The organism is Collinsella sp. An271 (assembly GCF_002159695.1).
GTDB classification, from domain to species: domain Bacteria; phylum Actinomycetota; class Coriobacteriia; order Coriobacteriales; family Coriobacteriaceae; genus Collinsella; species Collinsella ihumii.
In genome coordinates, this window is the sequence record NZ_NFJE01000001.1 from 288,357 (window position 1) to 392,158 (window position 103,802).

Sequence of the window (103,802 nt, forward strand, 5' to 3'; positions counted from 1 at the left end):
GTGAGCGTGACCGTGAGCCCCGCCGTGCTCGGCATCTCCGCCGGCGTGGCGCTCGCGACCGTGCTCGTGAGCGCATGGATCCCTGCCCTGCGCGCCTCCCGCGTCTCGGCGGTGGACGCCATCCGCCAGACCCGTGACATCCACCTCACCCGCCGCGCGCGGCGCGCGCTCGCCCGTGCAGGAAAGAGCACGGCGGACGGCGGCACCGTCCGCCTCCGCGGCCTTTCCGCGCGCCTCTTCGGCATCCCCGGGTTCATCGCCCACCGCAACCTGACGCGCGCCACGAGCAAGGGCAGGGTCACGGTCGCCGCACTCGCCGTCTCGGTCGCCCTGCTCATCATCTCGGGTGTCATCGGCAGCGTCATGGACTACGCGAGCGGCACCGCGATCGACGCGGCGGACGGCACGGACCTGCAGGTGCGCATCGACGCCACGACGGCCGAGGGCAGCACGGGCACCATCGTGCGCGAGGACGGGAAGGTCGACAACGTCGCGCTGGCAGACGCGCTCGCACGCCTCTACGACGCCGCCGACGGCCTCGAGGGCACCACGCGCGCGGGCTACCATGCGAGCTACGTCGCCGACACCATCGTCCCCGCCTCCATGGTGTCCGACGGCTCCGATCACTTCTTCGGCACCCTGCTTGCCGACGGCTCGTGGTCTGGACCCATCTACGTCGACTTCATCGACACCGCGAGCTGGGAGACCTACGTCGACGGTCTCGGGCTGTCCCGCGAGGAGTTCTGCGACCCCGCGCGCCCGCAGGCGATCGCCCTGAACGAGTACACCTTGAACGAGGGCGGCACGTACGGGTACTACAGCCCGCTGTCGGGCACCGGCACCGTGGAGACCGTGTCGTTCGCGCCCCTTGAGGGCATGTACGTCGGGGGCGTGGTATCCGATACGAACGGCCAGCCGAGCGTCTGGTACAACGCGCCCGACGGGTCCGAGCGCTTCGTCCCGCTCGACGAGGGCATCACCGCGCGCAAGGAGATCATCGTTGGAGCGCTCGCCGACACCGCGCCCACGGGCATCTCCACGCGTTCGGGCACCCTGCACATCCTGTTGCCCGTCAGCGCCATGGCCGCGAACGAGACGCTGGGCTTCGCCGACGCCCAGATGAACTTCGATGCGGGCGGGTCGGCCGAGACCGCGGCGAACGCGCAGGACGCCCTCGAGCTCGTCGCCACCGACTTCCCCGAGCTCGATTGCACCTACACGAACTACGCCGACACCAAGATGCAGAACCGCATGATGTCCGATACGGTCCAGACGTTCATCTACTGCTTCACCGTCATCTGCGGCCTGATCGCCGTGGCGAACGTCTTCAACACGCTCACGAACTCGCTCATCCTGCGCCGTCGCGAGTTCGCGGTGCTCAAGAGCATCGGGATGGGCGAGTCGGCCTTCCGGCGCATGATCGCCTACGAGTGCGCGAGCTACGCGCTGCGCGGCTTTGCGATCGGCCTTGCGCTCGCAGCCATCGCGGCTGCCTTTTTGACCCAGGCGATGACGTACTCGTTCACCACCTTCACCCTGGAGCCCCCGATCGCCGAGGCCGCTGCCGCCGCCGGCATCGTGCTCGCAGTCATCGTGGTGAGCGCGACCTACGCGCTGCGGCGAACCCATGCCGCCAACGTGGTGGAAGCCCTGCGCGACGACGCGATCTAGAAGAAATGGCCGATGAGCCACCGATCGTTCGAGTCGGCCGCGCGCCCCTCCTCCCACAATGGGGAGGGGCGCGCCCGCCAGTCACGTCCATTCCTCATCGCTGGCCCGCTCTACCGCTTGCCAAAGTTTACAAAACCGCTGCCGGGCACACGACGCGCATAGAGTATCGTGTAGCCAGCGTTGAAGACACTGTTGGGATGACGAAACGAGGAAACCATGACCGACGATATCCGGAACGTCGCGGACCCGACGCCCCCTATCGAGCAGCCGGACACCGATCGGATGCCGGCTGAGGACACGGGCGAGCAGACGACCCAGTCCCCGATCCCCGTCCTTCCCGGCACCGAGGCACAGGATGCCTACGAGGGCCTCGACGCCTCGGATGCCGAGGCGTACGCCAAGCTCAAGGCGCGTCGCGCCGAGCGTCGCCGCAAGAAGCTCATCAGGCGCGGCATCATCGCGGGAGCGATAGCCGCGGTCGCCCTCGTGGGGGTCGTGGCGGTCAACCTGCTCACCCAGGAGCCCGAGGCCGTCTTCGAGCCCATAACCGATATCGCCATCGCAGGCACCTACACCGATTCGGTGGATGCGCGCGGCTCGCTCGAACCGCTGTCCTCCACCGTCGTGACGCCCGCCGTCTCGGGCACCATCGCAGAGGTGCGCGTCGCCGCAGGCCAGCAGGTTCAGGCGGGCGACGTCCTCATGATCATCGACAACCCCGAGCTCGACCTCGCGGTCAACGAGGCGCTGCGGTCGCTGCAGGCCGCCGAAGCCGACCTTGCCGCAGCCAAGCGCGCCCGCACCGACGCCTACAACGAGTGGTACGCCTACGACGAGGTCACCGACGAGGAGGGCAACGTCATTCCCTACGCCGGCGCCGACCCCGCCGCAGCCGAGGATTCCGTCGCGGCAGCCGAGCGGGCCGTGGCGAGCGCCCAGGCGAGCTACGACCAGGCCGTCGCCACCGCGGGCCAGCGCACCGTCACCGCGCCGAGCTCCGGCAGCATAGTCGCCATGAACGCCCAGGTGGGAGCCGACCCCAGCGAACCGGCCGCGAACTCGACGGGCGCCTCCGGGCCCCTCGTGCAGATCGCCGACCTGTCCCAGATGAAGGTCACCATCCAGGTGAGCGAGGAGGACATCGCGCGCGTGGCCGTGGGCCAGACCGCACAGGTGAGCTTCCCCGCCTTCGACGACATCATGCTCCAGGGCACCGTGCAGAACATCGCGTCGATCGCCTCGGGTTCGGGGGACATGATATACATGGGTGACTCCTCGGTCTCCTTCGCCGTCGACATCCTGATCGACCAGCCCGACCCGCGCCTCAAGCCCGGCATGACCGCGCAGGTCACCCTCATCACCGAGCAGCTCGACAACGTCGTCATGGTGCCATCCATGGCGCTGTCCACCGATGACGGCATGAACTACTACGTCATGGTCGAGACCGACCCCGAGACGCATGAGACGGAACGCCGCGACGTGACCGTCGTCGCGCAGAACGACAGCTACGCGGTCGTCGGGCGCGTGGAGGGCGCGGGGCTGCAGGCACCCGAAGACGAGCCGGAGATACCCCCGTCGCCTGTCGCCGACGGCGAGATCATCGTCATCTCGGGCGGCTCCATGAGCATGGGTGACGGAGCTGTCGGCTCAGGCGCCGCCTCTGCGGACGCGCTGTAGGGCGTGGCCATGAGACCCGTCATCGACATGCGCGGCATCCACCGCATCTTCGAGACCGAAGCCGGATTCGCGCATGTGCTCCACGATATCGACTTCACCGTCGACCCCGGCGAGTTCGTCGCCATCACCGGCCCGTCCGGATCGGGCAAGTCGACCCTCATGAACATACTCGGCTGCCTGGACACCCCCACCTCGGGCACCTATCTGCTCACGGGCCTCGATGTGGCCGAGCTCACCGACGACGAGCTCGCCGAGGTCCGCGCGACCCAGATCGGTTTCGTGTTCCAAAGCTTCAACCTGCTGCCGCGCATGACCGTGCTGGAGAACGTCATGCTGCCGCTCGCCTACACCGATTGCCCGCGTGCCGAACGCGAGCGCCGTGCCGTGCGCGCCCTGTACTCCGTCGCGCTCGCCGTGGACCATTACGACCACCGCGTGAACGAGCTGTCCGGAGGCCAGATGCAGCGCGTGGCCATCGCTCGCGCGCTCGTGAACGACCCGGCCATCATCTTGGCCGACGAGCCAACCGGAAACCTCGACTCCCACACCGGCGCCATGGTCCTCGAGACGCTGCACGCCCTGCGGCGCGCCGGAAAGACCATCGTGCTGATCACCCACGATCCCGGCGTGGCCGCCCAGGCGGACCGCACCGTCACCATCCGCGACGGGCGGCTCTACCATGAAGATGAGCGGCATGGGACGAAAACGAGGCGCCGCGGCGTGACCTCGCCCGCCGAGATCACGCAGGTGCTGGGCCGCCGCCCGATCGTCGATACGCCAGACCCCGGAGCGGGCAGGCCGGAAGCAGACCCTTCCGCGAGACGCCCGCTTTTCGCCGTCCCGTCCCCTATGGGACACCCGCACCGGAAGACGGCCGCCGTCTTGGGAGGAGGTGCTCTCTCATGAGCCTGCGCGACCTGATCCGCGAGGCGCTCCGCTCGCTCGAGGCGAACCGAGGGCGCAGCCTGCTCACCATCCTCGGCATCGTCATCGGCATCGCGGCGGTCATCGCCATGACCTCGCTCATCGGCGGGGTCCGCAACATGCTCGTCGAGGGGCTGGGGCTCAACGCCGCGCGCGCCGTCTACATCTCCCCCATGTACCAGATGACCCAAGACGACGTGGACGACCTCAGGCGCCTCATGCCCGAGTACGAGCTGATCGAGGGGTCCGCGTACGGCTACGCCCAGGTCTCATCCGACAGCGGGACCGTCGACGTGGGCATCACTGGCGCCAACGCGTCGTACCTCTCCATGACCGGTCAGGTCCGCCTGGCCGAGGGACGCCTGTTCACCACGCAGGAGGAGACGGGCGGCGCGCGCGTCGTGATCCTTGACCGCGCCGGCGTGCAGGCGCTGTTCGGCAGCGCCGACGCCAGCGTCGTGGGCAAGACGGTGCGACTCGACAACAAGGACTACACCGTCGTCGGCATCGACGAGAGCATGCCCATGTCGGGCAGCGGGAGCGGCAGCACCTACATCACCGTGTACATGCCGCTCGCCACCGTGCTCGCCGACTTCAGCGGCGGATACGAGTACCTTTCGCAGGTGGTGGGCATCGCCTACGAGGGCGTGGACATCGATGCGCTCATGGAGACCACCAAGACGCAGGTCGCCGCCGTCATGGGCATCCCGGACGATCAGATCGACGAGGGCGTCTACGTCTACTCGATGAAGTCTCAGATCGACTCCATGAACGGCTTCATGAACTCCTTCTCGCTCATCATGGGCGCCGTCGCGGGCATCTCGCTGCTCGTGGGCGGTATCGGCATCATGAACATGATGCTCACGAACGTGACCGAGCGCATCCGCGAGATCGGCGTTCGCCGAGCCCTGGGTGCGACCCGACGCGACATCACGTCGCAGTTTCTCGTGGAATCGTCGGTGGTGTGCGTGACCGGGGGCATCATCGGTACGGTGCTGGGATACCTCATCTCCTGGGGCCTTTCCATCGGCGCGTCATCGCTGGGGCTGGTCAGCGCCATGGGCGGCATGGAGGGGGCCTCCATCTCCCCCATGATCTCCCCCGAGGCGATCGCCGCGGCGGTGGGGCTGAGCATAGCCATCGGACTCGTCTTCGGGTTCTATCCGGCTCGCCGGGCGGCACGGCTCGACCCGGTTGAATGCCTGCGATATCAGTAGGTTGCGTTGCCGCGTAGCGGTCGGCTTGCCGTGATTGCGGGGCGAACTTCTGGGGACAGTCCCTTTTTGTTCACGACGGCGCATGTGCGCCGTCGTGAACAAAAAGGGACTGTCCCCAGAAGTTCGCCCGGGATGCCGTTCGGCCCCGCTTTGCGTTCTGCCCCCGCAGGGCCATCGAGCCCCGCCCGGTTTGACTTCCTGCTCCGGTCGTGCTATTAGTTTGCATGCACACTGTTTGTATACAAACTGTTTGGAGCCATGCGTGGAACACCGTCGATCCGAAAGCCTTCCGGGGGATATCCGACCCATACACCATGAGCTGCTGCGCGCCTTTTCCCATTCGAATCGCGCCATGCTCTCCAGGACGCGCGCCCTCGGCCTCAAGCCGGGCCAGCCGAAGGTCCTTGAATACGTCGTCGATCACGAGGGGTGCACGCAGCGCGCCATCGCGGACGCCTGCGTGATGGACCGTTCGACCACGACCAGCATCCTCGCGCGCATGGAAGCGGAAGGCCTCATCGCACGCAGATCGGACGAAGTCGATCGGCGCAGCTCGAGCGTCTATCTCACCGACTCCGGACGCGAGGCCGCACGACGTGTTCTCGCCATCTGCAACGAGGTGGATTCGCTCGCCTGGAACGGTTTCACCGACGAGGAGCGCTCATCGCTCTCCGATCTGCTCGCACGCGTCATCGACAACCTGTCACATGATGAGGAGTCCCTCTAAAATGATCAATTCAGCTGCATCGACCGCAGGCGCGGCTTCCGGGCTGCGCGCCTCCCTTGGCGGCGACCGCCTGGCCCGCCGCTACCTCTGGTTCATCCTCGGCGTCGCCATCAACTCGTTCGGCGTCGCCTTCATCACCAAGGCCGCCCTCGGCACATCGCCGATCTCGAGCATCCCCTATGTCCTCGACCTTGCCTTCGCGCCCACCTTCGGTGAATTCACCTTCATCCTCAACACGGTCTACGTCGTGCTTCAGATCGTCCTGCTCCGTCGCGACTTCAAGCCCGTACAGCTCCTTCAGCTCGTCGTGAACCTCGTCTTCAGCGCACTGATCGACGTCAGCATGTCGCTGCTGTTCTGGCTTGACCCGACCACCCTTCCCCTGCAGATCGCATCCCTGCTCGGAGGATGCGCGATCCTCGGCTTCGGCATCGCGATGGAGGTCGCGCCGAACGTCATCGTCGTGCCGGGCGAGGGCATCGTCCGCACGATCTCGGCGGTCACGCGCAAGCCCTTCGGAACGTGCAAGGTTGCCTTTGACGTCACGCTCGTCACGATCGCCGTCATCTTATCCTTTGCGCTGTTCGGGCGGCTGAACGGACTCGGCGTGGGAACAATCGTGTCCGCCCTGCTCGTCGGGCGCCTGTGCAACCTCATCAACCTGCACGTGCCCCTCATCGCGCGCATCGCCCGCCTCACGCGCTCGGCACACGGCGCCCCGGAAGACGCGCTGTAGGAGTCCCGGCGCATCGCTTTTGAGACGGACCTCCGCACGGCAGATGCGCACGAGCGGATACGGCGACGCTCGCACGGCACAGGCCCTTGTTCATTCATGAATGAGCGAGGGCCTGTTCTGCGTTTCCGCAGAATTCTTTTGTTTGACACCCCTGTTCATTCACGAATGAGATGCAGGCGATACCCACAGCGAGCGCGGAACCTATGGGACTGAGTTCACCTCTGTGCCGAAGGCGCCCGCTTGCCCCACCTCACAGGTAGCGTGTGAGGAAATCGAACACGCGATTCCTGTAGCGAACGGGGTCTGCATAGCTGCACGCCCCATGGCCCGCGCCCTCGAACACCGCCTTCTCCTTGATTGGGCTCGCGCAGGCGCTGTAGACCTCGTCGAGCATGCGGAAGGGCACGAACACATCGTCGGTGCCGTGGATGAACAGCATGGGAACGCGGGCACGCGCCAGGCGCTTGACGGCGCTCGCCTCCTTGAACCCGTAACCGGCGCGCACGCGGCACACCGCTTCGGCGGCATCGAGGAGCGGATGGATCGGCAGGTGCATCAAGTCGTTCATCTGGACGACGAACTCGTCCCAAACGCTCGTGTATCCGCAGTCGGCAACGATGCAGCGCACATTGTCGGGGAGCTCGGCGCCCGAGGCCATCATGACCTCGGCGGCGCCCATCGAGACGCCGAAGAGACCGATGCGCGCTTGGGGGTCGAAGGCGACGAGCGCATCGATCCATCCCAAAAGGTCGCGCGCGTCGAGCCATCCCATGCCGACATACCGGTCGCGGTTGCGCTCGAAGCCGCGCGCCGCGGGAAGAAGGACCGAACACCCCATGCCGTGTGCCGCACGGGCCTCGCGCGCAAGATCGCTCGGCTGCCCGCTGTATCCATGGCAAAGGACCAGGTAGCGGTGCGCGGTATCGGGGCTCGCGCTATCGCGCCGACCGTCATCGCCGGGTATGACGCCGGATCCCCAGATACGCCACCCGTGCAGCTCGCCCCCGTCGTGAGGGCGAATGGAAATATCGCGCTTGGACTGCTCGAACCACCGGCGCGCATCGGCCAGCGCGGGGTCGGAGCCCATGGCGGCGGCATCGACCCCGGTCACCTCGCCATCGTTGATGCGCGCCATGATGGAATGCTTGGCACGGGGGTTGAGCGCAAAGTCGAACAGCGCGTTGCCGGCGACGGCGAGCCCGGCGCCGCCTGCTGCGGCCGCACACGCTGTGATCACCCCAAGAGCTTGAATCATAACCATCCCTTCAATAAGGAAGCGCGCCCCGGGCGGAGCGCGCAGATCGTTCGTCTACGGTTGCGGATCGTGAGGACGCTGCTTCGCAAGCCTGGAAGGCGACACCGTGATGCCGTCGACCGCGCGGCGCACCTGCGTCCCTCGCTTGCGAGGCGCGCGTTTCGGCTGCCGTGCAGCGGGTGCAGCACCACCGGGACGCCCGATCGCATCGGCACCCTTCACGGCAGCGGCCTCGACCTGCTCGATAGCCGCAGTCTCCGCGGCGGATGCTGCGGCGGCGACTGCGGAGGGAGCGGACTTGACGTGCTTGTCGCGACCGAACCGGGCGATCGCGCGATCCCAGCGGTCATGGATGCTCGCGTTGTGCGAGCTCTTGAGACCGAGCAGCGGGGCGGCCAGGATCGTCGGCGCGATGAACGTGATCAGGCGCCACAGCAGATAGCCCGCCGTGGCCGCGCTGCCGTAGAAATGACCCAGAAACAGCGCGAAACCGCCCTCGGCGCCGCCCGTTCCGCCGGGCAGAGGGACGGCGGAAGAGAGCAGCTGCACGAAGGCGCTCGCCGCCATGACCGAGAAGAAGTCGACGTCGTGGTGCCCGAACGAAAGCATCAGGAAGTACGGCACCAGATAGAAGAACGCGAGCTGCAGCATGGTGATCACGACGGTGAGCGCCATGGAGCTCAGGTGGCCTGCGGCAAGCTTGAACTTGTCGGAGAACGACATGACCTCGCTGTCGACGAACTCGTGCCAGCCTGCGGTCTTGTCCTTGGCCACGCCCACGCGCGCGAGCAGCGAGATGAGCCAATGCGCAACCCGCATCACCGTGCGGGGCAACAAGGCGATGGCGAAGATCGCGAGCAGGATGCAGATATGCCCGCCGAAGCTGAAGACGCTGATGAGCGTGATGTTGCCGTATTGCTCCGTGAAGAACGGCATACGGGCGATCAGCAGGATGGCGCCCCAGGCAACGAGGCCGAACTGATAGACGATGAAGCGCGTGAACTGGATGGCGCCCGCCTCGCCCACGTTCTGGCCCGCCTTGGTCAGGCGATAGATCTGGGCCGGCGTGGAACCCATCATCATGGGCGTCAGGTTACCAAAGAAGATGCCGCTCGCCTCGACGGAGATGAGGTCTCGGATACCGACCGGAGAGGCCGGGTCGAGCCACACGGCGATCGCGTAGGCGGCGATTCCGAAGATGAGATAGAGCAGCATGCTGATGCATGCGACCACAAGCCACCCGGTCTGAACGCTGCCCATAGCGTCCAGGAACTGAGCGACCTGACCGGTCACAACAAGGTAGACAACGTAGGCGATCAAGACGATGCCGATGAAGATGGCACCGCGACGCGCACCCTTGTGGTCGTCTCCCCCGGAAGCCTCGGCGGCTACCCTGGGCTTGGAAGCCAGCTTGTTAGAAGAATCCGACATGCGTCTCCTCAGATAAGCATCCGCGCGCATCGCGGACGAGAACTCTAACCCTTCTATTGTACGGTTCTTTTTCCTGCCCCTGAAGAAATCCAAAAGGCCCCCGACAGTCGCCATAGCTGTCGACAAGATAGTTGGGGGGGGACAAGGTATGAAAAAAGGCTCCGAAGAGCCTTTTAAGTTCTTGGTAGCCCGTACCAGATTCGAACTGGTGATCTCCGCCTTGAGAGGGCGGCGTCCTAAACCGCTAGACGAACGGGCCATATGTAACGGACGAATGGCTGGGATGGAGGGAGTCGAACCCCCATTGACGGAACCAGAATCCGCTGTCCTGCCATTAGACGACATCCCATTGATGCATCCGTTGCGCTCGTGCGTTGCCGCCTTCGCGCAAGAAAGTATATTAGGGGACGATGACCGGAGGCGCAAGTACTTTTTTGAAAAAGTTTGCGGTCGTGGGGAAATCATGCAGACGGCAGGTCAGATGGGTTGGTTGGGGACGGGTTCATTTCAACCCACAGAGCAGCCTGTCACGTCAAGGGGTGTCCCCAGTATGCAAAGTGCATACAAAAGGTACGTCCCCGATTTGCACTTAGGGCGAGGTGGGATTGGATTGGTATCGAGATATGAAAAAAGGCTCCGAAGAGCCTTTGAAGTTCTTGGTAGCCCGTACCAGATTCGAACTGGTGATCTCCGCCTTGAGAGGGCGGCGTCCTAAACCGCTAGACGAACGGGCCATGTGGTGTAGCGCCTTTGCGCAAAGAGAATATTACGGGATGACCGGCGCCGAGGCAAGAACAAATTTCAAGAATCTCGAAGTTGTGAAGCTCTTGCGAAGTGTGCAGGTCAGACGGCATGACTCGAGCGCGCATCGGGGGCGTCGACGTCCAGCCCCACCGATACGCGCCGCGTTGCGATGCGATCGAGAAGGGCCGGGGCGTGCGAGACCATGACGATCCCCATCCCCCGCTCCCCCGCAAGAGCAAGCAGGGCGCGCCACACCTCCGCCTGCGTCACCGCATCCAGCATAGCGCTCATCTCGTCGCAAATCAGGTAACGCGGATGAGCGAGAAGGGCACGCGCGATGCAGTAGCGCATGAGCTCGCCGCCCGACAGCTCATGGGGCAGACGGCTCAACCACTCATCCCGAATCCCGAACGCATCCATGAGCCCCTCGTCGCGCGCAGCCTGCACGGCACCGTCGACACTGCGCGCGCACGCGCCCTCGGCGAGAGAACGGCCCATGCGCATACGCGGATCGAACGCCTGCTCGGGATGCTGCCAGATCAGCTGAACCGGACGCGGCCCCCGTATGCGCCCTGATGCGACGGGCTCGCCATCGACCAGGACCTCCCCTGTTTGCGGCGCCAGATACCCCGCGAGGATGCGGCAAAGCGTCGTTTTGCCCGCACCCGAGGGAGCGCACAGCGCCACGCGCTCGGCGGGTTCGACGGAAAGCGACCAATCGCAATACAGGCTCCTGCCGCACGGATAGCTGAACGAGATGTTCCTCGCCTCAAGGCTCATCTTGTCCCCTCCCGTCCTGAATCGAAGTCTTTCGCGCTCCCCCGGTCGCGCGGCACCGCAAAACCGTGCTGCGGCATCGCGCGCCACAGCGCACGAGAGAAAGGATGCCCGAGAAGATCCGGGTCATCAAAGCTCGACGACGCCGTCTCTTCCACGATCGTTCCGTCGCGGAAGACCGCCACGCGGTCGGCGACCGACAGCGCCAGATCGATATCGTGCGTGATGAGCACGACGCCTCCCCCGCGGTCGGCAAACGAGCGCAGATCACCGAGCGCATGGACGGCAAGCTCGAGATCGAGGCCCGGCGTGGGCTCATCGGCCACGATCAGACGGGGCTCGTCCATGAGCGCGCACATCAGCAGCACGCGGCGCGCCATGCCGCCGGAGAGCTCATGCGGATACATCCGCTCGACTTCGGGGGCGAGACCGTAGGCGGAGAACAGCTCGCGCATGCGCTGCTCGCGGCGCGCCCGCTCCGATTTGGCGCACGCTCCGACCACCTGGCGCCCGATGCGCATGAGGGGATCGAGATGCTTGACGCTCTGCGGAACCAGCGAGATCCCGTGGCCGCGCAGGCACGCGAGCGAGGAGGCGTCCATGGCCTCGCCATCGAACCAGATGCGCCCCGAAACCCTCGCGTTCGGCTCGTAGAGCCCCAAGATCGCATCGGCGAGCAGAGTCTTGCCCGATCCGCTCGCCCCCACGACGGCCACCACCTCGCCCTCGTGAACCGACAGCGATAGATGATGCAGCTGCTCGCGCATCACCCGCTCGGCGCGAAAGTACGGCTGGGTCTCGTCGTACATCGAAAACGAGACGGTCAGGTCCTCGACCGTCAGCAGATGATGGTTGCCGGGATGCCGCGAGCGGGCGGCATGCGTATGGTGATGATGCCGCTCTGCGTCCGCATGGGGACCGTGCGGCATCGCGGGGAGTTCCGCTCGCTCGATCATGACTGCACCCCCTGAGGCGAAACCAGGCACCGAAGGCCCGAACCCATACGGTCGAACATGAGCACGACGAGCAGGAGCACAAGGCCGGGAAACACCGCCAGCCACCAGGAACCGGCCGTAAGGTAGCCCATGGCCTCGGATAGGATCACGCCGATCGCCGGCTGCTCGGGCGACAGGCCGAACCCCAAAAACGTGATGGACGCCTCATGGAGGATCGCATGGGGGAACAGCAGCACAAGCCCCACGAGGTACTGCGGAAGCACGTAGGGAACGGCATGGGTGAGAGCCATGCGCATCCCCGATATGCCGAGCGCGCGGGAGCACGCCATGAACGGCTGGGCGCGCAGCTGCATGATCTCGGCGCGCAGCACGCGCGTGAGGCTCGGCCAATGGGTCAACGCCACGCCCACCGTGACGCCCACCGCCCCGCGGCCGAGCGCATAGCTCACCAGGATGATCAGAATCAGATGCGGAATGCCCATGACCAGGTCGATGAGCCAGCTCACGACGGCGTCCGCGCGAGGTCCGCCCAAGGCGGCGACCGTGGCGAGCGCGAGCGCGATGACCGAGGACACCGCGGCGGACAGCGTGCCGACGGCAAGCGAGGTGGCGATGCCCGCGAGCGTGCGGGCGAGCATGTCCCGACCCATCCAATCGGTTCCGAACAGATGGCCGGCGCAAGGAGCCAGGTTCTTCTGGGCGAAGTCGGTCGCACCGGCAGCAGGCGAAAGCAGCGCCCCCGCGACCGCCACGCACACCAGCGCGACGGCGGCGAGCACGCACCCGGCAAGCCACGCGCGGCGACCGCCGCGCGCATACGGCCGCTCGATATCGTGGAAGAGCGTCAGGCCGTCCGCTTGGGCCTCACGAGGCCCCGGTTTGCTACCGAACATGGCGCACCTCCCGACGCATCCTGGGATCGATGACCCCGTAGAGCAGATTCGCCGCGAGGTTGCCCGCGAACACGACGGCCGCCGTGGCGAGCGCCAGCCCCACGAGCAGCGGGGCGTCTCCGCCCAAGCCCGCCGTCACCGTCGCCTGGCCGAGTCCGGGGTACGAAAACACCTGTTCCACGAGGACCGACCCTCCCACGATCTCGCTGATCGACGTGAACTGCAGCGTCACGGCAGGCAGCAGCAGGTTTCGCAGCACATGGCGCACAACCAGCGACATCCCTCCCTCGCCGCGCGTCCGCGCGAGGCGCACGTACTCGCTCGCCATAACGTCGATGGCCTTTTCACGCGTGTGCAGCGCGATGTTGGCCACCCCGGTCACCGACAGCGTGAGCGCCGGCAGTATCAGGTGATGAAGGCGCTCGGCCAGCGAGACGGTCGCCGCCGACGCCCCGATGGGTACGGAGAAGCCGACGGGAAACCACCCGAGCTGGACGGCGAACACCATCAGCAGCACGATCGCCAACCAAAACGTCGGCGTCGCCGACAGAACGTAGCAATACAGGCACACGGCCCGGTCGAGCAGGCTCCCCTGCCGAACCCCCGCCGCGATGCCGAGTACGAGCCCGAGCACGCCCGAAATGAGCCATGCGGAGACAAGCAACAGCGCCGACCCGGCGAGGCGATCGGCGACCACCTCGGTCACGGGCGCGTTGAAGCGCAGGCTGTCACCGAAGTCCCCCCGAATCGCATCCGAGGCCCACTGCCCGTAGCGCTCCCACAGCGGCTCGCCCACGCCCCAGCGCTCATCGAGCTGCTCGCGCTTCTCGGCGCTCATCGACAGCAGCGCGGCCTGTCCGGTATTCGCCTGGACGGGATCGATGGGCGACGCGCTGACCAGTGCGAACGTGACGATGCTGACCGCGACCATCAGCAGGGCGAAACGCGCTACCTGGACCGCGGCGTACCTCAGCGCGCCGATCATGCCTCGCTCCAGCTCCAGCGGTCGACGTTGTTGACGAGCGACCAGCCGTGTCCGTGCGGATGCGGCTTCTGGTCGGCCACGTCGAGACCCGTGCGCTTGAAATAGAGGTGGTCGACGTTCGCGATCCAGCACCACGTCGCCGCCCCCTGCGGCGCGATTCCCTCGGCACCGTCCCACTGGGCGCGCTTCCAGTATTCGTACGAGGCCTCGATATCGGTCTGGGCAAGCGCCTGGTCGAGATAGGCGTCGACCGCCTCGCTCTCATAGCACGCGTAGTTGCCCCAGCCGGAGGAGTAGTTGAGCTCGTAGACCTCGACGGGCGAATTGGAGCCCCATCCCCACAGAACGGGCTGCTCGAACTCATGCGGGTAAATCTCATCCCAGCTCCCGCCGCGCGGGGTGACCTCGAATCCAAGGTCGGCGAGCTGGTTGGCCATCTCGTTCGCGATGGCCTGGCGGACCGAGTCGTCGGACGAGTACCACAGGTCGAAGGCGGCCCGGACCCCGTCCTTGCTGCGCACGCCGTCGTCCCCGAGCGTCCAGCCCGCCTCGTCGAGCATGGCCCTCGCGGCATCCGCATCGAAATCGACGCGCATGTCATCGCTCGACCACGGCATGCCGTCGCCCACGCTGTACGCGAGCCCGCCGTAGCCGTTGATCACGTGATCGATGACCGCTTGGCGGTCGATGCCCATGTTGATGGCGCGGCGCACGCTGACATCGCAGGTCACGTCATTGCCCATGGGATACTCCGCGTCGCCGTCCATCTTGGTGCCGCCCGCGGGCACCGTCGGCAGCGACATGCCGCGCGAGTCGACCGTGTCGTAGGCCACGAGCTCGTAGCCGTCGAATGCCTGCTCGGAATGGGTTGCGTAGGTGTAGGCGATATCGACCTGACCGGCGCGGACGGCGGCAAGGGCCGCATCCTCGTCCATGAAGACCACGACGACGCGCTCGATCAGGGGGGCCTCGCCGTAATAGTCGGGATTCGCCCGGAATATCGCCTGCTGGCCCCGGTCCCATTGCTCGAGCATATACCGGCCCGACCCGATGGGGTTCGCACCGTAGCCGTCGCCGTAGGCGTGCTCCGGGACGATGCCCAGCACGGCAAGCGTGTAGAGCAGCGCGTTGTAGGGCTTGTTCAGGTGGATCTCGACGACCGTATCGGAGACCGCCGTCGCCTGGTCGACCATGGAGAGATCCGCCTCGGACGTGGTTCCCTTCGCGACGGCGTTCACGGTGAAGGCGACGTCGTGCGCCGTCAGCGGCTCCCCATCGGTGAACACCACGTCGTCTCGAATGGTGAACGTCCATACCAGGCCGTCATCCGAGCACAGGTACTCGGTGGCCAGGTCGTTGACGAAGTTCAGATCCCGGTCGGTGGTGATGAGCGTCGACTGGATGAGCGGCTCGTGCACATGCTCGCCGCACCCCCAGGCAACAAGCGGGTCGAATCCCGCAGCCGGCTCGCTACCTGCATTCATGGCAACGATGACCTGCGATGTCGCCTGGACGGCAGAGGACCCTGCCGCCGAACCGGAATCGCCCTCATCCGAGCAGCCGGACACAGCGCCCGTCACCGCGACCGTCGCGGCGATCGAGGCGCCCAGAAAGCCGCGGCGCGTCAAGATCGTGTCGGTTGAGCGCATGGCCGTATCTCCTTGATAAGTGTTACGAGTAGGTCCATTCGTGTTACGGGCATATCCTACTACTGACACTTTGTCAGAACAAGGGTACACGAACCACGCCGATGCGACGTTCGTTCCCTATTGCACGCATTCGCTCCCGAATCGTCGTGCAGGGCACCCGACACGCGGTAAGATGGGCGCGACCCGAGTAAGGAGCAGACCGTCATGAAAAACATCATCCCGTTTATGATCGCCCTCGTCATCTCCGCCTGCCTTTGCGCCGGCTGCACGATGACCGAAAACGAAGTGACGAGTACGGGCAGCGGCGTCAGCGCCCATATTGAATTCGAGTTCTAGACGGGCCCGTCATACGGCGATGCCGCGCCCGTCACATGCGACGGGCGCGGCATCGTATGCAGACGGGATGGCCGGAGCCATCCTACAGATCGAGGAATGCCAGCAGGTCGTCGGTGCGGTTGGGCACCCTCCCCTGCATCGTCGCCTTCAGGGCCCGGCGCAGCAGCTCTCCGATACGCGGTCCGGGCTTGACGCCCGCGGCGATCAGGTCGCGCCCCGCAAGATGCAGCGTCGCCATGCTGTACGCCTCGTCGTTCGCGATGAGCTCGCGCACCATCTCGCGCATGCGCTCGATCTCCTCGACGTAATAGAAGCACGACGGGGCCTTGCCCAGCGCATCGGCGCGCTTGATGTCGAACAGCTCGCCCATGAGCCGCGGGGTGTCCATCCCCTCGCCCGAAAAGATGTGCATGACGCGCAGCAGGTCCTCCTGCTCGGCCATCATGGGAAGATCGTGATAGCGGATGAGCATGCAGGCGTCGCGGATCACGTCACCGGGCAGGGCGAGACGGCGCATCAGGTCCCGTGCCATATCGGCGCCGACCTCGGGATGACCGTAAAAGTGGCCGCGGCCCCTCTCATCGACCGTAAAGGTTTGGGGTTTGCCGATATCGTGCAGCAGCGCCGCCCACATGAGCGACGGCGAGGGAGGTTGGTCGGGATCTCCGCCGTCGATGCGGAAGCGGGAAAGCTCGCCGGCGACCGTCAGCACGCGCGCGATATGCTCGTACACGTCAAAGGCGTGGTAGGGGCTGCGCTGGTCGAACCCGCGGCACGCGGCGAGCTCAGGCACGGCGGCGCACATGAGCTCGGGGTAGCGAAGCATCGCATCGCCGCCATGGGCGGTGCGCAGGATGCCGTCGAGCTCGATACCCACGCGCTCCCGCGCCACCGCATCGAGCAGGGGCGCGCACGCGGCGAGCGCCTCGGCCGTACGCTCCTCGATCCAGAAATCCAATCGGCATGCGAACCGGACGGCACGCAGCATGCGCAAGGCGTCCTCCTCGAATCGCCGGCGCGGATCTCCTACCGCACGGATGACCTTGCGCGCAAGATCGCCCTGGCCGTCATATAGGTCGAGCAGGCCGCGCTCGGGATGCCACGCCATAGCGTTGACGGTGAAGTCGCGCCGCGCGAGATCGTCCTCGACGCAGGTGGCGCGCGTCACCTCTTCCGGATGCCGTCCGTCGGTATAGAACCCGTCGAGCCGGTAGGTCGTCACCTCGATGCGCTCGCCGTCGATAACCGCCGTGATGCCGCCGAACTTGATGCCCGACTCCACGACCATGATGCCCGCGGCACGGAGGGCCGCCTCGTTTTGCTGCCATGCTCCCGCGCAGCACAGGTCGACATCGTGGCCGGCGCCGCCCATGAGCGCGTCGCGCACCCAGCCGCCCACAACCCAAGCCTCAAGCCCCGCCGCCTCAAGAACGCGCAGGGCACGCTCGCCCGCATACGAAAGCACGGTGCCGTTCAGCTGCGGTCGCTCGCCGTTTTCCATGATGTCTGCCTCTCCCCATGGTCCCTCTCGACCAAAGTATACCGTTGACGCGCTCCCGTAAGGCAACGGACAGTCCCTTCGGGACAAACTCGCCTGAGTTTTTCGGCCCGCAGGGGAACATCGGGCCCCTCTCGCGCATGTACCATGTGAGGAGGTGGTCGACATGACAGCTCAACAACATGACGAAGCGTTTGTGAACGAGGCCCTGCGCGCGTTCGGCGGACAGGTATACCGAACCGCGCTCGCGTCCACGCGCTCGCCGGCTGATGCCCAAGATGTCGTCCAGGACACGTTCATCGCGCTGCTCGAACATAGCAGGCCGTTTCACGATCGGGAGCACCTGCGCGCGTGGCTTTTGCGCGTCGCCATCAACCGATGCCGCGAACTTCACCGCAGCGCATGGCGCAGCCGCGTGGACCGCTTCGATGATGCGTGCGCGCAGGGAATCCCGGCTACAGCCCCGACGGATCCATCGGAAGACCTCGCGGCACTCGAGCGGCATCCCGTCTGGGCGGCGCTCGAGCAGCTTCCGGAACCGTTTCGCATCGTCATCCATCTGCGCTACGTCGAGGAGCTTTCCTGCGATGACATCGCCGGAGCCCTCGGCATTCCCGCAATCACCGTGCGCACGCGACTGTACCGGGCGCGCAAGAGGCTCCGCACGCTTCTGGAAACCGGGGAGCTCCCGGCAAAAACCCGTCTTCGCGCACGAAAGGAGAGCACTCATGGATAAGGATCCCATCAGCACCTATGTCGCGGCCATGCGAACCATAGACCTTGCAGACGACGCCTACCGGTCCATCGGAGACGCCGTGCATCGGGCGGCGCGCGGACGCACGCAGGCACCGGCCACACGCACGCGCGCCCTCACGCGCCGTGCGGCCCTAGGAGGGTGCGCGGCGGCAGCGACCCTCGCCCTCGCGTATGCGGGCATGCACACCCTTTTACCGGAAGAGGGAGCGCCATCGGAGGGCTTTGCCCTCGCCGCCTATGCTGACGGCTCGGGCGAGGGAGATCGCGTCGGCATCAGCATCGACAACGAGTTTCTGCAGGGAGGCTTCTGGGGCTTTGCCGACGACGGGCCGTTCACCGATGACGGCACGGGCGTATACGACACCGGCATCGACGAAGGGTTTGCCGTCTCGCTCCTCTTCGATCTGGACGTGAGGGGCGTATCCATGCGATCGATCTCCTATGAGCTTGACGGGGATGCCTATTTCCGCTACGACCCGCATGCCGACCCCGCCACCAAGCCCGAAGCGTTCGATGCGCACGCCTTCACCATCGCGCCCGGCGAGCTCGACTTACCCTACCCGCCCTTCCGCAAGGGCAGAGTCTATCTCATGGCGAACATCCCCGCGGACACCCCCGGCATGGAGCATCCACAGGAAATCGAGGCGCTCGTCGCCGCCTATACCGCCGCAGCGCGCGTCATCGCGCAATCGACGCTCACCCTGCGCGTCACGTTCGAGGACGAATCCGTCGAAACGCACAAGTACCGCATTGAACCGACCGACGCGCTGCCCGAGGCCATCGAGGCGCTCACCGATGGCGAGACCTTCGGCGATCCGGCATTCACCATCGAGCAACTCTACTAGGGTAACGCTGCTTAGGGTTTTGCGACGGCGCCCCTGCGGGGACCGGCCCCGCAGGGGCGCCTGGGGCACAGCGAGCCAACCCGCGACCCTAGTGGAGGTTCCGACGGGAACTTTTGCTGAAAAATCGGCGTTGTAGACGGCTTGATTTCGATCCTGCCCGAAACGGCACCTTCGGCGTCAGCGTTTCCGCAGGTCGCAGCCTCGGGTCGGGTGCGGTTTTCCGGTCGCTCTGAAACGAGTCGTCTACAAGGCCGATTTTTCAGCAACTTTTGACCCCGGAGCCTCCACTGGGCATCTTCTTAGGTGCGGCGCATCGCCCCCGCCGCCGGGAACGCATTCGCCTCCTCAATCGTATAGGATGTGAGGAGGTGATTCATATGACGAACCCGACAATGCGCTCCGACGCGTTCATGAACCACGCCATCGATGCGCACGGAGACGCCGTCTTGCGGCTCGCGCTGAATCAGCTGCGAAACGTATCCGATGCGCAGGATGCGGTGCAGGAGACGTTCGTCCGCCTGCTGACATGCGGATCATCTTTCGAGAGCGACGACCATCTGCGCGCATGGCTGCTGCGCGTTGCCATCAATATCTGCCATGACCACCAGAAAAGCGCGTGGAGCCGTCGCGTCGACGCGCTTGACGACAGCAAGGCCGGCGGCGATACCCGCGAGTTGTCCACGGTATCCGCCGAGGACATCGTGCTGCGCAACCTGAGCGACCACCCGGTGTGGCATGCGCTCGCAGACCTTCCCGAGGATCTGCGCCTTGTCATCCATCTTGCCTACGTCGAGCAGCGAGACACCGCCCAGATCGCACAGCTGCTCGGCATCAAGGCCGCGACGGTGCGCACGAGGCTGTTCCGAGCCCGCAAGCGGCTCCGTGACGCCCTGAGCGCGGACGGCACCTCCCGCCCTGCCGCCGAGAATCAAGCGCGCGTCTCCGTCCAGCCCGGCGACGCGTCGCCCCATGGACCTCCCGTTCGCTGACGGGCACTGCACGCGAACCAACAGAAGGAGCAACCATGGCATCCATCATGAACGACTATGCAACCAAGATGAACCAAATCGCGCTTACGCCGCGGATGCGCTCAGCGCTGGCCGAGCGGATCGCTGCGGAGCGCGCCCGCGTCCAGCAGCAGCCCCGCACCACTGCGAGCCAGCCGTCGGCCTCCACCGAGCGCAGGCGCGGCCGCGTCTTCACGCGCCGCCGCGCGATCGCCGTCGCCGCCTGCACAGCCGGCCTCGCCCTGGGCTGCACGGCGCTCGGCATCCTGTGGGCGCCCTCGGAAGATCCCGCATCCGCCCCATCCGCAACGCAATCGGACCAAACGGGCGGCAGCTCGAACTCGTCGGCCGCAGCGGCCGCACAAGCCTCGTTCGTGCTTGCTGCCTATGCAGACGGCACACCGGTCGAAGACCGCAGCGACACCGTGCTCGCCGGCCCCGGATTCTTGGATTCCGTCAGCAGCTGGGAGGCAGGCCCCGATGACGATGACAACAACGTCCTGCGCGCCCGAAGTGTCTTCAGCATCGACCTTACAGCCTATGGCGATGACATCACGCAGCTCGACTACCGTATCGACGGTGACGAAACCGTGCAGCTCTGTTATCTGGGCAGCCGCAACTATCGCACTCCCGATGGGAGCTTTGAGGACATGCACGGGCAGAGCATGACCATCACGCAGGACATGCTCGAACGAATCGGAACCATCGACGGCGGCACGTTCTCGGTCGAGCTGAACTACGCGCTTCCCGATGATTTTTGGGCCATCTACGAGCGAGCAAAACAAGAGTCTACGGACGAATTCCGGTTCGAATCCATCGCGTACGGAGCGCAGCTCCTCGCCGGACGCACCATCACCATCACGGCGACCTTCGTCGACGGCACGACCCTCACCCATGAGTACCGAATAGATCCCGTCGATACCTTCAAGGAAACGCTCATGGCAAACGACCAGGCGTTTCACGATAGCTTTGACGATGAGAGCACCGATGAGTTCGTTCCCGAGCCGCTCTTCACAATCGAGCAGGTCAGCTAGGGTCCGGCGCCGGCGGAATGGAATAGGGGTTGGTTGGGGACGGGTTCGTTCCAACCCATCGGGATGTGTTGGAACGAACCCGTCCCCAACCAACCCATTTAAAACGTGCCATTTGGGGTATGCTACGTCACGGACTGTTCAACCTACCGGATGCACCGGCAAATCGAAGGGAGCATACCGTGGATCGCACCCGTTCCATCACGCCCGACGCCATCGCCGCCGCACACGAGTCGTTTATCGGCTGCCGCAGCAACCAGATCGCGCGCAACGCGGTCGCGGCATCGGGGATCGCCGCCGCAGCGCGCAACCCGCAGGTCGCGGCGCTCGGCACCACCACGTTCGACATCCAGCTCGAGCAAGGCGAGATCACGAACCAGAAGCGCTCGGGACGCTGCTGGATGTTCGCCAGCCTGAACACCATGCGCTACCGCATCATGAGAAAGCTCGGTCTCAAGACGTTCGAGCTCTCCCAGGCCTACCCCCTGTTCTGGGACAAGTACGAGCGCTCCAACTGGTTCTTTGAGAACATCATCGCCACGGCCGACCAGCCGCTGACGGACCGCGAGATCGCCTACCTCCTGTCCGATCCGTTGTGCGACGGCGGCCAGTGGGACATGTTCCGCTCCCTGGTCAAGAAGTACGGCGTCGTGCCCAAGGAGGCCATGCCCGAGACGTTCCACTCCTCCAACACCGGGACGATGAACCAGTACCTCACGCGCTACCTGCGCGCCGGCGCCAAGCAGCTGCGCGACGCCCATGCCTCCGGTGCGGACGTCGCCGCCATGAAGGAGCTCAAGCAGCAGCTCATGGACGGCGTCTACCGCGTGCTCGCCATCTGCCTGGGCGAGCCGCCCGCGACGTTCGACGTCCGCATCCGCGACGAGAAGAACGAGCTCAAGGCCTCGGGCACCTATACTCCGCAGCGGTTCTTCGACGAGTTCGTCGACATGAATCTCGACGACTACATCTCGATCATCAACGCGCCCACCTCGGACAAGCCCTATATGCACAGCTACACGGTCAAGTATCTCGGCAACGTGGTCGAGGACGGCGGCGTGCGCTACGTCAACCTCCCGATCGAGTCGCTCAAGCGCGCCGCTGTGGCACAGATGCGCGACAACCTCCCCGTGTGGTTCGGCTCGGACGTGGGACAGAGCTTCCTGCGCGAAGACGGCGTGCTCGACCCGAGCGCCTTCGAGGTCGACACCCTGTTCGACCTGCCGATCGAGGCCGGCCTGGACAAGGCCGCGCGCCTGGATTACGGCGAATCGCTCATGACGCACGCCATGACGCTGCAGGGCGTGAACCTCGACGCCGACGGGAACCCGACGCGCTGGCGCATCGAGAACAGCTGGGGCGAGGATGCCGGCAAGAAGGGCTACGAGATCGCGTCCGACGCCTGGTTCAGCGAGTACGTCTACCAGGTCGTCGTTGACAAGAAGTACCTGACGGAAGAGGAGCTGGCCGCCTACGAGAGCGAGCCGATCGAGCTTGCCCCCTGGGACCCCATGGGTGCGCTCGCGCGCTAGAAACGCCGCGATTCCCACCTGCGCCCGCGCCCCGTGCTCCGCATCCGCGGGCGCGGGGCGCATCCGTACGGGAGCTCAACCCTGTCACCGGGGCCGAGCTCCCTTCTTTTTCGGCTTATCGAATCTGGCGAATCTCGACGTGGCCTCGGTACTCCTCGACCCGGGCGAAATCACCCTGACCGGCGCATTCGACGACATTGGCTCCGGTTGCCATGGCCAGGCGCAGACCGTCTTCCACCCGGGAGCGATCGCGGTACCAGACGGACAGAAACGCACCGAGCGTCGAGTCGCCGGCGCAGACCGTCGAAAGCACCCGCACCGGATACGTGCAGCGCGCAAACCACGCATGCCGCCCGTCGCTGAAGTACGCCCCCGCGCCGCCCATGGTGAGCAAGACCGCCTGCGCGCCCTCCTTATGCAGATGCTCCAAGGCGCACAGAGCCCCTGCATCGTCGTTCGCGCTCACCTCGAGCCCGAAGATGTCGCGCAGCTCGTCATCGTTAGGCTTGATCAGCAGCGGCCTCTGAGCAAGAAGCCGGCGCAGAAGCGGCGAGGAGATGTCCACAACCACCTCTCCCCCGCGCTCGCGCACCTTTTCGACAACGCGGTCCAGAAAGCCATCGGACGTTCCCGGCGGCAACGAACCGGAGATGCTCAGGCACTCGAGCTCGGGCAGCGACGCGATGAGCTCGATCATGGCGTCCTCGTCGTGCCTCGAGATCGGGGCCCCGGCGTTCACCATGTTGTACTCGTGCTCCCCTGAATTCAAGAACACGTTCACCCGCGTGATGCCGTCGACCCAGACGGGAAAGACCTCGCATCCCCGCTCGCGCGCGCCGTCGACGATAAAGCGCCCCGAGAACCCCGCGAAGAAACCGAGGATGCTGGACGGTTCGCCGAAATGCTGCAGAGCGAACGAGACGTTGAGCCCCTTGCCGTTGGGGGTGTAGACCGCATCGCGGGTACGGGTCACGCAATCCGGCGCGAGCCCGTCGCACGTCACGTTGTAGTCGATGGCAGGATTGGCGGTAAGGGTGTAGATCATCGAACGGCCCCCACGATAAGGACGGATGAGCGAAGGCCGCCCCGCGCAACACGAGACGGCCTTGCAAACGTATGCGATCGAAACCCCGCGAAAGGCGGGGAGCGCCTACTTGCGCTCGAGCTTGCGCACCGCGATGCGGCGGCTGTACTCGTCGACGCGGCCGAAGTCGCCCAGGCCGACGCTCTCGGCGACGTTCGCGCCGGTCGCAAGGGCCAGCTTGAGGGCCTCTTCCACGTTCTCGCGGTTGTGGTACCACTTGAGGATGAACGCCGCGAGCGTGCAGTCGCCGGCGCAGACGGAGGACACGAGGTTGATGTTGAACTCGCGCTTGGCGTACCAGATGTCCTCGCCGTTGGAGAAGTACGCGTCGCCGCGGCTGCCGCGGGTGAGTAGGACGTTCTGGACGCCGATGTCGTGCGCCATCTTCATGGCGACGCGGACCTCGTCATCGGTGTTCACGGGCACGCCGAAAATCGCCTTCATCTCGTGGTGATTCGGCTTGATGAGCAGAGGCTTCTTGGCGGCAAGCGTCTTCAGCTTGTCGCTGGAGATGTCGAGGATGACATCACAGCCGCGATCCTGGGCGTGGTCGATGACCTCATCGAGGAAGTAGCGAGAAGCCTTCGGGGGCAGCGAGCCGGAGATGATCAGGCACTCGAGATCGCCCGTCGTGTCGAGGATCTTGTAGAGCTCGCGCTCGCCCTCGGGCGTCAGCGGGGCGCCCGCGTTCAGGATGCCGTACTCGTTCTCGCCGTCGTTGAAGTACGAGTTGATGCGAGTGATGCCGTCGATCCACACCGGGCGGCAGAGGCAGCCCATGTTCATGGTCTCCTCGACGATGTACTTGCCGGTGAAGCCGGCGAAGAAGCCGAGCGCGACCGAGTCGACACCGAACTTCTTGAGCGCGTACGACACGTCAAGACCCTTGCCGTTCGGGGTGTAGCTCGAGGTGACCGAACGGATATTCTCGTTCGGGATCAGCGGCGGGCACGTGACCGTCATGTCGACGGCCGGGTTGGCAGTCAGCGTATAGAACATTGATACTCCCCTTTCCAAAGAGACCGCGCAGCTCCGACGCTCCGTCGGGACCACGCGGTCACATAAAACATTATCCGAGAGCAAGTCCGAGCAATATGCTTACCGAAACCTTACTTTGCAGCAGCCTCGAGCAGCGCCTTGACCTCTTCGGCGGTGGTGCACTGGACCGCCTTGTCGGCGAGCTCCTTGGCCTCCTCGACCGTCCACTGGGAGATGGTCTTGCGGGTGCGCAGGATGCTCGGGGCGGACGTGGAGAACTCCTCCATGCCCCAGGCGATCAGCAGCGGAGTGAGCAGCGGATCGGCCGCGGCCTCGCCGCACATGCCGACCATGATGCCCTCCTTGACGCCAGCCTCGATGATGCTCTTGATAGCGCGCAGGACCGCCGGGTAGTACCAGCTGTACAGGTAGGCGATCTTGTCGTTGCCGCGGTCGGCTGCCATGGTGTAGCCGGTGAGGTCGTTGGTGCCGATCGAGAAGAAGTCGGCCTCCTTGGCCAGCAGGTCGGGGATGTTCGCGGAGGCAGCGGTCTCGGTCATGATGCCGACCTCGATGTCCTCGTTGAACTTGTAGCCCTCTTCGCGCAGCTCGTTCTTGCAGACCTCAACGAGGTCCTTGACGGCACGGATCTCCTCCACGCAGGTGACCATGGGGACCATGATCTTGATGTCGCCGAACGCGCTCGCGCGCAGCAGGGCGCGGAGCTGGACCTTGTACTCGTCAGCGTTGTCGAGGCAGTAGCGGATGGCGCGATAACCCATGAAGGGGTTCTCTTCCTTCACGAGCTTGAGATACGGGATCTCCTTGTCGCCGCCCACGTCGAGCGTGCGGATAATGACCGGGGCGCCCTTCAGGGCGACGGCGACCTTACGGTAGGCCTCGAACTGCTCCTCCTCGGAGGGCAGCGACTTGGCATCCATGAACAGGAACTCAGAACGGAACAGGCCGATGGCCTCGGCGTCCTGATCGAGGGCGCCCTTGACGTCATCGGGGCTGCCGATGTTGCACGCCATGATCTTCTTGAAGCCGTCGGCGGTGATCGTCGGCTTGCCGCGGAACGCCTCGAGGGCCTGCTTCTCGGCGATGAAGTCCTCGCGACGCTGGGTGTACTCGGCCAGGGTCTTCTCGTCGGGCTCAGCGATAACGAGGCCGCGGGAGCCGTCGACGATGGCGGTCATGCCGTTGTGCAGCGCGCCGCACGCGTTGGAGACGGACAGGACGGCCGGGATCTCGAGGGCGCGAGCGATGATCGCAGAGTGCGAGGTGCGGCCGCCGACCTCGGTGACGATGCCCGCGACGTTCTTCTTGTCGATCGTGGCGGTCATGGACGGGGTCAGGTCGTGGATGACAATGACCGTGCCCTCGGGCAGGACGGACAGGTCGACGACCTCGCGGCCCAGCAGCTCTGCCAGGATTCCGGTGCGGATGTCGGCGATGTCGGCGGCGCGAAGGCGGAACATCTCGTCGTCCATGGACAGGAACATATTCTCGAACATGGTGCTGGTCTCGGTCAGCGCCTGCTCTGCGCAGGTGCCGCCCTCGATGGAGGCCTTGATGGCGCCACCGAGCTCAGGATCCTGGGCCAGCGTCACGTGGCCGTACATGATCTCGGCCTCGGCCTCGCCGACGCTCGTCTTCATGTGCTCGGCCTGGGCCTCGGTCTTCTTGCAGAAGGTTTCGAGCGCCTTGTCGAAGCGAGCCTTCTCGGCTTCGGTGTCCTCGACCGTATGCGGCGTAAACGTCAGATCGGGCTCAACGGCGACCGCGACGGTACCGATGCCGATGCCCTCAGATGCGTTAACTCCCTCGTACATTGATCTTCCTCTCCTGTCAGCCCGACCATGAGGCCGGACCCCCTGCAAAAGCCGCGCGGAGCATCTCACGGCGATACCCCGCGCGCACTATTAAATAAAGAAAGGTTTCCGGAATCGGGCGTTACTCGCCAAGACCGCTCTTGATGAGCTCGAGAGCAGACGCGAGGGCCTCGTTCTCGTCGCTGCCGTCGCAACGGACCTCGACCTCGGTGCCGCACGGGATGCCAGCGGCCATGAGGGCCATGGGGCTCTTGCCGTTGACCTCCTTGTCAGCGGTCAGGATGGTGACGTCGCAGGCGAACTTGCCCATCGTGGAGGCAAAGAGGCCGGCGGGACGCATGTGCAGACCCTGCGGATTGATAAGGGTGACCTTCTCAGAAACCATAGTGTTCTCCTTTTTGATCTGTGCGCACCCCAGACATCAGGACACGCCAAAGTACACGACTAGTTTAACGCAATAAAGGACAAAAGAAATGCAAAAGCGCGAGGAGGTGGCCGAAAGGTCCGTCTGGCGCGCAGGAGGTCGCGCGAAGCATGCTGGACGGGCACGTCTGGCGGGTCGGCGAGCGGTCATCTTCCCGTCAAGCGCATCCGTTGCGCGGGGCACCTGATCGCATCGTCCTTGGGAAGCGATGATATATATCCCGATGCGCCCCCACATCGGCAAAAACCACGGGATTACCCGGCAACGGTACCCGGTAACGGTACCCAGAACTGAGGGAGAGGGCCTTTCAAGGGGCCCTCTCCCTCAGTTCTGGGTACCGTTACCGGGCCCTATTAGCGGGTAGCCTGGTTGAGGGCCCGGCGCGGGATACACTGACCGGTCGTTCCCGAAGGGGCTACGACAGGCGCTCGCTGACGACGCGCGCCACGCCTTCCGGATCGTCGGCATCCTTGACCGCCGCGCGGAACCCGTCGTCCATCAGCGCCTCGGCAACGCGCGAAAGCAGCTTGAGGTGCGTCGTCCCCGACTGGCCCTCGGGAATGAGCAGGGCGATGGCGACCCGCACGGGCACGCCGTCCATGGTCTCCCACTCCTCGGCACCCTGCGCGAGCTTCGCCACCATGACGGCGGCGCGCTGGACGGTCGCCGACTTGGCGTGCGGGATAGCAAAACCGTCGAGCATACCTGTGGTGCCCTCCGCCTCGCGCTTGAGGAAGGCCGCCATGAGCTCATCGGCGTCCTGGGCGAGCCCGAGGTCGACCGCGCAGCGCGACAGCGTCGAGAGCACCTCGTCTCGCGTGGAGCAGCGAAGGCCCACCAGCACGTAGTCGGCGGAAACAACGCTCTCCGCGAACCCGGAGGGCGCCTGCGCGCGCGGGCCCGCCTCTTGCGGGGTGCGCGCAAGCTTGCGGCGGAGCTTTGAGCCGAGCGTCTCTTTACACGAGGGCGAACCGGAGGGCGCAGCCTGGTTACCGGAAAGCCGCGCCAGGGCGAGCGCGCCGTCGATCAAATCACCCGCCGCCTCGACGGTAAGGGGGCATGCCGCACCCGTCGAGATGAGCGGAACCCCTGCAAACCGTTCGGCTCCAAACGGGGAACCCCCGATGATGAGGGCGGCATGCGCCGAGGCGATCTCCTCGCGCGTCAACTCGTCGACCGCCCCGTCGGCAGCGTACAGCTCCGTTCTCACCGCAAGCGAACGCCCGCGCGCCGCCTCCTCGATCGAAGCGGCAGCCTGCTTTGCCCCGCGTTCAACCGAGACAACAAGATCGACCCGATGAGCCATACGCCCTCCCCCAACAACCGGGTGCCCGCACCCGATGCGCCCATGCGCCTCCAACCAAACAGCGTATGCGCCAGCATACCACGCACGGCCCTGGCTTCCATATCCCCATGATGCGCAAATCGGTGAGAACGCGCGGTGCCGGCATCCGCCGGCCCCGGTGCGGCGACGCGCGACTGCGCTGCAGGAAACCAGCAGGTGAGCGGCACCTACAGGGGCGCCGAGCCGCCGGGTGCGCGACGCTGAAGGGGCGGCTCGGATGGATAATTCGACATCTCCCGCTCAAAACGCGTCGACAGACAGCCCGCATCAACTATAATTGCCATGTTTGCGCCATTAGCTCAGCTGGATAGAGCAGGGGACTTCTAATCCCAAGGTCGTTGGTTCGAATCCGACATGGCGCACCATCCCGCGAACAAGGGCGTCGGCGACGGCGCCCTTTTGCATGCCGCCCCATGCATACATGAGGCCCGCCCCGCCCGCGCATGGGCGGAACGTGGACTTTCATGCAGAATCGCCGAAAGTCCCCATCCCTCATGCGCTTGCTGAGGGCAACGGGTATCCTGACCTGTCGGACGACGACGGAACGACCGCAGGCCCGCGATGCGAAGGAGGATACATGGGCGCCCTTGATTCCCATGCGCGCATAGCCGTGCTCATACCGTGCTACAACGAGGCCCCGACCATCGCGAAGGTCATCGACGACTTCAGGCGCGTCCTGCCCGATGCGAGCATCTACGTCTACGACAACAATTCCCGCGATGACACCTCCGCCATCGCCCGCGCGCACGGCGCCATCGTCCGCCACGAGGCGCGCCAGGGCAAGGGCAACGTCGTGCGCCAGATGTTCCGGGACATCGACGCCGAGTGCTACCTCATGGTCGACGGCGACGACACCTACCCCGCAGAGGCGGCGCGCGCCCTGTGCGACCCGATTCTCGACGGCTCGGCCGACATGACCGTCGGAGACCGCCTCTCCAACGGCACCTACGGCAAGGAGAACAAGCGGGCGTTCCACAACTTCGGCAACAACCTCGTGCGCCGCATGATCAAGCTGATCTACGGCTACTCGTTCGAGGACGTCATGACCGGGTACCGCGCGTTCTCGCGTGTGTTCGTCAAGACGTTCCCCGTGCTGTCCGACGGCTTCCAGATCGAGACCGAGCTGTCCATCCATGCGGTCGACCGCCACTGGCGCATCGTCGACGTGCCCATCGCCTACCGCGACCGCCCGGAGGGATCCGTCTCCAAGCTGTCGACGGTCTCCGACGGCATCAAGGTGCTCGCGACCATCGGATCGCTGTTCAAGAACTACCGCCCGATGAAGCTGTTCACGCTCGTGGCCCTCGTGTTCCTGGCCCTCGGCCTTTGGCTCGGCATCCCGGTGGTCGCCGAGTTCCTGCACACCGGCCTGGTGCCCCGCTTCCCCACCGCCATCCTCGCGGCTTCCCTGATCTTCCTGTGCGGGCTGTCGTTCGCGACGGGGCTCATCCTCGATTCGGTCGCAAAGGTCGAGCGCAAGCAATGGGAGCTCGCCGTCTACCGCGAGATGGACCGAGAGGGTCGCGGCGGACGCGCATAGGCGCGCCTCACGGGGCCGACTGGCGCGAAATGAATTGGCCGGCGGTTCCTTACGACTCGAGCCCGAGGTACTTGGTCCAGAATTCGCGCGACGTGAGGTATGGGAAGGCGTCCTTCCACGCCTGCCTCACCTGCTTGCCGATCGTGCGGTGGCGGCGCAAGAGCTCGTGCTCGCGCATGCGGATGGCGCGGAAGCGCGCACGGTCCATGTGCCGGATCGTGCCCTTGGTGCGCGTCGGGTCCAAGAACACGAGCGTCTCGCGGGCAAGCGACTCGCCCTCGATCATCGCGGCGCCGTTTTTGACGACGTACCCCGGGCGCGTGCCGAGCATGGGCTTGGGCAGATAGTGCTTGTCGTAGGGCAGCGAGCGGAGCACCTTCATGAAGCGCGACGCCTGCGACTCGACGTTCGCATGCGACAGCACCTCGCGCGTGACGCCCGCGGCGCGAAGCAGCTCGGGATCCATGTCCTCGACCGGCATGAGCCGCTCGTTGCGCGCGCCGTTTTGCCTCATGAGCTCGGCGCCGTCGAGGCTTTCCAGAAACTGCGGCCCCTTGAGGTAGTCCTCGAACCCGTCGAGCAGCAGCTCGGCCGCGCTGTAATCGAGGTCGCGCAGGTCCTGGCGCACGCTGCGGCGGATGCGGACGATAAAGAGCCCCTCCGACGCGCAGTCGTCCACCGCGATCATGGCCATGAAGTTGCGGATGTACTGGTAGCAGTCGACCGACGCGCGGAAGCGCCCCTCGAAGCTCTCGTGCCACACGCAGATGCCGTTCATGGTCATGAACACCGGCTGGTTGCGCATGCCGAACTCGACGTCGTCGCAGCGGATGAAAAACGGCATGGGCAGGCCGTTTTTCTCGATGGCCGCCGTCGGGATGCAGCTGTACCACCAGGCGCCGTACGCGTTGGGAACCTCGACGTTCGTGCGCTCGTTGACGAGCAGGTCGGAGAGCGACCCCATGTGCAGGTCGGTTTTGACGCGACGGTAGGCGCCCGAGTTCAGCACGAAGGAGACGTCCTCGAACTGGCGGACCGGGTCCTCGAGCGACAGCATCGCGCCGTTGATGAAGGCGTCGCGGTAGGGCCCCTGGGCAAGCGCGAGCAGGTTGTACGTGCGGATCAGGCTCTCGGGCATGATGCGCACGTCGTCGTCCATCACCAGCACGTGCGTGAACTCGCCCGGATGCTCCGTGGCGGCCATCATGCCGCGCGCAAAGCCGCCCGATCCCCCCGTGTTGGGGTTCGGAAGGACGCTCACCAAGTCGTCGGTGAGCGCGTCGACGTCGAGCGTCCTGCCGTTATCCACCACGAACATATGGAAATTGCCGAGAATCGGCGCCCCTTCCGCGCGGATGCCCGCTTGAACGAGGTCGATGTTCGCCGTGATGTAGGCCTCCTTGTTGAAGGTCGTCGTGGCAAGGGCGAGGCGGACCTCGTTGATGCGCGCGGGATCGACCTTGGCATACCAGTACGCGCGCACGATGACGAGCCGCTCCCCTTCAGCGGGAACGGCGATGAACCCGATGAGGTCCTCGCCCGCGGTGGGCACCTCGATATCGAGCGCAACCGGCGAGTCGGGGGCGGCGTCCACGGCATGCGCGGAGAACACCTGGCGATCGGACGCATCGGACGCCACCGCATCGATGCGGATCTCGCCCGCGCCCGCCACCTCCACATGGAGCCAGACTTCCTGAAGGCCCGCATACATGCGCCACTTGCAGGCAGAGCATCCGTTGACATACGTCAGGAAGTCCGCCGTGCCCGTGAGCTCGAGTCCCGCGCCGTCCTCGTACCGGGCCGCCCCCGCCTGCGCACGGTAGTACAGCTCGGGATGGTCGGCAGCGTGGTCGTCGACCGTGAGAACGACGTTGGAAAGTTTGAAATCGACAGTCATTCGTGCTCCAGGGGACTCGTGCGCGCAGGCGGCGCGAAGCGTTTGCCTCAAGTCTACTTGATGCGTGCCGCGCCCGCGGCCTTTTCATGCGAGAAGCGAAAATCGAGCCCCGCCGAAACGGAGGCGAAACGGAGGCCCTGTGGACGGGCCGCCGCCTTGAGCGACTCGGTCGCGCCTCGGGTAAGCTATCATGAGGCGCAGATTGCTTACCCGTGCGGAGGTTGCCCCATGCCGTTTCTGAGCGTATTGATCCCCGTCTACAACGGCGAGGACTATCTTGCCGACGCGATCGAGTCGGCGCTGAACCAGCCGTGCGACGACCTCGAGGTCGTCGTGGCCAACGACGGATCAACCGACCGGTCGCTTGAGATTGCCCGCGGCTACGAGGAGCGCGACAGCCGCGTGCGCGTCATCAGCCACGAGAACATGGGGCCGGGTGCGACGCGAAACAAGGCGATCCCCCAGCTCAAAGGATCCTGGATCCTCTTTCTCGACTGCGACGACATCATCTTGCCGAACTTCTACACCGAGCAGGTGCGCGCGTTCCTCCAGTTCTGCCGCGCGCACGAGGTGGAGACCATCGTCCCGTGCCGCCTGTACGGAGACGTGAAGCTCAGCTGGGCGAACATGGAGTACGTGCCCTTCGACGAGGTGTTCGGCCAGGGCAGCGACGCCTCGTGGCGCGTCGACTACGAGTTCGCCACGCTTCTGTACTCGGCCGAGCTGCTGCGCCGCGAGCGCATCGAGTTCGGGATCACGCGTCCCGCCGAGATGGAGAGCATCTTCCGCCACAAAGCGGTCTTCTGCTCCAAGCGCACGGTGTTCACGAACCGGCTGTGGTTCGCGGTGCGCCGCGAGAACCCGCACCAGGCAACACGCGACCGCAACTGGAACAGCGTCCATGTCGACCGGATCCGCTATGAGGGGTTCAGCGACCTGATCGAATGGCACCGCCAGCGCGGAACGACGGGCTTCGTCATCGAGGAGGCGGCGCGCCGTCGCGACGCCGCGAAGGCCTCCATCGACCGCGGGGAGCAGCCCCGCACGCTCAGGCGCCGCATCGAGGAGCACCGGGCATATCGCCGCTGGAAGCAGGATCGCCGCCGCGCCTCCAAACCCCTGGGCGAATGGATGCTCGACGAAGATCGTCAACGCGAGGCCATCGAGGCCATCGAGCACCAGATCGAGCATCTCTCCTGACGCCGTGCAAATCGGGGACGTACCTGCTGCGTGCATTCTTAGGGTGCCCTGCATATCAGGAACGTACCTGTTGCGTGAATTATTATGCATGTCGCATATCGGGGACGCACCCGCTGCACCAAAAGAATGCACGCAGCAGGTACGTCCCCGATTTGCATACATGCACGCGGCGGGTACGTCCCCGATTTGCACGGTGTGGAACGTTACTGGCGGCGATGCTTGAGCAGGCCGGGCAGGTACATGAGAGCCGAGCCGATTCGATAGGAGTTGGACTGCTCGAGGTCGACGACGCGCTGGCGCGCCTCCGCGAGCTCTCGTTCGACATCGGCGGCATGCCGTTCGGAAGCCTCGGCGCGCCGCCGCTCGTCAACGAGCATGCGGTCGGACGCCGCCTCGCGATACAGGTACAGCTCGTGGCACCCGTTGTCCTGCTCGCAGGCAGGACTCGTCTCCCCCACGAGCTCGACGAGCTCGTCCTCGCCCTGCTGCGCGAGCTCCCTCAGGTTCGCCACGCCCTCCTGGACGATGCGGGCGAGCGCCTCGCGCTCGTCCAACGCGCGCCCGAGCGCGTCCGCGATCTCGTCTGCCGACGCATCCATGGCGAGCAGGCTCGATCCCATGTGCGCCTCCTCGTACAGCGCGCACACCTTCGGCAGGTAACCGAGGCCGACACACGGGATGCCGCCGCGAAACATCAGCAGCGAGGCATGGTAGCGCATGGAAAGGCCCGCGGTCGCCCGACCGATGAAGTCGGCCATGGCATCGATATCGTCGCCCGCCGAGAACAGGTGCACGCGATCGATACGGCTCATGGCCTCGACCACCCGGTCGGAAATGCCGCGATCGGCCGCATCGAGCATCGCGAAGGCGAGATGGGCGCGCGGGCGGCTCGCCAGCACGCGGTCGCAGGCGCGGGCGACGCGCTCGGTGAAATCATCCGACACGTTCTCGTACTCGCGCAGCGACACCACGATCAGGTCAGTGTCGACAGGGTCGAGCTCCTGGTTCGCAAACCAGGAATCGACCGCCTCCGTCACATGCGAGGAGCCGGTGAACGCCACGTCCGCGCGGCGCACGACCTGCCCGGCGGGCACGTCGCAGGCGGAGACGAGACGGGCGGTCTCCTCGTCGCGGCACGCGAACCGGGCGCCGAGCGAACCCATGAGGCGCACCAGCCGCTTGCTGTGGGTGCGCTCCAGCGGACCGGCGCCGATGCCGTACAGCACGACCGGCGTATCGTTCAGAGCCGCCAGCTCAACGAACGCGGCGATGCCCGGAATATCGGAATGGAGCACCGACGAGGCGATCTCCGCCTTGCCCATGGTCCAGCGGATGCCCTGGTCGAACAGGAGCCCCGCCATGACGAGGGCGACGGAGGAGCGGGCGAGCATCCCGTCGAGCTCGCGCTTGGAGGCCAGCGCGATCGCGTAGACGCCTCGGTGCACGAGGGTGTGCCACGGGTTCTCGCTCACGGCGACGCTCACGGTGCCGGGGCAGCGCTCCTCCAGGCGCTCCGCAATGGTGGAGAGGATGTACTCATCACCGAAGTTGCCGCAGCCCACGTATCCGAGCACGGTCGCCACGCGGCACGGCTCGAACGATGCGCCCTCGACGCACAGCGCCTCGGCGGCGTGGACGACCGAGCGCTCGAACCCGCCGCGCGCCGCATGCATGCCCTCGGCATCGCCGCGCCCCGCGCGGACCGATCCGAACAGCGCGTCGTCTGCCGTCGAGGCGATTGAGGCGCGCACGCGGCGCGACTCAAGAAGCGCCGCCGCCCGCTCGGCCATCCAAGCGCCGGTCGCACCCGCATCGGGACGAAGGATATCAGCCCCGGCGAGCTGCTTGGTCGCCTGGAGCACGTACTCATCGTAGGCCGAGCGCCCCTCGGAAGACGGGAACCGGACCGCGATCGACGTGAACCCGAGCGCATAGGCGGCACCGGCGTCGGCACCGTCGAAGCGCCACTCATCGGGCCACCCCTCGCCTGCGCAGCGAACCGGCGTGCCTTCCGGCATCCCCTGGGCGGCCGCCCTCATGAGTTCGATGCGCTCCGGCGTCGCCTCCTGGGCGCAGGAAAGCCCCCGCGGGTAGACAATCTCGTTGGCAAGGTCGAGCGCAGACAGGTCCGGAACCGTGCCCAGGGTGCGAACGGCGCACCCCTGCTCGCGTGCCGCTGGCGCGGCCATGCCGTCGAGCACCCAGCAGGTATCCGGCGCGGCCCCCCGCATGCGCTCCAGGGAGCGCGCGAGCTCGTCCTCGCGGGAGGCGAGCACGACGAGGCGGGGCGCCTGCACGACGCATGCCGACGTATCGATGGAAAGGCCGTCAGCGACCACCACGGCGTCGACGGCCCAGCGACGCATCAGCGCGTCGAGGTACCCGAGCTGCGCCACGCCGTCGGCGAACAGCTGGGGCCACAGGCGGGGCGTGAACCAAAAGACCGCGTATCCAGCCTCTTCAAGCGCCTCCTTCGCGCGCCAGGACGGGGAGATGACGCCCAGGGCGGGGTCGGCGAGCAAAACGAGGCAGCGCGCACCGTGCGCGTTCGCATCCATAGTGAAGACTCCTTTTCGGGATGAGACGGTGTGGGGAGGACGGTCCGGCGCCGTGCGCGACGAGCGAGGCGATGCGCACGGTGCCGGACCAATCAGCTGCTCAGCCGGCGCTGGATGGCGCGCGGGATGCGCAGAAGCGCCGTGCCGTACCGATACTCCGCGGACCTCCGCAGGTCATCGAGCTGGCGCTCGACCTCCTCGCGAGCACCCTGCGCCTCGACAACCGCGCCGCGCGCCCGGTCGACCTCCCCGTGCAAGCGGTCGATCTCCGAGCGCGCCTCCTCCAGATCCGCCTCGACGCGGTCGAAGAGCTCCTTGTCGTCGTCGACGAACGCGCCGTGGTTGCGCATCCAGAAGAACAGGTACCCCTGCGCATCGTTCGCCTTGATCAATTCGAGCGAGCGGCGGTCGAGCGGATGGGTGTAGGCGTCCAGGGGCACATCGAGCAGCCCCATGCGCTCCGCCGCCCCATCGTGCAGCTCGGCGAACGCCCGCGCGAACGAGTCGACGCGCGTGAGGGAGTTGAGGTTGTACACCGCGCCGCCGAGCGCCCAGCGGGCATGGCTCACGCGATACGTCTCGTACAGGCCCTCCTCCTGAAGCCGGTCCCGCAGCAGCGCGAACGCCTCGATGAAGTCGAGGGCATGAGGGTCCTTGTTGTCCATGGACGAGGAGCCCGTGCGCATGCGGTAGTGCGACAGGCGCTCGTAGATCACCGACATACGGCGCGCCTTGACGAGCGCCATGCACGTGAACGGCAGGTCCTCGGTGCGGAACAGCGCCGGGAAGCGGATGTCGTTCTCGACGAGCAGCGAACGGCGGAACAGCTTGTTCCACGGCCAGTTCTGAAACGACGTGAAGATGGCGTCGGGGTTGTCGGCCGCGCTGAACTCCAGGGTCTCGTGTACCGGAAAGTCCGCGAAGGCGGGGAAATCGAGCGTGCCGACAGCCGGATGCTGGTCGCGCTGGACGCGATTGTTGTAGAACCACGCATCCCAGATCACGATGTCGCAATCGAGCTGCTCGGCGCGGCCGACGGCCTTCTCGAGCAGCGTGGGCTCGATGAAGTCGTCGGCGTCGAGGAAGTACACGTAGGTGCCGGTCGCGACGTCGAGCCCCTTGTTGCGCGCGCAACCGGGTCCCAGATGGCGCTGGGTCAGGATGCGCACCGCGGGAAAGTCCTCGTCGGCGCGGTAGCGCTTGAGCACCTCGAAGGAGTCGTCCGACGAACCGTCGTCGACGCAGATCAGCTCGAAGTCCTGGAACGTCTGCGCCTTGAGGCTGTCGAGCGCTTGGCACAGGTAGGGCTGGGCGTTGTACACGGGCATGATGACGGAAACGCAAGGCGACGACACGGCTACCCCCAAGATATCGTGAACGCGGGCACGCCCGCGATGGCTTCGTAGGGATAGTATACGGCACCGCGTCGACGCGCCCGCGCCCATACGGGCGAACTCGCGGAACGGGCAGAACACGCGGCGCTTTAAGGGAAGGGGCCGCTTGCACTCCCGGCAAGCGGCCCCTTCCCAACAAGCACCACGCGATAGCAACGTCGCGCAGGCTACTTGTCCATTCCCAGATAGCGCTTCCAGAACGCGAGCGAGGTCAACTCGTCGCGACGCGCGGAGTAGTCGTGGCGCAGCTGCTTGATGTTGCGCTTGTAGGCCTTGAGATCCTCCTTGTAGCGCTTGGAGATCTGAGCGTAGCGCTCGGGGTCCTTCTTGCGCAGCGCGCCCATGCGGTTGTACCAGTCGATGATGATCAGGTACTCCTTGCCGCGGATCGCACCGGCGGGATACGCCCAGCCGATGACCGGGATGACGGCGTAGCCCTTGCCCTCCTTGACGATGAAGCGCTGGTTGTTGTCGGTGGCCAGGTCGTTCAGGCGCTGCAGGCGCGTGCGCGGGGCGTCGGAGTCGACGAGCTGCCGGTCGATATCGGCGATATGGAAATCGGTCAGGCCGGCGGCGTGCACCTGACGCTCGAGCTCATCGAAGGGGACGAGCTTCTCCTTGTTGCGGTTGGCGGCCATGAACGTCTTCTCGGCCATGCCGGGCGTGGCGATGAAGTCGGGCCCCTTCATGAAGTCCTCGAACGCGTCGAGCACGAGCTCGGCATTGTCGTAGCCGAACTTCTTGAGCTCGAGGCGGATGTTGTTGTGCATCTCGCGCATGAAGTCGGACTTGGGCGCGAAACCGGTCGTGCACTGGGCGATCATCGTGTTGCGCGTGGTCTGGTAGCGCTCGACGGCGGCGTTGTAGCGCACGTGGAACGACATGTGCCAGATGCACAGGCCGTTCATGGTCATGAACTTGGGCTGGCAGCGCACGCCGTACTCGGCGTCGTCGCAGCGCACGAAGTACGGCAGCGGCAGCCCGTTCTTCTCGATGACCGAGATGGGGATGCAGCAGTACCACCATGCGGCGTACCGGGAGTTCAGCTTGGTGATGGCGCTCGGCACGCGGAACGTCTCGTTGAAGACGACGTCCTCGAACTTGTTGAGGCGCAGCTGCGGCTTGGCGGGCGCGAACGTGCCCTCCTTGGTCATGAAGCCGGTGTCCTCCCACAGCTCCTCGCCGATCTCGTAGTTGAGCATGGCGCCGCTGATGAACGCCTCGGCATACTCATCGTTGACCAGGCGCAGCAGGTTGTAGGTGCGCTTGATGCTCTCGGGGGACACGGCGACGTCATCGTCCATCAGCAGGATGTGGGTCGCGCGCGGCGTCTGCTCCATGGCCTCGATCATGCCGCGCGTGAAGCCGCCGGCGCCGCCGACGTTGTCGTTGGGAGAGATGATCACGCGGTCGCTCGCCAGCTTGCCGGCATCAAGGGTGCGCCCGTTGTCGATCACGCGCATGGTGAAGTGCTGGGCGATGTCCTCGGAGCTGTCGATGATCGACTCCTTGATGAGCGCGATATTCGCCTCGATGAACTCCTCTTTCTTGAACGTGGTGGTCGCGAGGACGAGCTCCACGTCGCGCAGGGGGCGATCGATCTCGACGGAGTAGTAGCTCTCCCCGATCAGCACGGGGCCGTCCGTCGCGAGCTCAAAACCGACGATGACCGCGTCGGAGGGCACCGTGAGCTCGACATCGATGGCCTGCCACTCATCGGAAGCGGGAAGCTCTCGCTTCGTGTCGTCGAGCTTGATGGGATGAGCGGAGAACGCGTCCGCGGTGGTCTGCACGTACGTGCACGCGGCGCCCTTGACCTGCAGGTGCAAGAAGAAGCGCTGCGCGCTGGTATAGCGCCTGAGCTTGCCCACGGACAGCGCGTTGAAAAACGTCGTGAAGTCAAAGACGCCGGCGTCGTAGAGCATCCACTCCCCCGTCACATGGTCGCGCACGAACGGCTGGGTGGATCGGCAGTACAGCGCGGGATAGCTCGTGGAGCGCGGGTTGCACTCGAGCAGGATGTTGGCGAACTTTATAGCAGGCATGTGCCCTCCTAGATGGCTAAACATATCCTGCCCATGATACATGAAATGCGGGCATGCCCCCGAATGCACCGAAAACGGGCACAAGAGGCGGCGGTGGGCCCTCCGGGGGGGGGTGAGCTTCTGGGGACAGTCCCTTTTGGACCGCGGCGGCGTATGTGCGCCGCCGCGGTCCAAAAGGGACTGTCCCCAGAAGCTCACCCAGACCGCGTCAGTCGTTGTAGTAGGGACGCGCGAAGCCCGTTATCGAGCCCTCGGGAATGTAGAGGTCCTCGTAAAGCAGCTGGACGCGGCCGTAGATATGCTCCCAGACGTAGAGCGTCTGGCCGTCGGGTGCCACGGAAGCGACAATGCCCGCATGGGTGCCCTCCGACGCGCCGGCCCACGGACGGAACGCCGGCTGATCGATCAGCCAGATGTCTCCCGGCTTGGGCGAGGACTCCAACCTGCCCTGGTTACGGTACCAATCGGCGATCTCGTGCGGGAACGACGAGGCGGCACCGTTCATGAACTGGTATTTCATACCGGCTTCTTGGAAACACCAATAGACGAACGCCGCACAGGGTCCCATATGGTTCATCGTTCCGCCGTCGGCAACGACGCGGTCCTGGTAGCGCCAACCGTCGGTGATGCCATTTTGCGATGCCGCCGTGGCAATCACGCGAGCGGCCACCTCGTCGCTCGACAGACGCTCGCCGGTCGCAGGGTCAAGGTAGTAGGGCTTGCCCTCGATCATCAGGCTGCCGTAGCACATGCGGCCCGTGACCTCGTGGTAATAGACCCATTTGTTCGAATCGGGCAGCCATGCCCAGCCGTAATCGACCGCACCGGTGATGGGGTCGAAGTACATCCAGCCGGCCTCATCGCCGTGGGAGTCGTCGATATAGCGCTCGCCGTGCGCCATCTCACCGGTCACGTAGTCGCAAAACACCCATTTCTGGCTGCCGTCCTCATCCGTGATGAGCAGAAATCCGTAGTCGACGGCACCGTCTTCGCCCAGATGGACCCATTTGCCGTGCTCGATGCGCCATTCGTCGGTCGCCTGCTCCCACGCCTCGCCGGCGACGTCGTTGTCCACCGGGACGAACGCCTCGCGGTCGCGCGCGATGGTGGTGTCGGCCTCGGCCCAGTACCACGCGACCGTCTCGGGATCGTAGAAGAACTTCGAGCGCGCCGGGACGTCCTCGTCCAGCCAGCCGACGGCCTCGGCGGGCTCGCACGGCTCGCCGTCCTCGTCGACCCAGCCCGTATAGGCCGCCTGCTCCGGTGTATCCACGACCTCGGAATCCGGTGCCGCCAGGGCACCGGACGGAACAAGACCCGCCATCAGCGATGCCAGCAGGCATGCTGAGACCTTCCATCGCGAGCAACGCATACGCAACCCCTTCCCATTTCTGCAGCGATGCCGGAACGCGGACCCTCCTCACCCGGCAGGCGAAGATGATCGGCGGTTCCGGGGGAACGCTGACCGATTGCCGTCGTGCTGCGCACCCCCGTGGCGCGGAATGAATCGGTCGGTGTTTCCCTAAGGAGATTCTAGCGTTTCACGGTGTCGAGCAGGGAGCGAAGGCCGTAGGCGGCAAACGGCAGGAGCAGCAGCGCGAACGGCATGGTGTAGACGCTTTTCGCCTCCCAGAGCAGATAGCAGGCGACGCCTCCCAAAAACGCGATGACCATGAGCAGCGCCGCGGGCGACACGCTACCGCGATGCCGGAATGCGCACACGAGGCCGGTGAACGACGCGATGTAGAACAGCGACTGGTAGGCGTCCATGGTGATCGTCAGCACGCGGTTGGCCGTGTAGCCGTTATACATGACCTGCTCGGCAATCGAACTCGTCGCGTCGGAAACCGACGTCGCGGAGTAGTACAGGGACTGGAACGTGGGATCGAGCCACTCGGTCATGACCTTGTAGACAAAGAAGCGAATGCAGTAGAGCGGGTCGGCCAAAAACCTGCCCAGAGCGGTCTTGATGGCCTCCATCGCAAAGGCCCCCTGCGCCGCCGTGTCGCCATCGACCTGCGCGAAGTGCGTCGCCTGGACAGGCGACCACCAGCCCGGCCGGTTGAGATAGGGATCCCAGGTGAGGCCCATCGCGATCCACGACGTCTTGGGCATGCCGTCACCGAAGCTCAACCCGACCGTGGACTCGAGCAGCCGGACCGGCACGGACGTCAAGGAGTTGATCACCACCGCGGCGGCAAGCACGATCAGGATCTGGGGAGCTCGGCGCTCGCGCACCAGCACGATCAGCCAGGCGAGCACGAGGGCGATCAGCATGATCACGAACGTCGATTTGACGATCAGGGCGAGAAGCATGACCACCGCGCCCGCTGCGAACAGGCCCCAGCGGCGCGGAAGGCTCTCGTCCTGCTGCATCGCCGCGACGTTGAGGGCGAGCGAGGCGCAGCCCAGGCCGAATCCGATCGCGTTGCCGTAGACGAACGCGGCCGAGAACGTCAGCGGCGCGAACAGCACGACGAGCACGCTCGCCAGCGCGACGGTACCCGTGCCGGGGAACAGGCGCCCCGTGATGAAGATCAGCGATGCCGCGGAGACCACCACAAACACGGCGCTGAGCAGTTGAAACGCCATCTCGTTGCCCACGCCGAACAGCGCGTAGACGCCGGCGAGCAGCCAGACCGACCCGCTCTGAAACGGGTAGACGCGCAGGTACGACACGCCCTGGTCGCCCAAGTCGGCACTGAACACGCCGAAGTCACCTGAAAGCAGGGCGCGGGCGTACTGGTCGAGCCGGATCGAATCGTTGTAGAAATTGGTCTTCGTGCCCAGAAGCACGATCCACGCGACCGAGGCCGCGAACAGGAGCAGCAGCGCGCACGGCACCGCCGCGCGCGCGGGGGCACGCCGCAGGCCGTTCCAGATGAACAGGAAGAACAGGGCGAGGCAGACCAGACCGAGCGCGGGGAACATGAACGCGATGAACGCGCCGCCGTTGAACGGCGTGAGCAGGTTCATCACGTCCGCACCGACGCCCTCCGGCCCCATGTTGATGAAATAGCCCGTGATGAACGGTGCGGCAAGCGCCAGGCAGCCGAGAAAGATCGCGGCCAAGACGAGAAGAAACGCCTCGAACACCCGGCCTGCCCGCTGCGGCTTCGTGAGCCCTGCGGCCTTCATATGCTGAGCCATATCCGTACCGTTTCCTCTCCATACGGGTCGCCGTCACCGTCATGCCATTCTAGCGTGTTGCCGCAGGCGGGGCGCTTGGTACTTTTCAGGACGGGCAAAAACAGCCCCGTCCCAAAAAGGCACCACGCGCCCATGACGTATAATGTCACCTTGCACCGCAAGCGGAAAAACACCTAAAGGCGCTGGTACATGAGCACAACAACCCGTCGTATCCCTGAGCTGGACATCGCGCGAGCGATCGCCGTCATCGCCATCATCGTGTACCACACGGGCATGGTCTTCAGCGAACCTTTATACCCGGGCGCCGGCATGCCGGAATGGCTCCCGAAGTTTCTCGATACCTTCCATCTCTACACGCTGTTCATCGTCTCGGGCTATCTGACGAACTTCAACAGGCCGCTTTCGGGAAGCCTCGTCGTAAAAGCGGCGCGCTCCGCCCTGCTCCCCTATGCGATCTCATGCCTGTTCATCATCGGAGGGTCCGCCGCGTGGGCCTGTGCGCTGGGCACCGACCCCGCCGAGCAGGCGCAGCGCTGGTTCGAGGCCTCGCTGTGGGGCGCCGGAGCCCAGCACCCCCTCGCACTCGTCCCCGACCTCGAGCGCATCGGCGGCATCTGGTTTCTGCCGGCGCTGTTCTGGGCGAAGCTCTACATCGGGGCCACGGCGAAGCTCGGCGATAAGGGCAAGCTCGTGGCCATGCTCGCTGCCCTTGCATTCGGCATGGTGTCGGCGAACTATGTCTGGCTGCCCCTGAGCATTCAATCGGGCATCGCCGGCGCCGCGTTCATGTACGTCGGATGGCTGTTCCGCACGCATGCCGACGCGCTCGCCGCCCGTCGCATCCCCGTCACCGTCGTCTCCGCCGGCCTCTGGATCGCCGCGATCGCCTATGGTGGAAACTCCTCCATAGCGATGTGCGCCTTCCCCGCAGGAATCATCGACATCGCAGGCGGCATCGGCGCGAGCTGGTGCATCCTGCGCTCATCGGCGCTCATCGCCCGCCACGCGCACGGCCTGTCGCGGGCGCTCGAATGCGCCGGCCGCAACACGCTGCCGCTTTTCGCCCTCCACATCGTGGAGGACAACACGCTGCCCATGTGGATCATCCTGCCCACGCTCGTCACGAGCTGCGGCGCGCACCCGTGGTCATGGGTCGCGCTCGCCTGCGTGCGCCTGCTGTTCGACGCCATGCTCGTCGGGCTGATGTACGTGACGCCGCTTTTGCGCACGGTGTTCTTCCCGCACATCCGCGTGCGCCTGCGCGAACGCGCGACAGCGTTTTGGAGCAGCCTGTACGCGGCAAGCGAATAGCGCGCCTTGACGCAACGGCGGATCGCCGTTCTCGCCCTCGGGTCGCCAGAAAACAGCGAACGGGGCTCAAGCTGCGCGCCGCGGGTCCCTTCAAAACCCTCGACACGCCGCTTGAGCCCCGTTGCGAAACGGACGACTCGACGCTTCTAGTCCTCGGCGCGCTCACCCTCGTCGTAGGTGCGCTCACCGATGATGAAGCGCGGACGATGCTTGCTCTCGAGGTAGATGCGGCCCACGTACTCGCCGACGATGCCGATGCCGAGCAGCTGGATGCCGCCGATGAAGCACACGATGGACACCATGCTCGCCCAGCCGGCAACCGAGTTGCCCATGATCGACACCACGATGGCCCAGATCACGCCGATGAAGCTGATGAACGACACGATGAAGCCGAGCGCCGTGATCAGGCGAATCGGCTTCACCGAAAGGCTCGTGATGCCGTTCATGGCGAGCGCGAGCATCTTGGACAGCGGATAGTGGCTGTGGCCCGCCACGCGCTCGTGGCGCTCGTAGTACACGCTCGTGGACTTGAAGCCGACAAGCGGGACCATACCGCGCAAGAAGAGGTTGACCTCTTTGAAGTTCGCGAGCTCGTCGAGCACCCGGCGCGACAGCAGGCGGTAGTCGGCATGGTTGTAGACGGTCTCCACCCCCATGCCGCTCATCAGCTTGTAGAACGCCTGCGCGGACGTGCGCTTGAAGAACGTGTCGGTCTCACGCGAGGAGCGGACACCGTACACCACATCGCACCCGTCGAGGTAGGCGCGCACCATCTCGTCCATCGCGGAGATGTCGTCCTGGCCGTCGCAGTCGATGCTGATGGACACGTCGCAGAACGCGCGGCACTCCATCAGGCCTGCGAGCAGCGCGTTCTGGTGCCCGCGGTTGCGCGACAGCGAGATGCCCCTGAACGTGCCGTCCTGCGCGGACATCGACTGGATGATGCTCCACGTCGCATCCGAGCTGCCATCGTTGACGAACAGGATATGGGAATCGTCCGCCACGTATCCGAGGGATTGCAGGTGCTCGAGCTCCTCCTTGAAGCGGGGAGCCGTCAGAGGGAGGACCTCCTCCTCGTTGTAGCACGGGATCACGATGCAGAGGGTGGGCTTGTTCATAATCGGGGCACGTACTCCTTTATGCGTTGGTCAGCGGGCGCGCGACCGCGGTGACGGTGAAGCCACCGGAATAGGTACCCGCCATGCGGACACCCGTCGCGGGCGTGTAGGCTTCGATGATCTTGTCGTTGCCGACATAGATGGCAACATGACCGGGATAGAAAATCAAGTCACCGGGCTGACGCTCACTCAAAGAGACATGTTTGAAGCGGGCGTCGGCGGCCATGTTGTTGGCGTCGTGAGCGTGCCACGGATCGTACCAGTGCATATAGGGGTTGTAGTCGTCCAGGTCCATGCCGCAGGCGAACAGGCACTGCATCACCAGGCCGGAGCAGTCGACGCCCTGGCTCGGCGACAGCGAGTAGTTCCACACGTACGGCGCCCCGAGGTACTCGTAGGCGCGCGAGACCATGGCGTTCACGCAGTCCTGGCGCGAAGCGTCCACGTCGATGCGCGACGGGGTCACGTACGAGTAGGGCGTGGAGTAAGCAGCGGCGGGCAGCGTGACGTTGCGGCTGCTGACCTGGAAGTACTGCGACGGATTCTGGTAGCCGATCTTGTCGCAGGCGCCGGTATAGGGATCGAAGTAGCGCGAATACCCGTCGATCGTGCGGCGGCCGTAGACCATGCGGCCCGTGACGTCGTCGTAGTAGACCCACTTGGTGCCGCCGTTGCCGTCGGAGATCTCGAGCCAACCGTACACGACGGCCCCGGTGTTCCCATCGAAATACATCCAACCGGCCTGATCACCATGCGAGTCGTCGACGTACTTCTCGCCGTGGGCCATGACGCCCGTCGTGTAGTCGTAGAACACCCACTTGGAGCCGCCGTCGGCGCTCACCAGGCGGAACCCGTGGGCCATCTCGCCGGTCACGAGGTCGAAGTAGTACCATGCGTCCTCAGAGGCGACGTAGTCCTCGCCTTTGATCATGGCGCCGTCGGCACCCAGGCGGACCCACTTGCCGTTGTTGACGCGCCAGCTCGTGGAGGCGTTCTCCCAGGCATCGCCCGCGACCTGGTTGTTCAGCGGCACGAAAGCATCGTGGTTCTTGGCGATGGAGCCGTCGGCCTCGGCCCAGTACCAGGCGTCGGTCGAGGGATCGTAGAAGAACTTGCTCGCGGCCGGGAAGCCGGCGTCGACCCAGCCGGTCGCATGGGCGGCGTCGCACTCCTCGCCGTCGGCGTCGACCCAGCCGGTGTAGTCGCTCACGGGCTCGCTCAGCGGCTCGCCGTACCAATAGTTCACGTCGACGTTCGGGTTGCTCCCGGTGTTGCCCACGATGCCGTCGACCAGCCCGGAGCTCGTGTACTGCCACATGGTGTACTCGCCCTCATACTGGCACACGGTGTAGTACTGGGCGACCCAGCGATGCCACTGGTCGAAACAGCTGTCGGTGAGGTAGTTGTTCCACCAGCGCGTGCTCGCGTACACGCCCGGCGTGTAGCCGGCGTCTTCGATCATGGTGCACCAGGTCGAGGCGACCTCGGCCATCGCGGCCTGGTCGTGCGCAGTGTCACCGGAGAGGATGGAGTTGTCCTCGAGGTCGTAATAGATGGGCATGTCGGGCGTCAGGCCACGAAGCTGCTCGATGGTGAAGTTCGCCTCGAGCGTGGCGCCGTACGCATCCTCGGCGTAGCTGTACAGGTAGGCGCCCCACGGGATGCCGAGGCGCTCGCACTCCTGCACGTTGCGGCGCCACTGGGCGTCGGTGTGCTCGCTGCCCCAGCCGATGCGGATGATGGCGTAGTCGACGCCGGCGGCCTTGACCTTGTCCCAATCGATCGTGCCCTGGAACTCGCTGACGTCGATGCCCTGCGCGGTCGCGCCCTCGGGCAGCGTCGACAGGGACAGCAGCGCGATGCCATCGTCCTCGAGGTCCTCGCGCAGCTGGCCGTTCTCGTAGCGCCAGGAGTTGAGGGTGAGCTCTTCGGATTGGTCGGACTCGCCCGCGGCATCGGCGTCTTCCGCCTCGGTCGCGGCGCTCGGGTCCGCCGCGTCGGCCTCCTCGGGAGACTCGGGCAGAACCGCCGCGTCGTTCGCGTCGGCAGCCCCATCGGCCGCGGAGTCCCCGGCAGAAGGCTCCTGAGCCTCATCTGCGGCGACCTGATCCTCGGAGCCGTCGCCCTCGGCCGTTGCGGCATCGGCGGCGACCGGCTCCTCCTGCAGCGCCACGTCCGCATAGATCGACAGCGGCTGCAGCACGTAGACCGAGCACATCACAGTCGTGAGCGCCACGGCGATTGTTCGACGGAATCTAAGCATAGCGACCTTTCTCATTCGGAATCGCATGTGCGAATTCGCATTTCCAGTACCGTACCACGAAGCGCTTTTGCGCCTCAACCGCGCCCGGCATTCTTTACCGGAACGCAAGAAGGCGCGCGACCCGCAAGCAGCATCGCCGCGGGCCGCGCGCAGGTCATCAGCTGTTGTAGAACGGGCAGGCGTAGCCCACGAGCGTACCGTGGTCGTAGCGCTCGGTCACCAGGTGCACGTATCCGTTGACATGCTCCCAGCAGTAGATGTAGACGCCGTCGGACGACACATGGTCGACGATGCCCGCATGGGTGGCGGAGGCGCCGGCGAACGGGCGGCCGCCGGGGTTGTCAGTGATCCAGATATCGCCCGGCTGCGGCGTGTAGCTGCCCTTTTCCCTAAACGCGCCGCGCGCGGTGTACCAGTCGCGCACATCGTGCGGGTAGGTGGTGGCGGCACCGTCCATGAACTGGTACTTCAGGCCCGCCTCGTTGAAGCACCACCAGACGTAGGCCGTGCACGGACCCATGTAGTTGAACGTGGAGCCCGCGTCGATGGCCGCGTTCTGGTAGCGGTAGCCGTCGGTGATGCCGTTTTGCGACGCGCAGGTGGCGAGCAGGCGGCTCACCATGGCGTCGCGCCCCTGCCTGGCGCCCGTGACGAGATCGAGGAAGCAGGGCTTGCCGTCGACCATGATGCTGCCGTAGCGCATGCGCCCGGTCACCTCGTCGTAATAGACCCACTTCGTGCCGCCATTGCCGTCGGGAAGCTCGAACCAGCCGTACGTCGCCCCACCGGTCTCGGGATCGAAATACATCCAGCCGGACTCGTCGCCGTGGCTGCCGTCGATGACCTTCTCGCCGCGCGCCATCTTGCCGGTGATGTAGTCGTAGAACACCCAGCGCGCGCCGCCGCCGTCGGTCACCAGGCGAAAGCCGTACTGCATGGCGCCCGTGACCTCATCGAAGTACCACTGGTCGTCGCCGATCGTGCTCACGCCCTTGACCATGGCGCCGTCCGCGCCGAGGCGCACCCATTTGCCGTTGGCCGAACGCCACTCGTCGGTCGCGGTCTCCCACGCCGTCCCGGCGACCGAGTTGTCCAGCGGCACGAACGCGTCGTGGTTGCGCGACACCGATCCGTCGGCTTCGGTCCAGTACCAGGCGTTGGTGGCCGAGTCGTAGAAGAACTTCGAGCGGGCGGCCACGCCCTCATCCACCCAGCCGGCGGCATCGGCGACCGTGCATGGGACGCCGTCCTCGTCGATCCAGCCGGTGTAATCGGGGCCCGCCACATCCTCGTCGGAATCGTCGCCGGGACCTGTCGGCTCGTCGTCTCCGGCAACGGGCAGGTCCTCCTCGTCGTCTGCGAGGACTTCGACCTGCGTGGGCCCTTCCGTCGATTCAGCCGAAAGCGCGTCTTCTGCAGCCTCTCCCGCCGCGGGCGCTATCGCCTGCTGGGTATCGGCCGCAACCGCTTGGACCGACTCGATATCCGTCGGCTCCTCGGGAGCGGCCTGTGCGGCGGCGGGCGACGCGACCGTAGCCGCCACCAGCGCGCACACAACCAGCTTGCGCACCGTCTTGTTCATGTCCTTCCCTTCCCCTCGATCATTCCCTATTGAATCGCCGCGCACGGCCCGTTTGGGACGTCTGCGCGATCGTGCATGTCAGCATCCGAAATCGGGCCGCGCGTACCCGATCAGCGTCTCATGGTCTGCGCGCTCGGCGACGAGATGCACGTATCCGTTGACGTGCTCCCAGCAATAGATGGTCTGCCCGTCATCCGACACGTGGTCGACGATGCCCGCATGGGTGGCCGACGCCTCGGGAAACGGGCGTCCGGTCGGATTGTCGGTCAGCCAGATGTCCCCCGGCTGCGGCGTGTAGGAGCCCTTGGGCTCGAACGCATCGCGGGCGGCGTACCAGTCGCGGACCTCGTGGGGGTACGTCGTGGCGGCGCCGTCCATAAAGCACGGGCTCAAGCCGGCCGCGTTGAAGCACCACCATACATATGCCGTGCACGGACCCATGCCGTTGAAGGTGGAGCCCGCCTCGATGGCTGCGTTCTGGTAGCGATCGCCATCGGTGATGCCCGCCTGCGAGGAGGCGACGGCGAGCAGGCGCGCGACGGCGACATCTTTGCTGCAGGGAGTCTGCGCCGTACCGCTCGCGCGCGAAATCGATGCGTCGGCGCCCTGCGACGTCTTCGCGAGAGCACCCGGAACCATATCCTCAAGCGCCGCCTCGACAATCTCGCAGCGCAGCGAGGGATCCGTCGTCTCCGCTGTGCCCGCGCGGGCAACAGCAGGAGCGAAGATCGCCGCCGATCCGCACGCGGCGGCGAGAAGCAGACGGATAGCAACGTGACGCGAGCGAACCTGCAGCATCGGACCTCCCCCTCTTTGTGGCCGATGTATTACTATACTCACCCCCTCGCGGCCAAGCGTTCATACTCGATAGGTATACACAAAAATCGGGGCGCTCTGTTGCGCAACATTCGGGTTCCAGGGCACCGCTCGGCATCGACAGCCTGAACTTTTAGGGACAGGCACCTTTGGTTCGGTGAACTTTTAGGGACAGGCACGTTTGATCCGCTTGATTCGGGTGCGTTTGGCGCGGCGGCGGACGCACCCGAGAACAAGAAACGGGGCGCCCCGAAGGACGCCCCGTTTTGCAGCTGCTTGCAGGCGATACGCTACATCAGCGCACCGGTCACCTCGTTGAAGTGGTAGTTGCGACCGCCGATATTGCGCCAGCCGTGCACCATCTGGCCGGTCACATCGTCGTAGTAGACACGACGGCCATCGGGCAGCGTGCGCCAGCCCTTGCACATGGCGCCCGTGATCGGGTCGAAGTAGTACCAGCCACCGTAGCGGTAGTCCTCGCCCTTGATCATCTCGCCCTTCTCGTTGTAGCGGACCCACTTGCCGCCGCTCGAGGGCAGATAGGCATCCTTGGAGAACGCCATGGTTCCGTCGGAGTCGTACCAGCGCCACGCGCCATCGACGAAAGCCTCCTTGGACTGCGCCATGACGCCGTTCTCCCAGAAGTACTTCTCCGTGACGCCGTTGACGACCTTCTCCTCGACGCCGTCCTTGCCGGCCTCATACACGAAGCCCGCCTTGGCGCGCGCCTCCCACACGACCTTCTTGGCCGTGGGGTCGGTGATCACGATGACGGTGCCGTGGCGGTTGGGGATGTCGCGGCCGTCGAGGTTCTTCGTGCCGATGCGGTCGTTGCCCCACCAGCCGCCGGAGAGGCTCGAGGACTGCTGGACGAAGATGCCGTTCTTGCCGTCCGCGCTGCCCGCCGGATAGTCGGCGAGCTTGTCGGTGTAGAGCCAGTACTGGCCGTTGAACTTGACGAGCGAGGGGCCCTCGAAGCCGGTGAGCGCGTTGGCGCAGACCTTGGTCCACGCGTTCGGGTTGGAAACCTGGCTCATGTCCTTGATGGACCAGATCTCGTTGGTGACGCCGTCCTTCTTGATGATGTAGTAGTACGTGCCGTTCTCCTCGTAGAACGAGCCGTCGATACGGTTGGAGCTCGATTCCGGAAGGTTGATGCGAACGGCGGTGCCGTACGACGTCTTGGGCGCAGCGCCCGGGTTGGACTCAGGCGTCTGCGTACCCGGCTCGAGGTAGTCGAGCTTCACGATGTAGGGATACATCGTGTCGTTGTGCAGGTCGCCGTGGAAGTCCCCGTAGTAGCCGGCACTAAACGTGATGTACACGTCACCGGAGCTGGTCTGGAAGAACTCAGGCGCGACGATGTCGAACTTGCTGCCGAGCGAGCTGTTGGGGATCGGATCGAGCGACACGTTGGTGCTGCTGCCGCTGTTGGGGTATGCCCAGTTCACCAGGTCCTTGGAGTAGCCGATCATGGGGATGAACTTGCCCGGGCACGCATTGTGATCGGTGAATCCGGAGAGCATGTAGAACCACTCGTTGTGGTAGATGATGCTCGGGTCGCTCAACGTCGAGACGTAGTAGGGCGTCGTCGTCACCCATTGGTCCGAGGTGCTGTTCGGAGAGCTGTCTTGATACGCCACGCCGATCTTCTGGAAGTTCTTGCCGTCGACCGACGTGTAGAGCGTGTCGCTCTTGTCGGCCGCGCTGTTGAAGAAGCTCGCCAGCAGGATGTCGGGGTAATCCTCGGCCACCGCGACACCCGCGGTGCCCATGACGGTGCACGCCGCGACGGAAATCGCGACGAGCGCACGGGACGCTTTTGCGACCAAGCGTTTCGTGGCTGTCTGCGTCTTGCGCATATGGACTCCTTCCTCTTAGTCCAGCCGCAAATTACGGACACAGCAAGTATAGCATCCGTACCGCTTGCGACCCCCTCGCCTCCCGCGGACGGGCGAGCGGCTCTACGCCGGCTCGTCTACCGTCTACCTAATAGCTCGAAGAATGCATTTAGCCCTGTTTTCGCAGCTTGAACCAGTTAATCACCGTACACGAACTTGTGTTTGTAAACTATAGTTTACAGCTCTCCTTTACAGGTATGCACAATCGAAACCATGTGCAAAGAGCTTCAGATAAAACTCGGTCGAAACGTGAGGTCGGCTCGGCAGCGCGCAGAGCTGTCGCAGACTCGCCTCGCCCTGATGGTTGGCATCAGCAGGCCGATCCTGATCGCCATCGAGCAGGGTGATCAGAACATCACGCTCGAAACGCTCGATCGCCTTGCCAAGGGACTCGAAGTCGAAGCCTGGGAGCTTTTGCAATAGCCCGGGACGGTCGCACGCATCCGCTCCCGTTCCACCCTTCAATATAGAGAAAACCGACGATCGATCGCCTTCGCACGCCGCCTTATGGAAAGCGTCGGAGCGCCTCGTGCAAATCCCGTGCCCAAGCAGGGCCTGTGCTACCATGACCCTTTGACGTATCCCGCACCGATTGCTCGAGGAGCACATTCGTGGCTGAACCTCTCAAGACGCTCAAGGCGACGCACGCCAAGACCGATGTCCAAAAAGACGCTTTTATCCTCAGGCAGCTCGTGACGCGCGACTTCAAGCGCAAGTATCGCCGTAGCGCGCTCGGCGTGGTCTGGAGCGTCCTGAACCCGCTGCTCATGATGATCGTCATGGCCGTCGTGTTCTCGACCATCTTCGCACAGGGCCGCAACGGCTCGGTCTCCCCCGAGATGTACCCGCTCTACCTCATCGTGGGCAACGTCACCTTCGCCGTGATGTCGGACTCGACCTCGCAGGCGCTCATGTCGATCATCGACAACTCGTCGCTGCTGAAGAAGGTGAAGGTCCACCGCTACGTGTTCCCCGTGCAGAAGGTCCTCTTCTCGCTCGTGAACTTCGGCTTCTCGCTCGTCGCGGTCGCCCTCGTCATGCTGTGGTTCCGCGTCATGCCCACGTGGCACCTCATCTGGCTGCCGGTCGGCCTGGTGCTGCTGATGCTGTTCTGCATGGGCCTCGGCCTCATGCTGTCGGCGCTCACCGTCTTCTTCCGCGACATCATGCACCTGTGGAGCGTCGTCATCACCGCGTGGACCTACTTCACGCCCATCTTCTGGACCGACGACTACATCCACGCCATGCCCTCCGTGGTGCAGGTCCTCATGTACGGCAACCCGATGTACAACTACCTGAACTTCATGCGCCAGATCTTCCTGTGGCAGACGAACCCCGAGCCCATCACGATCGCCATGTGCGCGGGCTGGGCCATCGTGATGATCGTCATCGGCTACGCCGTCTTCCACAAGTTCGAGCACAAGTTCATCCTCTACATCTAAGGATCCCTCATGGCTTCATCTGTGAACGAGACCTCCGAGTACGCCATCGAGGTCAACGACGTCACCATGATCTTCAACATGGCGTCCGAATCCCTCACCAACCTCAAGGAGTACTTCATCAAGCTCATCCGCCGCGAGCTGTTCTTCAAGGAGTTCCGCGCGCTGAAAAACATCTCGTTCAAGGTTCGCCGCGGCGAGGTGGTGGGCCTTGTGGGTACCAACGGCTCGGGCAAATCCACCATGCTGAAGATCATCGCCGGCGTGCTGGAGCCGAGCGAGGGCGCGTGCGTCGTCCGCGGCAACATCGCCCCGCTCATCGAGCTGGGCGCGGGCTTTGACCCCGAGCTCACCGCCCGCGAGAACATCTACCTGAACGGCTCTCTGCTGGGATACACCAAGGAGTTCATCGACGACAACCTCGAGGGCATCATCGAGTTCGCCGAGCTGCAGGACTTCATGGACATGCCGCTCAAGAACTTCTCCTCCGGCATGACGGCGCGCATCGCGTTCGCTATCGCCACCATCACCGAGCCCGACATCCTCATCGTCGACGAGACCCTGTCGGTGGGCGACGTGTTCTTCCAGGAGAAATGCGAGCGGCGCATCCAGCGCTTCATCGAGTCCGGCGACGTCACGGTCCTGTTCGTGTCGCACTCGATCTCGCAGGTCGAGCGCATCTGCCAGCGCGCCATCTGGATCGAGAAGGGCGACCTGCGCATGGACGGCCCCGTCAACGAGGTCTGCGAGGCGTACCGCAACCAATTCAACTGATTGTCTGCCGGCGGTATCGCGGCGCTCGGCCCCTTATGCAGCTCGCACGGGCTGCATAAGGGGCCTTCCTGGTTTTCGGGAAGCGCACGTCGACCCATTCCTTGGACGACCGGTCGGTTTCGTCCGTCTGCCGATAGAACCGCAAACGTACACATTGTCTCAACATCGCTCGGGCATACTCTACTCAGCAATACGTAATATAAAGTGACCTCGAGGAGGCTCCTTCCATGGTTTCCGGCGACCGTTCTGAGCAGACGATGAAGTATCTCACCCTCCTTTCCAACCAGTTCCCCAACCAGCAGGCCGTGTTCTCGGAGATCATCAACCTGCAGGCCATCCTCAACCTGCCCAAGGGCACCGAGCATTTCATGAGCGACCTTCACGGCGAATACGAGGCGTTCCTGCACATCCTCAACAACTGCTCCGGCGTTATCCGCGAACATGTCGACGAGGTCTTCGGCGACACGCTGACGCATCAGGAGAAGGGTGACCTGTGCACGCTGATCTACTACCCGCATGAGAAGCTCGCCCTCGTGCGCGCCGCCCATCAGGACTCCCCCTCGTGGTACAAGCGCATGCTCGACCAGCTCATCGCGGTGACGCGCCGTCTTTCGAGCCGCTACACGCGCTCCAAGGTCCGCAAGGCCATCCCCCACGACTTCGCCTACATCATCGACGAGCTCATGCACACCCATCCCGACGAGAACAACTACCGCGTGCGCTATCACGAGCGCATCATCGACTCCATCCTGGAGACGGACTCGACCGAGGACTTCATCTTCTCGCTGGCAGAGCTTATCAAGGTGCTCGCCGTGGACCACATCCACCTGGTCGGCGACATCTTCGACCGCGGTGGCGGCGCCGCCAAGATCATCGACCGGCTGCTGCACTGCACCCATCAGCGCACCGACATCCAATGGGGCAACCACGATGTGCTGTGGATGGGCGCCGCCTGCGGCGTTCCCGCCTGCATCGTGACCGTCCTGCGCAACAACCTGCGCTACAACAACTACGAGATCCTCGAGAACGACTACGGCATCTCCCTGCGCCAGCTGGTGAGCTTCGCCGAAGCCACCTATAACGACGGCGAGAGCATCAGCCCGCTCATGAAGGCGATCAACGTCTTGCTGTTCAAGCTCGAGGGCCAGATCATCCAGCGCCATCCCGAGTTCGACATGGAGGACCGCCTGCTGCTGGACAAGATCGATCTCGATGCCGGCACCGTCGCGATCGAGGGCGTCTCATACCCACTCGTCACATCCGACTTCCCCACCTTGGACCCCGAGCATCCCTACGCGCTCACCGAGGACGAGCAGAAGATCCTGAACAAGCTGATCTACGAGTTCACGAACGCCGACCACCTGCAGTGCCATATCGACTTCCTGTACCGCCACGGCTCGGTCTACCTCGTTCGCAACGGCAACCTGCTGTTCCACGGCTGTGTGCCCATGTGCGAGGACGGGACCTTCGCCAGCGTGAACTGCATGGGGACCTGGCGCGCGGGCCGCGACTACATGGATTTCTGCGACGACGTCGCCCGCCGCGCATGGCGCACCCGCGACCCCAAGGCCATGGACTGGCTGTGGTACCTGTGGGTCGGCCACCGCTCCCCCATGTCCGGCCGCGTGGTCAAGACGTTCGAGCGCTCCTACATCGCCGACCAGTCGACCTGGGCCGAACCGATGGACCCCTACTTCGAGCTGACGAAGGACGTGTCCGCCTGCGATTCCATCATGCGCGAGTTCGGGCTCATCCCCGGAAGCGGCCACATCATCAACGGGCACACGCCGGTGAAGACCATCGAGGGCGAATCCCCGCTACGCGCCGACGGGCGCCTCGTGGTCATCGACGGCGGGTTCTGCAGGGCATACCATCCCAAAACCGGCATCGCCGGCTACACCCTGATCGCGAGCTCGCGCGGCGTGCGCCTGAAGGCGCATGAGGCGTTCAAGAGCGTGGAGGAGGCGCTGACCCGCAACGCCGACATCCAGAGCGAGACGACCTTCATCGACGTCGCGCAGCGCCGCGTGATGGTTTCGGACACCGACACCGGCCAGGAGATCCGCGAGCAGATCAACGACCTGCGCCAGCTGCTCGAGGCGTACCGCACAGGCGTCATCCCGGAGCACTCCTCCAAGTAACGCCGACCCCCGTGCAGGGGCATGCACATCGGAAACGCACCTGATATGCATGCCCCCTATGCAGCCTGTATGCAATCGGCGCGATTCGCGGCACCGGTGGTATACAATGGCAGCTCGCATACGTGAGGAAGGTCATCGCATGAAGCATCTGCTCGCCCAGATCATGAAGTTCGGCGTCGTGGGCGTCATCGCCACGGTTATCGACTTCGGCGTCATGATCTTCTTGACCGAGGTCTTCGGCATCAACCCGGTCGCCTCGGCGACCGTCTCGTTCACCGTATCGGTCATCTTCAACTATCTCGCAAGCATGCGCTACGTCTTCAGCCACCGCGAGGGCATGAGCCGGCAGCGCGAATTCGTCATCTTCATCGTCCTGTCCGTCATCGGCCTTGCCATCAACGACGCACTCATGTGGGTCGGCACGGAGATGACGCCTGTCGACTACCGCATCGTCAAGGTGCTCGCCACCGCGGTCGTCATGGTCTGGAACTTCGTTTCCCGCAAGATCTTCCTCGACGGCGGTACGCAGAGCTCCTAAATATGTGGCAACGTTCTGCGGACTTGATATCGTTTTGACAAAGCGCTTACATTCCGCTGACGCTTGCCCTAGAGTATGGCAGACGCAACATTGAACGCGCGACGGAATGCGATCCGTCGCGCGTTCGCATAAAGGAGGCTTCGTGCGCAAGGCGCTTTCAAATCCCAACGTCCAGCAGTTCACCAAGTTCGCGCTCGTGGGCTTCACCTCTCTCGGCGTGGACTACGTCCTGCTGTTGGCGCTGGTCGAGCTCCTGCATATCGATGTTCTCGTCGGGACCACGGTCTCGTTCATCGTGTCGGTCATCGTCAACTACATCCTCAGCATCCGCTACGTGTTCGACCGCCGCGAGGACATGTCGCGCAAGCGCGAATTCACGATCTTCGCCGTGCTCTCCGCCATCGGTCTGGGTCTCACCGACCTGTTCATGTTCGTCGGCGTCGCCTTTTTGAGCATCGGCTATCAGGCCATGAAGCTCATCTCGACCTTCATGGTGACCTGGTACAACTACTTCAGCCGCCGCAAGTTCCTGAGCGGCGGGCACGCCTAGCCCGACACGCCCGATCTCGCCAACCGCCGTCTGCCACCGTTCGCAGGCGGCGGTTTTTCATGGCACCGTGCCGCCCGGACCCCTTCCGCCCTGTGAAACGGCCCGTCTGCCGCTGCAGACATTTCGCAGGTAGCGAGCGCGATCGCGCACGCGACCCTAACCCTCAAGGTGAACTTGAAACTCCAAAGTTTCTTAACAATTCTGCATATGCCCAGCTACAAGCCAATCCTAAACCTTCAACTTGACCCTTAAAGAGGTCTAAGGTTCAAGTTGAACTCGAACCATGCCGTATAATCACGGTAACAGTAAGGTACGACTATTTTAGAGGCTGTGTATGCGAACCGATTGCTCTCGAATCTCTTTCGTGATGAAGAGGCCCGCGCGCATGATCACGTGTGCAGCTCTTGCCGTTGCGTTCGCGGCGGCGCCGGTCGTCTCCCCTGTTGCTGCCTATGCCGTCTCAAACGAAACCCAAACACAGCTGAACGAGACGCAGCAACGCGTAGAGGAGACCACCAAGGCCTACGAAGAGACCCAGAAGAACCTCGAGGACCTGCAGAAGCGAATCGAGGAGAACGAAGCCGCCATCGCCGACATCGAGGCGCAGCTTCCCGCCCTGCGCTCGAAGGCCGCCGATGCCATGCGCTCGCAGTACAAGTATCGCACGACCGCGAACACGCTGCTGAGCGTCGTGCTGGGCACGACGTCGTTCGATGACGCCATCTCCACGCTCGCCTATATGGACCAGATCCAGGAGTCGAGCAACCAGGACATCCAGCGCCTGAACGACATCGAGGCGGAGCTCGAGGAGAAGAAGGCAGAGCTCACGCACGCGAAAGCCCAGGCTGAAGAGGAGCAGAAGCGCGCGGCTGAGGCGCTCGAGGAGGCGCAGAAGCTCCGCAGCGAGGCTCAGGCCAAGGCCGAGCGCGAGGCCGCCGAGGAGCTCGCCCTGCTCGCCGGCGACACGTCCGCTGCGTCCGGCACCGGCGTCGACGGCGGCAACGCCAGCAATACCGCCAACCAATCCGGCCAGACGGCCTCGACCGTCGTGGCCGGCGCAGTGGACTGGAACATGAGCCGCGACGAGTTCATCGCCGAGTGGACCCAGCGCATCGACGCCTATCTGTCCGGAAGCCCGCTTGCCGGCTATGGCAGCGTGTTTGCCGCGGCTGCCTGGGATAACGGCGTCGACCCCCGCTGGTCCCCCGCCATCGCGTGCACCGAGAGCTCCATGGGCGCCTACTGCTTCCGCGACTACAACGCCTGGGGCTGGATGACCAGCCGTCAGTTCGGCAGCTGGGAGGAGTCGATCACCGCCCACGTCGCGTTCTTGGCAAAGAACTACGGTGCGACCCTGACGCCGAAGGCCGCCCAGACCTACTGCCCGCCCACATGGCAGCACTGGTACAACACCGTCGGCGGACAGATGAACTTCATCTAGATGCTTGCAAGCCCCTCTTCGGAGGGGCTTTTCTTATGCCGTTCGCCGATTGTGGCTAAAAAGTTCTGATTTGCTGTCAGGTCAATCTGTTGTCAGCGTCCGGTTTAGCCGTCTTGATGGTTTTATCTGGTTTAGATGTCCCCGCATGAGGTCAAAAACGATCCGAATCGGGCTCAATCGAACGGATATGCACCTCATATGCGGGTGCCAGTCGCGTTCAGAGGGATCTCGGAACAGCAGAATAGAACTTTTTAGCCACTTTGCACCACAGGATGCTCCCGACGGAGACGGAACGCACCTACGGAGGCCAAGCACGCGGAGCCCGCGAGGAAAGCGGTCTTCCCTGTCTCATCGCGGCCGCAACCGCCTCCCTACAGCGCCCCTGCCAGCTGGCCCGCTGCGGCGAACACCACAACGGACGTGATGAGCGCGATGACGCTCGCCAGACGAAGCCGCTTCATGTCGAGGCGAGGAATCCACACGGCGAGCGCGGGCTTGTTCAGTAGCAGCGCGACCACCGATCCGACCAGCGCCGCAACGGACAGGTACTCCATGACGAGATACCAGAGGGGAAAGCCTCGATCCTGCTCGTTCGGATCGACGATGGCCATGATGCAACCGAGGACAAACACCGCGTACAGCGCGATCAGCACGATGTTTTTGATGAACTTCGGCGATCGCTTGGGGCGACCGATGCTCTCCTCGTGCAAGACGGCCGCGCCGGCAGATTGGGCTTCGGAGCCTACAGGGCCATATTCCCAATCAAACGGCGGAACATCGTTCAGAGCTCCCTGCGCATCAGAGGCTGCGCGATGCGCGCCCGCGGACACCGCAGCCGTACCCTCATCGGCGGCCTCGGCTGCAGGGACGATGCCCGAAACAGCCCGCTCGAATGCGAGCCTCATCTCCCGCACGCCCCCGAAGCGATCCGTGGGATCGAATGCCGTCGCCCGCGCAATGACGCGTGCCAGCGGCCGTTCGACCCCCAGCGCCTCATACTGCTCCTCGTTGCGGGCATCATGAGGGTTCTGCCCGGTCAGACAGAACAGCAGCAGCTTGCCGAGTGCGTACACGTCGCTGCGCACATCGGTCTGGCCGAACCCGAACTGCTCGGGCGGCGCATAGGAGCGCGTCCCGAAATGCGTCGTGTCCGCCTCCGCATCGGCACGCCACAAGCGAGCGATACCGAAATCGATGATGACGGGCCGCCCGCCCCGCACGATGACGTTCGATGGCTTCAGGTCGCGATGGATAAGCGGCGGGGTGAAACCTTCGTGCAACGAAGCCACCGCGTCGCATAGCGCAGGAAACAGTGAGGCCGCAAGCTCGAGGGAGCCGCCTCGCTCCTCCACCAGGTGCTGCAGCGTGGGCCCGGATACATACTCCATGACAACCGTCAGCGTGTCGCCGACGCGCGTGCACTCCACCAGGTGCGGCACCGCCAGAAGCCGCATGCCTGCGCGCTGCGCCCTCATGAGCTCCTCGTACGCCGAGCCGACGCCGGCGGAGCAGTTAATCCGCTTGCGGACGAACGGCCCGAGCTCACCACCGCGGACTCCTTCGAAGAAGACCACATCGGTCGTCTCGAACTCCGTTTCCTTGAGACGCCGCTCCACGCGCCAGGAATCTGCGCGCGCGAGCGCCGACAGATGGGCGTCGAGCTCGCCGCTCACGTCGTGAGACCTCTCTATGTTGCCATGCGTATCCATACGCAGAATCGTACCAAGCCGACCGGTTTTTAGGGACAGTCCCCGGAATTTCACTGCAGTGAAATTCCGGGGACTGTCCCTAAAAACCGGGGACGTCAGCAGACCGTTTCCTCGCCCAAGCGGAACAGTTCCTCGTTGACCTTCTGCAGCGAACAACCGTGGTCGATGCAGAAGATGATGATGGCGTCGCGCCGGCTCTTGCAGGTGAGGGTGCTCACACCGGCGGCGGTAAGCGCCCGGTTCGTCTCTCGCAGCGATAAAGCCATGGCGAATGCGATCTGCAGCACCTTGTTGCGGCTCGGATTGCGCGCGCCCGTGAATATCTGGTACCCGAAGGTCTCGTTCAGATCGGCCATGCGGACCACCCGTGCGCGCTCAAGATGCTTCTTCTCAAGCAGATGCTGGAGATACTCGGAAAGCGTGCAAGATGGAAAATCATGCTCCGCGATAAACGAGTCGATGCTCGGCGCGTCGAGCAGCTCCTGCAGCACTTCCTCGGTCAAACGCTCAGCCATGGGATCCTCCTACGCATCGACATCGATCATCTCATGTATCCCCCGCGGACACGCTGACAACTATCTCAAAAATGCGGATGGATTTCCTTAGCTGGGAGCTATGGGGATGAGTTCGCGCGCTCCTTGATAACAGTCGGCGCGAAAACGCATTATGTTGGCCAATGATTCAGATTATTCCGGATCGGCGGGGCGGATTGCGGGAGCGGTTCCCAGAGGCGCCCTCGGGGATGAATGCCTCGTCCCCCTGGACGACCTCCCCGCCCACCCTCCTGGATGCACCCTCGCGGCGGGTGCGCCCGCAGACGCGCATGTACCACGCGGTCTTCAGGCCCACGTCATCACACGGACAGAAAACCACCAGGAAAGGTCAACGCAGCCCTCAAAACGTATATTCCTGTCACGAAACTGCATAAATATCCGCTTCGGGCAAAACCCACAGGGAGAGTAGGCTGAGTTTGGTGCGATTTTTGAGGCTGCTTTCCCCACAGCCGCTATATCCCTCAGCATTTCCGCAGGAAACAACTGGGCAAATGCTGAGGGGTGCAGCGCATGTGAGCAGGGGGCACCGAAAAATCGCACCAAACTCGATATACATGTTTTGCACGCCCCGCGGGGAGCGGATCGAAGGCAGCAGGCCCTCGCCGGCGGCCTAATCGGGCGCATCCCCTACAGCGCGGCTATTTCCCGCGCCACCTCCGTCGCGCTCAGTCCCGAGGTGTCCACCTTCATGGTATTCAGCTTCCGATACAGGGGAAGGCGCTGCAGGCTCCGCTCGATTACATCCGGAGCGCGCGTGCCCGCCACCACATCCTTGCGCAAGCGTGAGACAAGCTCCTGTTCCGAGCAGACGAGCGAGACCGTTACAACATGACAGCCCGCGGTGTCCAGCCGGGAGACGATGTCGTCGATGATGGACTGCTCGTGCATGACCCAGCAAAAGATGACGTTTTCGTAGGCAGAGCATGCGAGAAAGTTGTTGAGCACGGCGCAGATGTTCCGGATGACCATGGCCTTCGTCTCGTCGGTGACCTGAAACGGGCTAGAGTCCCAGCACCAATCGCCGTCGAGGAATACGCTGCTGGGCAGCATCGTCTTCAATTCCTGGCAGACGGTGCTCTTTCCGACCCCCATGGTTCCGCCGATGATGAACAGTCTCTTCATAGGTGACCACCCAGCATATATATCCAAAGCCAGCTGCCGTGAGAAAGAAGCCGTCCTCAGCGCGTTGCAATCTTACATGTATGGTAGGGCCGCCCGCGCTACCTTGCTCCCGCCGCGCTACGGGAGCGCGACCAGACGACGGTAGACGGAGAGGCCCTCCAGCAGCACGCGCTCGTCGAACATGAACGCATCGGTATGGAGCGCCGTGGTCGCATGGCCCAGATCGCCGCATGCGGCCCGCTCGTCTTGCGGCGCGCCGACGCCGAGCAGGAAGAACACGCCGGGGATTTGGCACTGGTAGAACGCGAAGTCCTCGGCGATGAGCAGCGGCTCGTCGATGCGCTGCAGCTCGGGCAGGACGGTCGCGGCGCGCTCGAACAGGGCGTCGTCGTTGGTGACCGGCGGATAGCCCTCCGCGATATCGATGTCGTAGGTGCACCCGCACGACGAGCAGGCCTCGTCCAGGGTGCGCGTGAGCTCCTCTTTCGCCCGCTCGAACATCTCGTCGGAAAACACGCGCAGGCTGCCCGCGAGCACAGCTTCCCCTGCCACCGCGTTGCAGACCGTTCCCGCCTGCAGAAGGCCGAAGTGGGCAACGATGGGCTCGTCCTGGCCAAGCTTGCGTACAAGCCAGCGTTCCGCAACCAGAAACCGCGCAGCCGCGAGAGCGGCGTCGTGCGTCTCCTCGACAGTCAAGCCGAAGGTTTTGGCAATGTGCGTGCTCTGCCCGTGTATGGAGATGTGCACCTCGCTCGCCCGCGCAAGCAGGGGACCGGGGCGCGATGCCAAAGACCCCCAGGGGAGGTCCGGCCACACGTGGAAACCGAAGATGCGCTCGACTTGATAGCGCTCGAACACACCCGAGGCGCATACGCGCGCCGCGCCCCCCGTCGTCTCCTCCGCCGGCTGGAACACGAGCAGCACGTTGCGCGACAACGCGCCCGGCCGCTCGCGGACCACCCGGTCGAGCCACCCCGCCAGCGTCAGGACCATGGCCATATGGGCATCGTGGCCGCATGCGTGCATGCGCCCCTCATGTGCAGACGCAAACGGGACGCCGGTCGCCTCCGCGATGGGCAGTGCATCCATATCGGCCCGGATGGCGACGGTGCGCACCGAGCCCGTGTCGAACAGCGCGCAGACGCATCCGTCGCACGGATGGATCACCGTGCAGCTCAGCGGCTCGAGCACGCGCTCGATATAGGCGATGGTCTCGGGCAGGCAGAAATCCAACTCCGGAATGCGGTGCAGCTCGCGGCGGTGCCGGACGAGCTCGGCCAACGCGGCGTCGGTATCAAGTTCGAGCATGGCTGACCTCCGAATCACAGGGCGCTCACGCCCTCCAGTATACGCCGAAGATCGCATCCGCCCGCATCCTTCGCCTGCCCGCCCCTCCCGAGACGGCGCAAAGATGCATTCCCGCTCCCCCGCGCCGCCCCGATGCAGCTCAAAGCGCCCGTCTTTGAACGGCTGGCCGTGCGCAGGCGCAAGAGCAAGGTTTCCAACGTGTATCGTCGCAGCATTTGCTCTTGTAAGGCAAAGTGGCTTCGTGATAGCATGCCGCCATTCGATAGAGGTAGCGGGCGCGAAGATGCGCGAGGTAGCCGGCAGGCGATGACCCCGCGCGAAGGCAACCCCGCCGAACTCGACCGCCGGGCGCGGCGCGATCGGGTGGGACCGCAGGGAACACCTGCGGGACTGTCTGCACGAATCTTGCAGGAGCGCTATCAAGGAGGGGCAATGCCTAAGCATCCGTTTGTATCGAAAGACCGGCTCGTCGATATCGCCGATCACGTTCCCACACCCTTTCACCTGTATGACGAGGCGGGCATCCGCGCAAATGCCGAGGCGGTACTCGACGCCTTTTCGTGGAACCCCGGGTTCAAGGAGTACTTCGCCGTCAAGGCGAATCCCAATCCCGCCCTCATTTCGATCCTGCGCGACTACGGCTTCGGATGCGACTGCTCGAGCGACACGGAGCTCATGATCGCCGACGCACTCGGGATCGGGGGGAGCGACATCATGTTCTCCTCCAACGACACGCCCGCGGCCGATTTCCGCCTGGCGCGCGACCTCGGCGCCATCGTCAATTTCGACGACATCTCGCATATCGATTTCTTCGAGCGGGTCGCCGGGCCCATCCCCGAGACCGTGAGCTGCCGCTTCAATCCGGGCGGGCTGTTTCGCCTGGCAAACGGCATCATGGACAACCCGGGCGACTCGAAATACGGCATGACGCGCGAGCAGCTCGCGCAAGCCTACCGCATGCTCGCCGAGCGCGGCGCCAAGACGTTCGGCCTGCACGCGTTTCTGGCGAGCAACACGCACGGCAACGAGTACTATCCCGCCCTCGCGCGCATCCTGTTCGAGCTCGCGGTCGACATCGCGCGCGAGACCGGCGTGCGCATCGGCTTCATCAACCTGTCGGGCGGCGTGGGCATCCCCTACCGCCCCGATGAGGAGCCCTGCGACATCCGCGCCATCGGCGAGGGGGTGCGCCGGGCGTACGAGGAGGTGCTCGTCCCCGCCGGCATGGACGACGTCGCGCTGTGCGCCGAGATGGGGCGCTTCATGATGGGGCCGTACGGCTGCCTCGTCACGCGCGCGATCCACGAGAAGCATATCTACAAAGACTATATCGGCGTCGACGCCAACGCGTGCAACCTCATCCGCCCCGCCATGTACGACGCCTATCACCACATCACGGTCATGGGACAGCAGGGCGGTCCCGACAAAAGCCGGATGCCGGCAAGCCGCACCTACGACGTCGTCGGGAACCTGTGCGAGAACAACGACAAGTTCGCGCACGACCGCGAGCTGCCCGAGATCGAGACGGGGGACCTGCTCGTCATCCACGACACCGGGGCGCACGGTCACTCCATGGGATACAACTACAACGGCCGCCTGCGCAGCGCCGAGATCCTGCTGCACGGCGACGGCACCTACGAGCTCATCCGTCGCGCCGAAACGCCGGCCGACTACTTCTCCACGCTCGACGTGCTGCCCGTCGGACGTGCGCTCATCGAGCGGACGCGAGCACAACACGCGAGCGATAGCTGACCGAACGCGTGCCGACTCCGTACATCCACCATCTGAAGGGAGATACCATGGACATCAGGAATCTGCAGGGATCCATCGTCGCCCTGATCACCCCGTTCAACGCAGACGGCAGCGTCGACTACGATTCGCTCGAAAAGCTGATCGAGTTTCACATCGATGCAGGCACCGACGCCCTGCTGCCGCTCGGAACGACGGGTGAGAGCTCGACCATGACGCACGAGGAGGACAACGACGTCGTCCGCTTCGTCGTCGAGCATGCCGCGGGACGCATCCCCGTCATCGCGGGCTCGGGCTCCAACTGCACCCAGACCATGCTCGAGAAGAGCCTCATGTACCAGCGGCTCGGCGCCGACGGTCTGCTTCTTATCACGCCGTATTACAACAAGAGCAACGAAGAGGGCATCTACCAGCACTTCAAGACCGTTGCGGACGCGGTGGACATTCCGTGCATCATGTACAACGTCCCCGGCCGGACCGGTTGCTCCATCAGCGTGCGCAACGTCGAGCGGCTCGCCGAGCACCCCAACATCATGGGCATCAAGGAGGCGAGCGGCTCCATCGCCTATGCGAGCGACATCGCGCACTGCCTGGGTCCCGACTTCAAGATGTACTCGGGTAACGACGACATGGTCGTGCCGCTCATGAGCCTCGGCGCCTCGGGCGTGATCTCGGTGTGGGCAAACGTCCAGCCCACGCTCGTCCACGACATGGTCCGCGCGTTCCTCACGGGAGACACTGCCCGCGCACGCAGCATCCAAGTTGAAGGCCTGCCGCTCGTACATGCACTGTTCTGCGAGGTCAACCCCATTCCCGTCAAGGAAGCCTGCGCGCAGCTCGGCATGTGCGAGGCCAACTACCGCCTGCCGCTCGTTCCGATGGCCGATGCCAACCGGGCGCAGCTCGTAGAGGCCATGAAGGGAGCTGGTCTTCTTGCTTAAAATCGCCATCATGGGGGCCGGCCGCATGGGCGCGCTCATCCGCAACACCGCCGAGTCCATGAGCGACGATACCGGCGCGTGGCTGTTTGACGTTGTCGCGCAGGTCGGCTTCGACCTCGATGCCGCCGATTCCGCCGCGCCGGCAGACGTCATGATCGACTTCTCCAACGTGGCCACGCTCCCCGCCGTCCTGTCCTACGTTCAGCGCACCGGCTGCGCGCTGGTCAGCGGAACGACAGGGTATACCACCGAACAGCTAGCCGAGCTCAAAGAGCTAGGTACACGCGTGCCGGTCGTTTGGTCGGGCAACTACTCAATCGGCGTCGCCGCGCTGCGCCATCTGTGCGCGCAGGCGACGCGCGAGTTGCCGGGCTTCGACGTCGAGATCGTCGAGTGCCACCACAACCAGAAGGCAGACGCGCCGTCCGGCACCGCGACCATGCTCCTGCAGGCCGTCGAGGAGGCCAAGGCGGATCCGGCCTATCACCCCGTCTACGGGCGACAGGGCATGTGCGGCGCGCGCGACCCGCATGAGATCGGCGTGCACGCGCTGCGCGGGGGCACGGTCGCAGGCGTCCACACCGTCAGCTTCTTTGGAACCGACGAGGAGGTCTCGCTCACGCACCGGGCCACGAGCAGACAGATCTTCGTGAACGGGGCGCTTGCCGCCGCGACCAAACTCGTGCAGCGCGGCCCGGGGTTCTACACCTTCGACCAGATCATGTTCGGCTAGGAATACGTCAATCGGTTGCTTTCGCGCCGGACGTCGACGCAGCAAGATGGCCGCGGGCGACGGCGCGGCGCAGACCTGCCGCAAGGACAAGGAAGGAGCGCGCATGAACGCGCAGGAAATCATCGACTTCATCGCGACGGCGGAGAAGAAGACGCCCGTCAAACTGTACATCCGCGAGCGCGAGGGCGCCGGCATCGACTGGGGCGCCGCGCATGCATACGGCAACGCCGACGGGCGTATCGTGTTCGGCGATTGGAAGGATCTTGCCCCCGTCCTTGAGGCCCATGCCGACGACATCGAGTACTTTGACATCGAGAGCGACTGCCGCAACTCCGCGGTCCCGCTGCTCGATCTCAAGAACGTCAACGCGCGCATCGAGCCGGGTGCCATCATCCGAGACCGCGTCGAAATCGGCGACAACGCCGTCATCATGATGGGCGCCATCATCAACATCGGCGCCGTCATCGGCGAGGGAACCATGATCGACATGGGCGCGGTGCTGGGAGGCCGCGCCACCGTGGGCAAGCGGTGCCACATCGGCGCCGGCACCGTGCTCGCAGGCGTCGTCGAGCCCGCAAGCGCGACGCCGGTCATCGTGGACGACGATGTCATGATCGGCGCGAACGCCGTCGTGCTCGAAGGGGTCCACGTGGGCAAAGGCGCCGTCGTCGCCGCGGGCGCCGTGTGCGTCGAGGACGTGCCCGCCGGCGCGGTGGTCGCGGGCGTCCCCGCGCGCGTCATCAAGATGCGAGATGCGCAGACGGACAGCAAGACGGGCCTCGAGGAGGACCTGCGCAAGCTGTAGCGACTGGGCGCGACCGCACCCCAGTGGAGGCTCGCGAAGATAGCTCATTTGGGGACGGGTTCGTTCCAACCCATCGGCGGCCCACGCGGCCGCCGATGGGTTGGAACGAACCCGTCCCCAAATGAGCCAACCTTCTAGCGGAGGTTCCGGAACCCAGAGGTTCTGAATAATCGAGCTTTTGAGCGGGTGGATTTCGAACCAGCTCAAAAGGGCGCCTTCGGAGCCACCGTTTCCGCAGGTAACGGCCGAGAGACAGATGCGCTTTTTCGAGCGTTCTGAAACGGGTCGCTCATAACCTCGATTTTTCAGCACTTCTGGGCTCTGGAACCTCCACGGGAGCTGCAAACGTTCGCTATAATCCCCTCTCGGGAAAAACGAACCGACCGTAGGAGGGGCATCCATGGAACTCACCCTGCTGGGAACGGGCAACGCGCTCGTCACCGAATGCTATAACACCTGCTTTGTCATCACGGACGGCACGAAGCGCTTCCTGGTCGACGGTGGAGGCGGCAACGGCGTGCTCGTCCAGCTCAAGCGCGCGGACATCGACTGGCACGACATCCACGAGATCTTCGTGACCCACAAGCACATCGACCATATCGTCGGCATCGTCTGGCTCATCCGCCTCATCTGCCAGAACATGGCGAAAGGCGCCTACGAGGGCGATGTCACCATCTACGGGCACGACGAGGTCCTCACCATCGTTCGCAGCATCGCCGACATGCTCCTGCAGCCCAAGCAGACGCGCTTCATCGACGATCGCGTCCACCTCGTCACCGTCGAAGACGGCGAGACGCGCACGATCATCGGCCACGAGGTCACGTTCTTCGATATCCAATCGACCAAGGCCAAGCAGTTCGGCTTCACCATGGACATGGGCGACGGCCGCAAGCTCACCTGCTGCGGCGACGAGCCGTACAACGAGTGCGAGCGCGCCTATGCGGAAGGCAGCGCATGGCTGCTTCACGAGGCCTTCTGCCTGCACGGCCAGGCGGACATCTTCTCGCCCTATGAAAAGCACCACTCCACCGTCAAGGACGCCTGCGAGCTCGCCGAGGAGCTCGGCGCAGAAAACCTCGTGCTCTACCATACCGAGGACCGCAACATCGCGCGCCGCAAAGAACTCTACGCCGCCGAGGGGTCTGCGTACTATCGCGGAAATCTCTACATCCCCGACGATCTTGAGACGATTGCACTGTAGAACACCGCACGCTCCCCGATTGACCCACGCCGTTCACCGATAAGCCCGACGGTCGCCTACGAGCAACCGTCGGGCTTTTTGCGTTTTTCCAGGCAGATTAACGCCCGGCTTCCCAGGCCTGCGCATGCGATCAGTCCGAATTCGACAGCGATCGGTCCCCCTTGACCGTTTGGGGCGCTCTACAGCCCGCAAAACACTGTTTTGCGTACTAATCACATCTGGTAGCCGGCTTCGTACGATACACCCGACAGTGTCCGAAGCGAATCAGGAGGGATTCGTATGGAGCAATGGGATGTCATCGTCATCGGAGCCGGTGTCGTCGGCTCGGCGGTAGCCCGCGAGCTTGCACGCTACCAGCTGCGCGTCGCCGTCCTGGAAAAGGAGCTTGACGTCGCCTGCGGCAACAGCAGCCGCAACACCGGCATGCTGCACGCAGGCTTTACCTACAAGCCCGGAACGCTCAAGGCGGAATGCGCCGTCGAGGGCAACAAGGAGTTCGACCAGGTCGCCGCCGAGCTCGGCGTGCCGTTCAAACGCACCGGCAAGCTGGTCGTGGGATTCACCGACCACGACATGGAGAATATCCTCAAGTTCAAGGCCATCGGCGAGCAGAACGGCGTCGAGGGCATGCGCATCATCGACAAGGCCGAGATCGAGAGCATCGAGCCGCACGCGGGCGGCGAGTTCGCCATGTACGTGCCGTCCTCGGGCATCCTCGACCCGATGGCGTACACGATCGCCCTCGCCGACAACGCGGCCCAAAACGGCGTGAAGTTCTTCTTCGACCGCAAGGTCACCGCCATCGAACGCTACATCGCCAACAACTGCTATCTGGTCTACACCCCGCAGCAAACGTTCCGCACCAAGTGGGTCATCAACTGCGCCGGCGCCTACGCCAGCCAGATCTCCGAGATGCTCGGCTATCCCAACTACCCCGTACGCGGCTTCAAGGGCGAATACTTCGTGCTCGACAAGAAGGCCGGCCAGTTCCTCAAGATCCCCGTCTACCCCGCGCCCAACGACCGCGGCGGCTTCTCCACGCACGCCACCCCCACCGTCGACGGCAACATCCTGGTGGGTCCGGACTCCTATGTCACCGAGGACTGGGAGGACTACAAGTGCACCAAGGACCACCTCGACGGGCTCATCCGCGACGGCTCCAAGATGTTCAAGCAGATGCGCCGCGAGTACTTCATCCGCAACTTCGCCGGCATCCGCTGGAAGCGCGTCGATGAGGAGGGCAACGTCCTCGACTTCAAGCTCGAGAGCGACCAGCAGCACAACCCCAACACCGTGAACCTCGTGGGCATCGAGTCCCCCGGCGTCACCTGCGCGCTGCCGCTAGCCCGCCGTGCCGTCGCGCGCCTGGTGGAGGTCGAGAAGCCGAGCGTGAACGAGCACTTCGACCCGCATCGCCCGGCACCCAAGCGCTTCTACGACATGACGCACGAGGAGCAGGCGGCCGCCATCGCTGAAGATCCCGAGTACGGCGAGATCGTCTGCCGCTGCGAGACCGTCACCCGCGCCGAGATCCGCCGCGCCATCAACAACCCGCTCGGCGTGCACACCGTCACGGGCATCAAGAACCGCACCCGCGCCACCATGGGGCGCTGCCAGGGCGGCTACTGCGAGACCCGCATCACCGAGATGATCGAGGAGGAGCTGGGCATCAAACCGACCGACGTGCGCTACAACCATGCCGGCTCGTACATGTTCACCGGTCCTGTCAGGAGCGGCAAAACCGATGATTCCGCATCCGAAGGGAGCGTGAGCGCATAATGAAGCACGTAGACGCCATCATCGTCGGCGGCGGTCCCGCCGGTCTCGCCGCCGCAATTGAGCTGCGCCGCAAGGGCATCGACGACATCTTGATCCTCGAGCGCGAGAAGAAGCCCGGCGGCATCCTGCGCCAGTGCATCCACGACGGCTTCGGCCTCACCCGCTTCGGCGAGACCCTGTCCGGCCCCGAGTACGCGGCGCGCTTCGTCCGCGAGGCCGAGTCGCTCGAGATCCCCTGCCTCACCGACACCACGGTGCTCGAGATCACGCCCGACCGCCACGTCTTCGCCTCCTCCTCCGAGCACGGCATGATGGAGTTCGAGGCCGGTGCGATCATCCTCGCCATGGGTTGCCGCGAGCGCACGCGCGGCGCCATCAGCATCCCGGGCACGCGTCCTGCCGGCGTGTACACCGCGGGCGTGGCACAGGCGTACATCAACCTCAAGAACAAGATGGTCGGCCGCCGCGTCATCATCCTGGGCTCCGGCGACATCGGCATGATCATGGCGCGCCGCATGACGCTCGAGGGCGCCGAGGTGCTCGGCGTGTTCGAGGTCCAGCCCTACGCAAGCGGCCTTCCGCGCAACGTCGAGCAGTGCCTAAACGACTACAACATCCCGCTGTCGCTGTCCCACACCGTCACCGACATCCGCGGCACCGACCGCCTGGAGAGCGTGGTCATCTCCGAGGTCGACGACCATATGCAGCCGATTCCGGGAACCGAAAAGGAATACGAGTGCGACACGCTCATCCTCTCGGTGGGTCTGATCCCCGAAAACGAGCTCACCTGGATGGCGGGCGCCGAGAAGGACCCTGGGACGAGCGGTCCCGCCGTCGACGAGAACTACCAGACGACCGTGCCGGGCATCTTCGCCGCCGGCAACGTCCTGCACGTGCACGACCTCGTGGACTTCGTGTCGCTTGAGGCCGAAGCGCTCGCCGACAGCGCCGCGCGCTTCATCACGCAGGGGTCGCTGCCCGAAAGCAAGCTCGCCGTCCGCGGAGGCGAGCTCGTGGGCGGACTCACGCCGTCGCGCATCAGCGGCGAGAGCGACGTCACCGTGTCGTTCCGCGTGCGCCGTCCGCTGCGCGACTGCACCGTCGAGATCCGCCAGGGCGAGACCGTCCTCAAGCGCCGCAAGATGGCGAAGGCCCTGCCCGCCGAGATGATTCAGATCAAGCTTGCCTCAAACAAGCTCAACACCACCGACGACCTGGAGGTGACGGTGTCATGCTAAGGGAATTCACCTGCATCATGTGCCCGCAGGGATGCGATATCTCCGTCGAGCTCGAGGGCAAGACGATCAAGGGCATCTCGGGCAACAAGTGCCCCAAGGGCGAGGCCTACGTCACCCAGGAGATCGAGAACCCGATGCGCAACATCGCGACATCGGTGCTCGTCGACGGCGGCGACCTGCCGCTCGCGAGCGTGCGCCTGTCCGGCGTGATCCCCAAGGACCGCATCTTCGACGTCATGGCCGAGATCCGCAAGGTCGAGGTCCCCGCACCCGTTCACGAGGGCGATGTCGTAATCGCCGACGTGCTGGGACTCGGAGTCGATGTCATCGTGACGAAGGACGTCGAGGCGGCGTAATCGCACCGCTTTAGGAACACCCCCTGCGAACAGGCCCGCTGCACCTTGAAGAGGCGCAGCGGGCCTGTTGCTTGGCGTGTCTTAGAATGGGGCCGTTTTGCCCACGCACAGAGGAACAGCCGCCTTTAGCGGAGACGGCTGTTCGGCGTGGGGCCATCCCACAAAGACCCTTTTCGCAGGTGGGCGTAAAACCTTCTGCTCGCTACGAGTATACCCCATGGCGGCTTACCGCCCTGTCCTACCGGTTCTCGATGCTCCCGATGTTCTTGAGCTCGATGGAGATCAATCCGTTCGGCTCGTTCACGAACTGCACGTACTCGGTGTTGCGCAGCATCTCCGCGGGAAACGTGATCTCGATGCCCGTGTCGGTGCGGATCTTGTGGTTGCGCACCGCCGCGCGCTCCACGTTGGCGCGCTCGACCGGCACGCGCTCGGGCAGCTGCTCCTCGCGCATCTCGGCCTCGAAGCGCTCCTTCATAGCGGGTTCGTCCTCGAAGATCTCGTCGGCCAGATCCCACGGGGCGAGCTCCTCGTCCTCCTCGACCTTCTCGGCGACGACCTCTTTAGCACGCGCCAGGGCCATGGCCGTGTTGGCGCCGTGCTCCTCGGCGACCTCCTCCACGATGCGCGTGACCGTGTCGATGATCTCCTTGCCTGACACCCCCGTCACGCACTGCAGCAGCCCGTCGGGGATGAGCATGGTGTCCTCACCGGCGATTTTGCGCTTCTTGTCCTGATAGAACACCTCCATCGTGCTGGCGCGCACGATGCAGTAGCTCGTCACCTTCTGCGACGGGTTGGGCAGGATCGCGTAATGACGCGCGATATCGTTACGCACCTGGCCGCCCTCGCGATCGACCTCGTGCATGAACGCCATACGGCTGCTCATGAGCAGGATCGCGAACCAGCGCACCTCGTCATCGTCTTCGAAGTCCGCCACGAGCACGTCGGTCGACTCCGCCTTGTCTGCCTTGGCGAGCTCTCCTGCGACGAACTCGGCGATCTGCTCGGAGAAATCGATGAACTCGCGGTCGCCGAACAAGAACGCCTTGAGCTCGCCGGCAAACCCGCTGTTCTCGGCGAACGAGGCGCGCTTGTTGTCCGCGCTCGTTCGGGCGCGGCGCAGGTGAGAGGTCACGAACGAGCGCACGGCGCGCGTGTCGAGGTCGAGCTCGCGCTGGCTCATGACGTTGACCGACGAATCGAAATCGAGGATATGCAGAATCGCATGGTTGATCTTCATGCCAACTCCTATCAGGGTTTGTGAGCCTCACGAGTATAGCGTGTCTTGCGGACAGCGCGAGTAGGCGATGAACCAAAACGGTCCCGTCGCGAAGCGGCTTATTGCTCGTCGGATGCGCGCAGGGAGTCCACCAAACCGGATGCCACGTCAGACATACGATCGATCGTCGCCACGCGGGCAAGCGCCTTGAACACGTCGGTTACGAAGGCGCGCTGCTCGGGTGCCAGGGAAGACACCGCCTCTTTCATGGCGGGCAGGCTCGTGCGCCAGTTCTCGCGGATATCGGCGAAGCGCGTGGCCCCGGTCACGCTCAGCACCTGGAACAGCGTCGCGATGAACTCCCCGCGCTCCTCGGGGGTGAACCGGCGCATCCACGCGGCAAGCGTCGAGCCGAAGTAGCGCGAGCTCGCCGACAGGCCATCTGCCTGCTTGAATTCGCAGCTCTCGACCTCCCACAGAAACGGGTTGTGCTGCAGCACGGAGATCCCGCCGCTCTCGACGACGGTGAACTCATGGCGCTCGTCCATGATGAGGCCGATGATCGAGGATTTGGGCACGTTCTTCTCGACGCGATCACGGATGCGCGCATACCCTTCGCCCTCGAGAAACGAATCGTCGAAGCCGGGGCCGTCGTGGGAAAAGACGCGCACGATCCGCCGCTGGATATCTTCGGGAGCCGAGGCCGCGGCATAGGTCGCAAGGTTACCGCCCTTGGAATGGCCGCCGAGATAGATGGGGCCGGTCAACTGCGGTGCCACGCGCTCAAGATACCGCTGCGCCTCACACTGCGAGGGCACCGGGAGCTGCGAGGCCATGTTGAAGTCCTCGCGCCACCCGACCAGCGTGGAGTCCGTACCCCGAAACGCGAGGTAGGCGCTGCCGTCGGGCAGCATGAACGTCATGGCGGCGAACTGCTCGGAGGTCGCGCGCTCGGTCTTGTAGGCGAAATGGCACAGACGTGTATCGCGAAAGCGCGGGCTCGCGCACACGGCGAACAGCAGCTCGCGACTGGACTCGGGGTCCCAGCTCGTACCGAACATCGACGAGAAATCCTCAGCGCGCAACAGCTCGTGGAGTCCGATGCCCTCGGGCATGCGCGCGCAACGCAGTTGAGAGCTCAAGCGAAAGTACGACAGCCACGAGAACACGAGGCTGTCGAGGGCGTTCAGCGGCCGCCTGGAAAACGGGTCGCGAGCAGACTGCGCGTAGGTCAAGAAGTTGTCCGCGCGCTTTGACGAGGGGGTGGGCTGAGCGCTTGTGTCGTCCTCGGCATGGCGCGTCGAAAGCGACGGCCTGCTCAGGGGGATCTTCTCAGCAAGCGTGCCGAGCACGCCGGAACCTGCCTTCTCATCCGTAGGCATCGTCGCGCCATCGGGCAGGCCTGCGCCCGTCGGCTTCACAAGCGAGACGACGCGTCGCGCGTCTTTTCCGGCATGCATCATGCTCGACCCCTCACGTTAGCATCGCATAGGCAACAACAATGGTTCTGTCCAAGCGTACCAAAAGCACCGCCAGGAAGACTCTAGCCTTAAGAAGCGCAGATTACTGCCAGCTACGACCTGCCCCGCAGAGGCGTTTGGGGCAAAACGAGGCTGCCTGCGGTCCACAGCGGAGGTTCCAGCGCTGACTTTCGCTGAAAAATCGACGTTTTGAGCGGGTGGTTTTCGAACCCGTCTGAGAGGGCATCTTCAGAGGTAACGTTTCCGCAGGTAACGACCGCACGACGAGTTCGCATTTCCGGGCGCTTGAAATCCACCCACTCAAAACGTTGATTTTTCAGCAACTCTGAGCTCCGGAACCTCCGCTGGACGTCCTCCCGAGGCAGGGACGCGGTCTCAGACCCATATGCACTTCCATAAGGTGCCGATCGGGGGCGTCGCGCAGCAGCGGCGGCCAGCCGCTCGCGCACCCGCTATGCAACCGCCCGGGTGCGCGATGCAGCGGCCAACCGGTTCCTAGCCAAGCAGCATCCACACAGAAGCGTCTTGGCCCAGCGCACCCGTAAGCGGCTCGGACGATACGAGCACCTCGCCGTCGGGCAAGGCGAGCTCATGCGCACCAAAGTTGGTGATGCTCACGAGCGTCTTGCCACCGGCCGCGGGGCGGGCATAAGCGATCACCTCGCGCGCCTGTTCGGCAGAAATCCCCAACTCGCCTGCTCCCCACCAGGTCAGTGAGGTATCGCCCGTAGACGTGAGCAGCTCATGGCGCAGTGCGAGGATTCGGCGGTATAGGTTGAGCATCGAGCCGGGCTCGGCATCCAGGCGATCCACCGCGTGCTCAACGAACCACAACGGCTGCGGCAGGTGCGGGGCAGCCGTCTTGTCCGCGCGCGCCACACCCGTAGCCGGCGCGGAAAACCCGAAACTCGCCGTATCCCCGTCACCGAAGGAGCCGTCCCACGCAGCCGGCGCCGGCATGTCGGAAGCGACCCAAGGCAGCGGCACGCGACAGCCATCGCGCCCCTTCAGCGCATCCCCGTGGCAGGTCCGGCGCGCCTGCGGATCCTCCAGACGATCCCACGGGATGTTCGCGACCTCGAACAGGCCCAGCTCCTCGCCCTGGTAGATGTAGGCTGAGCCCGGCAGCGCCATCTCCATGAGCAGCGCGGCGCGAGCGCGCTTGGTGCCTAGCGCGCGATCCTCGGTATAGGTCGCCCCGTCGCGCAGCAGCCAGTCGTTGACGAACTGATGGTGCACCTTTGCCTTCACCTGCGGCAAGCCGTAGCGCGTCGCATGGCGCGGCACGTCGTGATTGGAAAGCACCCACGTACTCGTGGAGCCCGAATCCTCCGCGCAAGCCAGGCCCTCCTCAATAGCGCGACGGAAGTCGGCGGCGTACCAGTCCGCCTTGGCGAACTCGAAGTTGAACACCTGACCGAGCTCATCGGGCGAGGCGTAGAGGCGCTGGTGATCGGGTGTCACCCACGCCTCGGCGACGGCGAAGCGCGGCGGCTCGTATTCGTTGAAGATGCGGCGCCACGAGCGGTAGATCTCATGGACCTCGGGGCGGTCCCATAAGGGATTGTCCGCGTTGCCGCTCCCCTGCTTAGGCGCCTGGTCGAGCTCGTCGAGCGGACGGCTCGTCAGGTCCTTCGCTAGGGCGTGCGCCACATCCACGCGGAACCCGTCGACGCCGCGGTCGCACCAAAAGCGCAGCGTGCGCTCGAACTCCTCGCGCACGTCGGGATGCTGCCAGTTAAGATCGGGCTGCTCGGCGGCAAACAGATGCAGGTACCATTCGCCGTCCTCGACGCGCTCCCACGCTGAGCCGCCGAAACACGACATCCAGCCGTTCGGGGGAAGCTCACCGTGCTCCCCGCGGCCAGGCCGGAAGATGTAGCGTTCGCGCTCGGACGAGCCGGGGCCCGCGGCGAGCGCCGCCTGGAAGAAACGGTGCTTGTTTGAGGTGTGGTTGGGCACGATGTCCACGATCACGCGGATGTAGTGGGCATGCGCGGCGGCGATAAGCTCATCGAAATCGTCGAGCGTGCCCAGGCGCGGGTCGACCGCGCGGTAATCGATGACGTCGTACCCGCCGTCGGCGAGCTCGGAAGGATAGAACGGTGAGAGCCAGATGGCATCGATGCCGAGTTCGGCGAGGTAATCGATCCCGGCGGTCACCCCGCGGATATCGCCCAAGCCGTCGCCGTCGGCGTCGCGGAAACTGCGCGGATACACCTGGTACACGACAGCCTGCTTCCACCATTCGATTGCGTTGATCGCCATGGCTACCTCCCGCTCACATCGGTCGTCAGGGCCATTCTATCGTGCCATGCTTGTACGAACAAGTATGGCACGATAGCAAAATGCGACCGGTTTTTTTTCGCGGGATATGACAGGGTGCGAGGGCGGTCGCCGGTCGGCGGGTTGGCAACTTGTTGGCGATCGGCGGGAAGCCTGCCGGCCAGGTGCCGGTACGCCGCCGGTCGGCTGTTGGTCGGCGTCAGGTCGACGTTCGGTCGGTTGGCTGACGATTGGCCAGCTGTCGGTCGACTGTCTGTCGGCGTCAGTCCTGTCGGCTGCACAGTCGGCGGTCGGCGCCCATCGCCACACAAGCCGATGGGCGCCGACGCAGCCTGCGCATCCGGCTAACGCAGCTGCGCGCGGTCGATGACCTCGGACAGCGCCGCAGCGGAGCGGTGCAGCTCACCAAGCTCCTCATCGTCAAGGGAGATGGGCACGCGGCACTCGATGCCGCCGCGGCCGATGATCGTGGGCATGGAGATGGCGATGTCGGAAAGGCCGTACTCCCCCACCATGAGGCTCGAGACGGGCAGGATGCACTTCTCGTCACCCATAATCGCCCGGCACAGGCGCTGGACCGACATCGCGATGCCGTAATACGTCGCGTGCTTGCGCGCGATGATCTCGTAGGCGGCATGGCGGACCTCGTCGACGATACGCGCCTCGGTCGCCTCGTGGTCGAAGTGGCCGCGCATCTCGCAGAAGTCCTCGAGCGGTACGCCGGCAACGTCGGCGCTCGACCACACGGCAAGCTCGGAGTCGCCGTGCTCACCGATGATGTACGCCTCGACATCGCGCGGATCAACGCCCAGATGATCGCCGAGTGCCTCCTGCAGGCGGGCGGTGTCGAGCACAGTGCCCGAACCGATCACGCGGCTCTCGGGCAGGCCGGACATCTTGATGGCGGCATAGGTGAGCACGTCGACCGGGTTGGAGACGATAAGCAGGATGCCCTCGAATCCAACCTCCCGAATGCGCGGGATGATGCTGCGGTAGATGGCGACGTTCTTGTTCACCAGATCCAGACGCGTCTCGCCGGGTTTCTGCGCAGCGCCCGCCGTCACCACGATGATCGCCGCATCGGCGGCATCCTCGTAGTCGCCGGCGTAGATGCGCATGGGATGCGCGAACGGCGCCCCGTGGCTGATGTCGAGCGCCTCGCCCTCGGCGCGGGCGCGGTCCACGTCGATAAGGACCATCTCGGAAAACAGCCCGCTTTGCATGAGGGCGAACGCCGATGACGAGCCGACGAACCCGCATCCGACGACGGCGACTTTTCTATCGTTGACCATGGTAGTCCCCCTGATTCAATCGGGATTGGTATCGGTACCATGGTGTCAAATATATCCGCAACGTGCGAGCCTAAACGCGCCGCCGCTATTTCCTATCATTCTTATAACATTTACACATGAGAAGGGTTGGTTGGGGACGTGTTCCCTCCAACCCATTGTGGGTCGGTTGGGGACGTGTTCCCTCCAACCCATTGGGACGCGCTCCTTCCAACCCATTGCGCGGTAGCGTCGGGGTTGAATGGGGCGTGTTTCTTCCAGCCCATGGTGCGACAGCGTCGAGATATCTGAAGGAACGCCGAGCAAGCGCAACGGGCTGGAGGGAACGCATCCCCAAATGAGTTGCGATGGGTTGGAAGGAGCGCGTCCCCAACCAACCCATCCCCAACCAACCCGTCTAGATGTTAGATGCCGGCGGCCTCGATCGCGGCGATGGCCGCCTGAAGGCCCTCGGGCGGCAGCACGAGCGCCATGCGCACGTAGCCCTCGCCGTGCGGGCCGAAGCTCGCGCCGGGCGTCACCACCACGCCTGCGCGGTCCATAAGCTCCTCGCAAAACGCCATGGAATCCGTGCGCCCGCCGGGCAGCTTTGCCCACACGAACATCGTGCCGTGCGCGTTGGGCCGCTCCCAGCCGATGCGCTCCAGGCCGTCGCACAGCGCATCGCGACGCTCCTGGTACTTGAGACGCTGCGCCTCGACCTGGTCGAGCGGACCGGTCAGCGCGGCGATGGCGGCCTTCTGGATGGGGTAGAACATGCCGAAGTCGATCTGGCTGCGCAGCTTGGCGAACGCCGAGACCACGTCGGAGCGGCCGACCAGAAAACCGATGCGTGCTCCGGTCACGTTGAAGGACTTCGAGAGCGAGAAGAACTCGACGCCCACCTCGAGCGCACCGGGATACTGCAGGAAGCTGCCGCCGCGCGGGCCATCGTACACGATATCGGAATATGCGTTGTCGTGCACGATCAGAAGGTCGTGCTCGCGCGCGAACGCGATGATCTCCTCGTACACCTCGGGCGTGCCCACACTGCCCACCGGGTTGGCGGGAAGCGACACGATCATGTACTTGGCGCGGTCAGCGACCGCAGGATCGATATCGGCCACATGCGGCAGGAAGTCATGCTCGGCGCTCAGCGGGTAGTAGGCAAGCTCGCCGTCGGCGATCTTCACGCCCGCCTCGAACACCGGATAGCAGGGGTCGGGCACCAGCGCCGTGTCCCCGGGATCGAGCAGGGCGAGCCCCAGATGGCCGACGCCCTCCTGCGTGCCGTTGCACGAGGCGACCATGTCGGGCGTGATGCCCTCGACGCCGAAGCGGCTCGCGTAGTAGTCGCAGACCGCCTGCTTGAGCTCGGGCAGGTCGCGCAGGCTGTACTTCCACATGGTGGGGTCGGCAGCGGCGTCGCGCAGCGCTTCGGCCACATGGTCGTACGGCGCGAAATCGGGCGTGCCCACCGACAGGTTGTAGATCGTGCGGCCCTCCGCCTCGAGCTTGAGCCTGCGCTGGTTGAGCGCCGCGAACACCTCGTCGCCAAAACGGTCGAGCCTGCTGGAAAACTTCATAGGTGGATATCCTCCCTCGCCCCGGACGGGACGTCTGGTCGCAGAACACTGCACCCTAGTGTAGCGCGAAGGAGGATGCCGGGGTGGAGTCGATTTCACAAGACCGGCCCCTGGCCGCCCCTATGCACAGGAGCGGCCAGGGGCCGGTCCGAACCTGCCTACGGTTGCAGGCGGTCGATCTCCTCGAGCCACAGGCGCGAGCTGGCATCGCTCGGCATGCGCCAATCGCCGCGCGGCGACAGGGTGACCGAGCCGACCTTCGGCCCATCGGGCAGGCAGCTGCGCTTGAACTGCTGCGCGAAGAAGCGCCGGTAGAACACGCGCAGCCAGCTCCACACGGTGCGCTCGTCGTAGGTCCCCGCAAAGGACCGGCAGGCCATCCGGTAGATCTTGCCCGGCGTGAACCCAAAGCGCAGCAGGTGGTACAGGAAGAAATCGTGCAGCTCGTAGGGGCCGACGAGGTCCTCGGTCCTCTGCGCGATCTCGCCGTCTCCCGTGGGCGGCAAAAGCTCGGGAGACACCGGGGTGTCCAGGATGTCGAGCAGGGTGTCGGCGATCTCGCCGCCGAAGACGTCGGCCGCGTAGCGCACCAGGTGGCGCACGAGCGTCTTGGGCACACTCGCGTTCACGGCGTACATGCTCATGTGGTCGCCGTTGTAGGTGGCCCAGCCCAGCGCGAGCTCGGAAAGGTCGCCGGTGCCGATGACGAAGCCGCCGAGCTCGTTGGAAAGATCCATGAGGATCTGCGTGCGCTCGCGCGCCTGGCTGTTCTCATAGGTGACGTCGGTGACGGCCGGATCGTGGCCGATGTCGGCGAAATGCTGCTTGACGGCGTCGTGGATCGAGATCTCGCGGAAGTCCGCGCCGAGGCCGCGGGCGAGCGTCTCGGCGTTGCTCTTGGTGCGCACGGTCGTACCGAACCCGGGCATGGAGGCGGCGGTGATGCCGGAGCGCGGAAGCCCGAGCGCGTCGAAGGCGCGCACGGTCACGAGCAGGGCCAGGGTGGAGTCCAGGCCGCCCGAGAGCCCGATGACGGCGCGCTTGGTGCCCGTGTGCGCCAAGCGCGTCTTGAGGCCAGCGGCCTGGAGGTTGAAAATCGTCTCGCAGCGCTCGGCAAGATCGCCATGGTCCGCCGGCACGAACGGGGTCTGCGGGAAGACGCGGTCGATGTCGAGCGCCGAGCGCATGAGGCAGGGGGCCGTCGGCTGCCCGCACTCCTCGCCGGTCGACCGGCTCCCCGTGTAGGAGAACCGCACCTCGTTGCACGGGCGCATGCTGAACGGGGACTTGGCCCAGGTGGTCGAGCGGCGGCGCTCCGCCATCAGGCGGTCCAGATCGACATCGGCCACGGCCATGTCGCACGTGAACATATCGGTACGCGCGAGCAGGCTGCCGTTTTCCGCAATCAGGTTCTCGCCCACGAAGACCAGATCGGTCGTCGACTCCCCCTCGCCTGCATCGGCATACGCATAGGCGCAGTACAGGCGCGCCGATTGGCCGCGCACCAGCTCGCGGCGGTATTCGGCCTTGCCGATGGTCTCATCGGAGGCGGACGGGTTCAAGATGATCGTCGCCCCTCCGTCCACCGTCATGTCTATCGAGGGGGGCGCGGGCACCCACAGGTCCTCGCACACCTCGACGCCGATTGTCACGGAATCCAACCCCGCATCGCAGCACCGGTACACGAGCCTGTGACCCATGAGGACCTGGCTTTGACCGGCAAAAGCGACGCACCCCGTGTTGAGCGGCGCCGGCGTGAACCAGCGCCGCTCGTAGAACTCGCCGTAGTTGGGGATGTTCTGCTTGACGGTCAGGCCCAGCAGCCTGCCGGCGCAGCACACCGCGGCGCAATTGTAGATGGCCTCGCCGTTCGCGACGGGCAGACCGACCGTGAAGAGAACGGGCAGGTCGCGCGTCTGGTCGAGCAGCCGCGCCAGCGCGCTCTCGCAGGCGCGCAGCAGCGTGCGGTCCAAAAACAGGTCGGCGCACGTGTACCCGCTCAAGCACAGCTCGGGCAGCACGAGGGCGCCCGCGCCCCGGTCCGCCGCCGCCTTCACGCATTCGAGAATCGCCTGCGCGTTGCCCTCGACATCCCCCACGCGGATATGCGGGGTTGCCGACGCAATACGGAAAAACCCATCGCCCAATCCCGTGCCCGCGGCAGACCCGAGGCCGGCTAGATACAGCTCGTCCATCTCTTCTCCTTCAACGGAAGCCCTGTCGCCACCTATTGTAGCGGCATACGGCAGACGGCATACCATGGCTCTTTCGCGACTGGGATGTTCGCGCTGTTTGCGAAAGGTATAATGGCTGGGCATGTAATCCCGACAGGAAGGCAGCGCGACCGTGAGCGAGACCAACACCAACAAGGCAGCCGGGACTCCCGGCATTCCGAAGCTCGCGATCGTGGTGGTCACGTTCAAGCGGCAGGAGCTGCTTGCCAAGCTGTTCGACTCGTTCTGCACGCTCACGGTCGCGCCCTGGCGCATCGTCATCGTGGACAACGAGCATTCCGACAAGACCGAGCGCATGGTGGCCGAGCTCGGCGAGCGCACCGACGAGCTGTGGGGCGCACCCGCCGACGGGCCCGATGCCGAGGGCGGCACCGCTCGCGTGGTCTATGCGCCGCAAGACGACAACCTGGGCGGTGCCGGCGGCTTCTCCGCCGGCGTCAAGCGCGCGTGGGAGCTCGGCGCCGAATGGTTCTGGGTCATGGACGATGACGTCATGGTCCTTCCCGAGGCGATCGAGCGCCTGGAGCCCTGGACCCGCGACCATCGCGTGATCCAGGGGTCGCGTCTTGACTACGACGGCGGCGACTTCTACTGGCAGTACCACTTCATCGAGTCGCTGGGCATCCCCAACCCCATCGCGCCCGCGGCGTTCGGCCCCGAAGGCTATCGCCCCATGAACACGATGTGCTTCGAGGGCGGCCTGTTCGCACGCTCCGTGGTCGACGAGATCGGCCTGCCCGACCCCCGCTTCTTCATCTACTGGGACGACACCGTCTACGGCTATCTGGCCTCCAAGGTCACCGAGCCCATCGTCATCGCAGACCTCATCTTGCAGCGCACCCGCAATATCGCCAACTGGGACATCGCGGGGCTTCGCCAGCTCAACGGCACCTCCGACATGAACCGCTACCACATCATGCGCAACCGCGGCTACATGATGCAGTATTTCCGCGCCCACGGCGATTACCGCCGCATCACGTTCGGGCTCGGCACGGCGGCCACCTTCGCCAAGGAGGTCATCCGCCTCGTCATGGTCAACCGCGACAGCCTGAAGACGGGCATTCCGGCGCTGTTCCGCGGCATGCGCGATGCGCGAAAGATCTACCGGGACCGCACGTGGAAGCCCATGCCCCCGCTCAAAGACCGCTGACGCACCGGGCCCGCCCCGTCCATAGAGCATGTGGGCACGTCGGAGGAGCCTCCAAGCTACACCACCCTCGATACGAGCGCGAAGCTCATGGCGGCGCTCGCGTCCTCCAAGGGCTGGACGCACCTGACGCTCGGGCAGAACGTCGACGTCCACTCGTCCTTCGTCGAGACGCCGTGCCCCTTCGGCCTCGATGTCGCCTGGCTCGTCGAGCGGGCCAACCACTATCTGTCGCTCATACGGTAGCTGCCCGCCGGTTCGTTCGTCTTTTGGCCCTAGGGAAACGCTGGCCGATTGATCCCCGCTCGCAGATGTGCGGTATCTCCACGGTGGTGATACCGCACCGTCGCCTGCCGTCCGGTGCTCCTCCACCACCCTTGTTCTCCACAATTCCTCCCCTTGTGTTGCCTCTTTTTGTTGTCTTGCCGCGTCCACTTCCAATCATGGTTGAGGGGTACACAATCTAACGGAACGATTCCGGCGGGACGTGCGGCCGCGCTCGAGCGCGCAGCGCCGCCCTCGCCGTTTGCCATATCCGAAAGGGGCCAGTCCATGGCTGCATACAGCGACAACTACACCTCGCGCAGGAGGACGCGCGTCTATCAACCCCCTCAGAGCACCCAGGTGCTCAAGCATGAAACCATCGGTCAGACTCAGGCGATCCCGCCCAAGAAGAAGCTGTTCGACGGCGTGTCTGTGGCCCAGATCATCGCCGGCGCCGCCGCTGCGGCGACCTCGGTGGCGCTCGCATCCTATATCGGCATCGCGGGATCCATCATCGGCGCCGCGGTCAGCTCGGTTGTGACCGTCGTGTCCTCCCAGATCTACCGCCGTTTCCTCGACGTCAGCGCGCGCAAGCTCAAAGATGCCGGCGCGATCGCGCAGGCAAGCATGCGCACGTCCCAAAGCGATGACCAGGCCTCGCCGAGCCAGGGAGTCAGAGGGGCGCGCATCGCGCCCGTCAACCTGCGCGAGCGCGCGGCGGCGGAGCGCTCCGCGACCCAGAAGAAGGTGATCGCGTTCTCGATCCTCGCCGCCGTGGTCGCCGTTGCCGTCTGCGCCGCAGCCATCTGGTTCGGCACCTCGGGCGAGGGAATCGGCGAGAAGGCCGCCCCGCTCATCCCGACGACGACGCAACCCGTCGATACCGGCACGCAGCAGACCGTCGATGACGGCGGCGCGCAGCTTCCCGCGACTACCGAGGACGATGCGGACGCCGTCCAGCCCGACACCGCCACCTCCCCTGCCGATGACACCACCCAGACGGAGCCCGAGACCCCGCAGGACCAGCAGACCACGGACGCCACGACGCCTCCGGCCGACACCGCAGGCAACACGTCATCCGACACCACGGGCTCCGGCACATCGAGCAGCTCCTCGAGCACGGGCACCGATACGAGTACGGGAAATCCGACCACGACCCCCTCATCCGGAACGGACGCCCCTTCTACAGCCGCCTCTTCGGCCAACTGATTCCCCGCATCGAGCATCAGCAGCCAGACGGTCGTCTCCCGTAGGCGCGAGGGCCGCCTACGGGATTTATCTGCGCGCGCATCCGCCCCGCCGCCCGGTCGGAAAAAGGCTATCCGCTCGATGGTAATATGGCTATGGACGAACATGGGAAGAGGGGCACATGAGCAAGCAACCGGTCAAGCCGACGCTGTCCGTCGGCAATCATATCTATCTCTATCAGCTTCTATCGACGGCCATCGGATGCGGGAAGCAGACCCTGGCGCCCAAGATCGAAGAGGTCCTTGCCGCCGAGCGCATGACCGCCGAGGACCTCGGGTTCTCCGACACGCGAGAGCTGCTGGAAGAGCTCGACGACTTCATCACGCTGACCGTGTTCAAAGGTGGCCGCATCTACGCCACCATCAACGCGCAGCCCGCATGGGACGAGGCGCTGGCGGCCCCCGAAAAGACCGCTGCGCAGAAATCGGGCAAGTCCTGGAAGCGCAAGAAGACCGACAAGGGCCTGAGACCCGTAAAGCCGCGCCGCGTCAAGCGCGAAGAGCCCAAGCCGCAAGAAGAGCCGGTCGAAGAGCCGACGCAAGATGCCTCGGAGACCGCCGAGGAAGCCAAGGAGATCGAGCCGCAGGCCGCAGCGCAGCAGGAGCAGCTCGCTGAGGAGCCGGTCGAGCAGCAGTCCGAGGAAGCCACCTTGGCAGATTCCGATACGCAAGAAGACCATGATGGGGACGCCGACGAGCAGCTCCCCGATGACGCCGCGGAACCCGTCGATGGCGTGAACGCGCCGGAAGAGCCCGAGAAACCGGAGGCGGAGTCTCCGCAGCCCGCCATCACGCTCACGGTCGTCTACGATCCCGAGAACGCCAATGCCGGCATGCAGACGCTCGAATCGACGCCCGGCATCAGCCCGTCCGAGGTCGCCTTAGAGGTGCAGGAGGGCGCAGAGCCCGAGGTCGAGCAAGAAGCCGCGCGAACAGAAGCGCCGGACATGCCGCCTGCGGCATCCGATGAGCCCCGGGCGCCGGAACCGACAACGGAGCCGGCTTCCCAGGAACCTGCCAACTCACCTGCGGAAACCCTTGAACCTGAACCGCAGCCGGTCACTTCGCCGGAACCGGTGCCGCCCGCCGCACCCGTCATTCCCGACGACTACCCTCGAGATTTCACGATCGACGTCTACTGCCCCGGCGACCTGCTGCGGGAGATCTCCTATCTGCTCCCCTACGGCGCCGACGTCATGGGCATCCTCAACGAGTACTACTACATCGCCCAGCTCCGCAACACGATCGAGGCAGCGCGCAACCGCGCGACGTTCCCCTTCGGGTATGCGCGGGACGGCGAGCGCCGTTATGCCGCGGTGCGCATCAAGCGCAGCACGACGGCCAGCGGCACCTCCTGGGTCATCGACAAGCTCGAGGTCGACGAACCGAAAGGAAGCGCTGAATAATAGCCTTCGCGCCTGTCGGCCCTCTCCCGAGGTCCACATCTACGAAAAGCCGCCTCGGGACCCGAAGGCCCCGAGGCGGCTTTCTCCCTAGCGCTGCTTGGAAACCCTGCAGCCGCGACTAGTCGCGCGTCAGCTTGCGGCGGATGCGATGCGGCTGCGCGGCGTCCTCGCCCAGACGCGCCACGCGGTTCTCCTGGTAGGACTGGAAGTTGCCCTCGAACCAGTACCAGTTGCCCGGATTCTCGTCGGTGCCCTCCCACGCCAGGATGTGCGTGGCCACGCGGTCCAGGAACATGCGGTCGTGGCTGATGACGACCGAGCATCCCGGGAACTCGAGCAATGCCGCCTCGAGCGACGACAGGGTCTCGACGTCCAGGTCGTTGGTCGGCTCGTCGAGCAGCAGCAGGTTGCCGCCCTGCTTGAGCGTGAGCGCCAGGTTCAGGCGGTTGCGCTCGCCGCCAGACAGCACGCCGGCGCGTTTCTGCTGGTCAGAACCCTTGAAGCCGAAGCTCGCCACATAGGCGCGGCTCGGCACCTCGGTCTCGCCCACGAGCATCTTGTCGGTGCCGCCCGAGACGACTTCCCACAACGATTTGTCGGGGTCGATGCCCTCGCGCATCTGGTCGACATAGGAGATCTTCACGGTCTCGCCCAGCTCGATGGAGCCCGACGTCGGCTGCTCGGTACCCACGATCATCTTGAACAGAGTCGACTTGCCCACGCCGTTGGGGCCGATGACGCCCACGATGCCGTTGCGCGGCAGGCTGAAGGTCAGGTCATCGATGAGCACGCGACCGTCGAACTCCTTGTGGAGATGCTCGACCTCGAGGACCTTCGCGCCCAGGCGCGGACCGACCGGGATGCGGATATCGGTGTAGTCGAGCTTCTGGCTGGCGCGGGCCTCGGCCTCCATCTCCTCGTAGCGCTCGAGACGGGCCTTGTTCTTGGCCTGGCGGGCCTTGGGGCTGCTGCGCACCCACTCGAGCTCGGCGGCCATGCGCTTGGCGAGCTTGGCGTCGCGCTGGCCCTGCGCGGCGATACGCGCGGCCTTGGTCTCGAGATAGGTGGAGTAGTTGCCCTTGTAGGGGTACAGGTGCCCGCGGTCGACCTCGCAGATCCACTCGGCGACGTTGTCGAGGAAGTAACGGTCGTGGGTGACGGCGAGCACGGCGCCCGGATAGTTGTGCAGGAAGTGCTCGAGCCACAGGACGGACTCAGCGTCCAGATGGTTCGTGGGCTCGTCGAGCAGCAGCAGGTCGGGAGCCTCGAGCAGCAGCTTGCACAAGGCCACGCGACGACGCTCGCCGCCCGACAGGACGGAGACGGGCATATCGGCGTCCGGGCACTGCAGCGCGTCCATGGCCTGGCCGAGCTTGCTGTCGATGTCCCAGCCGTCGGCCGCATCGATCTCGTCCTGCAGCCTGCCCATCTCCGCCATGAGGGCGTCCATGTCGCAGTCCGGGTCGCACATCTCCTCGCCGATCTTGTTGAAGCGGTCGACCTTGGCGAGCAGGTCGCCGAACGCCATGCGGATGTTCTCGATGACGGTCTTGTCGTCGTCGAGCGGCGGCTCCTGCTCGAGCAGGCCCACCGTGTAGCCGGGCGTCAGACGGGCCTCGCCGTTGGAGACCTCCTCCTTGCCCGCCATGATCTTGAGCAGCGTCGACTTGCCCATGCCGTTGGGGCCCACGACGCCGATCTTGGCACCGGGGTAAAACGACAGGGTGACATCGTCCAAAATCACCTTGTCGCCATGCGCCTTGCGCGCCTGATACATCTGATATACGAACTCTGCCATGCATACTCCCTGTATGGTCATCTGACACGTATGGGTCTATCGTCGCAGATACGCGGGGTTGCCTCCATACCAAAACGGGCGCCCGACAACACTTCCACAGGCAAGGCGGCGGCAGGAGAGGCGACAACGAGGCGGAGCATGTGCCACCTAACCTATAATGTGCTTCAACGTTCCGAGGGAAAGGCGCCGTATGCAGGAAACAGCAACCGACCGGCTTCGCATCATCATGGGAGACGAGGGGCTCGAGCGCCTGCAAAGCGCAACGGTCATGGTGTTCGGCTGCGGCGGCGTCGGGTCGAGCTGCATCGAGGCGCTCGCCCGCGCGTTTATCGGTCGGATCGTCATCGTCGACAAGGACGTGGTGGCGCCGAGCAACATCAACCGGCAGGCCATCGCCTTCACGAGCACCGTCGGCAAGCGCAAGGTCGACGTGATGGCCGGCATGATCCGCGACATCAACCCCGCGTGCACCGTCATCGCCCATGACGCCTTCGTGCTGCCTGAAAACCTCGAGGGCCTGTTTGATGAGTGCCTGGCCGCCTGCAGCGGACGCATCGATTACATCGTGGACGCCATCGACACGGTTTCGTCCAAGCTCGCGCTGGCCCAGCTCGCCGACGAGCGCGGCCTGCCGCTCATCAGCAGCATGGGAGCGGCCAACAAGCTGCACCCGGAGTGCCTGCGGATATGCGATATCCGCGAAACGGAGCGCGACCCCCTCGCCCGCGTCATGCGCAAGGAGTGCCGCCGACGCGGGATTCGCCGCCTGCAGGTGCTCTACTCCTGCGAGGACCCGATCGACCTTTTCGCGCGCGGACAGGGGCAACCGGGCGAGCGCGTGCTGGGAACGGCATCGTTCATGCCGCCGATCATGGGGCAGATGATTGCCGGCGAGGTCATACGGCAGATCTCCGGTGTGGGATACGGTAGGGCATGCGCAGGCGGCGCCCGGCGCGACCGCTAGTCTCGATGGGCCGAACTTCCAAGGAGGAGCCATGCACTACGTCGATATGCACTGCCACCTCGGGCTCATGCGCGACGGCCTCGCCTGCGCGCGAGAGGCCGAGATGCGCGGCATCGGGATCCTCGACGCCAGCGTGACCCCTGCGGGCTACAGCGCCTCGCGGGAGGCATACGCCGCCTGCCCCAACGTCCGCGTCGCCGCGGGCCTCCATCCGTGGTGGCTATCGGATGGAACCTGCGGGGACGCGGATGTCGATGCCCTTGCCGAGCTCGTCTCCGATACGCCGCGCGTCGGCGAAGTCGGCCTTGATTTCAGCACGAAGCATCTTCCGAGCAAAGACGCCCAGGTGCGCGCGTTCACGCGCGTCGCCCGCGCCTGCGCAGAGCACCCGCTTGACGGGCGTCTTCTGACCATTCATGCCGTGCGTTCGGCCGACACGGTGCTCGACATCCTCGAAGAGACCGGGCTTGTGCTCGAATCCGTCTGCATCTTCCACTGGTTTTCCGGGACGAGCGGCGAGCTCGCCCGCGCGCGGCGCGCCGGCTGCTGGTTCTCGATCAACGCGCATATGCTCGCCACCCGCAAAGGCCGCGAGTACGCGCGCATCGTTCCCGAGGACAGGCTGCTGCTCGAAACCGATGCGCCGCCGTCGAACGCCGATTTCGGCTGCGCGGAGCTGGAACGCGAGCTCGCGGACACGACTGAGCGCCTCGCCGCCATCAGGCACGCCGATGCACGCGAACTCGCCTACCGCATCGCCGAGCGCAGCGCCGCGCTTCTCGACCTCTAAGCCGGATGCCTTCCCTGCAGTGGCCTCATTCGCCGCGGGGACGGCTTCAGACCCCGCTCATTCATGAACGAACGAGGGCCTTTTCGGCGTTTGAGCAGGATTCGTTTATTTGGCGCCCCTCCTAATTCATGAATGAACAGACCTGCGGCACTCCGCTTCAAACCGATTCCGGAAGGTCCGCGCCTGCTGCCGAGCAACGTGTTCGCTCCCCCGAATTGCCGTGCATAACTGCGCATCGCGCGGGTAAGGAGCCAGTAGAAGGCAGAACCACGATACGGAAGGGAGCCATCATGATCGATTTCAACGCCATCGTCACACTTGCTGGGATGCTCGCTTCGCTTGCGATCGTGTTCGTCGTGCTCGAAGCCTCTTCCATCGCCGTCCCGGCAGCCCTCAAACGTGCCGCCTCGTGGGTCAATCCCCGCAACGAGCGCCTGGTGTGGGCACAGTACCATCCCGCGAGAGAGGTGAGCGGCATCGCCTCGTTCGCGGGTCGCAAGCTGCACGCGGCGCTCACCCGCCCGAGCATGAACACCATGCCGATTCGCCAGGCGGCATAGCGCCGCTCAGCCGCACATCGTCGACAGCAAGACGGGGACCCGCGGGTCCCCGTCTTTTTGAGCAAGCGCGTGCAAATTCGGGGACGTGCAATTTCGGGGACGTACCTACCGCATGCACGTTTGCACGCCGAAGGTACGTCCCCGAATTTGCAAACGTGCATGCGGGAGGTACGTCCCCGAATTTGTACGCGTCTTCACGTTGCCGTGGGTTGAATCGATCAGCGCTCCCCTATGCGCAGAAGGTCGGGGATCTGATCGATGATGAGGTTCGCCTGATCCTGAGAGAAGCCAAAGCGCTCCTCGCGCTTGGCGATGACCGTGAGCCCCGCGGCGCATCCGGCGGCGATGCCGTACACCGAGTCCTCCACGCAGCAGCACGCGCTGGCGGGAAGCCCCAACAGCTCCAGCGTGTGCAGGTAGATCTCGGGGTTGGGCTTGCTTTGATGGAACTGCTCGCCCGACACGATGGGCTCGAACCGGCCCGTCAGACCGCACGCGCTGAGAACCTTGTCGATATTCGCCAGCGGAGAGGAGGACGCCAGCGCAACGCGGACCCCCATCCCGTGGAGCGCCTCGACCGTCTCGGCGACGCCGGGGTTCAACAGCTGCGCGTACGGCCGCGGGCGATGCGACGCCCACTCGTTGTAGATCGCCTCCGCCTCGTCACCGGACAGCTCGCCGCGGCCCCCGCGGCGCATCCACATCTGCAGATTGCGCTGAAAATCCTGGTGCGACATGCCGACCTGATGCTTGCATTCATCAACGGTGATGCCCAGTCCGAGCTCTTCGCTCATGACGAGCAGCTCGTCGAAGTAGAACTTCTCGGTATCGACGATCACGCCGTCCATATCGAAGATGACGGCCTTGAAGGGAAATGCCACGGCGAATAATCCTTTCGGTCACAGAAAAGGGACTGCCCCGAAGAGACGGGGCAGTCCCGATACGTCACGCAGACGCAAGCGGGCTACTTGCGATGGGCGCGGTAGAACTCGATGAGCGCCTTGGTGCTCGCGTCCTGGACGGCGAGGGCCTCGTCGTCATGGAACGCGGGCGTGATCTGCTTGGCGAGCTGCTTGCCCAACTCAACGCCCCACTGGTCGAAGGAATCGATGCCCCAGACCGTGCCCTCGACGAACGTGATGTGCTCGTAGAGCGCGATGAGGGCGCCGAGCGCATGCGGGGTGAGCTCGATGCCGAAGATCGAGGTGGACGGACGGTTGCCGGTGAAGATGCGCGCGGTGACGATCTCCTCGGGCGTGCCCTCGGCGCGGACCTCGTCGGCGGTCTTGCCGAACGCGAGCGCCTTGGTCTGGGCCAGGAAGTTGCCCAGGAACAGCTCGTGCACGTCCTGGTCGCCGTCCTTGTTGGGGTTGGCGGTGTTGACGAACGCGATGAGGTCGGAGGGGATCAGGCGCGTGCCCTGATGGATGAGCTGGTAGAAGGCGTGCTGGCCGTTGGTGCCCGGCTCGCCCCAATAGATCTCGCCCGAAGCCGTGGTGAGCGCCGAGCCGTCCCAGCGCACGCCCTTGCCGTTGGACTCCATGGTGAGCTGCTGCAGATAGGCCGGGAAGCGGTGCATGTACTGGTTGTACGGCAGCACGGCGTGGCTCTCGGCGCCGAAGAAGTTGACGTACCAGACGTTGATGAGGCCCATCAGCGCCACGACGTTGTCCTCGAGCGGCGTGTTCTGGAAGTACATGTCGACATCATGGAAGCCCTTGAGGAAGCACTCGAAGCGCTCGGGCCCCAGCGCGATGATGAGCGACAGGCCCACGGCGGAGTCGACGGAGTAGCGCCCGCCAACCCAGTTCCAGAATCCGAAGGCGTTCTCGGGATCGATGCCGAAGTCGGCGACGAGGTCGAGCGCGGTCGAGACGGCGACGAAGTGCTTCTTCACGGCCTCGGCGCGGCTCTCCTCGGAACCGTCGATGGCGCCCGCGGCCTCGAGGGCGTCGAGCAGCCAGGTGCGGACCTCGCGGCCGTTGGTCAGGGTCTCGAGCGTCGTGAACGTCTTGGACACGACGATGACGAGCGTGGTCTCGGGGTCGAGGCCGCGAACCTTCTCGGCCATGTCGTTGGGGTCGATGTTGGAGATGTAGCGGCAGTCGATGCCGGCGTCGGCGTAGGGCTTGAGCGCCTCGTACACCATGACCGGGCCGAGGTCGGAGCCACCGATGCCGATGGACACGACGTGCTCGATCTTCTTGCCCGTGACGCCCTTCCACTCGCCGGAACGGACCTTCTCGGCGAACGCGTACATGCGGTCGAGCATGTCGCGGACGTCGGCCACGCAGTCCTGGTCGCCGTCGAACACGGTGCCCTTATCGGATGCCGGGCGGCGCAGCGCGGTGTGAAGCACGGCGCGGTCCTCGGAGGTGTTGATGTGCACGCCGGAATACATGGCGTCGCGGCGCTCCTCGATATGCAGCTCGCGCGCAAGCTGGACAAGCAGCTTCATCGTCTCGTCGGTCACGAGGTTCTTGGACAGGTCGATGTGGAACTCGCCCATGTCGTAGCTGAGCTTGCTCACGCGGTCGGGATCGGCGGCGAACCAGCCCTTGAGATCGATGCCGGCACCGGTGAGCTCGTCATAGTGTTTCTGCAGGTCAGCCCATGCAGGCGTGCTCGTGGCATCGATAGGAGCAGGTACGGTAGACATAGGAATCCTCCTTTATCCGAACAGGCGCAGGTTTTCCGCGTCGTGCAACGAAGCGACTCCATTCTACCGCAGCGCGCAGACAGATTCGCCATTGCTCCCGTCATGAAACGGTCAGGGTGCCAAAGAAACGGTGAGCATCCGGCGCGACACGGAAAACCCGTCGATGGGTTGAAACGAACCCGTCCCCAAATGACCCATGATTCAGCGCCCTCAGAGAGCACCCATTCGCTCCGAATACCGCCGCATTCATCCAAAGCATCCGGTGCGATTCGCCTCCCACATATATAGTGTGTCTTATCTCGATTCCTCAAAGATTGGAACGCATATGAAACTGCCTTCCTATGGACGCCGAACGCTCAGATATGCGCTCGGCCTCGCTTTGGCCTGCGGACTTGCGCCCGCGGTCGCATATGCCCTGCCGACGATACCGGTGAACCCGCTGTCCGCGCTCACGGAGCCGTCTTCGACGGACGCTCAGGACGAGCGGACGGCCGTGCCCGGCCAGGCGCTCGTCTTGTACCGAGCATCCGATGCCGCCTCGGTGAGCCTGCTCGACTCCGCGGCCGCCGACGAGTTCGCAAACGCCGGCGTCACGATCGCCCAGACATGGGACTTCTCCGCTGTCGACCGCGCCGCAAGCCGGGGCGACATCGAGCTGCAGAGCGCCGATGGGGCAACCGACGCGATCCCGTCGGGCGACGACCTGCGCGTCGCGCTCGTCGAGCGAGAAGGGGCCGACGCAGACGAGCTGGTCGCCGAGCTCGAAGCACTCGACTTCGTGGTGGCGGCGCAACCGAACTACGTCGCGACGATCGACGCGACCGCACCCGATGACACCCTGTACGACGGCTGGCAGTACGGCTTGACCAGCGAGAGCGCCGGCATCGACCTCGAGGCGGCGCTCGCCGCCCGCGACGAGGCGGCTGCAACCGACGACAACATCGTCGCCGTGATCGACACGGGCGTCGACGTCTCCCACCCCGACCTCGCCGACCACATGTGGGAGAACCCCGGCATCGAGGGCCTTCCCGGCGAGGCGGGCTCGAACGGCTACGACTTCACCGGCAACGACGACGACCCGACGCCGGGCACCACGGACATCGACTCCCACGGCACCCACTGCGCGGGCGTCATCGCCGGCATCCAGAACAACGCGGAGGGAATCGCGGGAGCGAGCTCCGACACCAAGATCATGGCGTTGAAGGTGGCCCCCGAGAACTGCAGGGGCGTGCTGTACCTCAAAGACATCGTCTCCGCCTACCAGTACCTCATCGGCGCGGCCCTCTCCGGGCAGAACGTCGTCGCGGCGAGCAACTCCTGGGAGATCGCCTCCTACGCACCCGTACTCGACTACCTGGTAAACCAGGCGGGAAAGCTCGGCATCCTGTCCGTCTTCGCTGCGGGAAACGCCGCATCGGACACCGCCACCGTCGGCACCGGGGCGACCACGAGCCTCGAGAGCCCTTACGCGATCGTCATCGCGTCGAGCAACAAGTCGAACGTCCTGTCGACCTTCTCGAACTTCAACGAGACGGTCGTCGACCTCGCACTGCCCGGCTCCAACATCATGTCGACGGTGAGCACCGACGCCGCGCACGCCCACTTCTCCCCGAGCGTGTCTCTGGCCGCAGGCAAGGACCTGGAGTACGCGAACGACTTCTCCGACTACACCCCGGATTCTGACGCCTACCGGCTCTTCGTCTACAACGCCGACGGGACGCTCGCCTCGCCTGAGGCCACCGACGCGTTCGCCATCGAGCCGGTCGCAGATGCGGGACACGGCACCCCCGGCCTCAAGGTGACCTTCGACCCCTCCCGGGCTGACGGAAGCTCTGGGTACACCGCGACGCTCCAGTGGTATCTCGATAACCCGTTTATCGGCACGACGCACGCGGTGCAGGACTATGCGATCGGCGTGAGCGCGAGCATCGATGCCGGCAGCCCCTCCAACACGAGGCTGTACCTCGTACCATCCCTGTACGCCGTCAAGGACGGCGCGACCGTCCCGCTTCACGGCGTGTCGACCATCACCGAGGTGAACATCGACCTGACCTACGTCTACGGCACCTCCTTGGCCGCCCTCGACACCGAGGCAGACCGACTGATCGGTGCCGCCCAGTTCAGCATCAATCCCGCCGACGGCGTCTGGTCGAGCGAAAAGACCACCTTCTACATCGAGCCCTACGGCATCGGTCTGGTGGACGGCGAGGGCGTGGACGACGAGACGAGCGACTACGCCCCCTACGGCGAGATGAGCGGGACGTCCATGGCGACCCCTCTCGCCGCGGGCACCGTAGGCCAGCTCGCTGCCCTCGACCCCGAGGCGAGCGCGCTCGAGCTGCGCGGAAAGCTGGTCGGCTCGACCGTCCCGGTGAGCACGACAACTTATGGGGGCGTCGAGAAGCACACGGCGACCGACGGCCGCTTCGACTGGAACGTGGCGCTCGACGACGATGCGGTGAACGCGAACACGTGGTCCGTCGACGCCGACCCGGCGACCGGCACGGTTACCGTCCACGGCTATGCCCTCGGCGACGCGAGCGTCACCCTCGACGGCGAGGACGTCTCCTGCACGGCGCAGACCGACAGCGAGCTGACCTTCACGGCGCCTGCCGACGCCTTCGACGGAGGCGTCCATCGCATCGACGTGACCGACGGCTCGACCGGGCGCACGCACCGCGCCTCCTACAGCTTCCCCGCGCGCGAAGCATCCTATGACATGATGCGGACGGACAGCCTCCCCGGCGGCACGACGGACTCGGCCACCGGCAGACTGGTGGGCGCCGAGGGCGCGCTGTATTTCGCCGACACGAAAGGCGCCTACCTGTATCGCCTGGATCATCCCGGAAACGGCTCCTGGACCGCATGCGCGGTACCCGGAACTCCGTGGCAGTCAACTATGCACGACTCCCATGCCCCGATAGCCTACACGGCGATCGGAAGCGATATCGTCGCCGTCACGACCGACCTAGACGAAAGCGGCATCGTCGTGCTTGCGGCGACCTACAGCGCGGAGCGCGACGAATGGAGCCCCTATCGGCAGATCGATGCCATCGCGACCCCGGAAGGGGCCGACCAGGCGCTCTACATCTCCTCGCTCGTGGACGCGACGACGATCGGCGGCACCACCTACGCGCTTGTGAGGACCTACTACCAGTTCGCAACGGGCGATTATTTCTTCCGATACGCAATCGCTACCTTGGAGGGCCCCGACGGGGAGCTCTCCGCGACCGAGATTCAGACGGAGCAGTTCCCGGGCATCATGCTCGCGCCGCTTGCGCCCATCGCGCATGATGGAAAGATCTACGTGATCGGCGCGATCGGCGGCGGGCGGACCGACCCCTCGGCAACGTACGCACCGCATGCATACACTATCGACCTGACAAGCGGGGCGTTGGATGACCTCGGTGCCATCGAGGATGCGCCGGTCTTTACCTACTCAGACTACGGAGATCTCGAGAGTTGCGTGACCGTCCCCTTCGAAGACGGCGCGCTCGTCTTCGCGCGCTCCCAGCAAGGCGTCGGCGACACCATGTACATCGACCTCGACACGCTCAGGTGCGAGGGCTCGGCATGGGTCGGCAGCGACTCCGCGACGGGCGTCACCATCACGTCCGCCACGGTCTTCGACGGGACGGTCCACCTGACCGCGCTCGACAACGGAACCGACGCGGCGTCGGCTACGGGCGCGCTGTATACGCTGCCCCGCGCGGCTACAGAGCAGCTCGCGAGCATCGCGTGTCCAACGGAGCGCTACACCGACCTTGATGAGCTCGCGTGGTATCACGAGCCGGTCGACTGGGCGGTTTCCGAGAAGATCATGCTCGGCGTCGACGCGGATGCCGGCGTGTTCGACCCGACGGGCACCCTCACACGCGCCCAGATGGCGCAGGTCCTGTACAACATCGCCGGAAAGCCGGCCGTCGACGACCCGATCCCCTACAGCGACTGCGACCAGGATGCCTGGTACCGCGACGCAGTCGCCTGGTGCACCCAGCAAGGCATCTTTATGGGGTATGACGACACCGACAAGTTCGGCCCGGACGACCCGCTGACGCGCGAGCAGATGGCGACCATCCTGTGGCGCATCGCCGCGCCCGAGACTGCCACCGAAGGCGACCTCGACCGCTTCACCGACGGTACTGCGGTATCCGATTGGGCGACAGAGGCCGTAACGTGGGCGGTTGCCGAGGGATACCTGCGCGGTATCGGCAACACGACCGAGCTCCAGCCGCGAGGAGACCTTGAGCGCGCCCAGGCGGCAACCGTGTTCATGCGCGCCGACCGCGACGGATTCCCCTACCCGCAACCCGCAGCATAGCGGCGCGCACGCACGATCGACCGAGGGCCCGAGACGTCGGAACAGCCGATGTCTCGGGCCCTCGTCATGTCCGGAGCCTGTCCCGCATCCGGCACGCCGCCACGGCATCTCCCCCGATTCAGGCCCTCGTTCATTCATGAACGAACGAGGGCATTTTCGACATTTCCGCAGGATTCGTTTGTTTGACACCCGTGTTAATTCATGAACGAACGGCCTCGCGGCACCTGCATCGGCCATGGCATCGGAGATTCCCTACAGGCGCAGACGCCCCAGCAGCTCGGGATAGCCCTCCTCCACCGCCTGGTTGTACTGGTGGGCGAACACGCCGATCGCAGCCGCCCACGTGCACGCCAGGCACAGAAGGACGATCGCCGTCACGACGACGCCCGCGAACAGGACCGCCGGCGTGGGCCCGGCGACAAAGACCGTCATGAGCAGCAAGGCGATGTCGAGTATGAGCGAGAACGCGGCCACCCGGCGCAAGGCGCGCTGACGCGCCTGCTGGCCGCGCAGAAGCATCCCGTGGAGCTCCGTCAGCTCCTCCACCGTCAGGCGGTGCTCGACCAGACGCGCCCGGTCAGCCGCGCCCAGCCTGTTGATGTGAATCCGCATCGCATCCTCCAGCAAGCGACAAGCCCGCAAGCCGCGGCGCCCGAGCCCCGGAATCCTACTCTTCCAGCTGCTCGCTCGCCTCGAGCCACGCGGTCTCCAGCTCGTCGAGCTCCGCGCGGGCGTCGTCGATGGCCCGCTGCTGGGCCGTAAGCGCCTCGAAATCCGTAGGGTCGACATCTGCCATGGCGGCCGTCAGCTCGTCGACCTTCGCGCGGCGCGCCTCCATCTTACGTTCCAGGGACGAGACCTCGCGACGCAGCCGCTGGCGCTCGGCGTTGGAGAGCCGCGAGCCGCCGGAAGCCTCCCCCGACGCCGTCTGCACGGGAGAAGCCGCCTCGGCCGCCCGCTGCGCCGAGGACTTCTGCGTGCGCGCGGACGACGCGCCCACCAGGCGCAGGTATTCGTCCACCCCGCCCGGCACGTGGCGCAGACGCCCATCGATGATCGCGTACTGATGGTCGGTCACGCGTTCCATGAGGTAGCGGTCGTGCGTCACCAGAATCAGCGTGCCCGGCCACCCGTCGAGCAGGTCCTCGACGATGGCCAGCATGTCGGTGTCAAGGTCGTTGCCCGGCTCGTCGAGGATGAGCACGTTGGGCTCCTCCAGGATCGTCAGCAAAAGCGACAGGCGGCGGCGCTGGCCGCCCGAAAGGTCCCCGATGCGGCTCCACAGCTGCTGGGTGGTGAAACCCAGGCGCTCGAGCAGCTTCTCGGGGCTCGTCTCCTTGCCGTCGACGATGTAGACGCGCTTGTAGCGCGAGAGCACCTCGCGGATCGTCTCGTCCATATGCGGGGCGAGTTCGTCGAGCTGCTGGGACAGCACGCCGAAGCGCACCGTCGCGCCGATCTTCACGCGGCCGCTCGTCGGTGTGAGCTTGCCTTGGATAACCGACAGCATGGTGGACTTCCCCGCGCCGTTCTCGCCCAGCAGGCCGAAGCGGTCGCCGGCGCCGATCAACCACGTCACGTCCTCGAGCACCGGCTTGACCTCGCCGTCGGCCCCGTCCGCATATCCCGCATAGACATCGATCACGTCGATGACCTGCTTGCCCAGGCGCGACACCGCCAGGCGCTTGAGCTCGAGCTCGTTGCGCACCGGAGGCACGTCGGCGATGAGCGCGCGAGCCGCCTCGACGCGGAACTTCGGCTTCGTCGAGCGCGCCTGCGCGCCGCGGGACAGCCAGGCGAGCTCTTTGCGCGCCATGTTCCTGCGCCGGTCCTCGGCGACCGCCGCCAAGCGGTCGCGCTCGACCCGCTGCAGGATGTATGCGGAGTAGCCGCCCTCGAACGGCTCGACGACCCCGTCGTGCACCTCCCACATGGAGGTGCACACCTCGTCCAGAAACCAGCGGTCGTGCGTCACGATGAGCAGCGCGCCCTCGCCTGCACCCCAGCGGGCCTTCAGGTGCTCGGCAAGCCAGTTGATGGTGCGCATGTCGAGATGGTTCGTCGGCTCGTCGAGCATGAGCACGTCATAGGTGCCGATCAGCAGGCGCGCGAGGTCGACGCGGCGGCGCTGGCCGCCGGACAGCTCGCCCACCGTGCCCTCCCACGGCACGTCGGCGATCAGGCCGTCCAGCACCTGGCGCACGCGCGGGCTCGAGGCCCATTCGTACTCGGGAGCGTCGCCCACCACGGCGCGATGGACCGTGTCGCCGTCGTCGAGCGCATCGCGCTGGCCGAGCAAGCCGACCGAGATGTCGCGCCGATGGGTGACACGGCCCTCATCGGGCTCGAGCTCGCCGGATAGCACCTGGAGCAACGTGGACTTGCCGTCGCCGTTGCGCCCGACGATGCCGATGCGGTCGCCCTCGTTCACGCCGAGCGTCACGTCGTCGAAGATATGCTTGGTGGGAAACTCCAGCTTCACGGAATCGCAGCCGAGAAGAATCGCCATATGCGCTACACCGCCTCTGCAATCGCATTTCGTTCGACCATCTATCCTAGTGCAACTTTAGGGACAGTCCCCCAAATTTCACGGAGGAGACGCGCGTCTCCTCCGTGAAATTTGGGGGACTGTCCCTAAAGTTGCAAAAAACGGCGACCCGGGTCTCAACGGGTCGCCGCTGCATGGAGTGCCGCACCGGAGCCTGGGCATGCAACCGGACTCGACGGCGGGCATATGAGAACGTCGGATTAAGAGAACATTCCCGTGAGGTAGTCGTTCAGCCGTTTATCGTTCGGACGCTGGAAGATCTGGTCCGTCTCGCCGTACTCGACCATCTCGCCCATGTAGAAGAAGGCGGTGCGGTTGGACACGCGGGAGGCCTGCTCCATGTTGTGCGTCACGATGATGATGGCGCGGTTCTCGACGATCGTGTTCATGAGGTCCTCGATGGCAAGCGTCGAGATGGGGTCGAGCGCCGAGCAGGGCTCGTCGAACAGGATCACGTCGGGATGCATGGCGAGCGTGCGGGCGATGCACAGGCGCTGCTGCTGGCCGCCGGACAGGGCGAACGCGCTCTGGTCGAGCTTGTCTTTGACCTCGTCCCACAGGGCGGCGCCGCGCAGGGACTCCTCCACCATCTGGTCGAGGGTCGCCTTGTCCTTGATGCCATGACGCTTGGGCGCGAACGTGATGTTCTCGCGGATGGACTTATGGAAGGGGTTCGGCTGCTGGAACACCATGCCGATGGACTTGCGCAGCTCGTAGAGGTTCTCGGTCTTGGTGTTGATGTTGCGCCCCTGGTAGAGGATCTCGCCCTCGACGCGGCAGCCCTTGATCTCGCGGTTCATGAGGTTCAGGCTGCGCAGGAACGTGGACTTGCCGCAACCGGAAGGACCGATGAGCGCGGTGATCTCGCCCTTGTGGAACTTGAGGCTCGTGTCGTTCAGCGCATGGTGGTCGCCGTAGTACACGTTGACGTCTTTGGTCTCGAGCACGACCTCCTCGGAGATGGCCACGCCCGTCGTGCGGTGCGTCTTTTCGCTCGAGCCGACGCTTTTGAGGAACTGATCGGTTTCGTTCGTCATTCGGCGGTCATCCTCCTTGCAAGTGCCTTACCGGCGATGCGCGAAAGCACGTTGAACAGCAGCACGCAGATCATCAGCAGGGCCGCGGTGCCCCAGACGATGTGCTGGGCCTCGGGGCTGCCCTCGCCGTAGATCTTGTAGATGTGCACGGCGAGCGACTCGCCCGGACGGAAGATGTTCCACGCGCAGGTCGGGCTCGCGAAGTTGAGCGAGAAGAAGTTCAGGCGCGCCGGCGAGCTCATGCCGGAGGTGAACAGCAGCGCAGCGGCCTCGCCGAACACGCGGCCGGCGGACAGCACGACGCCCGTCACGATAGCGGGCATCGCCGCGGGGATCAGCACGTGCAGGGTGGTCTCCCAGCGGGTCAGGCCCATGGCCAGGCACGCGTCGCGCTGGCTGGCGGGAACGTCCTCGAGCGCCTGCTGGATCACGCGGGTCAGGATGGGGATGTTGAACATCGTGAGCGCGATGGCGCCCGAGATGAGCGAGTAGCCCCACCCGAAGTTCACGGAGAACATCAGGAAGCCGAACATGCCGACGACGATGGAGGGCAGGCTGGACAGGGTCTCGATGGCCGTGGACGCGATCTTGGTGACGGGGCCCTCGGGCGCGTACTCGACCAGGAACACCGCGCCGCCCAGGCTGATGGGCAGCGAGATGATCAGGGTGAGGATCAGCAGGTAGAACGAGTCGAAGAGCTGATAGGCGATGCCGCCCTCGGTGCCGTTGGAACGGCTCGCCTCGGTCAGGAAGCCGGGCTGGAACAGCTGGCCGATACCCTGCGCGAGGATATAGATGACCATCGACACGACGATGAGCATGACCAGGCCTACGATGAGCGTCAGGATACCGGTGGCGATCCGGTCATTGCGCATGGAACGCTTGATGCGCGCGTTCTGCGCCTCCACAGAGATGTTAGCCACGCGCCTTCGCCCCCTTTGCACCGATGAGATGGATGATCAGGATGAAGATGAGCGACATGCCCATCAGCAGCAGGCCGAGCGACCACAGGACGTCGTTCTGGACGGAACCGGTCGCGTAGACGGCCATGGAGGTGGTCAGCGTCGTGGTGATGGTCGACGCTGAATCGAGCAGGCCCTCGGGCATGGCCTCGACGCCGCCGATGACCATGCGGACGGCGAGCGTCTCGCCGAACGCGCGCGTCATGCCGAGAATGACCGCGGTCATGAGCGACGGCGTGGCGCTCTTGAGCACGACGTGCCAGATGGTCTGCCAACGGGTGTAGCCCAGGGCGAGCGAACCGTTGCGGTATCCATCGGGCACGGCGCGCAGCGCATCGATGGACAGCGTCGTGATGGTCGGCAGAATCATCAAGGCCAGCACGATGGAGCCGGGAAGGATGCCCAGGCCCAAATCGACGTTGAAGATCACGCGCATCGCGCCGACGATGACATGGAAGCCGATCAGGCCGAACACGACCGACGGGATGCCCACGAGCAGCTCGATGAGCGGCTGGAAGTACTTCTGGCCGAACTTGGGCTGGATCTCGACGACGAAGATCGCCGCACCGATGGCGATGGGCACCGCGATGATCGTGGAGATGACCGTCACCGCGAAGGAGGTGACGATCAGCGGGAGCGCGCCGGTAAACGGCAGGCCGGTCGCCTCGTTCGTGTTTGCGAGGTTCCACGTCGTTCCCGTGAAGAATTCTGCAATGTTAACGCCGTCCTTGATGAAGGTGGACAACCCGCGCTGAGCAACCATGAGGATGAGCGCCACAACGACAAGTGTCACGAGCGCGACGCAGGCGCCCGTGACACTCAAGCCTACCTTCTCAAGGTTGCGTTTTGGCATCTGCTTAGCCATAGCGCACCTTTCGAAAAAGTTCTATGTACTGGGCGTAATTCGGACAGGCCGGAATTACTTCTCGGTAACGTTGCCGTCGGCGTCCTTGACCACGGTCATCTGGGACACGGGGATGAAGCCCTGCTCCTCGACGAGCGAGCCCTGGACGTCCTCGGAGAGCATGTACTCGAGGAAGGCGGTGGTAACCTCGTCGGCGTCCTTCTTGCAGTACATGTGCTCGGTGGCCCAGATGGGGAACGAGTTGTCGTAGACGTTCTCGGAGACGGGCTCGACGCCGTTGACCTTGATGGCCTTGAACTTGGTGTCGTCGAAGTGGGAGAAGTCGAGGTAGGAGATGGCGTTGTCGGTGGAACCGATCTGGGTCACGACGTCGCCGGACTTGTCGAGCTCGGCCTCGCCCTTGAAGGTGGACTCGGGCTGGCCGGCGCCGAAGACGGCGGCCTCGAAGGTGGCGCGGGTACCGGAGCCGGACTTGCGGTTCATGACGTAGATCGCGGCGTCGTCGCCACCGACCTCGGACCAGTTGGTAATCTCGCCGGAGAAGATGCCCTTGAGCTGCTCAAGGGTCAGATCGTCGACGGTGACGTTCATGGAGACGACGGGGCCCATGCCGACGACGGCGACCTCATGGTCGACGAGGTCCTCGCACTGGTCGGCCTCGAGCTTGGTCTCGGCGAACACGTCGGAGTTGCCGATGGTCACGGTGCCGTCCGCGACAGCGGTCAGGCCGGTGCCGGAACCGTTGCCGGAGCCGGTGATGGAGACATCGGGGTTCTCGGCCATGAACTGCTCAGCGGCGGCCTCGACGAGAGCCTGGAAGGAGGAAGCGCCGTCATAGGTGACGGTACCGGTCAGCGAGGAGCTCTCGGAAGCGCCAGCGGAACCGGCAGCGGTGGAGGCGGTGTCGCCGCCGCAACCAGCAAGACCGAGGCCGGCAACAGCAGCAAGGCCACCGGCGAAACCGAGGAACTGACGACGAGAGCAAGCGTAGTCGAACATGGTTCTCCTTTCGCGAATTCTGCGATTCGCAACATCCGTGCGGGCGGCCATGCAGACCCGTCCGCGTTTCGACTACGTACTCTATCGCGCGTTCACCGGGCGATTTTGCTCGCTCGCGTCTTATTACGATGCTCTGACTAAGATTTACCTTCAGATTTCTACCGGTTTACACGGTCCTTACAATGACACCGTGTGGTAAAGCGCTTCATCGCGACTATCAGCATCCGCCAAGAGGACGCATACCCGCGGCTTTGCGCCCCGCGCCGCGCAGGCCGCAACCTCCTCCGGGCGAAAGTGGCTAGAAATTTCCGTTTTGCTGTAGCTGAACCGGTATTGAGGGGTCGGAAGCCCGCCGCCGGCACCGGTCTCCCCCATTAAAGCGCCCGATTCGGGGATCTTGGGGTCCAGAGACCGACTTTGTAACCGGCCAATACAGCCAAGACGGCTTATCCGGATATCTCCGCCGCGCCTGGCTTACAGCAAAACAGAAATTTCTAGCCACTTTCCTCGGGGAGGGCAGCATCGGCGGGGACCGATGACACAGAACGGGCCGTTTGGCACGCTAAAGGGGTCTGTAATTGCCTTTAGAAGATATGACCGATAACTGATCGGTCGGAGCCTCCCCGGATGCCCGCGGGATGGGCGACAATCGTTGTTGTCAGCGCAAACGGCGGTCGCGCACCGCAGTCGAA

At 64.8% G+C, this 103,802-nt stretch carries 81 protein-coding genes, 4 tRNA genes and 1 riboswitch (1 of these 86 only partly in view); of the genes, 39 read left to right on the forward strand and 46 right to left on the reverse strand.

Annotated features, from left to right (window positions below):
- The 6 genes from B5F74_RS01225 to B5F74_RS01250 all read left to right on the forward strand — a co-directional run.
- A protein-coding gene (locus tag B5F74_RS01225; protein WP_087199324.1) for an ABC transporter permease crosses the window boundary here: on the forward strand, nucleotides 1-1,671 show its 3' portion. It extends 1,233 nt beyond the left edge of the window; 1,671 of the gene's 2,904 nt are visible here — the last part of the coding sequence; its start codon lies beyond the left edge, outside the window; the stop codon is at nucleotides 1,669-1,671.
- A gap of 216 nt (nucleotides 1,672-1,887) precedes the next feature.
- Entirely contained in the window at nucleotides 1,888-3,348 is a 1,461-nt protein-coding gene (locus tag B5F74_RS01230) for an efflux RND transporter periplasmic adaptor subunit (RefSeq protein ID WP_087199326.1), read from the forward strand.
- Between the two features lie 9 nt (nucleotides 3,349-3,357).
- On the forward strand, nucleotides 3,358-4,254 hold the full coding sequence (locus B5F74_RS01235) for an ABC transporter ATP-binding protein (protein WP_275531971.1): 897 nt from the start codon (nucleotides 3,358-3,360) through the stop codon (nucleotides 4,252-4,254).
- On the forward strand, nucleotides 4,251-5,489 hold the full coding sequence (locus B5F74_RS01240; RefSeq protein WP_087199327.1) for an ABC transporter permease: 1,239 nt from the start codon (nucleotides 4,251-4,253) through the stop codon (nucleotides 5,487-5,489). The genes B5F74_RS01235 and B5F74_RS01240 overlap by 4 nt, the downstream gene beginning before the upstream one ends.
- A 262-nt stretch (nucleotides 5,490-5,751) precedes the next feature.
- Nucleotides 5,752-6,216, forward strand: coding sequence for a MarR family transcriptional regulator (locus tag B5F74_RS01245; RefSeq protein ID WP_158095653.1), 465 nt, complete (start codon nucleotides 5,752-5,754; stop codon nucleotides 6,214-6,216).
- Between the two features lies 1 nt (nucleotide 6,217).
- Nucleotides 6,218-6,952 carry a DUF6198 family protein gene (locus tag B5F74_RS01250; protein ID WP_239283309.1) on the forward strand — a complete coding sequence of 245 codons (735 nt, stop codon included), beginning with the start codon at nucleotides 6,218-6,220 and terminating at the stop codon, nucleotides 6,950-6,952.
- Between the two features lie 250 nt (nucleotides 6,953-7,202).
- Here the strand turns inward: B5F74_RS01250 and B5F74_RS01255 are convergent, their stop codons facing one another.
- The 10 genes from B5F74_RS01255 to B5F74_RS01300 all read right to left on the reverse strand — a co-directional run bounded on the left by B5F74_RS01255 (nucleotide 7,203) and on the right by B5F74_RS01300 (nucleotide 15,642).
- On the reverse strand, nucleotides 7,203-8,207 hold the full coding sequence (locus B5F74_RS01255; protein ID WP_158095654.1) for an alpha/beta hydrolase: 1,005 nt from the start codon (nucleotides 8,205-8,207) through the stop codon (nucleotides 7,203-7,205).
- A gap of 54 nt (nucleotides 8,208-8,261) precedes the next feature.
- Nucleotides 8,262-9,638 carry a lysylphosphatidylglycerol synthase transmembrane domain-containing protein gene (locus B5F74_RS01260; RefSeq protein WP_087199333.1) on the reverse strand — a complete coding sequence of 459 codons (1,377 nt, stop codon included), beginning with the start codon at nucleotides 9,636-9,638 and terminating at the stop codon, nucleotides 8,262-8,264.
- Nucleotides 9,639-9,820: 182 nt separating this feature from the next.
- Nucleotides 9,821-9,897: transfer RNA gene (locus B5F74_RS01265), tRNA-Glu, on the reverse strand.
- 16 nt (nucleotides 9,898-9,913) lie between these two features.
- A tRNA-Gln gene (locus B5F74_RS01270) sits at nucleotides 9,914-9,987 on the reverse strand.
- 308 nt (nucleotides 9,988-10,295) lie between these two features.
- Nucleotides 10,296-10,372 (reverse strand) — tRNA-Glu (locus B5F74_RS01275).
- A gap of 109 nt (nucleotides 10,373-10,481) precedes the next feature.
- Nucleotides 10,482-11,162, reverse strand: a complete 681-nt coding sequence (locus B5F74_RS01280) for an ATP-binding cassette domain-containing protein (RefSeq protein ID WP_087199335.1) — start codon at nucleotides 11,160-11,162, stop codon at nucleotides 10,482-10,484.
- Nucleotides 11,159-12,115, reverse strand: coding sequence for an ATP-binding cassette domain-containing protein (locus tag B5F74_RS01285; RefSeq protein WP_087199336.1), 957 nt, complete (start codon nucleotides 12,113-12,115; stop codon nucleotides 11,159-11,161). Before B5F74_RS01285 ends, B5F74_RS01280 begins: the two co-directional genes overlap by 4 nt.
- A complete protein-coding gene (locus B5F74_RS01290) occupies nucleotides 12,112-13,008 on the reverse strand; it encodes an ABC transporter permease (protein WP_087199338.1) in 897 nt (298 codons plus the stop codon). Before B5F74_RS01290 ends, B5F74_RS01285 begins: the two co-directional genes overlap by 4 nt.
- Complete coding sequence (locus B5F74_RS01295) at nucleotides 12,998-13,993, reverse strand: ABC transporter permease (RefSeq protein WP_087199340.1); 996 nt, start codon at nucleotides 13,991-13,993, stop codon at nucleotides 12,998-13,000. Before B5F74_RS01295 ends, B5F74_RS01290 begins: the two co-directional genes overlap by 11 nt.
- Nucleotides 13,990-15,642 (reverse strand): ABC transporter substrate-binding protein, encoded by a 1,653-nt coding sequence (locus B5F74_RS01300; RefSeq protein ID WP_087199342.1) that lies wholly within the window; start codon nucleotides 15,640-15,642, stop codon nucleotides 13,990-13,992. Before B5F74_RS01300 ends, B5F74_RS01295 begins: the two co-directional genes overlap by 4 nt.
- 204 nt (nucleotides 15,643-15,846) lie before the next feature.
- Here B5F74_RS01300 and B5F74_RS12700 point away from each other — a divergent pair, with 204 nt between their 5' ends.
- On the forward strand, nucleotides 15,847-15,978 hold the full coding sequence (locus B5F74_RS12700) for a hypothetical protein (protein WP_255375101.1): 132 nt from the start codon (nucleotides 15,847-15,849) through the stop codon (nucleotides 15,976-15,978).
- Between the two features lie 82 nt (nucleotides 15,979-16,060).
- Here B5F74_RS12700 and B5F74_RS01305 read toward each other — a convergent pair whose 3' ends face one another.
- Entirely contained in the window at nucleotides 16,061-17,479 is a 1,419-nt protein-coding gene (locus tag B5F74_RS01305) for an HD domain-containing protein (protein WP_087199344.1), read from the reverse strand.
- Nucleotides 17,480-17,642: 163 nt separating this feature from the next.
- On the opposite strand from B5F74_RS01305, the gene B5F74_RS01310 reads away from it, so the two are divergent.
- From B5F74_RS01310 to B5F74_RS01330, 5 genes are all read left to right on the forward strand, one after another.
- Nucleotides 17,643-18,212 (forward strand): sigma-70 family RNA polymerase sigma factor, encoded by a 570-nt coding sequence (locus B5F74_RS01310; RefSeq protein ID WP_087199345.1) that lies wholly within the window; start codon nucleotides 17,643-17,645, stop codon nucleotides 18,210-18,212.
- Entirely contained in the window at nucleotides 18,205-19,077 is an 873-nt protein-coding gene (locus tag B5F74_RS01315; protein ID WP_087199347.1) for a hypothetical protein, read from the forward strand. Before B5F74_RS01310 ends, B5F74_RS01315 begins: the two co-directional genes overlap by 8 nt.
- A gap of 377 nt (nucleotides 19,078-19,454) precedes the next feature.
- On the forward strand, nucleotides 19,455-20,066 hold the full coding sequence (locus B5F74_RS01320) for an RNA polymerase sigma factor (RefSeq protein WP_087199349.1): 612 nt from the start codon (nucleotides 19,455-19,457) through the stop codon (nucleotides 20,064-20,066).
- A 35-nt stretch (nucleotides 20,067-20,101) separates the two neighbouring features.
- Entirely contained in the window at nucleotides 20,102-21,118 is a 1,017-nt protein-coding gene (locus B5F74_RS01325) for a hypothetical protein (protein WP_087199351.1), read from the forward strand.
- 179 nt (nucleotides 21,119-21,297) lie between these two features.
- A complete protein-coding gene (locus tag B5F74_RS01330) occupies nucleotides 21,298-22,647 on the forward strand; it encodes a C1 family peptidase (protein WP_204212375.1) in 1,350 nt (449 codons plus the stop codon).
- Between the two features lie 115 nt (nucleotides 22,648-22,762).
- Here the strand turns inward: B5F74_RS01330 and B5F74_RS01335 are convergent, their stop codons facing one another.
- From B5F74_RS01335 to B5F74_RS12490, 5 genes are all read right to left on the reverse strand, one after another.
- On the reverse strand, nucleotides 22,763-23,692 hold the full coding sequence (locus B5F74_RS01335) for a 1-phosphofructokinase family hexose kinase (RefSeq protein WP_087199355.1): 930 nt from the start codon (nucleotides 23,690-23,692) through the stop codon (nucleotides 22,763-22,765).
- Nucleotides 23,693-23,797: 105 nt separating this feature from the next.
- The gene (locus tag B5F74_RS01340) at nucleotides 23,798-24,730 is read right to left on the reverse strand and encodes a 1-phosphofructokinase family hexose kinase (protein ID WP_066833387.1); all 933 of its coding nucleotides are present in this window, start codon (nucleotides 24,728-24,730) and stop codon (nucleotides 23,798-23,800) included.
- Between the two features lie 110 nt (nucleotides 24,731-24,840).
- The gene (ptsP, locus tag B5F74_RS01345; RefSeq protein ID WP_087199357.1) at nucleotides 24,841-26,544 is read right to left on the reverse strand and encodes a phosphoenolpyruvate--protein phosphotransferase; all 1,704 of its coding nucleotides are present in this window, start codon (nucleotides 26,542-26,544) and stop codon (nucleotides 24,841-24,843) included.
- A gap of 121 nt (nucleotides 26,545-26,665) precedes the next feature.
- Complete coding sequence (locus B5F74_RS01350) at nucleotides 26,666-26,929, reverse strand: HPr family phosphocarrier protein (protein ID WP_066833398.1); 264 nt, start codon at nucleotides 26,927-26,929, stop codon at nucleotides 26,666-26,668.
- A 454-nt stretch (nucleotides 26,930-27,383) separates the two neighbouring features.
- Nucleotides 27,384-28,274, reverse strand: coding sequence for a fructose PTS transporter subunit IIA (locus B5F74_RS12490; RefSeq protein ID WP_087199358.1), 891 nt, complete (start codon nucleotides 28,272-28,274; stop codon nucleotides 27,384-27,386).
- 327 nt (nucleotides 28,275-28,601) lie between these two features.
- Here B5F74_RS12490 and B5F74_RS01360 point away from each other — a divergent pair.
- Nucleotides 28,602-28,678, forward strand: a tRNA-Arg gene (locus tag B5F74_RS01360).
- Between the two features lie 212 nt (nucleotides 28,679-28,890).
- Nucleotides 28,891-29,853, forward strand: a complete 963-nt coding sequence (locus B5F74_RS01365; protein ID WP_158095655.1) for a glycosyltransferase family 2 protein — start codon at nucleotides 28,891-28,893, stop codon at nucleotides 29,851-29,853.
- Between the two features lie 49 nt (nucleotides 29,854-29,902).
- Here the strand turns inward: B5F74_RS01365 and B5F74_RS01370 are convergent, their stop codons facing one another.
- The gene (locus tag B5F74_RS01370; protein ID WP_087199362.1) at nucleotides 29,903-31,750 is read right to left on the reverse strand and encodes a glycosyltransferase; all 1,848 of its coding nucleotides are present in this window, start codon (nucleotides 31,748-31,750) and stop codon (nucleotides 29,903-29,905) included.
- Between the two features lie 228 nt (nucleotides 31,751-31,978).
- Here B5F74_RS01370 and B5F74_RS12320 point away from each other — a divergent pair, with 228 nt between their 5' ends.
- The gene (locus B5F74_RS12320) at nucleotides 31,979-32,950 is read left to right on the forward strand and encodes a glycosyltransferase family A protein (RefSeq protein WP_158095656.1); all 972 of its coding nucleotides are present in this window, start codon (nucleotides 31,979-31,981) and stop codon (nucleotides 32,948-32,950) included.
- Nucleotides 32,951-33,153: 203 nt separating this feature from the next.
- On the opposite strand, the gene B5F74_RS01380 is transcribed toward B5F74_RS12320, so the two are convergent.
- From B5F74_RS01380 to B5F74_RS01400, 5 genes are all read right to left on the reverse strand, one after another.
- Nucleotides 33,154-35,508 (reverse strand): polysaccharide pyruvyl transferase family protein, encoded by a 2,355-nt coding sequence (locus tag B5F74_RS01380; RefSeq protein WP_087199364.1) that lies wholly within the window; start codon nucleotides 35,506-35,508, stop codon nucleotides 33,154-33,156.
- A gap of 92 nt (nucleotides 35,509-35,600) precedes the next feature.
- Entirely contained in the window at nucleotides 35,601-36,863 is a 1,263-nt protein-coding gene (locus tag B5F74_RS01385; RefSeq protein WP_158095657.1) for a glycosyltransferase, read from the reverse strand.
- A 206-nt stretch (nucleotides 36,864-37,069) separates the two neighbouring features.
- Nucleotides 37,070-38,947, reverse strand: a complete 1,878-nt coding sequence (locus tag B5F74_RS01390) for a glycosyltransferase (protein ID WP_087199370.1) — start codon at nucleotides 38,945-38,947, stop codon at nucleotides 37,070-37,072.
- Nucleotides 38,948-39,155: 208 nt separating this feature from the next.
- The gene (locus B5F74_RS01395) at nucleotides 39,156-40,319 is read right to left on the reverse strand and encodes a CHAP domain-containing protein (RefSeq protein WP_087199372.1); all 1,164 of its coding nucleotides are present in this window, start codon (nucleotides 40,317-40,319) and stop codon (nucleotides 39,156-39,158) included.
- A 161-nt stretch (nucleotides 40,320-40,480) separates the two neighbouring features.
- The gene (locus B5F74_RS01400) at nucleotides 40,481-42,097 is read right to left on the reverse strand and encodes a glycosyltransferase family 39 protein (protein WP_087199374.1); all 1,617 of its coding nucleotides are present in this window, start codon (nucleotides 42,095-42,097) and stop codon (nucleotides 40,481-40,483) included.
- Between the two features lie 189 nt (nucleotides 42,098-42,286).
- Here B5F74_RS01400 and B5F74_RS01405 point away from each other — a divergent pair, with 189 nt between their 5' ends.
- On the forward strand, nucleotides 42,287-43,408 hold the full coding sequence (locus B5F74_RS01405; protein ID WP_087199376.1) for an acyltransferase family protein: 1,122 nt from the start codon (nucleotides 42,287-42,289) through the stop codon (nucleotides 43,406-43,408).
- Between the two features lie 146 nt (nucleotides 43,409-43,554).
- Here B5F74_RS01405 and B5F74_RS01410 read toward each other — a convergent pair whose 3' ends face one another.
- The 5 genes from B5F74_RS01410 to B5F74_RS01430 all read right to left on the reverse strand — a co-directional run bounded on the left by B5F74_RS01410 (nucleotide 43,555) and on the right by B5F74_RS01430 (nucleotide 51,049).
- Nucleotides 43,555-44,526 carry a glycosyltransferase family 2 protein gene (locus B5F74_RS01410; protein WP_087199378.1) on the reverse strand — a complete coding sequence of 324 codons (972 nt, stop codon included), beginning with the start codon at nucleotides 44,524-44,526 and terminating at the stop codon, nucleotides 43,555-43,557.
- Nucleotides 44,527-44,545: 19 nt separating this feature from the next.
- Nucleotides 44,546-46,789: a GH25 family lysozyme gene (locus B5F74_RS01415; protein ID WP_158095658.1), complete on the reverse strand. Its 2,244-nt coding sequence runs from the start codon at nucleotides 46,787-46,789 to the stop codon at nucleotides 44,546-44,548.
- 157 nt (nucleotides 46,790-46,946) lie between these two features.
- Nucleotides 46,947-48,371, reverse strand: a complete 1,425-nt coding sequence (locus B5F74_RS01420) for a CHAP domain-containing protein (protein WP_087199382.1) — start codon at nucleotides 48,369-48,371, stop codon at nucleotides 46,947-46,949.
- Nucleotides 48,372-48,449: 78 nt separating this feature from the next.
- The gene (locus B5F74_RS01425; protein WP_087199384.1) at nucleotides 48,450-49,169 is read right to left on the reverse strand and encodes a CHAP domain-containing protein; all 720 of its coding nucleotides are present in this window, start codon (nucleotides 49,167-49,169) and stop codon (nucleotides 48,450-48,452) included.
- Between the two features lie 308 nt (nucleotides 49,170-49,477).
- On the reverse strand, nucleotides 49,478-51,049 hold the full coding sequence (locus tag B5F74_RS01430; protein WP_087199387.1) for a hypothetical protein: 1,572 nt from the start codon (nucleotides 51,047-51,049) through the stop codon (nucleotides 49,478-49,480).
- 252 nt (nucleotides 51,050-51,301) lie between these two features.
- Here B5F74_RS01430 and B5F74_RS01435 point away from each other — a divergent pair, with 252 nt between their 5' ends.
- The 7 genes from B5F74_RS01435 (at nucleotide 51,302) to B5F74_RS01465 (ending at nucleotide 57,971) form a co-directional block, all read left to right on the forward strand.
- Entirely contained in the window at nucleotides 51,302-51,511 is a 210-nt protein-coding gene (locus B5F74_RS01435) for a helix-turn-helix transcriptional regulator (RefSeq protein ID WP_066833443.1), read from the forward strand.
- A gap of 188 nt (nucleotides 51,512-51,699) precedes the next feature.
- Entirely contained in the window at nucleotides 51,700-52,530 is an 831-nt protein-coding gene (locus B5F74_RS01440; RefSeq protein ID WP_087199388.1) for an ABC transporter permease, read from the forward strand.
- A gap of 9 nt (nucleotides 52,531-52,539) precedes the next feature.
- Entirely contained in the window at nucleotides 52,540-53,301 is a 762-nt protein-coding gene (locus tag B5F74_RS01445) for an ABC transporter ATP-binding protein (protein WP_066833449.1), read from the forward strand.
- A 227-nt stretch (nucleotides 53,302-53,528) separates the two neighbouring features.
- On the forward strand, nucleotides 53,529-55,442 hold the full coding sequence (locus B5F74_RS01450; RefSeq protein WP_087199390.1) for a fructose-1,6-bisphosphatase: 1,914 nt from the start codon (nucleotides 53,529-53,531) through the stop codon (nucleotides 55,440-55,442).
- 139 nt (nucleotides 55,443-55,581) lie between these two features.
- Nucleotides 55,582-55,980, forward strand: a complete 399-nt coding sequence (locus tag B5F74_RS01455) for a GtrA family protein (protein WP_087199392.1) — start codon at nucleotides 55,582-55,584, stop codon at nucleotides 55,978-55,980.
- Nucleotides 55,981-56,122: 142 nt separating this feature from the next.
- Nucleotides 56,123-56,530, forward strand: a complete 408-nt coding sequence (locus tag B5F74_RS01460; RefSeq protein WP_087199394.1) for a GtrA family protein — start codon at nucleotides 56,123-56,125, stop codon at nucleotides 56,528-56,530.
- Between the two features lie 385 nt (nucleotides 56,531-56,915).
- A complete protein-coding gene (locus B5F74_RS01465; RefSeq protein ID WP_239283310.1) occupies nucleotides 56,916-57,971 on the forward strand; it encodes a hypothetical protein in 1,056 nt (351 codons plus the stop codon).
- A 371-nt stretch (nucleotides 57,972-58,342) separates the two neighbouring features.
- Here the strand turns inward: B5F74_RS01465 and B5F74_RS01470 are convergent, their stop codons facing one another.
- From B5F74_RS01470 to B5F74_RS01485, 4 genes are all read right to left on the reverse strand, one after another.
- Nucleotides 58,343-59,680, reverse strand: coding sequence for a serine/threonine-protein kinase (locus B5F74_RS01470; protein ID WP_087199399.1), 1,338 nt, complete (start codon nucleotides 59,678-59,680; stop codon nucleotides 58,343-58,345).
- A gap of 95 nt (nucleotides 59,681-59,775) precedes the next feature.
- Nucleotides 59,776-60,195 carry a transcriptional regulator gene (locus tag B5F74_RS01475; RefSeq protein ID WP_087199401.1) on the reverse strand — a complete coding sequence of 140 codons (420 nt, stop codon included), beginning with the start codon at nucleotides 60,193-60,195 and terminating at the stop codon, nucleotides 59,776-59,778.
- A 666-nt stretch (nucleotides 60,196-60,861) separates the two neighbouring features.
- Nucleotides 60,862-61,356, reverse strand: coding sequence for an AAA family ATPase (locus B5F74_RS01480; RefSeq protein WP_087199403.1), 495 nt, complete (start codon nucleotides 61,354-61,356; stop codon nucleotides 60,862-60,864).
- Nucleotides 61,357-61,473: 117 nt separating this feature from the next.
- On the reverse strand, nucleotides 61,474-62,664 hold the full coding sequence (locus tag B5F74_RS01485) for an amidohydrolase (protein WP_087199405.1): 1,191 nt from the start codon (nucleotides 62,662-62,664) through the stop codon (nucleotides 61,474-61,476).
- A gap of 255 nt (nucleotides 62,665-62,919) precedes the next feature.
- Nucleotides 62,920-63,091: riboswitch (Lysine riboswitch) on the forward strand.
- A 5-nt stretch (nucleotides 63,092-63,096) separates the two neighbouring features.
- Between B5F74_RS01485 and B5F74_RS01490 the strand changes: the two genes are divergently transcribed.
- The 8 genes from B5F74_RS01490 (at nucleotide 63,097) to B5F74_RS01525 (ending at nucleotide 71,466) form a co-directional block, all read left to right on the forward strand.
- Entirely contained in the window at nucleotides 63,097-64,416 is a 1,320-nt protein-coding gene (locus B5F74_RS01490) for a diaminopimelate decarboxylase (protein WP_087199407.1), read from the forward strand.
- Nucleotides 64,417-64,463: 47 nt separating this feature from the next.
- Nucleotides 64,464-65,354: a 4-hydroxy-tetrahydrodipicolinate synthase gene (gene dapA, locus B5F74_RS01495; RefSeq protein ID WP_087199409.1), complete on the forward strand. Its 891-nt coding sequence runs from the start codon at nucleotides 64,464-64,466 to the stop codon at nucleotides 65,352-65,354.
- Nucleotides 65,347-66,087: a 4-hydroxy-tetrahydrodipicolinate reductase gene (gene dapB / locus B5F74_RS01500; protein ID WP_239283311.1), complete on the forward strand. Its 741-nt coding sequence runs from the start codon at nucleotides 65,347-65,349 to the stop codon at nucleotides 66,085-66,087. Before dapA ends, dapB begins: the two co-directional genes overlap by 8 nt.
- 103 nt (nucleotides 66,088-66,190) lie before the next feature.
- A complete protein-coding gene (gene dapD, locus B5F74_RS01505; protein ID WP_087199491.1) occupies nucleotides 66,191-66,892 on the forward strand; it encodes a 2,3,4,5-tetrahydropyridine-2,6-dicarboxylate N-acetyltransferase in 702 nt (233 codons plus the stop codon).
- Between the two features lie 400 nt (nucleotides 66,893-67,292).
- Nucleotides 67,293-68,093, forward strand: a complete 801-nt coding sequence (locus tag B5F74_RS01510) for an MBL fold metallo-hydrolase (RefSeq protein ID WP_087199412.1) — start codon at nucleotides 67,293-67,295, stop codon at nucleotides 68,091-68,093.
- Between the two features lie 279 nt (nucleotides 68,094-68,372).
- The gene (locus B5F74_RS01515) at nucleotides 68,373-69,872 is read left to right on the forward strand and encodes an NAD(P)/FAD-dependent oxidoreductase (RefSeq protein ID WP_087199414.1); all 1,500 of its coding nucleotides are present in this window, start codon (nucleotides 68,373-68,375) and stop codon (nucleotides 69,870-69,872) included.
- Nucleotides 69,872-71,110, forward strand: a complete 1,239-nt coding sequence (locus tag B5F74_RS01520; RefSeq protein ID WP_087199416.1) for an FAD-dependent oxidoreductase — start codon at nucleotides 69,872-69,874, stop codon at nucleotides 71,108-71,110. The genes B5F74_RS01515 and B5F74_RS01520 overlap by 1 nt, the downstream gene beginning before the upstream one ends.
- On the forward strand, nucleotides 71,104-71,466 hold the full coding sequence (locus B5F74_RS01525; protein ID WP_066833492.1) for a DUF1667 domain-containing protein: 363 nt from the start codon (nucleotides 71,104-71,106) through the stop codon (nucleotides 71,464-71,466). Before B5F74_RS01520 ends, B5F74_RS01525 begins: the two co-directional genes overlap by 7 nt.
- A 238-nt stretch (nucleotides 71,467-71,704) precedes the next feature.
- Here the strand turns inward: B5F74_RS01525 and B5F74_RS01530 are convergent, their stop codons facing one another.
- From B5F74_RS01530 to B5F74_RS01555, 6 genes are all read right to left on the reverse strand, one after another.
- Complete coding sequence (locus B5F74_RS01530) at nucleotides 71,705-72,709, reverse strand: nucleoid-associated protein (RefSeq protein WP_066833495.1); 1,005 nt, start codon at nucleotides 72,707-72,709, stop codon at nucleotides 71,705-71,707.
- Between the two features lie 98 nt (nucleotides 72,710-72,807).
- Nucleotides 72,808-74,151, reverse strand: coding sequence for an Mbeg1-like protein (locus B5F74_RS01535; RefSeq protein WP_239283312.1), 1,344 nt, complete (start codon nucleotides 74,149-74,151; stop codon nucleotides 72,808-72,810).
- Nucleotides 74,152-74,664: 513 nt separating this feature from the next.
- Nucleotides 74,665-76,437, reverse strand: coding sequence for a glycoside hydrolase family 13 protein (locus B5F74_RS01540; protein ID WP_087199418.1), 1,773 nt, complete (start codon nucleotides 76,435-76,437; stop codon nucleotides 74,665-74,667).
- 362 nt (nucleotides 76,438-76,799) lie between these two features.
- On the reverse strand, nucleotides 76,800-77,747 hold the full coding sequence (locus B5F74_RS01545; RefSeq protein WP_087199420.1) for an L-lactate dehydrogenase: 948 nt from the start codon (nucleotides 77,745-77,747) through the stop codon (nucleotides 76,800-76,802).
- Nucleotides 77,748-78,148: 401 nt separating this feature from the next.
- Nucleotides 78,149-79,309 (reverse strand): aminotransferase class I/II-fold pyridoxal phosphate-dependent enzyme, encoded by a 1,161-nt coding sequence (locus B5F74_RS01550; protein ID WP_087199422.1) that lies wholly within the window; start codon nucleotides 79,307-79,309, stop codon nucleotides 78,149-78,151.
- 158 nt (nucleotides 79,310-79,467) lie between these two features.
- Nucleotides 79,468-81,504, reverse strand: coding sequence for an NAD(+) synthase (locus B5F74_RS01555; protein ID WP_087199424.1), 2,037 nt, complete (start codon nucleotides 81,502-81,504; stop codon nucleotides 79,468-79,470).
- A 151-nt stretch (nucleotides 81,505-81,655) separates the two neighbouring features.
- Between B5F74_RS01555 and B5F74_RS01560 the strand changes: the two genes are divergently transcribed.
- From B5F74_RS01560 to B5F74_RS01575, 4 genes are all read left to right on the forward strand, one after another.
- Complete coding sequence (locus B5F74_RS01560; protein WP_087199426.1) at nucleotides 81,656-82,693, forward strand: glycosyltransferase; 1,038 nt, start codon at nucleotides 81,656-81,658, stop codon at nucleotides 82,691-82,693.
- Between the two features lie 30 nt (nucleotides 82,694-82,723).
- Nucleotides 82,724-82,936: a hypothetical protein gene (locus tag B5F74_RS01565; protein WP_087199428.1), complete on the forward strand. Its 213-nt coding sequence runs from the start codon at nucleotides 82,724-82,726 to the stop codon at nucleotides 82,934-82,936.
- A 306-nt stretch (nucleotides 82,937-83,242) separates the two neighbouring features.
- Complete coding sequence (locus B5F74_RS01570; RefSeq protein WP_087199430.1) at nucleotides 83,243-84,163, forward strand: hypothetical protein; 921 nt, start codon at nucleotides 83,243-83,245, stop codon at nucleotides 84,161-84,163.
- Between the two features lie 160 nt (nucleotides 84,164-84,323).
- A complete protein-coding gene (locus tag B5F74_RS01575) occupies nucleotides 84,324-85,607 on the forward strand; it encodes a hypothetical protein (protein ID WP_087199432.1) in 1,284 nt (427 codons plus the stop codon).
- 118 nt (nucleotides 85,608-85,725) lie between these two features.
- Here the strand turns inward: B5F74_RS01575 and ettA are convergent, their stop codons facing one another.
- Nucleotides 85,726-87,405, reverse strand: coding sequence for an energy-dependent translational throttle protein EttA (gene ettA / locus B5F74_RS01580; RefSeq protein WP_066833525.1), 1,680 nt, complete (start codon nucleotides 87,403-87,405; stop codon nucleotides 85,726-85,728).
- Between the two features lie 190 nt (nucleotides 87,406-87,595).
- Here ettA and B5F74_RS01585 point away from each other — a divergent pair, with 190 nt between their 5' ends.
- The 3 genes from B5F74_RS01585 (at nucleotide 87,596) to B5F74_RS01595 (ending at nucleotide 89,719) form a co-directional block, all read left to right on the forward strand.
- Nucleotides 87,596-88,369 carry a tRNA threonylcarbamoyladenosine dehydratase gene (locus B5F74_RS01585; RefSeq protein WP_087199434.1) on the forward strand — a complete coding sequence of 258 codons (774 nt, stop codon included), beginning with the start codon at nucleotides 87,596-87,598 and terminating at the stop codon, nucleotides 88,367-88,369.
- A 31-nt stretch (nucleotides 88,370-88,400) separates the two neighbouring features.
- Complete coding sequence (locus B5F74_RS01590) at nucleotides 88,401-89,159, forward strand: TatD family hydrolase (RefSeq protein ID WP_087199436.1); 759 nt, start codon at nucleotides 88,401-88,403, stop codon at nucleotides 89,157-89,159.
- A gap of 290 nt (nucleotides 89,160-89,449) precedes the next feature.
- On the forward strand, nucleotides 89,450-89,719 hold the full coding sequence (locus tag B5F74_RS01595; RefSeq protein WP_087199438.1) for a hypothetical protein: 270 nt from the start codon (nucleotides 89,450-89,452) through the stop codon (nucleotides 89,717-89,719).
- Nucleotides 89,720-89,937: 218 nt separating this feature from the next.
- Here the strand turns inward: B5F74_RS01595 and B5F74_RS01600 are convergent, their stop codons facing one another.
- Together B5F74_RS01600 and pgi are read right to left on the reverse strand one after the other, a co-directional pair.
- A complete protein-coding gene (locus B5F74_RS01600) occupies nucleotides 89,938-90,600 on the reverse strand; it encodes an HAD family phosphatase (RefSeq protein WP_079989245.1) in 663 nt (220 codons plus the stop codon).
- Between the two features lie 83 nt (nucleotides 90,601-90,683).
- Complete coding sequence (gene pgi / locus B5F74_RS01605) at nucleotides 90,684-92,378, reverse strand: glucose-6-phosphate isomerase (protein WP_087199440.1); 1,695 nt, start codon at nucleotides 92,376-92,378, stop codon at nucleotides 90,684-90,686.
- 325 nt (nucleotides 92,379-92,703) lie between these two features.
- Here pgi and B5F74_RS01610 point away from each other — a divergent pair, with 325 nt between their 5' ends.
- A complete protein-coding gene (locus tag B5F74_RS01610; RefSeq protein WP_143753721.1) occupies nucleotides 92,704-96,699 on the forward strand; it encodes a S8 family serine peptidase in 3,996 nt (1,331 codons plus the stop codon).
- Between the two features lie 252 nt (nucleotides 96,700-96,951).
- Here B5F74_RS01610 and B5F74_RS01615 read toward each other — a convergent pair whose 3' ends face one another.
- From B5F74_RS01615 to B5F74_RS01640, 6 genes are all read right to left on the reverse strand, one after another.
- Nucleotides 96,952-97,311 carry a hypothetical protein gene (locus B5F74_RS01615; RefSeq protein WP_087199444.1) on the reverse strand — a complete coding sequence of 120 codons (360 nt, stop codon included), beginning with the start codon at nucleotides 97,309-97,311 and terminating at the stop codon, nucleotides 96,952-96,954.
- A 55-nt stretch (nucleotides 97,312-97,366) separates the two neighbouring features.
- A complete protein-coding gene (locus B5F74_RS01620; RefSeq protein WP_087199445.1) occupies nucleotides 97,367-99,208 on the reverse strand; it encodes an ABC-F family ATP-binding cassette domain-containing protein in 1,842 nt (613 codons plus the stop codon).
- Nucleotides 99,209-99,447: 239 nt separating this feature from the next.
- The gene (gene pstB, locus B5F74_RS01625; RefSeq protein ID WP_066833551.1) at nucleotides 99,448-100,284 is read right to left on the reverse strand and encodes a phosphate ABC transporter ATP-binding protein PstB; all 837 of its coding nucleotides are present in this window, start codon (nucleotides 100,282-100,284) and stop codon (nucleotides 99,448-99,450) included.
- Complete coding sequence (pstA, locus tag B5F74_RS01630) at nucleotides 100,281-101,207, reverse strand: phosphate ABC transporter permease PstA (RefSeq protein WP_229254311.1); 927 nt, start codon at nucleotides 101,205-101,207, stop codon at nucleotides 100,281-100,283. The genes pstB and pstA overlap by 4 nt, the downstream gene beginning before the upstream one ends.
- Nucleotides 101,200-102,111: a phosphate ABC transporter permease subunit PstC gene (gene pstC / locus B5F74_RS01635; RefSeq protein ID WP_087199447.1), complete on the reverse strand. Its 912-nt coding sequence runs from the start codon at nucleotides 102,109-102,111 to the stop codon at nucleotides 101,200-101,202. The genes pstA and pstC overlap by 8 nt, the downstream gene beginning before the upstream one ends.
- Before the next feature lie 54 nt (nucleotides 102,112-102,165).
- The gene (locus B5F74_RS01640) at nucleotides 102,166-103,110 is read right to left on the reverse strand and encodes a phosphate ABC transporter substrate-binding protein (RefSeq protein WP_087199449.1); all 945 of its coding nucleotides are present in this window, start codon (nucleotides 103,108-103,110) and stop codon (nucleotides 102,166-102,168) included.
- Nucleotides 103,111-103,802 lie beyond the last annotated feature (692 nt).

Bases quoted from the DNA above. Each gene is read 5' to 3' on its own strand.
- pstC (WP_087199447.1), bottom strand. From the start codon at position 102,111: ATGGCTAAGCAGATGCCAAAACGCAACCTTGAGAAGGTAGGCTTGAGT.
- B5F74_RS01470 (WP_087199399.1), bottom strand. From the start codon at position 59,680: ATGGATACGCATGGCAACATAGAGAGGTCTCACGACGTGAGCGGCGAG.
- B5F74_RS01370 (WP_087199362.1), bottom strand. From the start codon at position 31,750: ATGACTGTCGATTTCAAACTTTCCAACGTCGTTCTCACGGTCGACGAC.
- B5F74_RS01515 (WP_087199414.1), top strand. From the start codon at position 68,373: ATGGAGCAATGGGATGTCATCGTCATCGGAGCCGGTGTCGTCGGCTCG.
- B5F74_RS01420 (WP_087199382.1), bottom strand. From the start codon at position 48,371: ATGAACAAGACGGTGCGCAAGCTGGTTGTGTGCGCGCTGGTGGCGGCT.
- B5F74_RS01240 (WP_087199327.1), top strand. From the start codon at position 4,251: ATGAGCCTGCGCGACCTGATCCGCGAGGCGCTCCGCTCGCTCGAGGCG.
- B5F74_RS01400 (WP_087199374.1), bottom strand. From the start codon at position 42,097: ATGGCTCAGCATATGAAGGCCGCAGGGCTCACGAAGCCGCAGCGGGCA.
- B5F74_RS01575 (WP_087199432.1), top strand. From the start codon at position 84,324: ATGAGCAAGCAACCGGTCAAGCCGACGCTGTCCGTCGGCAATCATATC.
- B5F74_RS01570 (WP_087199430.1), top strand. From the start codon at position 83,243: ATGGCTGCATACAGCGACAACTACACCTCGCGCAGGAGGACGCGCGTC.
- B5F74_RS01480 (WP_087199403.1), bottom strand. From the start codon at position 61,356: ATGAAGAGACTGTTCATCATCGGCGGAACCATGGGGGTCGGAAAGAGC.
- B5F74_RS01455 (WP_087199392.1), top strand. From the start codon at position 55,582: ATGAAGCATCTGCTCGCCCAGATCATGAAGTTCGGCGTCGTGGGCGTC.
- B5F74_RS01450 (WP_087199390.1), top strand. From the start codon at position 53,529: ATGGTTTCCGGCGACCGTTCTGAGCAGACGATGAAGTATCTCACCCTC.
- B5F74_RS01475 (WP_087199401.1), bottom strand. From the start codon at position 60,195: ATGGCTGAGCGTTTGACCGAGGAAGTGCTGCAGGAGCTGCTCGACGCG.
- B5F74_RS01585 (WP_087199434.1), top strand. From the start codon at position 87,596: ATGCAGGAAACAGCAACCGACCGGCTTCGCATCATCATGGGAGACGAG.
- B5F74_RS01335 (WP_087199355.1), bottom strand. From the start codon at position 23,692: ATGATCTACACCCTTACCGCCAATCCTGCCATCGACTACAACGTGACG.
- B5F74_RS01615 (WP_087199444.1), bottom strand. From the start codon at position 97,311: ATGCGGATTCACATCAACAGGCTGGGCGCGGCTGACCGGGCGCGTCTG.
- B5F74_RS01340 (WP_066833387.1), bottom strand. From the start codon at position 24,730: ATGTTCTATACGCTGACTGCCAACCCGGCCGTCGACATGACGGTCACG.
- B5F74_RS01380 (WP_087199364.1), bottom strand. From the start codon at position 35,508: ATGGATGCGAACGCGCACGGTGCGCGCTGCCTCGTTTTGCTCGCCGAC.
- dapA (WP_087199409.1), top strand. From the start codon at position 64,464: ATGGACATCAGGAATCTGCAGGGATCCATCGTCGCCCTGATCACCCCG.
- B5F74_RS01485 (WP_087199405.1), bottom strand. From the start codon at position 62,664: ATGCTCGAACTTGATACCGACGCCGCGTTGGCCGAGCTCGTCCGGCAC.
- B5F74_RS01405 (WP_087199376.1), top strand. From the start codon at position 42,287: ATGAGCACAACAACCCGTCGTATCCCTGAGCTGGACATCGCGCGAGCG.
- pgi (WP_087199440.1), bottom strand. From the start codon at position 92,378: ATGTCTACCGTACCTGCTCCTATCGATGCCACGAGCACGCCTGCATGG.
- B5F74_RS01535 (WP_239283312.1), bottom strand. From the start codon at position 74,151: ATGATGCATGCCGGAAAAGACGCGCGACGCGTCGTCTCGCTTGTGAAG.
- B5F74_RS01520 (WP_087199416.1), top strand. From the start codon at position 69,872: ATGAAGCACGTAGACGCCATCATCGTCGGCGGCGGTCCCGCCGGTCTC.
- B5F74_RS01230 (WP_087199326.1), top strand. From the start codon at position 1,888: ATGACCGACGATATCCGGAACGTCGCGGACCCGACGCCCCCTATCGAG.
- B5F74_RS01530 (WP_066833495.1), bottom strand. From the start codon at position 72,709: ATGAAGATCAACCATGCGATTCTGCATATCCTCGATTTCGATTCGTCG.
- B5F74_RS01425 (WP_087199384.1), bottom strand. From the start codon at position 49,169: ATGCTGCAGGTTCGCTCGCGTCACGTTGCTATCCGTCTGCTTCTCGCC.
- B5F74_RS01300 (WP_087199342.1), bottom strand. From the start codon at position 15,642: ATGCGCTCAACCGACACGATCTTGACGCGCCGCGGCTTTCTGGGCGCC.
- B5F74_RS01320 (WP_087199349.1), top strand. From the start codon at position 19,455: ATGACGAACCCGACAATGCGCTCCGACGCGTTCATGAACCACGCCATC.
- B5F74_RS01315 (WP_087199347.1), top strand. From the start codon at position 18,205: ATGGATAAGGATCCCATCAGCACCTATGTCGCGGCCATGCGAACCATA.
- B5F74_RS01435 (WP_066833443.1), top strand. From the start codon at position 51,302: ATGTGCAAAGAGCTTCAGATAAAACTCGGTCGAAACGTGAGGTCGGCT.
- B5F74_RS01550 (WP_087199422.1), bottom strand. From the start codon at position 79,309: ATGAAGTTTTCCAGCAGGCTCGACCGTTTTGGCGACGAGGTGTTCGCG.
- B5F74_RS12700 (WP_255375101.1), top strand. From the start codon at position 15,847: ATGAAAAACATCATCCCGTTTATGATCGCCCTCGTCATCTCCGCCTGC.
- B5F74_RS01445 (WP_066833449.1), top strand. From the start codon at position 52,540: ATGGCTTCATCTGTGAACGAGACCTCCGAGTACGCCATCGAGGTCAAC.
- B5F74_RS01510 (WP_087199412.1), top strand. From the start codon at position 67,293: ATGGAACTCACCCTGCTGGGAACGGGCAACGCGCTCGTCACCGAATGC.
- B5F74_RS01350 (WP_066833398.1), bottom strand. From the start codon at position 26,929: ATGGTTTCTGAGAAGGTCACCCTTATCAATCCGCAGGGTCTGCACATG.
- B5F74_RS01465 (WP_239283310.1), top strand. From the start codon at position 56,916: ATGATCACGTGTGCAGCTCTTGCCGTTGCGTTCGCGGCGGCGCCGGTC.
- B5F74_RS01410 (WP_087199378.1), bottom strand. From the start codon at position 44,526: ATGAACAAGCCCACCCTCTGCATCGTGATCCCGTGCTACAACGAGGAG.
- B5F74_RS01595 (WP_087199438.1), top strand. From the start codon at position 89,450: ATGATCGATTTCAACGCCATCGTCACACTTGCTGGGATGCTCGCTTCG.
- B5F74_RS01430 (WP_087199387.1), bottom strand. From the start codon at position 51,049: ATGCGCAAGACGCAGACAGCCACGAAACGCTTGGTCGCAAAAGCGTCC.
- B5F74_RS12320 (WP_158095656.1), top strand. From the start codon at position 31,979: ATGCCGTTTCTGAGCGTATTGATCCCCGTCTACAACGGCGAGGACTAT.
- ettA (WP_066833525.1), bottom strand. From the start codon at position 87,405: ATGGCAGAGTTCGTATATCAGATGTATCAGGCGCGCAAGGCGCATGGC.
- B5F74_RS12490 (WP_087199358.1), bottom strand. From the start codon at position 28,274: ATGGCTCATCGGGTCGATCTTGTTGTCTCGGTTGAACGCGGGGCAAAG.
- ptsP (WP_087199357.1), bottom strand. From the start codon at position 26,544: ATGTACGAGGGAGTTAACGCATCTGAGGGCATCGGCATCGGTACCGTC.
- B5F74_RS01285 (WP_087199336.1), bottom strand. From the start codon at position 12,115: ATGATCGAGCGAGCGGAACTCCCCGCGATGCCGCACGGTCCCCATGCG.
- B5F74_RS01525 (WP_066833492.1), top strand. From the start codon at position 71,104: ATGCTAAGGGAATTCACCTGCATCATGTGCCCGCAGGGATGCGATATC.
- B5F74_RS01280 (WP_087199335.1), bottom strand. From the start codon at position 11,162: ATGAGCCTTGAGGCGAGGAACATCTCGTTCAGCTATCCGTGCGGCAGG.
- dapD (WP_087199491.1), top strand. From the start codon at position 66,191: ATGAACGCGCAGGAAATCATCGACTTCATCGCGACGGCGGAGAAGAAG.
- B5F74_RS01290 (WP_087199338.1), bottom strand. From the start codon at position 13,008: ATGTTCGGTAGCAAACCGGGGCCTCGTGAGGCCCAAGCGGACGGCCTG.
- B5F74_RS01325 (WP_087199351.1), top strand. From the start codon at position 20,102: ATGGCATCCATCATGAACGACTATGCAACCAAGATGAACCAAATCGCG.
- B5F74_RS01255 (WP_158095654.1), bottom strand. From the start codon at position 8,207: ATGATTCAAGCTCTTGGGGTGATCACAGCGTGTGCGGCCGCAGCAGGC.
- B5F74_RS01305 (WP_087199344.1), bottom strand. From the start codon at position 17,479: ATGGAAAACGGCGAGCGACCGCAGCTGAACGGCACCGTGCTTTCGTAT.
- B5F74_RS01250 (WP_239283309.1), top strand. From the start codon at position 6,218: ATGATCAATTCAGCTGCATCGACCGCAGGCGCGGCTTCCGGGCTGCGC.
- B5F74_RS01310 (WP_087199345.1), top strand. From the start codon at position 17,643: ATGACAGCTCAACAACATGACGAAGCGTTTGTGAACGAGGCCCTGCGC.
- B5F74_RS01390 (WP_087199370.1), bottom strand. From the start codon at position 38,947: ATGCCTGCTATAAAGTTCGCCAACATCCTGCTCGAGTGCAACCCGCGC.
- B5F74_RS01415 (WP_158095658.1), bottom strand. From the start codon at position 46,789: ATGCTTAGATTCCGTCGAACAATCGCCGTGGCGCTCACGACTGTGATG.
- B5F74_RS01395 (WP_087199372.1), bottom strand. From the start codon at position 40,319: ATGCGTTGCTCGCGATGGAAGGTCTCAGCATGCCTGCTGGCATCGCTG.
- B5F74_RS01555 (WP_087199424.1), bottom strand. From the start codon at position 81,504: ATGGACGAGCTGTATCTAGCCGGCCTCGGGTCTGCCGCGGGCACGGGA.
- B5F74_RS01260 (WP_087199333.1), bottom strand. From the start codon at position 9,638: ATGTCGGATTCTTCTAACAAGCTGGCTTCCAAGCCCAGGGTAGCCGCC.
- B5F74_RS01590 (WP_087199436.1), top strand. From the start codon at position 88,401: ATGCACTACGTCGATATGCACTGCCACCTCGGGCTCATGCGCGACGGC.
- B5F74_RS01235 (WP_275531971.1), top strand. From the start codon at position 3,358: ATGAGACCCGTCATCGACATGCGCGGCATCCACCGCATCTTCGAGACC.
- B5F74_RS01540 (WP_087199418.1), bottom strand. From the start codon at position 76,437: ATGGCGATCAACGCAATCGAATGGTGGAAGCAGGCTGTCGTGTACCAG.
- B5F74_RS01610 (WP_143753721.1), top strand. From the start codon at position 92,704: ATGAAACTGCCTTCCTATGGACGCCGAACGCTCAGATATGCGCTCGGC.
- B5F74_RS01365 (WP_158095655.1), top strand. From the start codon at position 28,891: ATGGGCGCCCTTGATTCCCATGCGCGCATAGCCGTGCTCATACCGTGC.
- B5F74_RS01640 (WP_087199449.1), bottom strand. From the start codon at position 103,110: ATGTTCGACTACGCTTGCTCTCGTCGTCAGTTCCTCGGTTTCGCCGGT.
- pstB (WP_066833551.1), bottom strand. From the start codon at position 100,284: ATGACGAACGAAACCGATCAGTTCCTCAAAAGCGTCGGCTCGAGCGAA.
- B5F74_RS01620 (WP_087199445.1), bottom strand. From the start codon at position 99,208: ATGGCGATTCTTCTCGGCTGCGATTCCGTGAAGCTGGAGTTTCCCACC.
- B5F74_RS01490 (WP_087199407.1), top strand. From the start codon at position 63,097: ATGCCTAAGCATCCGTTTGTATCGAAAGACCGGCTCGTCGATATCGCC.
- B5F74_RS01545 (WP_087199420.1), bottom strand. From the start codon at position 77,747: ATGGTCAACGATAGAAAAGTCGCCGTCGTCGGATGCGGGTTCGTCGGC.
- B5F74_RS01295 (WP_087199340.1), bottom strand. From the start codon at position 13,993: ATGATCGGCGCGCTGAGGTACGCCGCGGTCCAGGTAGCGCGTTTCGCC.